The organism is Microbacterium paraoxydans, from assembly GCF_900105335.1.
Taxonomy (GTDB): domain Bacteria; phylum Actinomycetota; class Actinomycetes; order Actinomycetales; family Microbacteriaceae; genus Microbacterium; species Microbacterium paraoxydans.
This window is the reverse complement of sequence record NZ_LT629770.1, coordinates 1,443,233-1,556,020: the sequence shown is the minus strand read 5'-3', so window position 1 is coordinate 1,556,020 and position 112,788 is coordinate 1,443,233. Positions and strand designations below refer to the sequence as shown.

Annotated in this window: 104 protein-coding genes, 2 tRNA genes and 3 rRNA genes (2 of these 109 only partly in view); 59 read left to right on the top strand and 50 right to left on the bottom strand. The window is 70.2% G+C overall.

Features of this window, described 5'->3' with window-relative positions; translation table 11 throughout:
- Positions 1–348 carry the end of an MFS transporter gene (locus BLU02_RS07865; protein WP_060923381.1) on the top strand. 978 nt of this gene lie to the left of the window's left edge, so the window shows 348 of its 1,326 coding nt (coding positions 979–1,326); its start codon lies off the left edge, out of view; its stop codon occupies positions 346–348.
- Positions 349–350: 2 nt separating this feature from the next.
- Here the strand turns inward: BLU02_RS07865 and galE are convergent, their stop codons facing one another.
- From galE to galT, 3 genes are read right to left on the bottom strand one after another with little or no spacing between them, the layout of a single operon-like run.
- On the bottom strand, positions 351–1,328 hold the full coding sequence (galE, locus tag BLU02_RS07860; RefSeq protein ID WP_060923382.1) for a UDP-glucose 4-epimerase GalE: 978 nt from the start codon (positions 1,326–1,328) through the stop codon (positions 351–353).
- A 46-nt stretch (positions 1,329–1,374) separates the two neighbouring features.
- Positions 1,375–2,559, bottom strand: a complete 1,185-nt coding sequence (gene galK / locus BLU02_RS07855; protein ID WP_060923383.1) for a galactokinase — start codon at positions 2,557–2,559, stop codon at positions 1,375–1,377.
- Positions 2,556–3,743, bottom strand: a complete 1,188-nt coding sequence (gene galT / locus BLU02_RS07850) for a galactose-1-phosphate uridylyltransferase (protein ID WP_060923384.1) — start codon at positions 3,741–3,743, stop codon at positions 2,556–2,558. Before galT ends, galK begins: the two co-directional genes overlap by 4 nt.
- Positions 3,744–3,824: 81 nt before the next feature.
- Between galT and BLU02_RS07845 the strand changes: the two genes are divergently transcribed.
- Entirely contained in the window at positions 3,825–4,814 is a 990-nt protein-coding gene (locus BLU02_RS07845; protein WP_231919659.1) for a LacI family DNA-binding transcriptional regulator, read from the top strand.
- A 6-nt stretch (positions 4,815–4,820) separates the two neighbouring features.
- On the opposite strand, the gene BLU02_RS07840 is transcribed toward BLU02_RS07845, so the two are convergent.
- Positions 4,821–6,776 carry a DUF2264 domain-containing protein gene (locus BLU02_RS07840; RefSeq protein ID WP_083370926.1) on the bottom strand — a complete coding sequence of 652 codons (1,956 nt, stop codon included), beginning with the start codon at positions 6,774–6,776 and terminating at the stop codon, positions 4,821–4,823.
- Positions 6,773–7,786, bottom strand: a complete 1,014-nt coding sequence (locus BLU02_RS07835; protein WP_060922874.1) for a hydroxyacid dehydrogenase — start codon at positions 7,784–7,786, stop codon at positions 6,773–6,775. Before BLU02_RS07835 ends, BLU02_RS07840 begins: the two co-directional genes overlap by 4 nt.
- Positions 7,787–7,922: 136 nt before the next feature.
- On the opposite strand from BLU02_RS07835, the gene BLU02_RS07830 reads away from it, so the two are divergent.
- The 11 genes from BLU02_RS07830 to BLU02_RS07780 all read left to right on the top strand — a co-directional run bounded on the left by BLU02_RS07830 (position 7,923) and on the right by BLU02_RS07780 (position 20,224).
- A complete protein-coding gene (locus BLU02_RS07830) occupies positions 7,923–9,758 on the top strand; it encodes a heparinase II/III family protein (RefSeq protein ID WP_060922875.1) in 1,836 nt (611 codons plus the stop codon).
- Entirely contained in the window at positions 9,755–10,855 is a 1,101-nt protein-coding gene (locus BLU02_RS07825; protein WP_060922876.1) for a substrate-binding domain-containing protein, read from the top strand. Before BLU02_RS07830 ends, BLU02_RS07825 begins: the two co-directional genes overlap by 4 nt.
- A 102-nt stretch (positions 10,856–10,957) precedes the next feature.
- On the top strand, positions 10,958–12,127 hold the full coding sequence (locus tag BLU02_RS07820) for a Gfo/Idh/MocA family protein (protein ID WP_060922877.1): 1,170 nt from the start codon (positions 10,958–10,960) through the stop codon (positions 12,125–12,127).
- Positions 12,124–13,344 (top strand): DUF993 family protein, encoded by a 1,221-nt coding sequence (locus tag BLU02_RS07815; protein ID WP_060922878.1) that lies wholly within the window; start codon positions 12,124–12,126, stop codon positions 13,342–13,344. Before BLU02_RS07820 ends, BLU02_RS07815 begins: the two co-directional genes overlap by 4 nt.
- On the top strand, positions 13,341–14,258 hold the full coding sequence (locus tag BLU02_RS07810) for a sugar phosphate isomerase/epimerase family protein (protein ID WP_082750117.1): 918 nt from the start codon (positions 13,341–13,343) through the stop codon (positions 14,256–14,258). The genes BLU02_RS07815 and BLU02_RS07810 overlap by 4 nt, the downstream gene beginning before the upstream one ends.
- Before the next feature lie 102 nt (positions 14,259–14,360).
- A complete protein-coding gene (locus BLU02_RS07805) occupies positions 14,361–15,125 on the top strand; it encodes a sugar phosphate isomerase/epimerase family protein (RefSeq protein ID WP_060922879.1) in 765 nt (254 codons plus the stop codon).
- A 43-nt stretch (positions 15,126–15,168) separates the two neighbouring features.
- Positions 15,169–16,236: a LacI family DNA-binding transcriptional regulator gene (locus BLU02_RS07800; protein WP_082750118.1), complete on the top strand. Its 1,068-nt coding sequence runs from the start codon at positions 15,169–15,171 to the stop codon at positions 16,234–16,236.
- Positions 16,233–17,336 carry a glycerate kinase gene (locus tag BLU02_RS07795; RefSeq protein ID WP_060922881.1) on the top strand — a complete coding sequence of 368 codons (1,104 nt, stop codon included), beginning with the start codon at positions 16,233–16,235 and terminating at the stop codon, positions 17,334–17,336. The genes BLU02_RS07800 and BLU02_RS07795 overlap by 4 nt, the downstream gene beginning before the upstream one ends.
- Positions 17,337–17,477: 141 nt before the next feature.
- Positions 17,478–18,329, top strand: a complete 852-nt coding sequence (locus BLU02_RS07790; protein WP_025105461.1) for an ABC transporter permease — start codon at positions 17,478–17,480, stop codon at positions 18,327–18,329.
- A 30-nt stretch (positions 18,330–18,359) separates the two neighbouring features.
- Positions 18,360–19,394, top strand: coding sequence for an ABC transporter substrate-binding protein (locus BLU02_RS07785; protein WP_025105462.1), 1,035 nt, complete (start codon positions 18,360–18,362; stop codon positions 19,392–19,394).
- Between the two features lie 11 nt (positions 19,395–19,405).
- Positions 19,406–20,224: an ABC transporter ATP-binding protein gene (locus BLU02_RS07780; RefSeq protein WP_060922883.1), complete on the top strand. Its 819-nt coding sequence runs from the start codon at positions 19,406–19,408 to the stop codon at positions 20,222–20,224.
- 449 nt (positions 20,225–20,673) lie between these two features.
- Here the strand turns inward: BLU02_RS07780 and pgm are convergent, their stop codons facing one another.
- The gene (pgm, locus tag BLU02_RS07775) at positions 20,674–22,317 is read right to left on the bottom strand and encodes a phosphoglucomutase (alpha-D-glucose-1,6-bisphosphate-dependent) (RefSeq protein WP_060923519.1); all 1,644 of its coding nucleotides are present in this window, start codon (positions 22,315–22,317) and stop codon (positions 20,674–20,676) included.
- A gap of 45 nt (positions 22,318–22,362) precedes the next feature.
- On the opposite strand from pgm, the gene pheA reads away from it, so the two are divergent.
- Positions 22,363–23,346: a prephenate dehydratase gene (gene pheA / locus BLU02_RS07770; protein WP_060923520.1), complete on the top strand. Its 984-nt coding sequence runs from the start codon at positions 22,363–22,365 to the stop codon at positions 23,344–23,346.
- A gap of 238 nt (positions 23,347–23,584) precedes the next feature.
- Here pheA and BLU02_RS07765 read toward each other — a convergent pair whose 3' ends face one another.
- From BLU02_RS07765 to BLU02_RS07745, 5 genes are all read right to left on the bottom strand, one after another.
- On the bottom strand, positions 23,585–23,791 hold the full coding sequence (locus BLU02_RS07765; RefSeq protein WP_025105466.1) for a hypothetical protein: 207 nt from the start codon (positions 23,789–23,791) through the stop codon (positions 23,585–23,587).
- A 105-nt stretch (positions 23,792–23,896) separates the two neighbouring features.
- Complete coding sequence (locus BLU02_RS07760) at positions 23,897–24,832, bottom strand: hypothetical protein (protein ID WP_157547032.1); 936 nt, start codon at positions 24,830–24,832, stop codon at positions 23,897–23,899.
- Positions 24,833–25,226: 394 nt separating this feature from the next.
- The gene (locus BLU02_RS07755) at positions 25,227–26,264 is read right to left on the bottom strand and encodes an LLM class flavin-dependent oxidoreductase (RefSeq protein WP_060922484.1); all 1,038 of its coding nucleotides are present in this window, start codon (positions 26,262–26,264) and stop codon (positions 25,227–25,229) included.
- Positions 26,265–26,300: 36 nt separating this feature from the next.
- Complete coding sequence (locus BLU02_RS07750; RefSeq protein WP_060922485.1) at positions 26,301–26,528, bottom strand: DUF2795 domain-containing protein; 228 nt, start codon at positions 26,526–26,528, stop codon at positions 26,301–26,303.
- Between the two features lie 67 nt (positions 26,529–26,595).
- Positions 26,596–27,018, bottom strand: coding sequence for an Hsp20/alpha crystallin family protein (locus tag BLU02_RS07745; RefSeq protein WP_060922486.1), 423 nt, complete (start codon positions 27,016–27,018; stop codon positions 26,596–26,598).
- Positions 27,019–27,147: 129 nt separating this feature from the next.
- On the opposite strand from BLU02_RS07745, the gene BLU02_RS07740 reads away from it, so the two are divergent.
- On the top strand, positions 27,148–27,456 hold the full coding sequence (locus BLU02_RS07740) for a MerR family transcriptional regulator (RefSeq protein WP_060922487.1): 309 nt from the start codon (positions 27,148–27,150) through the stop codon (positions 27,454–27,456).
- A 45-nt stretch (positions 27,457–27,501) separates the two neighbouring features.
- Positions 27,502–29,232 (top strand): cation:proton antiporter, encoded by a 1,731-nt coding sequence (locus BLU02_RS07735; protein ID WP_060922488.1) that lies wholly within the window; start codon positions 27,502–27,504, stop codon positions 29,230–29,232.
- Positions 29,233–29,402: 170 nt separating this feature from the next.
- On the opposite strand, the gene BLU02_RS07730 is transcribed toward BLU02_RS07735, so the two are convergent.
- From BLU02_RS07730 to BLU02_RS07705, 6 genes are all read right to left on the bottom strand, one after another.
- Entirely contained in the window at positions 29,403–30,824 is a 1,422-nt protein-coding gene (locus BLU02_RS07730; protein ID WP_174521436.1) for a dicarboxylate/amino acid:cation symporter, read from the bottom strand.
- Positions 30,825–30,966: 142 nt separating this feature from the next.
- Complete coding sequence (locus BLU02_RS07725; protein WP_025105474.1) at positions 30,967–31,308, bottom strand: hypothetical protein; 342 nt, start codon at positions 31,306–31,308, stop codon at positions 30,967–30,969.
- A 162-nt stretch (positions 31,309–31,470) separates the two neighbouring features.
- On the bottom strand, positions 31,471–31,707 hold the full coding sequence (locus BLU02_RS07720; protein ID WP_060922489.1) for a helix-turn-helix domain-containing protein: 237 nt from the start codon (positions 31,705–31,707) through the stop codon (positions 31,471–31,473).
- Positions 31,704–32,456, bottom strand: coding sequence for a hypothetical protein (locus tag BLU02_RS07715; RefSeq protein ID WP_060922490.1), 753 nt, complete (start codon positions 32,454–32,456; stop codon positions 31,704–31,706). The genes BLU02_RS07720 and BLU02_RS07715 overlap by 4 nt, the downstream gene beginning before the upstream one ends.
- On the bottom strand, positions 32,456–33,088 hold the full coding sequence (locus tag BLU02_RS07710; protein ID WP_060922491.1) for a hypothetical protein: 633 nt from the start codon (positions 33,086–33,088) through the stop codon (positions 32,456–32,458). The genes BLU02_RS07715 and BLU02_RS07710 overlap by 1 nt, the downstream gene beginning before the upstream one ends.
- Complete coding sequence (locus BLU02_RS07705) at positions 33,088–33,711, bottom strand: hypothetical protein (RefSeq protein ID WP_060922492.1); 624 nt, start codon at positions 33,709–33,711, stop codon at positions 33,088–33,090. Before BLU02_RS07705 ends, BLU02_RS07710 begins: the two co-directional genes overlap by 1 nt.
- A 175-nt stretch (positions 33,712–33,886) precedes the next feature.
- Here BLU02_RS07705 and BLU02_RS07700 point away from each other — a divergent pair, with 175 nt between their 5' ends.
- From BLU02_RS07700 to BLU02_RS07685, 4 genes are all read left to right on the top strand, one after another.
- On the top strand, positions 33,887–36,418 hold the full coding sequence (locus tag BLU02_RS07700) for an ATP-dependent Clp protease ATP-binding subunit (protein WP_025105479.1): 2,532 nt from the start codon (positions 33,887–33,889) through the stop codon (positions 36,416–36,418).
- A 203-nt stretch (positions 36,419–36,621) separates the two neighbouring features.
- Positions 36,622–37,122, top strand: coding sequence for an amino-acid N-acetyltransferase (locus tag BLU02_RS07695; protein WP_060922493.1), 501 nt, complete (start codon positions 36,622–36,624; stop codon positions 37,120–37,122).
- Between the two features lie 61 nt (positions 37,123–37,183).
- Positions 37,184–37,828, top strand: a complete 645-nt coding sequence (locus tag BLU02_RS07690; protein ID WP_060922494.1) for a hypothetical protein — start codon at positions 37,184–37,186, stop codon at positions 37,826–37,828.
- 243 nt (positions 37,829–38,071) lie between these two features.
- Positions 38,072–38,491: a hypothetical protein gene (locus BLU02_RS07685; protein ID WP_060922495.1), complete on the top strand. Its 420-nt coding sequence runs from the start codon at positions 38,072–38,074 to the stop codon at positions 38,489–38,491.
- Between the two features lie 18 nt (positions 38,492–38,509).
- Here the strand turns inward: BLU02_RS07685 and radA are convergent, their stop codons facing one another.
- Positions 38,510–39,877, bottom strand: a complete 1,368-nt coding sequence (radA, locus tag BLU02_RS07680; protein ID WP_060922496.1) for a DNA repair protein RadA — start codon at positions 39,875–39,877, stop codon at positions 38,510–38,512.
- 100 nt (positions 39,878–39,977) lie between these two features.
- Here radA and BLU02_RS07675 point away from each other — a divergent pair, with 100 nt between their 5' ends.
- From BLU02_RS07675 to cydC, 5 genes are read left to right on the top strand one after another with little or no spacing between them, the layout of a single operon-like run.
- Complete coding sequence (locus BLU02_RS07675) at positions 39,978–40,652, top strand: helix-turn-helix transcriptional regulator (protein WP_060922497.1); 675 nt, start codon at positions 39,978–39,980, stop codon at positions 40,650–40,652.
- The gene (locus tag BLU02_RS07670) at positions 40,639–42,054 is read left to right on the top strand and encodes a cytochrome ubiquinol oxidase subunit I (RefSeq protein ID WP_060922498.1); all 1,416 of its coding nucleotides are present in this window, start codon (positions 40,639–40,641) and stop codon (positions 42,052–42,054) included. The genes BLU02_RS07675 and BLU02_RS07670 overlap by 14 nt, the downstream gene beginning before the upstream one ends.
- 14 nt (positions 42,055–42,068) lie before the next feature.
- Complete coding sequence (gene cydB / locus BLU02_RS07665) at positions 42,069–43,097, top strand: cytochrome d ubiquinol oxidase subunit II (protein WP_060922499.1); 1,029 nt, start codon at positions 42,069–42,071, stop codon at positions 43,095–43,097.
- Positions 43,094–44,755: a thiol reductant ABC exporter subunit CydD gene (cydD, locus tag BLU02_RS07660; protein ID WP_060922500.1), complete on the top strand. Its 1,662-nt coding sequence runs from the start codon at positions 43,094–43,096 to the stop codon at positions 44,753–44,755. The genes cydB and cydD overlap by 4 nt, the downstream gene beginning before the upstream one ends.
- Complete coding sequence (gene cydC / locus BLU02_RS07655; RefSeq protein WP_083370925.1) at positions 44,752–46,419, top strand: thiol reductant ABC exporter subunit CydC; 1,668 nt, start codon at positions 44,752–44,754, stop codon at positions 46,417–46,419. Before cydD ends, cydC begins: the two co-directional genes overlap by 4 nt.
- 3 nt (positions 46,420–46,422) lie before the next feature.
- Here cydC and BLU02_RS07650 read toward each other — a convergent pair whose 3' ends face one another.
- A complete protein-coding gene (locus BLU02_RS07650) occupies positions 46,423–47,205 on the bottom strand; it encodes a hypothetical protein (RefSeq protein WP_060923423.1) in 783 nt (260 codons plus the stop codon).
- Positions 47,206–47,380: 175 nt separating this feature from the next.
- Here BLU02_RS07650 and BLU02_RS07645 point away from each other — a divergent pair, with 175 nt between their 5' ends.
- From BLU02_RS07645 to rrf, 9 genes are all read left to right on the top strand, one after another.
- Positions 47,381–48,427: a hypothetical protein gene (locus BLU02_RS07645; RefSeq protein WP_060923424.1), complete on the top strand. Its 1,047-nt coding sequence runs from the start codon at positions 47,381–47,383 to the stop codon at positions 48,425–48,427.
- Between the two features lie 45 nt (positions 48,428–48,472).
- Positions 48,473–48,563, top strand: a tRNA-Ser gene (locus tag BLU02_RS07640).
- 92 nt (positions 48,564–48,655) lie between these two features.
- Positions 48,656–48,728: transfer RNA gene (locus BLU02_RS07635), tRNA-Ala, on the top strand.
- A gap of 140 nt (positions 48,729–48,868) precedes the next feature.
- Positions 48,869–49,597 (top strand): GntR family transcriptional regulator, encoded by a 729-nt coding sequence (locus BLU02_RS07630; protein WP_060923425.1) that lies wholly within the window; start codon positions 48,869–48,871, stop codon positions 49,595–49,597.
- Between the two features lie 151 nt (positions 49,598–49,748).
- Complete coding sequence (locus BLU02_RS07625; protein ID WP_060923426.1) at positions 49,749–50,963, top strand: alpha-hydroxy acid oxidase; 1,215 nt, start codon at positions 49,749–49,751, stop codon at positions 50,961–50,963.
- 42 nt (positions 50,964–51,005) lie between these two features.
- Positions 51,006–52,358 (top strand): MFS transporter, encoded by a 1,353-nt coding sequence (locus BLU02_RS07620; protein WP_231919658.1) that lies wholly within the window; start codon positions 51,006–51,008, stop codon positions 52,356–52,358.
- A 494-nt stretch (positions 52,359–52,852) separates the two neighbouring features.
- Positions 52,853–54,377, top strand: a 16S ribosomal RNA gene (locus BLU02_RS07615).
- Between the two features lie 413 nt (positions 54,378–54,790).
- Positions 54,791–57,893: ribosomal RNA gene (locus BLU02_RS07610) — 23S ribosomal RNA — on the top strand.
- 111 nt (positions 57,894–58,004) lie between these two features.
- Positions 58,005–58,121 (top strand): 5S ribosomal RNA (rrf, locus tag BLU02_RS07605).
- Together the 16S, 23S and 5S rRNA genes form the textbook arrangement of a ribosomal RNA operon.
- A 63-nt stretch (positions 58,122–58,184) precedes the next feature.
- Here the strand turns inward: rrf and BLU02_RS07600 are convergent.
- On the bottom strand, positions 58,185–58,922 hold the full coding sequence (locus BLU02_RS07600; protein ID WP_231919676.1) for an IclR family transcriptional regulator: 738 nt from the start codon (positions 58,920–58,922) through the stop codon (positions 58,185–58,187).
- A gap of 94 nt (positions 58,923–59,016) precedes the next feature.
- Between BLU02_RS07600 and hutH the strand changes: the two genes are divergently transcribed.
- From hutH to hutI, 3 genes are read left to right on the top strand one after another with little or no spacing between them, the layout of a single operon-like run.
- Positions 59,017–60,558: a histidine ammonia-lyase gene (gene hutH, locus BLU02_RS07595; protein ID WP_060922953.1), complete on the top strand. Its 1,542-nt coding sequence runs from the start codon at positions 59,017–59,019 to the stop codon at positions 60,556–60,558.
- Entirely contained in the window at positions 60,551–62,209 is a 1,659-nt protein-coding gene (gene hutU / locus BLU02_RS07590; protein WP_060922952.1) for a urocanate hydratase, read from the top strand. The genes hutH and hutU overlap by 8 nt, the downstream gene beginning before the upstream one ends.
- Positions 62,206–63,372: an imidazolonepropionase gene (gene hutI, locus BLU02_RS07585; RefSeq protein WP_060922951.1), complete on the top strand. Its 1,167-nt coding sequence runs from the start codon at positions 62,206–62,208 to the stop codon at positions 63,370–63,372. Before hutU ends, hutI begins: the two co-directional genes overlap by 4 nt.
- A gap of 11 nt (positions 63,373–63,383) precedes the next feature.
- Here the strand turns inward: hutI and BLU02_RS07580 are convergent, their stop codons facing one another.
- Together BLU02_RS07580 and BLU02_RS07575 are read right to left on the bottom strand one after the other, a co-directional pair.
- Positions 63,384–64,298, bottom strand: a complete 915-nt coding sequence (locus tag BLU02_RS07580; RefSeq protein ID WP_083370923.1) for an arginase family protein — start codon at positions 64,296–64,298, stop codon at positions 63,384–63,386.
- 1 nt (position 64,299) lies between these two features.
- Positions 64,300–65,577 carry a DUF445 domain-containing protein gene (locus tag BLU02_RS07575; RefSeq protein WP_060922949.1) on the bottom strand — a complete coding sequence of 426 codons (1,278 nt, stop codon included), beginning with the start codon at positions 65,575–65,577 and terminating at the stop codon, positions 64,300–64,302.
- Positions 65,578–65,613: 36 nt separating this feature from the next.
- On the opposite strand from BLU02_RS07575, the gene BLU02_RS07570 reads away from it, so the two are divergent.
- Entirely contained in the window at positions 65,614–65,886 is a 273-nt protein-coding gene (locus tag BLU02_RS07570; RefSeq protein WP_060922948.1) for a metal-sensitive transcriptional regulator, read from the top strand.
- A 21-nt stretch (positions 65,887–65,907) separates the two neighbouring features.
- Here the strand turns inward: BLU02_RS07570 and BLU02_RS07565 are convergent, their stop codons facing one another.
- Both BLU02_RS07565 and BLU02_RS07560 read right to left on the bottom strand, forming a co-directional pair.
- Positions 65,908–67,296, bottom strand: a complete 1,389-nt coding sequence (locus tag BLU02_RS07565) for an aspartate aminotransferase family protein (RefSeq protein WP_060922947.1) — start codon at positions 67,294–67,296, stop codon at positions 65,908–65,910.
- A gap of 15 nt (positions 67,297–67,311) precedes the next feature.
- Entirely contained in the window at positions 67,312–68,796 is a 1,485-nt protein-coding gene (locus tag BLU02_RS07560; RefSeq protein WP_060922946.1) for a CoA-acylating methylmalonate-semialdehyde dehydrogenase, read from the bottom strand.
- A 100-nt stretch (positions 68,797–68,896) separates the two neighbouring features.
- Here BLU02_RS07560 and BLU02_RS07555 point away from each other — a divergent pair, with 100 nt between their 5' ends.
- Positions 68,897–70,435, top strand: coding sequence for a PucR family transcriptional regulator (locus BLU02_RS07555; RefSeq protein WP_231919657.1), 1,539 nt, complete (start codon positions 68,897–68,899; stop codon positions 70,433–70,435).
- A gap of 9 nt (positions 70,436–70,444) precedes the next feature.
- Here BLU02_RS07555 and BLU02_RS07550 read toward each other — a convergent pair whose 3' ends face one another.
- Genes BLU02_RS07550 through BLU02_RS07530 form a run of 5 tightly spaced genes read right to left on the bottom strand, consistent with a single transcriptional unit; the run spans position 70,445 to position 75,046 of the window.
- Positions 70,445–70,912: an Lrp/AsnC family transcriptional regulator gene (locus BLU02_RS07550; RefSeq protein ID WP_025102615.1), complete on the bottom strand. Its 468-nt coding sequence runs from the start codon at positions 70,910–70,912 to the stop codon at positions 70,445–70,447.
- A 55-nt stretch (positions 70,913–70,967) separates the two neighbouring features.
- Complete coding sequence (locus BLU02_RS07545) at positions 70,968–72,128, bottom strand: acyl-CoA dehydrogenase family protein (RefSeq protein WP_060922944.1); 1,161 nt, start codon at positions 72,126–72,128, stop codon at positions 70,968–70,970.
- Positions 72,125–72,883, bottom strand: a complete 759-nt coding sequence (locus BLU02_RS07540; RefSeq protein ID WP_083370921.1) for an alpha/beta fold hydrolase — start codon at positions 72,881–72,883, stop codon at positions 72,125–72,127. Before BLU02_RS07540 ends, BLU02_RS07545 begins: the two co-directional genes overlap by 4 nt.
- Before the next feature lie 40 nt (positions 72,884–72,923).
- A complete protein-coding gene (locus BLU02_RS07535; protein WP_083370920.1) occupies positions 72,924–73,841 on the bottom strand; it encodes a sugar kinase in 918 nt (305 codons plus the stop codon).
- On the bottom strand, positions 73,838–75,046 hold the full coding sequence (locus BLU02_RS07530; protein ID WP_174521434.1) for an MFS transporter: 1,209 nt from the start codon (positions 75,044–75,046) through the stop codon (positions 73,838–73,840). Before BLU02_RS07530 ends, BLU02_RS07535 begins: the two co-directional genes overlap by 4 nt.
- Before the next feature lie 377 nt (positions 75,047–75,423).
- On the opposite strand from BLU02_RS07530, the gene nrdH reads away from it, so the two are divergent.
- The 4 genes from nrdH to nrdF are packed head-to-tail and all read left to right on the top strand — an operon-like array spanning position 75,424 to position 79,309.
- On the top strand, positions 75,424–75,657 hold the full coding sequence (gene nrdH / locus BLU02_RS07525) for a glutaredoxin-like protein NrdH (protein WP_017202656.1): 234 nt from the start codon (positions 75,424–75,426) through the stop codon (positions 75,655–75,657).
- Between the two features lie 56 nt (positions 75,658–75,713).
- Positions 75,714–76,148, top strand: coding sequence for a class Ib ribonucleoside-diphosphate reductase assembly flavoprotein NrdI (gene nrdI / locus BLU02_RS07520; protein WP_060922465.1), 435 nt, complete (start codon positions 75,714–75,716; stop codon positions 76,146–76,148).
- Positions 76,145–78,289 carry a class 1b ribonucleoside-diphosphate reductase subunit alpha gene (gene nrdE / locus BLU02_RS07515; RefSeq protein WP_060922464.1) on the top strand — a complete coding sequence of 715 codons (2,145 nt, stop codon included), beginning with the start codon at positions 76,145–76,147 and terminating at the stop codon, positions 78,287–78,289. Before nrdI ends, nrdE begins: the two co-directional genes overlap by 4 nt.
- A gap of 39 nt (positions 78,290–78,328) precedes the next feature.
- Positions 78,329–79,309 carry a class 1b ribonucleoside-diphosphate reductase subunit beta gene (nrdF, locus tag BLU02_RS07510; protein ID WP_060922463.1) on the top strand — a complete coding sequence of 327 codons (981 nt, stop codon included), beginning with the start codon at positions 78,329–78,331 and terminating at the stop codon, positions 79,307–79,309.
- 151 nt (positions 79,310–79,460) lie between these two features.
- Here nrdF and BLU02_RS07505 read toward each other — a convergent pair whose 3' ends face one another.
- The 4 genes from BLU02_RS07505 to BLU02_RS07490 form a co-directional block, all read right to left on the bottom strand.
- On the bottom strand, positions 79,461–79,889 hold the full coding sequence (locus BLU02_RS07505) for a hypothetical protein (RefSeq protein ID WP_060922462.1): 429 nt from the start codon (positions 79,887–79,889) through the stop codon (positions 79,461–79,463).
- A 471-nt stretch (positions 79,890–80,360) separates the two neighbouring features.
- Entirely contained in the window at positions 80,361–80,636 is a 276-nt protein-coding gene (locus BLU02_RS07500) for a hypothetical protein (protein WP_060922461.1), read from the bottom strand.
- Between the two features lie 83 nt (positions 80,637–80,719).
- Positions 80,720–81,337, bottom strand: coding sequence for a hypothetical protein (locus BLU02_RS07495; protein WP_144882180.1), 618 nt, complete (start codon positions 81,335–81,337; stop codon positions 80,720–80,722).
- Between the two features lie 34 nt (positions 81,338–81,371).
- Positions 81,372–81,686 carry a hypothetical protein gene (locus tag BLU02_RS07490; protein WP_157547030.1) on the bottom strand — a complete coding sequence of 105 codons (315 nt, stop codon included), beginning with the start codon at positions 81,684–81,686 and terminating at the stop codon, positions 81,372–81,374.
- Positions 81,687–81,818: 132 nt separating this feature from the next.
- Between BLU02_RS07490 and BLU02_RS07485 the strand changes: the two genes are divergently transcribed.
- On the top strand, positions 81,819–83,627 hold the full coding sequence (locus BLU02_RS07485; protein WP_060922458.1) for an oleate hydratase: 1,809 nt from the start codon (positions 81,819–81,821) through the stop codon (positions 83,625–83,627).
- Positions 83,628–83,674: 47 nt separating this feature from the next.
- Positions 83,675–84,301: a hypothetical protein gene (locus tag BLU02_RS07480; protein ID WP_157547029.1), complete on the top strand. Its 627-nt coding sequence runs from the start codon at positions 83,675–83,677 to the stop codon at positions 84,299–84,301.
- A gap of 16 nt (positions 84,302–84,317) precedes the next feature.
- On the opposite strand, the gene BLU02_RS07475 is transcribed toward BLU02_RS07480, so the two are convergent.
- Positions 84,318–84,707: a hypothetical protein gene (locus BLU02_RS07475; RefSeq protein ID WP_060922456.1), complete on the bottom strand. Its 390-nt coding sequence runs from the start codon at positions 84,705–84,707 to the stop codon at positions 84,318–84,320.
- Positions 84,708–84,763: 56 nt separating this feature from the next.
- Between BLU02_RS07475 and BLU02_RS07470 the strand changes: the two genes are divergently transcribed.
- The 3 genes from BLU02_RS07470 (at position 84,764) to BLU02_RS07460 (ending at position 87,978) form a co-directional block, all read left to right on the top strand.
- Entirely contained in the window at positions 84,764–85,384 is a 621-nt protein-coding gene (locus tag BLU02_RS07470; protein ID WP_082750075.1) for a cyclodeaminase/cyclohydrolase family protein, read from the top strand.
- A 283-nt stretch (positions 85,385–85,667) separates the two neighbouring features.
- The gene (locus BLU02_RS07465) at positions 85,668–86,183 is read left to right on the top strand and encodes a hypothetical protein (RefSeq protein ID WP_060922454.1); all 516 of its coding nucleotides are present in this window, start codon (positions 85,668–85,670) and stop codon (positions 86,181–86,183) included.
- Between the two features lie 304 nt (positions 86,184–86,487).
- On the top strand, positions 86,488–87,978 hold the full coding sequence (locus BLU02_RS07460) for a thioester domain-containing protein (RefSeq protein WP_060922453.1): 1,491 nt from the start codon (positions 86,488–86,490) through the stop codon (positions 87,976–87,978).
- On the opposite strand, the gene BLU02_RS07455 is transcribed toward BLU02_RS07460, so the two are convergent.
- The 4 genes from BLU02_RS07455 to BLU02_RS07440 all read right to left on the bottom strand — a co-directional run bounded on the left by BLU02_RS07455 (position 87,946) and on the right by BLU02_RS07440 (position 91,319).
- Positions 87,946–88,962 (bottom strand): cation efflux transmembrane domain-containing protein, encoded by a 1,017-nt coding sequence (locus BLU02_RS07455; protein ID WP_060922452.1) that lies wholly within the window; start codon positions 88,960–88,962, stop codon positions 87,946–87,948. The genes BLU02_RS07460 and BLU02_RS07455 overlap by 33 nt on opposite strands.
- Positions 88,959–89,453, bottom strand: coding sequence for a transglycosylase SLT domain-containing protein (locus BLU02_RS07450; RefSeq protein WP_082750074.1), 495 nt, complete (start codon positions 89,451–89,453; stop codon positions 88,959–88,961). The genes BLU02_RS07455 and BLU02_RS07450 overlap by 4 nt, the downstream gene beginning before the upstream one ends.
- 120 nt (positions 89,454–89,573) lie before the next feature.
- Positions 89,574–90,665 (bottom strand): YihY/virulence factor BrkB family protein, encoded by a 1,092-nt coding sequence (locus BLU02_RS07445; protein ID WP_060922450.1) that lies wholly within the window; start codon positions 90,663–90,665, stop codon positions 89,574–89,576.
- 120 nt (positions 90,666–90,785) lie between these two features.
- Positions 90,786–91,319 (bottom strand): DUF488 domain-containing protein, encoded by a 534-nt coding sequence (locus BLU02_RS07440; protein ID WP_025102556.1) that lies wholly within the window; start codon positions 91,317–91,319, stop codon positions 90,786–90,788.
- A 113-nt stretch (positions 91,320–91,432) separates the two neighbouring features.
- Between BLU02_RS07440 and BLU02_RS07435 the strand changes: the two genes are divergently transcribed.
- The gene (locus BLU02_RS07435) at positions 91,433–94,204 is read left to right on the top strand and encodes a hypothetical protein (protein WP_157547028.1); all 2,772 of its coding nucleotides are present in this window, start codon (positions 91,433–91,435) and stop codon (positions 94,202–94,204) included.
- A 64-nt stretch (positions 94,205–94,268) separates the two neighbouring features.
- Here the strand turns inward: BLU02_RS07435 and aztD are convergent, their stop codons facing one another.
- The 4 genes from aztD to aztB are packed head-to-tail and all read right to left on the bottom strand — an operon-like array spanning position 94,269 to position 98,527.
- On the bottom strand, positions 94,269–95,468 hold the full coding sequence (gene aztD / locus BLU02_RS07430; protein WP_082750176.1) for a zinc metallochaperone AztD: 1,200 nt from the start codon (positions 95,466–95,468) through the stop codon (positions 94,269–94,271).
- 29 nt (positions 95,469–95,497) lie between these two features.
- A complete protein-coding gene (gene aztC / locus BLU02_RS07425; RefSeq protein WP_060923543.1) occupies positions 95,498–96,412 on the bottom strand; it encodes a zinc ABC transporter substrate-binding protein AztC in 915 nt (304 codons plus the stop codon).
- 1 nt (position 96,413) lies between these two features.
- Complete coding sequence (locus BLU02_RS07420; RefSeq protein ID WP_060923544.1) at positions 96,414–97,640, bottom strand: hypothetical protein; 1,227 nt, start codon at positions 97,638–97,640, stop codon at positions 96,414–96,416.
- Between the two features lie 20 nt (positions 97,641–97,660).
- Positions 97,661–98,527 carry a zinc ABC transporter permease AztB gene (gene aztB, locus BLU02_RS07415; RefSeq protein WP_060923545.1) on the bottom strand — a complete coding sequence of 289 codons (867 nt, stop codon included), beginning with the start codon at positions 98,525–98,527 and terminating at the stop codon, positions 97,661–97,663.
- Positions 98,528–98,582: 55 nt separating this feature from the next.
- Between aztB and BLU02_RS07410 the strand changes: the two genes are divergently transcribed.
- On the top strand, positions 98,583–99,239 hold the full coding sequence (locus BLU02_RS07410; RefSeq protein WP_083370919.1) for a metal ABC transporter ATP-binding protein: 657 nt from the start codon (positions 98,583–98,585) through the stop codon (positions 99,237–99,239).
- 27 nt (positions 99,240–99,266) lie between these two features.
- On the opposite strand, the gene BLU02_RS07405 is transcribed toward BLU02_RS07410, so the two are convergent.
- On the bottom strand, positions 99,267–99,611 hold the full coding sequence (locus BLU02_RS07405; protein WP_060922700.1) for a hypothetical protein: 345 nt from the start codon (positions 99,609–99,611) through the stop codon (positions 99,267–99,269).
- Between the two features lie 106 nt (positions 99,612–99,717).
- On the opposite strand from BLU02_RS07405, the gene BLU02_RS07400 reads away from it, so the two are divergent.
- The gene (locus BLU02_RS07400) at positions 99,718–101,313 is read left to right on the top strand and encodes a DHA2 family efflux MFS transporter permease subunit (RefSeq protein WP_060922701.1); all 1,596 of its coding nucleotides are present in this window, start codon (positions 99,718–99,720) and stop codon (positions 101,311–101,313) included.
- Positions 101,314–101,329: 16 nt separating this feature from the next.
- On the opposite strand, the gene BLU02_RS07395 is transcribed toward BLU02_RS07400, so the two are convergent.
- Positions 101,330–102,160 carry a putative endonuclease domain-containing protein gene (locus tag BLU02_RS07395; RefSeq protein WP_082750093.1) on the bottom strand — a complete coding sequence of 277 codons (831 nt, stop codon included), beginning with the start codon at positions 102,158–102,160 and terminating at the stop codon, positions 101,330–101,332.
- A gap of 169 nt (positions 102,161–102,329) precedes the next feature.
- Between BLU02_RS07395 and BLU02_RS07390 the strand changes: the two genes are divergently transcribed.
- The gene (locus BLU02_RS07390; RefSeq protein WP_060922703.1) at positions 102,330–102,821 is read left to right on the top strand and encodes a DUF1269 domain-containing protein; all 492 of its coding nucleotides are present in this window, start codon (positions 102,330–102,332) and stop codon (positions 102,819–102,821) included.
- Positions 102,822–102,907: 86 nt separating this feature from the next.
- Complete coding sequence (locus BLU02_RS07385) at positions 102,908–103,423, top strand: GNAT family N-acetyltransferase (RefSeq protein ID WP_060922704.1); 516 nt, start codon at positions 102,908–102,910, stop codon at positions 103,421–103,423.
- 10 nt (positions 103,424–103,433) lie between these two features.
- Here BLU02_RS07385 and BLU02_RS07380 read toward each other — a convergent pair whose 3' ends face one another.
- Positions 103,434–104,834: a threonine/serine exporter family protein gene (locus tag BLU02_RS07380; RefSeq protein ID WP_060922705.1), complete on the bottom strand. Its 1,401-nt coding sequence runs from the start codon at positions 104,832–104,834 to the stop codon at positions 103,434–103,436.
- A gap of 134 nt (positions 104,835–104,968) precedes the next feature.
- On the opposite strand from BLU02_RS07380, the gene BLU02_RS07375 reads away from it, so the two are divergent.
- Positions 104,969–106,399 (top strand): serine/threonine-protein kinase, encoded by a 1,431-nt coding sequence (locus BLU02_RS07375; protein WP_082750091.1) that lies wholly within the window; start codon positions 104,969–104,971, stop codon positions 106,397–106,399.
- A gap of 39 nt (positions 106,400–106,438) precedes the next feature.
- Here BLU02_RS07375 and BLU02_RS07370 read toward each other — a convergent pair whose 3' ends face one another.
- The 3 genes from BLU02_RS07370 to BLU02_RS07360 all read right to left on the bottom strand — a co-directional run bounded on the left by BLU02_RS07370 (position 106,439) and on the right by BLU02_RS07360 (position 107,621).
- Positions 106,439–106,777 carry a DUF7882 family protein gene (locus BLU02_RS07370; RefSeq protein WP_060922706.1) on the bottom strand — a complete coding sequence of 113 codons (339 nt, stop codon included), beginning with the start codon at positions 106,775–106,777 and terminating at the stop codon, positions 106,439–106,441.
- Positions 106,778–106,929: 152 nt separating this feature from the next.
- Positions 106,930–107,364 (bottom strand): redox-sensitive transcriptional activator SoxR, encoded by a 435-nt coding sequence (soxR, locus tag BLU02_RS07365; RefSeq protein ID WP_060922707.1) that lies wholly within the window; start codon positions 107,362–107,364, stop codon positions 106,930–106,932.
- Positions 107,365–107,414: 50 nt separating this feature from the next.
- Positions 107,415–107,621 carry a hypothetical protein gene (locus BLU02_RS07360; protein WP_060922708.1) on the bottom strand — a complete coding sequence of 69 codons (207 nt, stop codon included), beginning with the start codon at positions 107,619–107,621 and terminating at the stop codon, positions 107,415–107,417.
- A 114-nt stretch (positions 107,622–107,735) separates the two neighbouring features.
- On the opposite strand from BLU02_RS07360, the gene BLU02_RS07355 reads away from it, so the two are divergent.
- The 4 genes from BLU02_RS07355 (at position 107,736) to BLU02_RS07345 (ending at position 110,241) form a co-directional block, all read left to right on the top strand.
- Positions 107,736–108,110 carry a VOC family protein gene (locus BLU02_RS07355; protein WP_060922709.1) on the top strand — a complete coding sequence of 125 codons (375 nt, stop codon included), beginning with the start codon at positions 107,736–107,738 and terminating at the stop codon, positions 108,108–108,110.
- A 108-nt stretch (positions 108,111–108,218) separates the two neighbouring features.
- Positions 108,219–109,544 (top strand): flavin monoamine oxidase family protein, encoded by a 1,326-nt coding sequence (locus BLU02_RS07350; RefSeq protein ID WP_060922710.1) that lies wholly within the window; start codon positions 108,219–108,221, stop codon positions 109,542–109,544.
- A 107-nt stretch (positions 109,545–109,651) separates the two neighbouring features.
- Positions 109,652–109,816: a hypothetical protein gene (locus BLU02_RS17570; RefSeq protein WP_164498166.1), complete on the top strand. Its 165-nt coding sequence runs from the start codon at positions 109,652–109,654 to the stop codon at positions 109,814–109,816.
- Between the two features lie 56 nt (positions 109,817–109,872).
- Positions 109,873–110,241 carry a hypothetical protein gene (locus BLU02_RS07345; RefSeq protein WP_060922711.1) on the top strand — a complete coding sequence of 123 codons (369 nt, stop codon included), beginning with the start codon at positions 109,873–109,875 and terminating at the stop codon, positions 110,239–110,241.
- Here BLU02_RS07345 and BLU02_RS07340 read toward each other — a convergent pair.
- The gene (locus BLU02_RS07340; RefSeq protein ID WP_082750094.1) at positions 110,175–111,056 is read right to left on the bottom strand and encodes a cytochrome c oxidase assembly protein; all 882 of its coding nucleotides are present in this window, start codon (positions 111,054–111,056) and stop codon (positions 110,175–110,177) included. The genes BLU02_RS07345 and BLU02_RS07340 overlap by 67 nt on opposite strands.
- 5 nt (positions 111,057–111,061) lie before the next feature.
- Positions 111,062–111,523 carry a DUF2243 domain-containing protein gene (locus BLU02_RS07335; RefSeq protein WP_060922715.1) on the bottom strand — a complete coding sequence of 154 codons (462 nt, stop codon included), beginning with the start codon at positions 111,521–111,523 and terminating at the stop codon, positions 111,062–111,064.
- Between the two features lie 124 nt (positions 111,524–111,647).
- On the opposite strand from BLU02_RS07335, the gene BLU02_RS07330 reads away from it, so the two are divergent.
- On the top strand, positions 111,648–112,788 hold the 5' portion of the coding sequence (locus tag BLU02_RS07330; RefSeq protein ID WP_060922712.1) for an MDR family MFS transporter. 587 nt of this gene lie beyond the right edge of the window; the window shows 1,141 of its 1,728 coding nt (coding positions 1–1,141); it begins with the start codon at positions 111,648–111,650; the stop codon falls past the right edge of the window.

The window sequence follows — 112,788 nt, the reverse complement described above, 5'->3', positions numbered from 1 at the left end:
GCGGCTCTCGTCGGGATCGCGGTCGGGGTCGGCGTCGGCGGGCTGCTGCAGCTCCTCGAGGTCGTGCTCGCCCAGATCATCGACGACGACGCGCATCGCACTGGCCACCGCCGCGAGGGCGCCTACTTCGGCGTGAACGGCTTCGTCGTCCGCGGCTCCGTGGTTCTCCAGGCGATCGTCGCCGCGGCCGTGCTGACCGCGACCGGCTTCGACGCCGAGCTCGGCGACGCGCAGCCGGAGGCCGTCGACGGCGGCATCCGGCTCATGCTGGCGGTCATCCCGCTGGCGTTCACCGCCGTCGGATGGCTGTGCTTCTGGCTCTACCCGCTCCGCACCCGCGACGTGTGAGGTCAGCCGGCGGCGCGGCGGGCCTCCCAGCCCGTGCGCACCATCTCGTCGACCGTGTAGCGCATGGTCCAGTCGAGGTCGCGGGCCGCGAGCTCGCCGGTCGCCACGATCCGATCCGGGTCGCCGGGGCGGCGAGGGCCGATCTCCGGGGTGAAGTCGATGCCGGTGACGCGGGCGACCGCATCCATGATCTGCTTCACGCTGAGGCCATCGCCGGAGCCGAGGTTGTACGCGGGCTCGATCGGAGCACCCGAGGCCAGGCGCTGCGCCGCGGCGACGTGGGCGGCGGCGATGTCACCCACGTGCACGTAGTCGCGGACGTTCGTGCCGTCAGGGGTGTCGTAGTCGTCGCCGAAGATCTTGGGAGTGCGGCCCTCGATCAGCGCCTCGAAGACGATGGGGAAGAGGTTGTGGGGGCTGACGTCGTAGACCGTCGGGTCGGCCGAGCCCACGACGTTGAAGTACCGCAGCGAGGTGTGGCGCAGCGGGCGGTCGGAGTCGGCGGTGGCGATCGCCTGATCGCGGAGCAGCCATTCTCCGATGAGCTTCGACTCGCCGTAGGGGCTCGCGGGCCGCTTGGCGGTGTCCTCGACGACGAGGGAGACGTCCGGGGTGCCGAACACGGCCGCCGAAGACGAGAAGACGATGTTCGCGACACCCGCCGCCGCCATCGCCTCGAGGATGATCCGCGTCCCCTCCACGTTCTGGGCATAGGTGTGCAGGGGGCGCTGGACCGAGACTCCGGCGTACTTGTAGCCCGCGACGTGGATCACGCCCTCCGCCTCGTGGGTGCGCAGCGTCTCCTCGACGAGGGCGCGGTCGAGGATGCTGCCCCGCACGAACGGCACGCCCTCCGGTACGAACGAGGCCACGCCGCTGGACAGGTCGTCCAGCACGACGGGGGAGAGGCCGGCCTCCGCGAGGGCGCGGACGACGTGGGCACCGATGTAGCCGGCGCCGCCGGTGACGATCCAGGACATGCGTTCCTCTCCTGCCGCGGCGGTGGCGGCTCGACCCTTCATTGTGTCAGGCGTCGCGGCGCGGACCTGCGGACGGGCTGACCTCGAACAGGTGCGGGGCGACGAAGCCCTCCGCGGCGAACCGCCCCCGCACCGCATCGGCGAGGTGGGGCACGGCGTCGCGGTCGACGAGGGCGATCGCGGCACCGCCGAAGCCGCCGCCGGTCATGCGTGCACCCACCGCGCCCGACGTGAGGGCGGTCTCCACGGCGGCGTCGAGCTCGGGCGTGGAGATCTCGAAGTCGTCGCGCATCGACGCGTGGGACGCGACGAGGAGGTCGCCGATGCCGCGTGCGCCCGCGGTGCGCAGCGTCGCCACGGTGTCCTGCACGCGCTGGTTCTCCGTGACGATGTGGCGCACGCGGCGGAAGGTCACGTCGTCCATCAAACTCTCGGCGCGGGCGAGGTCGGCCACGGCGACGTCGCGCAGCGCGGGCACGCCGAGGATCGCGGCTCCGCGTTCGCATGCGGCGCGGCGTTCCCGGTAGCCGCCGGTGGAGTGCGCGTGCGTGACGCGGGTGTCCATCACGAGCACCGCGAGGCCGGCGTCTGCCATGCCCAGCGGCACGACCTCGGCGGCGAGGGAGCGGCAGTCGAGGAAGATCGCGGCGTCGGGCTCCCCGAGCATCGAGGCCATCTGGTCCATGATGCCGGTGGGCGCGCCGACGGCCTCGTTCTCGGCCGTCCGCCCGACGCGGGCGAGGGTCACGGCGTCGAGACCGGTGTCCCAGAGCTCGTTCAGTGCCGCGGCCGTCGCGCCCTCGATCGCGGCGGACGACGAGAGCCCGGCGCCGACCGGGACGTCGGAGGCGATCGCGATGTCCAGGCCGGAGACCGCGGTCATGCCGGCCACTGCACGGAGCGCCCAGGCGACGCCCAGCGGGTAGGCGGCCCACTCCGGCACCGCGGGCTCCGTCCCGGGCGGGGTGGGGAAGAGGCGGTCCAGCTCGTCGAGGTCCACTTCCACTGGCTCGTCCGCGAAGGTCGAGGCGACGCGGAGCCGACCGTCGGCGCGACGACCGACCGCGGCGACCGTCCGCTGCGGGATGGCGAACGGGAGCACGAAGCCGTCGTTGTAGTCGGTGTGCTCGCCGATGAGGTTCACGCGTCCCGGTGCCGACCAGACGCCGTCCGGGGTGCGCCCGGCGAGGGTGGCGAAGAGCTCGGCGGCGGCGTCGTGTGCGGAGGTCATGCGGAGGCTTCCTGATCGGTGCGGGCGATCGCTTCGCGAAGTCGGGCGGCGCCCTGCTCGGGCGCGACCTCGGCGGCCCACGCCCACATCGCGGCCTCGGAACCCGCGAGGAACTTGAGCTTGTCGGCGGCGCGGCGCGGGCTCGTGAGCTGCAGATGCAGGCGCACGGTGTCGCGGCCGACGTGGACCGGAGCCTGGTGCCAGGCCGCGATGTACGGCGTCGGGCTGTCGTAGAGCGCGTCGACACCGCGGAGGAGGCGGAGGTAGAGCGGGGCGAGTTCGTCGCGCTCCTCCGCCGTGGTCTCGGCGAGGTCCGGCACGTGCCGATGCGGCATGAGGTGCACCTCGAGCGGCCACCGCGCCGCGAAGGGCACGAACGCCGTCCAGTGCTCGCCGCGGAACACCACCCGCTCGGACGCCTGCTCCTCGGCGAGGATGCGGGCGAAGAGGTCGGGCGCGGTGCGGTCGACCGCGTCCAGCACCCGGGCGGTGCGTGGGGTCACGTAGGGGTACGCGTAGATCTGGCCGTGCGGGTGGGGGAGCGTGACGCCGATCGCCTCGCCCCGGTTCTCGAACGGGAAGACCTGCTGGATGCCGGGGAGGGCGGACAGGGCGGCGGTGCGGTCGGCCCAGGCCTCGATCACGGTGCGGGCGCGGGTCTCGGTCTGCGTCCCGAAGGAGCCGGAGTGCTCGGGGCTGAAGCACACGACTTCGCAGCGGCCGACGGCGGTACGGGTGCGCCCGAGTCCGAGGGCCGCGAGGTCGTCGAGGCCGCGCGGGGGGTTCGTCGCCCCGGGGGCGGTGCCGACCGGCTCGGCAAGGGCGGGGCCGAACGCGGGGGAGCGGTTCTCGAACACGGCCACGTCGTACCGGGACGGCACCTCGGAAGGATTCCCCGGCGTCTGCGGCGCGAGCGGGTCGGCGTCGGCTCCCGGCATCATGACGCGGTTCTGGCGGTTGGCGGCGACGGTGATCCAGTCGCCCGTGAGCACGTCGAGCCGCATGGTCGCGGTGTCCGGTCGAGGTGCCAGGGTGCGGGCGTCGACCGATCGCTCGGCACCCAGAGTGGTGTCCGGATCGTCGTAGTAGATGAGGTCACGGCCGTCGGCGAGGGTCGTCGCGCGTTTGACGACGCCGACGCCGAGAAGCTCGGTGCGGATCTCAGGAGATTCGGGCGTGTTCACGTCAACATGCTAGGTGGGGCGCCATGCTAACGTCAACATCACTGAGTTGTGAACGGAGGATCCGTGGTCGAGAAGCGCCCGATGGCGACCGCCGCTCGCGTCTCCATGGCGACCGTGGCAGCGCGCGCTGGCGTCTCCGGGCAGACCGTGTCCCGCGTCGTCAACGGCAGCCCGCGCGTCGACCCGGACACCCGGGCGCGGGTCGAGGCCGCGATGTCAGAACTGGGATACCGGCCGCACCGGGCCGCGCGGGCCCTGCGCACCGGCCGCAGCCACACCATCGGCCTCGTCGTGACCACCCTCGCCACGGTCGGCAACTCGCGCATGTTGCAGTCCACGGCCGAGGCGGCGGCGGAGCGTGGCTACGCGCTCACGGTCGTCACGGCCGCGGACGGCGTGGAGGCCGCGTTCGCCCGGCTCGCCGATCAGGGCGTGGACGGGGCTGTCGTGCTGAACGAGGCGTCCGCGCTCGTCCCCGCCGCGACCCTGCCGCCGGAGCTGCACCTCGTCGTCGTGGATGCCCCCGCCGGCGCCGGAGCGGCCGTGGTGCACAGCGATCATGCCGCGGGAGCGCAAGCCGCCACCCGCCACCTCCTCGATCTCGGGCACGAGACCGTCCACCACCTCGCGGGACCGGCGGGCTCTTTCGCCGCCGCCGAGCGCGAGCGGGGCTGGCGCGAGGCCCTGGCGGATGCCGGCGTCCTGCCACCGCAGGTCGTGCGCGGGGACTGGAGCGCGGAGTCGGGCTTCGCCGCGGCTGCGGCCCTGGCTGGGGCGACCGCGGTGTTCTGCGCCAACGACCAGATGGCGCTCGGGCTGCTGCGGGCGGTGGCGGAGTCCGGGCGCGCGGTGCCCGGCGACGTCAGCGTGGTGGGCTTCGACGACATCCCGGAGGCGGCGAACTTCCTCCCGCCGCTCACGACCGTCCGGCAGGACTTCCCGGCGCTCGCGCAGCGGGCGGTCACCGCCCTCATCGCGGCTGTGGAGGGCGACGGGACGGCAACGGATCCCGCAGTACCCGTGGTGGTGCCGACCCGGCTCGTGGAGCGGGCGAGCACGGCACGCCGCTGACGACGCTCAACCGCGGGGCAGGAACTCCTCGGGGTGAAGGGTCGTCGCGGCGCCGTCCGGCCACGACACCGTCACATCGTCCTGCCGCAGATCGAGCCGGGGAGCCCCGGGCGAACTCCCGAGCAGCACGCCCGCCGCGATCCAGGCGTCGGGCCGCACCGCCGCGGAGAGCCACGGGGTGGCGGTCTCCGGGCCGAGCGGCGTCACGTCCCGCTCCCGCCGGACGCCTGCGGTCGCGTCGTCGAGGCCGTGGAGGCCGACCACCCGGCTCTGCGTCTCCCCGCCGGGAGTGAGGGCGGCGACGGCCGCGGGGCCGGTCTCGACGACGATGGGGGCGGATAGCGCCCACCCGCCGATGCGGAGGACGTCGCCGTCGTGGATCGCCCCCTCCGTCCTCGCGCCCGACCGGACCCGCACGAGCCGCACCTCCCACGGTCCGCGTACCACCGACACCACATCGACCACGGGGCCGATCGTCGTCTCGGCGGCCGCGCCGCCTCCGCCGACGTCGAACTCCGAGCGGACGCCGTCGTGCCAGTGCACGGGGCCGGAGGAACCGCCGAACGCCGTGCCGTCCGTCTCCCTCAGCATTCCCGTCAGGAAGCCCGAGCGGTGGCTCGCTCGGCCCCCGCGCACCACGGCGACCGTGCCGTCCAACCCGTCTCGCACACCGGGCCCCGCGAGTACCGGGGCGGTCGCGGTGGAGTAGCCGAGCTTCGCGTACAGCGGCGCATCCGGCTTGAAGGCGCCGGGCGTGCGGTGGTCGGTGCCGTGGTTGACCACCCGCACGATGCCGTCCGCGGTGCCCGTCGCCAGCCATCCCGGGGCGAGGAGGACACGGGCGAACGGACCCCGATCGATCGGCAGGGGCTGCTCGACGGCGGTCCAGAACGGATGCGCGGCGGGAAGCGCGAGGGGCAGAAGGCCCTTCGCCGCCCAGTACGGGGAGCCGGGGCCGGAGTAGTCCTGGGCGAGCGGGCGCCAGGGTCCGTGCCAGCCGAGAGGGAGAACTCCGGTCGCGTCCGGCGCGCCCCGGTCGGCGAAGTGCCGCACCTGCCCGCTCACCGCGCGGCGCAGCAGGCCGGGGTGGTGCCGGGACGTGCCGCTGAACGCGGCCACCCCGGCCGCGGCCGCCGTGGCGAAGCGGTAGGTGAGGCTGCGCCCCTGAAGGAGCGGTCCGCCGTCGGCGCCGACGAGGTGCAGCGCGTCGTCGAGGAACGCGTCGAGCCGGCGGCGGTACCGGGCGACCCGGCCCGTGTGCCGCGGCTCCCCGCCGACCATGTCCGCCCAGAGCAGCGGATAGAAGGACAGCGCCCAGCCGGCGTAGTGGTCGAACGACCGGGCGGCACCGTCCGCGCTCCAGCCGCCCGCGCGTTCGAAGCCGTCGAGGAGTGCGAGGTCGGCGGCGCGGTCCGCAGCGGAAGTCGGCCCGCCGACGCTCTCCAGGAACTGCTCGACGAGCACCCGGAACCACGCCCAGTTGTTCGGCGGGTAGCTGCCGCCGACGAATGTCGCGAGGTAGTCCACGGTGTGGGTCCGCGCCGTGTCGTCGAGGCGCGCCCACACCGTGTCGCGCGTGAGGTGCAGGCCCACCGCGAGCGCCGCCGCCTCGACCTTCGCCTGGTCGACCTCATCAGGGCGCGGCCACCGTTCGGCACCGTCGGGGTCGGCACCCGCAGCGAGGCCCCGGGCGTACCGGTCGGCCAGCGACTCCGTGCCGAGCGGGTCGCCGGCGATGCGGAACGCGGCCAACAGGAACGTGCGGCTGAATCCCTCGAGCGCATCGACCGCGGAGCCGAAGCCACCGGGGGCGCCGGGGTAGCGGATGCCCGCACCCGCCGGGCTCGCATGTCGGGCGGCCCCGTCGAGGATCGCATCGGCCACCGTCATCAGGTGCGCGCGCGTCCATCCCGTGTACGGGGAGAGCGCGCGGTCGTCCGGAGGCAGCGCGAGGAGGGTCATGCGCTGTGCGCGAGGTCGGCGCGGTGCACGGGGTGCCGCGGCGGAAGGCCGGTCACCCACGCCTCCAGCTCGTCGAGGGCGGCGTCGGCCAGCCGGTGCGCCTCGGTGCCGAGGGAGCCGGCGAGGTGCGGGGTGACCGCGACGTTCGGCAGGTGCAGCAGCGGGTGGTCGGGCGGAAGCGGCTCCGGGTCCGTGACGTCGAGGATCGCGTCGAGGCGACCGGCGGCGCACTCCGCGAGAAGCGCCTCGTGATCGAGGAGGGCGCCCCGCGCGGTGTTGAGCACCGTAGCGCCGTCGCGCAGGGCCGCGAGCTGCGCGCGGCCGATCATCCCCCGCGTCGCGGGCAGGGCGGGTGCGTGCAGGGAGAGCAGATCGACGGCGGGGAGCAGGGCGTCGAGCGGGACGAGCCGGGCACCGGCCGCGGCCACCTCCTCGGGATCCGCGTACGGGTCGGCGACGAGCACCTCAAGGCCGGGGAAGGGTCGCAGCAGGTCGACGACGCGGCGGCCGATGCGGGAGAACCCGACGATGCCGACCGTGCGGTCGAGGTTGCCGATACGGCCCCCGACGCGAGGCCCGACGCGCAGGTCGTGCTGCGCGTCGTCCGCACGGAGCGGGAGGAGGGCGCGCTTGCCGGCGAGCAGGATCATCGCGAGCGTGTACTCCGCGACCGGGGCCGCGTTGGCCTCGGCGGCCGAGGTGAGCAGGATGTCGCGCTCCCAGAACGCCTCGGACACGAGGCCGCGCACGCTTCCCGCCGCGTGGAACACCGCGCGCAGCCGGGGGAGCCGATCGAGCAGAGGTGCGTCCAGGACCGGAGCGCCCCACCCCGTCACCAGGACCTCCACGGCGGCGAGGCGATCGTCCAGCGTCGGGGCGTCGAGAGCGGGGGCGTGCACCGGATCGCCGGGCGCGGCGAGGGTCTGCAGGCGGGCGCGCCGCGCATCGTCGAACACGAGGTCCCACGCCTCCCTCGAGAGAGCGGCGAGGACGACTGGTCGAGGGGTCATGGGTCTCCGCGGGTCTCGGGTATGCGCTTGCCGAAGCGCGCGGTTCCAGTGAAGACTGTGCGTTCGAGTGCAGGCAACGTGATCGAACCGAAACCCTGCTGATCGAACAGACTCGAACAATGAAGGCGAGAATCGGATGCTGATCCCCCGCGGCACCCTGAGCGATCTGTGGCGAGAACACGGCGCCGTCGATCGGCCCGTCGTGCCGCCGAGCACCGACCGCGAGACATGGACGTCCGTGGCACCCGAACTCCGCGCGACCATCCTGGCGGCGGCGGACGGCGAGCGCGGCACCGCCTGGGCGCAACCGCTCCTCTCGCAGTGGGCCGCCTACGCCCGCACCGGTGACCGAGCCGGCTGGGAGGGGGCGGTGTTCCGTCGCGACCTCCGGCTCCGTCGCGCCGTCCTGGCCGCTGCCATCGACCCGGCGGCCGAGCGGTTGGACGAGGTGGCGGACGGACTGTGGCTCCTGGTCGAGCAGTCGACCTGGTGCTGGCCCGCTCACGACGACGCGTTCGCCCGCGGTCGGCGCGCCCCCGACATCGAGCGCCCCGTCCTCGACCTCGGCGCGGGGGAGGCAGCGGCGCTGGCGGGGTGGGCCGTGCTGGTGCTCGGCGAGGCTCTCGACGCGCACGCGCCCGGTCTGGTCGCACGGGTACGGGACGAGACGGTCCGCCGGGTGCTGCGCCCGTTCGTCGACCGCCGCGAGTGGGCGTGGGAGGGGTCGGAGGAACGCGTGCACAACTGGGCGCCGTGGATCCACGGCAACCTGCTGCCGGCGGCGCTCGCCTTCGCGGACGAACCGCTGCGTGCGCGGGTGCTCGCCCTCAGCATCGACGGCCTCGATCGCTATCTCGCCCAGCTTCCCGCCGACGGCGGCATCGACGAGGGCTTCGCCTACTGGTGGCAGGGAGCGGGGCGGGCGTTCGATGCGCTCGGCCTCCTCGACGCGCTCACCGACGGAGCAGTGGCCGCTGCGATCCGGGACGGACGCCTCGCCGGGCTGCGGGAGCTCGCCCTCTTCCCGGAGCGCGTGCAGCTCGGGGAGGGGTGGGTGGCGAGCTTCTCGGATGCGGAGGCGCGCACGGGGGAGGCCCTCCCGTGGTCCGTGCTCCACCGGGCCGCCGTCCTGTGCGGTCTGGAGGCGACGGCCGCGTTCGCCGCGCGGCACCGCCGTCCGGGGCGCGTCGTCGGAGACGAGGCCGATGTCGTCGCCGGTCTCGGCCGGACGCTGGCCGAGCTGTTCGACGCCGACTGGCAGGCGGCGCATCCGGGGCCTGCGCCCCTGCCCGGGCGCGTCGAGTTCGCCTCCCTCGGCGTGGGTCTGCGCCGTGAGCGGAGTGGGGATCCACGGGGGCTCGCGGTCGTCGTCAAGGGCGGTCGCAACGACGAGAACCACAACCACAACGACCTCGGCGCGATCGCGATCGCGGTCGACGGCGTCCCGGTCGTGATCGACGTCGGTCGGGCGACGTACACCGCGGCGACCTTCTCGGATGCCCGCTACCGCCTGTGGCACGTCACCAGCGGCTGGCACTCCACGCCGCTGGTCCGCGGGCGCGAGCAACAGCCGGGCGGCGCCTGGCGGGCCGCGGTGCAGGCGCGGAGCGACGGCTGGACCCTCGACCTCGGTGCGGCGTTCCCGGGCGGCGACCCGTGGCTGCGGACGGTGCTGCTGCGCGGTGGTGCGGTGACCGTGCGCGACGAGAGTCCGGCGCTCGCCGACCCGGCGACCCGCCTCGTGCTCGTGTGCGCGGGGACGCCCGAGGTGCACGGTGACGGCGTCCTCCTCCCAGGTCCGGAGGGGAAGCGGGGTCTGCGCATCGCCCACGATCCGGCGGACGTCGTCGTCGAGAGCAGGGCCGTGGACGATGCGCTCCTGGAGCGTTCGTGGGGGCCGGTGGTCTCGCGCGTCCTCTTCGCACCGCTCGACCGTCCGGAGCGCTGGGAGCTGCAGGGGAGGGCGGCATGACCGAGGAGCGCCCGACCCCGCGTTTCGGCCTCTCCCGCCGGGAACGGATCCTGGACGAGCTGCGCCGCACGGGGGCGGTGCGCGTGGCCGATCTCGCCCGCGACTTCGGGGTGGCGGAGCTCACCATCCGCCGCGACATCACGATGCTGGCGGACCGCGGGCTGCTGACCAGGGTGCACGGGGGTGCGGTGCTGCGGAGCGCGCTGGACACGACCGTCGCGCGGGCCGCCCTCCCCGGGCCGCAGTTCCGCATCGGGATGGTGGTGCCGTCGCTGAGCTACTACTGGCCGCAGGTGGTCGTCGGCGCCCGGAGCGCTGGGATGGAGGCGGGGGTGCAGCTCGTGCTCCGCGGGGCCAGCTACGCCGCTCAGGACCAACGCCGCCAGATCGCGGCGCTCCTGGAATCCGGAACCGTGCACGGGCTCATCGTGGCCCCCGAGACGCAGGGCGCCGATGGCCATGCGCTGCTCTCCTGGCTGGACACGCTCCCGGTGCCGGTCGTGCTCGTGGAGCGCCGGACCCCGCCGGCTCTCGCCCTCACCCGGATGCAGACCGTGGCGACCGACCACGCGTTCGGAGGCGCGCTCGCCGCCGGGCACCTCGCCGCGCTCGGACACCGGCGGGTCGGGATCCTCACCTCGCCGCAGTCGCCGACCTCCGCCGGGCTGCGGCAGGGCTGGTCGCGGGCCGTCGCCGAGCTCGGGCTCACGGTGACGGTGGACCGCGATGCGGCGCTGGACCGGATGGAGGGGGCGGTGCAGGCGGAGGTGGTCTCGGCGGTGCTCGCCGAGATCCGTGAGACGGGGGCGACGGCGCTGCTCGTGCACTCCGACCCGCAGGCGCTCCTGCTTCAGCAGCATCTGCAGGACGCGGGCTGGCGGCTGCCCGACGACCTCTCGCTCATCGCCTACGACGATGAGGTCGCCGAGCACGGGTCCCCACCGCTCACCGCGCTGCGGCCGCCGAAGCAGCACGTCGGGCGCCGTGCGGTCGAGCTCATCCGCGAGCGCCTGCGCGAGGGGGCGGCGCGGCCCGCGGAGCGCGTGGAGGTGGCTCCGGCGCTGCACGTGCGCGCCAGCACGGCCCCTCCGCGCTAGGGACGGTTGCGAGGTCGTGCGTCTCATGCCATGATCTCGGAAAGCGCTTACCAAGATTCCCCTGTCAGCGCCGACAGCTTCCACCGAGAGGAACGGACCGAGATGGCACAGGCCCCCACCCGCGAGATCGGGATCATCATGAACGGCGTCTCCGGGCGCATGGGATACCGGCAGCACCTCGTGCGGTCGATCCTCGCGATCCGCGACGAGGGCGGGATCGAGCTCCCGGACGGCACGCGCGTGACCGTGCGGCCGATCCTCGTCGGACGCAGCGAGGCCAAGCTCGCCGAGCTGGCCGCGAAGCACGGCATCGAGGACTGGACGACCGACCTCGACGCCGCCCTCGCCGACCCGCGATGGGAGATCTACGCCGACTTCCTCGTCACGAAGGCCCGGGCGTCCGCGATCCGCAAGGCCATCGCCGCCGGCAAGGTGATCTACACCGAGAAGCCCACCGCCGAGTCGCTGGACGAGGCCCTGGAGCTCGCGCGGCTGGCGCGTGACGCCGGTGTGAAGACCGGCGTCGTCCACGACAAGCTCTACCTCCCGGGGCTGCAGAAGCTCAAGCGCCTCATCGACTCCGGCTTCTTCGGCCGCATCCTCTCCGTCCGCGGCGAGTTCGGCTACTGGGTGTTCGAGGGCGACTGGCAGCCCGCGCAGCGTCCGAGCTGGAACTACCGCACGGAGGACGGCGGCGGCATCATCACCGACATGTTCCCGCACTGGAACTACGTGCTGGAGAACCTCTTCGGCGAGGTCAAGAGCGTCTACGCGCAGGCCGCCGTGCACATCGCCGACCGCTGGGACGAGAAGGGCGAGCACTACACGGCCACGGCCGAGGATGCCGCCTACGGCATCTTCGAACTCGATGGCGGGGCGATCGCCGAGATCAACTCCTCGTGGACCGTGCGGGTGAACCGTGACGAGCTCGTGGAGTTCCAGGTCGACGGCACGCACGGCTCCGCCGTCGTGGGGTTGTTCGGTGCCAAGATCCAGCCGCGCAACGCCACGCCGAAGCCCGTGTGGAACCCCGACCTGGAGGACAGCCACGACTACGACGCCGACTGGCAGCAGGTGCCGACGAACGACGTGTTCCAGAACGGCTTCCGGCAGCAGTGGGAGGAGTACCTCACCTCGTTCGTCCTCGGCACCGACTACCCGTTCGATCTGCTCGCCGGCGCGCGCGGGGTCCAGTTCGCCGAGGCCGGACTCGCGTCCAGTGCCGAGGGACGCAAGATCGTGCTCGAGCCGCTGACCCTGGACCGGGCATGACCACGCTCCGCCTGCTCGCCGCCGACGGCCGCACCGCCGACACGGAGCTCCGGGAGGCCGACGCCGTCACGCGGCCGGAGGGTCCGCTCCGCAGTCGGGTGGCCTATGCCGCCGCGCACGTCGTCCCGAAGGCGTACGCGGACAACACCCCGGGGCAGCCGGCCGACATCGACTGGGACGCGACGCTCGCGTTCCGCCGCAACGTGTACTCGTGGGGACTCGGCGTGGCCGACGCGATGGACACCGCGCAGCGCAACATGGGTCTGGATGCGACGGCGGTGCGCGAACTCATCGCCCGCAGTGCGGAGGTCGCCCGCGAGGAGGGCGGCACGGTCGTGGTCGGGGTCAACACCGACCACGTCGACGAGGCGCGCATCCCGCTCGATCAGGTGATCGCCGCCTACCTCGAGCAGCTGCACTTCGCCGAGGAGCAGGGGGCGGGGCCGGTGCTCATGGCCTCGCGGCACCTGGCCAGGGTCGCGGAGAGCGCGGACGACTACCGCCGCGTGTACCGGGAGGTGCTCTCCCGCGCATCGGTCCCCGTCGTGCTGCACTGGCTCGGTACCGCGTTCGATCCGGAACTGGCGGGGTACTTCGCGCCCTCGTCCTCCGGGGGGAGCGGTGGTCCCGCGTGGCAGGAGGCCGCCGGGGTGCTGCTCGACATCATCGGCGAGAACCGCGCCGCGGTCGCCGGGGTGAAGATGAGTCTGCTCGACGCGGAGTCCGAGGTCTGGGTGCGCGAGCGGCTACCGGAGGGCGTGCGCATGTTCACCGGCGACGACTTCCACTACGTGGGCCTCATCGGCGGGGACAGCCTGACCGGCGCCCCCGCGCCCGAGGGGCCCGCGTCGCGCGGCCACTCGGACGCACTGCTCGGCGCGTTCGCCGCTCTCGCCCCGGTGGCCTCCGCCGCGATCCAGGCGCTCGACGCGGACGACCCCGAGCGGTACCTCGCCCTCCTCGGGCCGACCGAGGAGCTGAGCCGGCAGGTGTTCGCGGCGCCGACCTTCTACTACAAGACCGGGGTCGCCTTCCTGTCCTGGCTCAACGGTCATCAGCCGGCGTTCCAGATGGTCGGGGGGCTGCACTCCGCGCGGAGCCTGCCGCACCTCAGCCGCATCGTCGAGCTGGCGAACGGGGCGCTCGCCCTGGAGCGGCCGGAGCTCGCGCGGGAGCGCTGGCACGGCCTGCTCCGGCTGAACGGAGTGGACGCATGACCGCCACCCGGAGCCTGGCGGCGGAGCGCGAGTCCCGGGCGGCCGCCGTCGGGACCGTGCCGCACCCGCGGCTCTCGATCAACCAGGCCACCGTGAAGCACGCGGACCTCGCGACGGCCCTGCGCGTCACGGCGGCGGCGGGGGTCGAGGCCATCGGTCTGTGGCGGGAGCCCGTGCAGGAGGTGGGCCTCGATGTCGCCGCCCGCATGCTGACCGACTCCGGGCTGCGCTTCACGACGCACTGCCGAGGGGGCTTCTTCACGCTTCCGGCAGGTCCGGAGCGCGAAGCCGCGCTCGACGACAACCGGCGGGCGATCGAGGAGACGGCCACCCTCGCGGCGGCCGGTGCGGAGGGTTCGACCGCGGTGCTGGTCCTCGTCGCGGGTGGTCTGCCCGAGGGGTCGCGCGACCTCATCGGGGCGCGGGAGCGCGTCCGCGACGCCATCGGCGCCCTCGCGGACGACGCTCGAGCCGCCGGGGTCACCCTCGCGATCGAGCCGCTGCATCCGATGTACGCCTCGGACCGTGCGGTGGTCTCGACCCTCGGCCAGGCGCTCGACATCGCCGCGGACTTCGACCCTGCCGTGGTCGGCGCTGCCGTCGACACGTTCCACATCTGGTGGGACCCGCAAGTGCTCGACCAGATCGCCAGGGCCGGACGCGAGAGCCGCATCGCCACGTATCAGGTGTGCGACTGGAAGACCCCCCTCGCCGCAGATCCCCTCCTCTCCCGGCACTATCCGGGGGACGGTGTGATCGACTTCGCAACCCTCACCCGGGCCGTGCAGGACACCGGTTACGACCGCGACATCGAGGTGGAGATCTTCCATGCCGACGTCTGGGCCGATGACCCGGCCCGTGTGGTCCGCCGCACGGCCGAGGCCTTCGCGACGGCGGTCGCCCCCCACCTGTGAGTCCGGACTCCCCGGTCCTCCGTGGTTCCGGATGCACGACGACGGCGGAGGGAACGGGCCGGAAGGAGTCGGGGGGATCGGGAGGACTGAGAGGATGACGGGATGACGGGGATCCGTGCGGGACTGTGCTCGGTGACGTTCCGTGCCCTGCCGCCGGAGAGGATCGTCGCGCTCGCGGCCGCCGCGGGTCTCGACGTGATCGAGTGGGGCGGAGACGTGCATGTGCCGCCGGGAGAGGTCGACCGCGCGGCGGAGGTCGCGCGGATGACCACGGATGCCGGACTCGCCGTCGCGTCGTACGGGTCGTACTTCCGCGCCGGTCCGGAGGAGTCGCTCACCGCGGTCCTCGACAGCGCCACGGCCCTGGGTGCTGACCGCGTGCGGGTGTGGGCCGGTGAGCACGGCTCCGCGGAGGTGTCCGCGCCCGAGCGTGCCCGCGTCGTGACGCGCCTCCGCGCGGCGGCGGTCGAAGCGGGTGCCCGGGGCATCGGGCTCGCCCTGGAGTTCCACGGCGGCACGCTCGCCGACACCGCCCCGGCCACCCTCGAGCTGCTGCACGAGGTCGATCATCCGATGCTGTCGACGTACTGGCAGCCCACGGTCGGCGCCCCCGTCCCCGTGGTGCTCGAGGAGTTCCGCCGGCTCGGCCCCCATGTCTCCGCCGCTCATGTCTTCTCCTGGTGGCCGCGCACCGAGCGCCATCCGCTCCGCTCGCGGTCCGCACTGTGGACCCGGTTCTTCGCGGACGCCGCCGCCTCCGCGCACCCGCCGCGCGACGCCCTGCTGGAGTTCGTGCCCGACGACGCCCCGGAGCTCCTCGCCGGGGAAGCCGCCGCCCTCCTCGGGTTTCTCGGGCGGCAGCCGTGAGCGCCCCTCGAAGCGGTTCCGTTCCCGTCGGTAGGCTCGGAGCATGACCCCGTCCGCCACACCGGCAGAGCCGCCGGCCGCGCGTCGCCCCCGTCACGCCCGGGGGCCGGCGCCCACGTTGCATGACGTCGCACTCGAGGCCGGTGTGTCGCTGGCGACCGCGTCCCGCGTGCTCAACGGCTCCGAACGCAAGGTCGCGGCGGCGTTCCGGGAACGGGTGGAGGCCGCCGCCGAGGCCCTCGGCTACACGGCCAACGTCTCCGCGCAGGCGACCGCCCGCGGACGCTCGCCGGTGATCGCGCTCCTCGTCGCCGACATCGCCGACCCCTACTTCGGCCTCATCGCCTCGGGCGTCGCCCGGGGTGCCGACGAGCAGGGGCTCGTCGTGACGGTGGCCATCACCGAGCGCGACCCGGCGCGGGAGGCCCGGATCGTCCGCGCCCTGCGCGGCCAGCGTCCGCAGGGCCTCATCCTCGCCGCCTCGCGGACGCAGGAGGAGGGGCAGGCCGAGACCGCTCGCGAGCTCGCCGAGTTCACCCGGCTCGGGGGCCGTGTGGTCGCCTTCGGTGCGGACGGCGACGGCGATCGCCGGGTGGAGATCGACAACCGGGCCGGGGCCGCGGCTCTCGGTCGTCGTATGGCGGAGCTCGGGTATCGCTCCGCCGTGCTCGTCGGGGCGGCGGAGGGCGTGCGCACCTCGGACGACCGGCTGGCGGGATTCCGCGCCGGATTCGCGGAGGGCGGCGGAGAGGTCGCGCAGACCGTCCGCGGAGACTTCCGTCGGGAGTCCGGGGCAACGGCGATGACCGAAGCCCTCGCCGCCGGTGTCCCCGAGGGCACCGTGGTGTTCGGCATCAGCGACGTCGTGGCGATCGGCGCGATGGCGGCCATCCGTGCAGCGGGCCGGGAGGTCGGCGCCGACATCGCGGTCTGCGGCTTCGACGACGTGCCCTCGAGTCGCGACGTCACCCCGGCCCTCACCACGGTCTGCGTGCCGCTGAGCGACGCCGGCTACCAGGCCTTCCGCGCGATCGTCGACGAGGACTGGCAGCAGCCGACGCTCCCGCTCGAGGTGGTCGTGCGTGCGAGCACCCCGGGGCTGCGGGCATGACCCGGGTCGTCATCGCGCCGGACAGTTTCAAGGGCACGATCACGGCGGCGGACGCTGCCGCGGCACTCGCCGACGGCTGGCGGGAGGTCGGGCCGGCTGCGGACATCGTGCTCCGTCCGATGGCCGACGGCGGGGAGGGGACCGTCGCCGCCTTCGCCACGGCGGTGCCCGACGCGCGACGGATGCCCATCACGGTCGACGGTCCGGCGGGCGCTCCCGTCGAGACGTCGTGGCTGCTCCTGCCGAGCACGACCGACGCCCCCGGCGGCACCGGCGTCGTCGACATCGCCTCGACCTCGGGCATCGAGCTCCTCGACGATCTGCGCCCCTGGGACGCCGACACGACCGGCTTCGGGCAGGCGATCGCCGCGGCGCTCGATCACGGCGTCTCACGCCTGATCCTCGGCATCGGCTCCAGCGCCTCCACCGACGGGGGCACGGGCATGCTCACCGCCCTCGGGGCACGCTTTCTGGACGCGGTCGGCGATCCGGTCGCGCGGGGCGCGCGCGGGCTGGCGGACATCGTCACGGCGGATCTCGGGGCCCTGCGCGCGGCACCCGACGTCCGCGTGCTGACCGATGTCACGAATCCGCTCACCGGCCCGCGCGGCGCGGCAGCGGTGTTCGGCCCGCAGAAGGGGCTCACGGCACCGGAGGACATCGCGCGCGTCGACGACGCGCTTGCCCATCTCGCCGCCCTCTTGCCCGTCGACCCGGAGCTGCCGGGCACGGGGGCCGCCGGGGGGACGGGCGCCGCTCTCGTTCGCTGGGGCGGGGTCCTCGCTCCGGGGGCGGCCGAGGTGGCCGCGCTCATCGATCTGGCTGGCGCCGTCCGTGGTGCCGAGGTCGTGATCACCGGCGAGGGGTCCTACGACGGCCAGTCGGGCGACGGGAAGGTGCCGTCGTTCCTCGCCGCGCTCGCCGCCGAGGCAGGGGCGCGTCCTCTGCTCGCCGCGGGTCGGATCGCGGACGACGCAGACACGAGCCTCTTCGCGGAGGCGGTGTCGTTGACCGCGCTGGCGGGGTCGACGACCGCCGCCCTGACCGATCCCGCACGCTGGCTGCGGGTCGCGGGCGCGGCTCTCGCCCGGACGCGGTGATTGGCCCGGACGCCCCTCCTGCGGGGGCGACGACGGTGCGGACACGGCCATGCGTTGACACGGCAGAAGCGTCGGCATAGACTCGCAACACCGAACGGGAATGCGCTTTCCCGAATCCTTCACGAAGATGTCGAGGACCCCATGTCGTCTGCCCCCTCCGCGACCATGACCCTGGCGCTGGCCGCCGATCGTCCCGAGCCTCCGGGCATCGTCCGCTGGTGGAGCCGCCACTGGCATCCGCTCGTCTTCGTGCTCGCGGTGCTCGCGCTCTGGTGGGTCTCCACGAGCCTCGGGTGGGTGCCGGCGTTCATCATCCCGTCGCCGGCCGACACCTGGGCCGCCTTCACCGACAACGCCGCCTACCTCGCGCAGAACACCTGGGTCACCACTTACGAGACCGTGATCGGATTCGTCATCGCGGTCGTCGTCGGCGTCCTCGTCGCCGTGCTCATGGTCTACTCGCGGGGCCTGGAGCAGACGCTCTATCCCGTCATCCTCTTCGCGCAGGTCATCCCGAAGATCGCGATCGCCCCGCTGTTCGTCGTGTGGCTCGGGTTCGGGGCGGAGCCGAAGATCCTCGTGGCCGTGCTCATGGCGTTCTTCCCCGTCGTCATCTCGGGCCTCGCGGGTCTGCGCACCGTCGACCCGGAGATCCTCCAGCTCGCGTCGACCATGGGAGCGAGCCGCTTCAAGACCTTCCTCAAGGTGCGGCTGCCCGCGGCGCTGCCCGAGCTCCTCTCCGGCCTCAAGGTCGCCGCGACGCTCGCGGTCACCGGTGCCGTCGTCGGCGAGTTCGTCGGCGCGAACGAGGGCCTCGGGTACGTGATCCTCCAGGCCAACGGCAACCTCGACACCGCCATGCTCTTCGCCGCGCTCATCATCATGTCGCTGCTCGGCGTCATCCTCTTCGGCATCATCCAGATCGCCGAGCGCTTCCTCATCCCGTGGCACGCCTCCAAGCGCGACGTCGCCGCGGCCACCGTCCGACTCTGACCCCCCTCGCCCCCACGAAAGAAGGCACTGATGAAGAAGTCAGGCACCATCCTCAGCTCGATCGCCCTCGCGTCCGCCGCGGTGCTCGCCCTCTCCGGCTGCGGAGGATCGACGGCCCCGGCGAGCTCCGGCGACGGTGACGGCGGCGAGCTCACGCCGGTCACCCTCATGCTCAACTGGTACCCGTACGGCGAGCACGCCGCGTTCTACTACGGCGTCGACCAGGGCATCTTCGAGGAGCACGGCATCGACCTCACGATCAAGGCCGGCCAGGGCTCGACGAAGACCGCGCAGGCCGTCGGGCAGGGGCAGGTCGACTTCGGCTGGGCGGACACCCCGGCCGTCCTCGCGAACATCGACAAGGGCGTCGGCATCAAGAGCGTCGGCGTCTTCCTGCAGACCACGCCGTCGGCCGTCCAGGTCTTCGCCGACTCCGGCATCTCCAGCCCGGAAGACCTCAAGGGCAAGACCATCGCGGTCTCCGCGGGAGACGCCCCGACCACGACCTTCCCGATGTACCTCGAGGCCGTGGGCCTGGAGGAGGGCGACGTGACCCAGCAGAACCTCGACGCCGCGGGCAAGATCGCCGCCATGCTGTCCGGGAAGGTCGACGGGCTCATCGGCTTCGCGCACGACCAGGGCCCGACCATCGCCGACAAGAGCGGCAAGGACGTCGAGTACCTGCGCTACTCCGACGCCGGCCTGAACTTCTTCAGCAACGGCCTCATCGCGCCCACCGACACCATCGAGAACGACCCGGAGCTCGTCGAGGCGCTGGTCGCGGCGACCTCCGAGGCCTTCGAGGCCGCGCAGGAGGACCCCGAGGCGGCGGTGGCCGCGATGGAGGGCAAGGACCCGCAGATGCCGTCGCAGGAGGTCCTGCTGCACCAGTGGGAGGAGACCATCGAGCTGCTCCACACCGACGCCACCGAGGGCCAGGCTCCCGGCGCGAACGCCACCGAGGACTGGGAGTCCACGCTGGAGGTCCTGTCCGAGGCCGGGCTCATCTCGGGCGACGGCGACGTGGAGACGTACTTCGACGACGCCTTCACCCCCGGGAAGTGAGACCGATCGTCATGGACACTCACGTTCAGCAGGAACGCGGACCCGCGGCCACGAGCACCGCTCCGGCGCTCGAGGTCTCTGATCTCGCGATCACCTTCGCCTCCAAGCGGCGCCAGGTCACGGCTCTCGAGGGCGTCGACCTGCGCGTCGAGGAGGGGGAGTTCCTCTCCATCGCCGGGCCCTCGGGATGCGGCAAGTCGACGCTCCTGAAGGCCGTGGCGGGACTCACCGCTCCGAGCCGCGGCAGCATCCGCCTGCGCGGCGACGAGGTCCGCGGTCCGCGGCAGGATATCGGCTACGTGTTCCAGCGGGCGGCGCTCCTGGAATGGCGCAGCGTCCGCGGCAACATCCTCCTGCAGGCCGAGATGCGCGGGATGGACATGCGCAAGGCCCAGGCCCGTGCCGACGAGCTCATCGAGATGACCGGGCTCACCGGCTTCGAGAAGTCGCTGCCGCACGAGCTCTCCGGCGGTATGCAGCAGCGGGTGTCGCTGTGCCGCGCGCTGCTGCACGAGCCGCGGGTGCTGCTCATGGACGAGCCGTTCGGTGCCCTCGACGCCCTCACGCGCGAGCGCATGAACGTCGAGCTCAACCGGATCTGGAGCGCCACCGGCACGACCGTGCTGCTCGTCACCCACTCGGTCGCGGAGGCGGTCTACCTCGCCAGTCGCGTGATCGTGATGGGGCCGCGACCCGGGCGGATCCTGGAAGAGCACCGCGTCGACCTCCCGGCCCGCCGCGGCTACGCCGATGTTCTGGAGACGGAGGAGTTCCACCGCGTCTCCAGCCGCGTCCGAGAGCTCCTCGGCTCCTCCACCGACGCCGACTGACCCCCCGTCCGTCCCCGCCCCCGTCCGTCCCCCGCCCCCGCCCCCGTCCGTCCCTCGCCCGCGTGCAGGATCAAAACCGCCCCTCCCCAGCGTCCCCCGGGCCCGTTTTCGATCCCGCGGCAGGGGCAGTCAGCGGAGCGGGATCGAAAAGGTCCCTCCGAGTTCCCCGGCGAGCCCGTTTTCGATCCCGCAAGAGCAGCGGCAGACGGACCGGCGCCGACGGCCTGTTCTCGATCCCGCCACGGGCTTCGCGCGTTCCATCCCCCACGTCCCGGCTAGCGGGATCAACAGCGTCCCTCCCCGATGTCTGGTGGGCCCGTTTTTGATCCCGTCGCGGGCTCGTTCGTTCCGAGCCGCAGGGTGGGATCGAAAACTCCCCCCGGCGGCGACCGAGGGGAGCGGTTTCGATCCCGCAGCACGCCCGGGAGGCGGCGCCCAGGGAGGGAGGATCAGTCGCCGAGGGCGACGGATACGACGGCGCGGGCCTCGGCCTGCACCTCGGCGAGATGCTCCGGGCCCCGCAGGCTCTCGGCGTAGAGCTTGTAGACGTCTTCGGTTCCGGACGGCCGCGCGGCGAACCAGGCGTGCGGAGTCTGCACCTTGAGGCCGCCGATCGCCGCACCGTTGCCGGGGGCGTGCGAGAGCTTCGCGATGATGTCCTCGCCGGCGAGGGTGGTCGCGGTCACCGACTCCGGGGCGAGCTTGCCGAGCGTCGCCTTCTGCTCGGGGGTCGCGGGGGCGTCGACGCGCTGATAGGCGGAGGCGCCGAAGGCGTCCTCCAGTTCCGCGTAGCGCTGCGACGGGGTCTTGCCGGTCACCGCGAGGATCTCGGCCGCCAGCAGGCAGAGGAGGATGCCATCCTTGTCGGTGGACCACACGGAGCCGTCGTGTCGGAGGAACGAGGCCCCCGCCGACTCCTCGCCACCGAACGCCACGGAGCCGTCGAGCAGTCCGGGCACGAACCACTTGAAGCCGACCGGAACCTCGAGCAGACGCCGCCCGAGCGACTCGGCCACGCGGTCGATGATCATCGACGACACCAGCGTCTTGCCGACCGCGGCCTCACGCGGCCAGTGCTCCCGGTGCGAGAAGAGGTAGTCGATGGCGACGGCGAGGAAGTGGTTCGGGTTCATGAGCCCGGCGTCGGGGGTGACGATTCCGTGCCGGTCCGCGTCAGCGTCGTTCCCGGTGAGGATGTCGTAGTCGCCCTTCTTCGCCACGAGCGATGCCATGGCCGACGGGGACGACGGGTCCATCCGGATCTTCTCGTCCCAGTCCAGGGTCATGAAGCGCCAGGTGGGGTCGACCTCGGGGTTGACGACCGTGAGATCGAGGTCGTGCATCTCGGCGATCAGCGACCAGTACTCCACCGAGGCGCCACCCAGCGGGTCCGCGCCGATACGCACGCCGGCGCGGCGGATCGCCTCGATGTCGATGATCGACGGGAGGTCGCGCACATAGGCGTCGCGGAAGTCGTATCCGGTGATCGCGTCCCAGTCCACGTCGGCGAAGCGCTCGCGGCGCACCTCGGTCAGGCCGTCGGCGATGAGCTGGTTGGCGCGGTCGGCGATCCAGCCGGTCGCATCGGTGTCGGCGGGACCGCCGTGGGGCGGGTTGTACTTGAAGCCGCCGTCGCGAGGCGGGTTGTGCGAGGGGGTCACGACGACGCCGTCTGCGCGACCTGGGTCGTCGGCGGCGCGGTCGCGGTTATAGGTGAGGATCGCGTGGCTCAGCGCGGGGGTCGGTACCCAGGAGTCCCGGGCGTCGACGCGTACGTCCACCCCGTTCGCGAGCAGGACCTCGATGGCGCTGCGCTCCGCCGGGAGGGACAGCGCGTGAGTGTCGCGCCCGAGGAAGAGCGGACCGGTGATGCCCTGCGCTGCGCGGTAGTCGACGATGGCCTGCGTCGTGGCGAGGATGTGGTTCTCGTTGAAGCTCTTCGTGAGCGACGAGCCGCGGTGCCCGCTGGTGCCGAACAAGACCCGCTCGCTCGCGACATCCGGATTCGGCACGCGGTCGTAGTAGGCGGCGATCAGCTCGTCGACGTCGATCAGGTCACTTTCCTCCGCGGGGAGGCCGGCACGGCTGCTCATGCTCTCAGTCTGCCTCGTGAGGCGGATGCTCGCATCCGCCTTGACATGCGGGATCGCGATGAGTCACCGAGGGATAGGCTGAACGCCGTGACTGCACGCCGCACCTACAGCTACCTCGGACCGGCCGGAACCTTCACGGAGGCGGCGCTCGACCAGGTGGCCGAAGCCAGGGGGCAGGACTGGCGACCGGTGCACAACGTGGGCGAGGCGCTCGCGGACGTCCTCGAAGGACGCAGCGACGCAGCCATGATCGCGATCGAGAACTCCATCGAGGGCGGGGTCTCCACCACCCAGGACGCACTGGCGACGCTGCCGGGGCTCCGGATCATCGGCGAGTACCTGGTGCGGGTGAACTTCGTCCTCGTCGCGCCGCGCGGCACCACTCTCGACCAGGTCGAGGTCATCGCCGCGCACCCCGTCGCCTACGCGCAGTGCCACGGCTGGCTCGGCGAACACCTCCCGACCCACTCACATGTGCCGGCGGCGAGCAACGTGGCGTCGGCCATCGGCGTCCTCGACGGCACCTCGCCCGCACAGGCCGCGATCGCCGCTCCCGGCATCGTGCAGCACTACGACGTTGACGTGCTCGCCGAGGGCATCGGCGACAACGCGGCGGCCGTGACCCGGTTCGTCCTCGTCACCCGCACCACGCGTTCGCCTGCGCCGACCGGTGCCGACAAGACCTCGCTGATCGTCGAGCTCCCGCACGACCACCCTGGTTCGCTCCTCGAGATGCTGGAGCAGTTCTCGACGCGCGGCATCAACCTCTCTCTCATCGAGTCCCGGCCCATCGGCGACGAACTCGGCCGGTACCGGTTCGTGATCGACGCGGACGGTCACATCGAGCACGAGCGGATGGCCGACGCCCTGCTCGGGATCCGCCGCTTCAGCCCCCGCGTGGTGTTCCTCGGGTCGTACCCGCGCGCCGACCGGCAGATCGTGCAGTATCCCGACCGCTACTCCGACGAGGTCTTCATCGAGGCCCGCGACTGGCTCCGCGGCATCCTCTCCGGCGAACCCGAGTCCTGACCCGCCCGCACGCGCGTGCCTCCCGGGTAGCGGGATCGATAACGCACGTTCCCGTACCGGCCCGCGCACCATTCTCATCCGGCATGCGGTGGCCCCGGGTAGCGGGATCGATAACGCGCGTTCGCCGCACGCGCGCCCCGCCGCCGCGATCTCCGACCGCAGCAGTCTCGCGGGATCAGAAGTGCATCTCGTACCGGCTCGGGAGGTGCTGTTTCGATCCCGCACGACGAGGAGCGGGTCAGTGCTCCTGGAATCGCGGCCAGGCGCTCCCCGGCAGCATACGGGCGTGCAGCGCGCCCTTCGCGGAGGCGAGGCTGGGATAGGTTCCGGCCGCCGCATCCGCCCCCGCCATGGTCACCACATAGCCGTTCTCATCGTGGCGGATGCTTCCCACCACACCGTTCGTCCCGTACGCGACCCAGAGTGCGAGTGTCTTGGTGCTCATCGTCGAACCCCTCTCTCTGCCGCCGAGGCTACGCCTCCGTGACATCCGGGGCCAGTCCCTCCCCGGGAGTGGGGGGCGGGATCAATGCCCGTCCCCGAGCAGGACTCAACCCCGGATGCCCTGGCGAACCGTGAGCGCACGGCGCACACGGGCGGCGAGGGCAGCGCCACCGTCGCGCAGATCGAGCTCGGTGACGCGGATCACGAGCCATCCGTGATCTTCGAGGTCGCGCTGACGCCGAATGTCGATCCGCCATTGATCACGGTCCGTCCGATGGCCATCGCCCTCGTACTCGATGGCGATGCGGCATTCGGGGTAGGCGAGGTCGACCCGGGCGAGGAAGCGGCCGTCCACGGAGACGACGTGCTGGATCGCGGGCTCCGGGAGGCCGAAGCTGCGGAGGAGCAGACGCGTCTCGGTCTCTTTCGGCGATTCGACGCCCGGGCGCGCGAGAGGCAGCGCATCGCGTATGCGACCGCACCCGGGGAACCGCCCCCATCGCGTCAGCTGTCGGTCGATGCTCTCGGTGGTGGCGACGGGCCGACCCGTCCGCAGTCCCGGATAGGCGTCGGACGAGGTGAGCAGGGCATCGAGCGCGACGACCATCGGCACGGATACGAACTCCCGCGCGCAGAGGAAGAGTGCGCTGACCGGATCGATCGTCGGCACGCCGTGGACGTGCCATGTGTCTGCCCTCCCCGGAGCGATGCGACGTCCGTGGACGCCGATCGTCCGGGGTGGCGAGGTCCCGGTGTGCACGGCGACGTCGAGGGGCTCATCGGGGGCCCATCGGACGGGCGCGGGAAGCCCCCACAGCCGGAGGGCCGTGCGTCCGGCGAACGCCTGGCCATCACGGAGGCGCGGAAGGTACGCGGCGACTTGATCGTCGAACGTGGCGGGCTCAATCGCGGACCGCACCCCGGCGAACGGCCGCGCGAGGTCTCGGCTGGAGTACCTCTTCCGCCCGACTCCGATGGCAGCGGCGTCACGGACGGCGAAATGAGGGCCGAGGTCGGTCGGGAGGGGCACACGGTGTCGCATCCGTCCATGCTGTCCGTGCACGATCGGCGTCCCGACGGATGATCCTCCTCCGCCCGGCTCTTGTGGACAACTCGAGCGCACCTGCGATTGTGGCGGAGGTCCTGCTCTCGCGCCGGATCAGAAGTGGCCCTTCAATCGTGGCCGAAGGCACGTTTTCCGTCCCGCATGCCGGCGGGATCAGAAAGGTGCTGCGGGAGGCGCGCCGGGGACCGTTATCGATCCCGCACCACGTGACGCACCGGATGCGGGATCAGAAACGTGCCGCCCGGGTCGCGTGGGGGAGCGTTAGTGATCCCGCCACGGAACGCGCACGCGCCCGCGACGGCACGCGCCCGCGACGGAACGTGCACGCGCCCGCGCTCGCGCCGGGTCACGCGCCCGCGCTCGCGCCGGGTCACGCCCCCGCGACGAGCTCCAGCGTCTGAGCGCGCCCCGCGGCCGAGTCCTTCGGCTCCGCGTCGTAGGCACCGGCGACGGGGGAGAGCATGACCTCGTCCACCCCGTAGGTCGACGCGAACGAGCGCACCTCGGCGGCGACGGACTCCCCGGTGCCGACGAACCACCGCGACCGCGCGGCCTCGACCACCTGATCGGTGGCGGCGTCGTGCTCCGCGGCGAGGGCCTGCTCGACGGTCTCCAGCGCGACGAGCGGCTGGTTGAGTCGGAGTCGCGCCATCATCCGCAGCTGCGGCAGGGCGCGGGCCTCGGCCTCCTCCGCCGTCGGGGCGGCGACGGCGTTCACGGTGAGGAAGGTCCGCGGCTCCGGGTGCTCCTCGCTCGGACGGTAGTTCGTGCGGTAGAGGTCGAGGGCGCGTTCCAGGCCCTGTCCGGAGAAGTGGTTCGCGAACACGTACGGCAGGCCGAGGGAGGCGGCGAGCTGCGCGGAGTAGTCGCTCGACCCCAGCAGCCACACCTCGGGCACCCCGGTCGCGGCGGGGGTCGCCCGCACGGTGTACTCCCCGCCGGAGGTGAAGCGCACCGTGGCGCCGTCGGTGGTGAAGAGCGCCGCGATGTCCTGCACGTGGCGGGGGAACTGCTCCACGTCGCTCGTCGTCCCTGACCCGCGGAGGAGCTGGGTGATCACGGGGTCGCTGCCCGGCGCGCGGCCGAGGCCCAGGTCGATGCGGCCGGGGGCGATGGCCTCGAGGGCGGCGAACTGTTCGGCCACGATCAGCGGCGCGTGGTTCGGCAGCATCACGCCGCCGGAGCCGAGGCGGATGCGCGACGTGCGCGTGGCGGCGGCCGCGATGAGGACCGGAGGCGTGGTCGACGCGACCGCGGGCATGTTGTGGTGCTCGGCGAACCAGTACCGGCGATAGCCGAGCCGGTCGGCGGTCGCGGCGAGGGAGAGGGAGGCGGTGATGGCCTCGGCACTGGTCTGGCCGGAGCGGACCGGCACGAGGTCGAGGACGGAGAGGGCGACGTCGTTCATCTCCGGATGCAACCTCGGCGGCCGCTCCGGCATTCCCTACGCGGCGAGGCGCGAGGCGGGGGCGAGCGCGTCCGCGAGCGCGTTCCTGGCGAGACGGTAGCGGATGAGCCAGGCGGCGCTGAAGCTCTGCTCCGGCAGGTCGTACAGCGCCGCGCGGTCGTCCGTCGGCAGCCCCTCCCGCGCGGCTTCGCGCAGGAGGTCGTCGCGGGTCGCCGGGTACTCCATGTCGGCGAGGAACCGGTCGAGGGTCGAGGAGAGTGCCATGGTTCGTCCTTTCCGTGAGAAGAGAGGAGAGCGGCCGGGGCGGTGCCGCAGCACCGCCCCGGGGTGATCAGGCGTCGATCGCCTGGCGCTGTTCGCCGGACTCGACAGTGATCTTGCGCGGCTTCGCCCGTTCGCTGACGGGGATCACGACCGACAGGACACCGCTCTCGTACGAGGCGCTGATGTTGTCGAGGTCCACTCCGTCGCCGAGCGAGAACTGGCGCAGGAACGATCCGGCGCCGCGCTCGCGGGCGAGCCACCGCACGCCTTCGCGGGTGTCGGCCGTGCGCTGGGCGCGGATCGTGAGCTGCCCGCCGTCCAGGTCGACGTCGATGGAGCCGGGGTCGGCGCCGGGGAGGTCGGCGTGCAGGATGTAGCGGTCCCCGTCGCGGTACAGGTCCACCGGCATCGACCGGGGCGCGCGCACGGAGTCCAGGACGCTCGCGGCGAAGCGGTCGAGCTGGCTGAAGGGATCGAAGGTCAGTGCCATGAGGTGTCTCCTTTCGTGCGGCCCTGCAAGGGCTGAGGTGTTGTGCAGATTATCTGCACCTGAGGTATAGATTTGTTATAGAACACACGCAGGAATCTTCGCAACCCCGATCCGGAGACGAGGACATTCATGACCGCACGCGACTCGCGCACCCCGCTCTACGGCATCGCCGTGGCCGCGCAGCTCGTCGACCTGCCCGAGGCGACGATCCGGCTCTTCGAGAGCAAGGGCCTCCTCGCGCCGGCCCGGAGCGACGGCGGCACGCGCCGGTACAGCGACGACGACATCACCCGCCTGCGCCGCGCGGCCGAGCTCCGCGGCGACGGCATCAACATCGCCGGGATCGCGCGGGTCCTCGACCTGCAGGATGAGAACGCGGGCCTCCGGGAGGCTCTCGATGCGGAGGCGCCGGAGCGCGTGCGCTCCGCCCGCGACTGACGCCCGGCGGACAGGGGGCGCCGACGACGCCGCTACGCTTTCCGCATGGAAGCCGGGATCTTCTACGTCCTCGTCGGAGCTGTCGCCGTGGCGGCCGTCGCGCGGTCGCGGGGGTGGCCGGCCCCGCTGCTCGTGACCGTCGTGGCGCTCGCCGCCTCGTTCCTGCCGTTCGTGCCGGAGCTGGAGATCGACGGGCACCTGCTGCTCGGGCTCGTGCTGCCTCCGCTGCTGTATTCCGCCGCCCTCGACGTGTCCTTCGTCGGGTTCAAGCGCAGCCTGCCGCAGATCCGCCGTCTCGGGATCTGGCTGGTGCTGCTCACCGCGTTCGCCGTCGGACTCGTGGCCTGGTGGATCCTGCCGTCGCTCACGCTGCCCGGCGCGTTGCTGCTCGGAGCCATCGTCGCCCCGCCGGATGCGGTGTCGGCGGCGGCGATCGGCCGTCGTCTCGGTCTGCCCCGCCGCATCATGACGGTGCTGTCCGGGGAGAGCCTCATCAACGACGCGACCTCGCTCACGCTCTACCGGGTGTTCGCCGCCATCCTCGCCGGGGCGACGGTGTCGATCTGGGATGGCATCGGGCAGTTCCTCCTGGCCGTCGGTGTGGGGGTGGGCATCGGGCTCGTCTTCGGGATCGTCCTGCATCAGCTCCGGATGCGCATCGGCGACCCGGTGGTGATCGGCACCTTCGGTCTGCTCGCCCCGTTCGGCGCGTACAACATCGCGGAGCACCTGCTCGGCTCCGGCGTCCTCGCCGTCGTGGCCATGGGGCTGTTCGTCGGCTTCAACGCCCCGCGCACCGACTACACGACCCGGCAGCAGGAGGCGCCGCTGTGGCTGTCGGCCGACCTGCTGCTGGAGAGCTTCGTGTTCGCCTACATCGGCCTCCAGTTCCCGCGGGTGCTCAGCGATCTCGGCAGCGAGTCGGTGGGGCACATCCTCCTGCTCTCCGGCGCCGTGCTGCTCGTGGTGCTCGTCGTGCGGCCGCTCTACATCTACCCGATCAGCGCGTGGTCGAACTTCCAGGACCGTCGCCGGCTCGCCCGCATGGATCGCGGCATCGCATCCGGGGAGTTCGACGAACGGCGACGGCGGTCCCGGCGGTGGCGTGATCAGAGCACGGATGAGCTGCGGACGCAGATCGTCCGGGAGCGCATGGCGGGCCTTCAGCTCACGTGGAAGGACAACGCCGTCATCTCCTGGGCGGGTATGCGTGGCGTGGTGACCCTGGCGATCGCGGTGGCCGCCGCGGATCTGGCCGGGCTCGACACCGAGGCCGCGCACGCCATCGTCGTCGTCGCCTTCATCGTCACGGTGGGCACGCTCCTGCTGCAGGGGCTCACACTGCCGCTGCTCATCCGCCGTCTGGAGATCGCGGGGGACGAGGAGCACGAGGAGGACGTCGCGGCGCTGGAGATGGTCAAGGCCAAGAGCCGCGAGGCCGGCAAGGCGTACCTCGCCGAGAAGCGCCGGGAGTGGGAGCAGAAGCACGGCGAGGTCGACCTCGGCATGTTCGATGCCTTCACCAAGCGCATGACCCGGGTGGAGAAGGACACCGACGACGCGCAGCAGGTCGAGGACACCGTCGCCCGCCCGTCCTACGACGACCTCGTCGCGCTGACCAAGGGATGGCTGCAGGTGCGGCGGGAGATCCTCGTCGCGGAGCGGGACGCCGGCGAGCTCGACGAGGAGGTCATGCGGGAGCTGCTGGCCGCGATGGACGCCGAGGAACTGGCACTCGACACCCGCGGCGCGACCCGCCCCCTGAGCCGCAACTGACCCCTCCCTCCCCTCGACCCACCCCCTTCCGGTCGACCCACCCCTTTCCGCCCGTGCGTAAAGGGCCGGGACGCACGCAAAGGGGTGGGTCGGCGGGGGAGGGGAAGGGGGACACGCAGAGCGCCCCACCTCCTGGATGAAGGAAGTGGGGCGCTCTCGAGGAGACCGGGTCAGCGTGCCCCGGCGGGCTCCGGGGTGGAGGCGGCGTCGGCCTCGGGGGTGTCGTCGCCGGAGTCGTCGGCGAAGGGCAGGCCCTCGCGAGGTGCGTTGTAGAGCTCCTCGTTCAGGATGCCTTCACGCTTCGCGACGATCGCGGGGACGAGCGCCTGACCGGCGACGTTCACGGCCGTGCGGCCCATGTCGAGGATCGGGTCGATCGCGAGCAGCAGACCGACGCCCTCGAGCGGGAGCCCCAGGGTGGACAGCGTCAGCGTGAGCATGACGACCGCGCCCGTGGTGCCCGCGGTGGCGGCGGAACCGACGACCGAGACGATCACGATCAGCAGGTACTGCACGAAGTTCAGCTCGATGCCGAAGAACTGCGCGACGAAGATCGCGGCGATGGCCGGGTAGATCGCTGCGCAGCCGTCCATCTTCGTCGTCGCGCCCAGCGGCACGGCGAACGAGGCGTAGGAGCGGGGCACACCGAGGTTGCGCTCGGTCACGCGCTCCGTGAGGGGGAGCGTGCCGATGGAGGAGCGGCTCACGAAGGCGAGCTGCACCGCCGGCCACACACCCGAGAAGTACTGCTTGATGGAGAGGCCGTGCGTGCGCACCAGGATCGGGTACACGACGAACAGCACGAGCGCGAGGCCGATGTAGACCGCGGCCGCGAACCAGCCGAGCGACGCCAGCTTCTCCCAGCCGTACTTGATGACGGCGGAGCCGATGAGGCCGAACGTGCCGAGCGGGGCGATGCGGATGATCCACCACAGCACGCGCTGGATGACCTTGAGCAGGGACTCGGTGAAGACGAGGAACGGCTCCGCCTTCTTGCCGGCCTTGAGTGCCGCGATGCCGACGACGGCCGCGACCACGATGACCTGCAGGATGTTGAAGCCGACGCTCGAGGTGAACGCGCCCTCGGTGGCTCCGGGGGAGGTGCTGACGGTCAGCCCGAGGAAGTTCTGCGGGATGAGGCCGAGGAGGAAGTTCCACCAGGTGCCGACGGTGTACGGCTCGCCCGGCTCCAGGCCCTCGCCGGCGCGGCTGCCCGGCTGGATCACGAGGCCGAGGACGATGCCGATGATGACCGCGATGAAGGCGGTGATCGCGAACCAGAGGATCGTCTGCCCGGCGAGGCGGGCGGCGTTCTGCACGCGACGGAGGTTCGAGATGCTCGCGACGATCGCGGTGAAGATCAGCGGGACGACAGCCGCGCGGAGCAGCGTGACGTACGAGCTGCCGATCGTGTCGAGGGTGGCCGACAGGGCGGTCGGATTCTCGGCCGTGGCGCCGAGCTGGCGGCCGATCAGACCGGCGGCGATGCCGAGGACGAGGGCGGCGATGATCTGGAAGCCGAACGAGGTCAGCAGCTTCCGGACCGGCCCGCGGGTGTCTGGCGCCTTCTGGGCGCGTGCGGTGGTGCTCATTGAGGTGGGGACTCCAGAATCGCGGCGCGCCGGGTGCACGCCATGAGGCTCAACGCTAGGAGAGCCTGAGAATTCCCTGGGCGGATGTGACGAAGGATGACGGCCGCCCTCCCAGGCCGTCACCCTTCGCTGCGTGCCGCCCTCAGGGCGTGACGCAGTCCTGGAGGTTGTCCTGGATGATCTGGGTCGTGAGGGCCTTGTCGGCCTCGTCCCGCTGCTTGTCCTCGCCGTCGGCGATGTAGCCGAGCGTCTCGTCGCTGAGGTCGGAGTCGACCAGGGCTTCAGCCAGGCAGGTGGCGGCGTCGTCGGTCATGGCCTCCTCCTGCGGGGTGCCCTCGAAGACCTTCTGGATGCCGTCGGCGACCTCGTCGACCGAGGGGCGGCTCTCTCCCGCGCAGGCGGCGAGGGAGAAGGCGAGGGCAGCGGCCGGGACGATCGCCAGGAGGCGGAGGCCGCGACGCGAGGGGATGCGGGTGCTGATCATGAGACGACGGTACCCACTCACAGCCGACTCATAGAAGGGGCTTGCATTCCCGTGCGCGACCGTGCTCGCCCTCCCGCCGAGTCACCCCCTTTCGTGCGCTCCGGCCCCCTGCGTGCGTCCGTAAGAGGCCGGGGCGCGCGGAAGGGGGTGGGTCGACAGGGGTCAGCGATCAGCGAGGACGAGGAGGTCGCCGACCTCGCAGTCGAGCGCCTCGCAGATGGCCCGCAGCGTGGAGTAGCGGATCGCGCGGGCGCGGTCGTTCTTCAGCACGGACAGGTTCACGATGCTGACGCCGACGGCGGCGCTCAGCTCCGTCAGCGTCATCCCGCGGGCGGCCAGCAGCTCGTCCAGACGGCAGTGGATGCCCGTGAACTCGTCGTCGCTCTCCGCCGGGCTCACACCAGCCCCTCCGTCTCGCGCTCCAGGGCGGCCCGCTCCTGCTCCACGCGCATGCCCTGACGGAAGACCGCGGCGAGGGCGAGGAGGCCGAGCGCCGCGGCGAACGGCAGCGGCGTGACGGTGAGCCAGTAGGTGTGCGGGTACCAGGTGCTGTCCGCCGGCAGGGCCTCCCGCAGCCCGATGGTGGCGGCGATGCCGCTCAGGAGATCGGAGAGTACGCCCAGCACCGCGAACGCGATCGCACCCCCGACGAGGGCGCGGGTCACCGTGCGGGAGAACGCGCGGCCGCGGAGGGTGTGGAAGCAGATGAGTGCGAGGATCACCGCGGGGATCGTCGTGAGCGCGAGGGTGCTGAGCTGCGCGGCCGCGGCGAGGAGGCGCAGCCCGAGCGAGGCGTTGCCCACCGTGAAGTCCGACAGCTCCGTGCCGCTGCAGGTGAGCATGGTCGTCGTGCTGTCGCCGTACTCCGAGCACGGGAGGTTCGAGGGCCAGTCGAGGAAGACGATCGTCCGGCCGTGCAGCTCCGCCCAGTCCACCGCGAACGCCTTGATGATGAACGACACCGCCCCCAGCGCGGAGAGCGTGATCCACCACCCGGACAACGTGAGCGCCGCGTCGAGGGCGACTGTGCGGCTGCCACGGCGGCGGCTGTTCCAGACGACGAGGGCGACGACGGCCGCACAGACCGCGAGCGCGATCCCGATGTTGAGCAGAGACGGCCAGACGGCCTCCGAACCGAACGAGATCATCAGACCAGTCCCTCCGTCTCCTTCTCCAGCACGACCTTCTCCTGTTGCAGCCGGATGCCGCGACGGAAGGCGACGGCGATGAGGCCGACGGTGACCCCGGTGGCGAAGATCGGCGCGATCGCCCAGAACTCGATCGGGTGCACGGGTTCCCCGTCGCCGAGGCCGAGCGCCGCGGTCACGCCGTTGCGTCCCATCGTCTCGAGCATCACGATCGCCATCGGCGCGAGCACCAGTGTCCAGCCGATCACGTCGAAGGCGCGCGCATTGCCCGCCACGAAGAACCGTCCGCGGAGGAAGTTCCAGGCGACGAGCGTGACCGCGCCGATGACGGCGACGGCGGCCAGAGCCCACAGCGCGATGGCAGCGACGATGGCGGCGATCGACACGCCGTTCACCCCCGTCGCGAAGACCATCGCCTCCTGCGCGATGCCCTCGATCGAGATCTGCCCGGAGTCGGTGGTCGCCGAGATCGGCTGCTCGTCGATGGGGAGCGACCACGCGATCCCGTCGTCGCGGAAGGTGCTGCCCACGCGGAGCACCGTCGCGATGCCGACGGTCACGAGCGCCGCCGCCGCATAGAGGATGACGGTGATCGCGTCGGCCCGCTCGGAGCGGGTGGTGGTGGCGGCCATCAGACCAGCCCCTCCGTGTCACGCTGCAGGCGGCGGCCGATCGTGAACACGCCCGCCACGAGGGCCAACGCGAAGGCCCACCCGACCGGTGCGAGGTCGAACTGCACGAGCAGCGTCCACAGCACGTCCTCGACCGCGGGGTCGGTCGCGGCCAGATCCTTCACGATCTCGGCCCGGCCGATGCCACCGGCGAGCTGCCCGAACAGCGTGCCCGCCATCAGCAGGCAGGCGGCGACGGCGAACATCCACCCGAGGGAGGCGCGGAACGGCCGGGAGCGGATGAGGGACACGCCCAGCCACCAGACCACGGCGCACAGCGCGACCGTGGCGAGCGCGGGGAGCGCCGTCTCCAGCAGCAGCAGCCAGCGAGCGCCGGTGGGCGGCGCGGTGAGGGTGACGAGGGCGGAGTCGACGGCGGCGCCCTCGATCCCCGCCACGCCGTCGAGGGCGGAGAGGTCGACGTCGTGCACCGGCATCGCGACCGTGGGCGAGGGAGAGAACAGCGCACCGGCGGCCTGGGCGACGGCGACGATGGCGCCGATCCCGACGCTGACGGCGCCGGTGGCGATGAGCCCGAGCGCGATGCCGTCGGCGAGCGAAGGGCGTCTTTCCGTGGCGAGCATGAGCTCCTCCTGAGAGTCGGGGTTTATCGACTTTCGTTAACATAACGACTGTCGATAAACCCGTCAAGGCCTCGCTATGCCCACGGCGAACACGGGCATACCCGCCATTTCTGGTCGTTACTCTCGATGTACAAGCGCTTCATGCGTCTTCGCCCCGTGCGAATAAGGAGTCAACATGTTCGAGAGATTCACGGACCGAGCCCGTCGAGTGGTCGTCCTCGCCCAAGAAGAGGCGAAGATGCTCAACCACAACTACATCGGCACCGAGCACATCCTGCTCGGCCTCATCCACGAGGGCGAGGGCGTCGCAGCCAAGGCGCTGGAGTCGCTCGGCATCTCCCTCGACGCCGTGCGCGAGCAGGTGCAGGACATCATCGGCCAGGGTCAGCAGCAGCCGACCGGCCACATCCCGTTCACGCCGCGCGCCAAGAAGGTGCTCGAGCTGAGCCTCCGCGAGGCCCTGCAGCTCGGTCACAACTACATCGGCACCGAGCACATCCTCCTCGGCCTCATCCGCGAGGGTGAGGGCGTGGCCGCTCAGGTGCTCGTCAAGCTGGGCGCCGACCTCAACAAGGTGCGCCAGCAGGTCATCCAGCTGCTCTCCGGCGCTCCGGGACGCGAGCCCGCGTCCGTCGGCGCGCAGTCCAACGACACCCCTTCGGGTGCGCAGGGCGGCTCGCAGGTGCTCGACCAGTTCGGTCGCAACCTCACGCAGGCCGCGCGCGACAACAAGCTCGACCCGGTGATCGGGCGCGAGAAGGAGGCGGAGCGGGTCATGCAGATCCTCTCCCGTCGCTCCAAGAACAACCCCGTCCTCATCGGCGAGCCCGGCGTCGGCAAGACCGCCGTGGTCGAGGGCCTCGCCCAGGCGATCGTCAAGGGCGATGTGCCCGAGACGCTGAAGGACAAGCAGCTCTACTCGCTCGACCTCGGCTCGCTCATCGCCGGTTCCCGCTACCGCGGTGACTTCGAGGAGCGCCTGAAGAAGGTCACCAAGGAGATCCGCACGCGCGGCGACATCATCGTCTTCATCGACGAGATCCACACCCTCGTGGGTGCGGGTGCCGCCGAGGGCGCGATCGACGCGGCCAGCATCCTCAAGCCGCTGCTCGCCCGCGGTGAGCTCCAGACGATCGGTGCCACCACGCTCGACGAGTACCGCAAGCACTTCGAGAAGGATGCCGCGCTCGAGCGCCGCTTCCAGCCGGTGCAGGTGAACGAGCCGACGCTGCCGCACGCGATCAACATCCTCAAGGGGCTGCGCGACCGCTACGAGGCGCACCACAAGGTGCAGATCACCGACGGCGCGATCGTGGCCGCGGCGAACCTCGCCGACCGCTACGTCTCCGACCGCTTCCTCCCGGACAAGGCCATCGACCTGATCGACGAGGCCGGCGCACGTCTGCGTCTGTCGATCCTGTCCAGCCCGCCCGAGCTGCGCGAGTTCGACGAGAAGATCGCCGCCGTGCGCGAGCAGAAGGAGATCGCCTCCGAGGAGCAGGACTTCGAGAAGGCCGCCTCCCTGCGCGATGAGGAGAAGAGCCTCCTCGCCGAGCGTCTGCGTCTCGAGAAGCAGTGGCGTGCGGGCGACGTCGCGACCCAGGCGGTCGTCGACGAGGGCCTGATCGCCGAGGTGCTCGCCCAGGCGACCGGCATCCCCGTCTTCAAGCTGACGGAGGAGGAGTCCAGCCGACTCGTCTTCATGGAGAAGGCGCTGCACCAGCGCGTCATCGGTCAGGAGGAGGCCATCGCGGCGCTCTCCAAGACCATCCGTCGTCAGCGTGCCGGCCTCAAGGACCCGAAGCGTCCCTCGGGCTCGTTCATCTTCGCCGGCCCCACGGGCGTCGGAAAGACGGAGCTGGCCAAGGCGCTCGCGGAGTTCCTCTTCGATGACGAGGCCGCGCTCATCTCGCTCGACATGAGCGAGTTCGGCGAGAAGCACACCGTCTCGCGGCTGTTCGGTGCCCCTCCTGGGTTCGTCGGCTTCGAAGAGGGCGGCCAGCTCACCGAGAAGGTGCGGCGCAAGCCGTTCAGCGTGGTCCTCTTCGACGAGATCGAGAAGGCGCACCCGGACATCTTCAACTCGCTGCTGCAGATCCTGGAAGAGGGTCGCCTCACCGACGGTCAGGGTCGGATCGTGGACTTCAAGAACACGGTCATCATCATGACCACGAACCTCGGTGCGCGCGACATCGCCGGCGGCCCCGTCGGCTTCCAGATCGAGGGCAACAACGCCACGAGCTACGAGCGGATGAAGGGCAAGGTCAACGAGGAGCTCAAGCGGCACTTCAAGCCCGAGTTCCTCAACCGCGTCGACGACATCATCGTCTTCCCGCAGCTGAGCAAGGACGAGCTGGTGCAGATCGTGGACCTGTTCACGAAGCGCCTCGGCGAGCGTCTGCTCGACCGCGACATGACGATCGAGCTGTCGCAGTCCGCCAAGGAGCGCCTGATCGAGATCGGCTTCGACCCGGCCCTGGGTGCTCGTCCGCTGCGTCGCGCGATGCAGCACGAGATCGAGGACCGTCTGTCGGAGAAGATCCTGCACGGCGAGCTCGACTCGGGTGACCACGTGAAGGTCGACGCGAAGGACGGGGAGTTCCTGTTCGAGCACGGCCCGCGCGGCGAGAAGGTCGCGGTCGGCGTCAACACCGGCGGCGGCGCGATCTCCGGCACGCCCGACCTGGCGATCACCGGCAACGACTGATCCTCGACACGATCACCCGAAGGGGCGGATGCGACAGCATCCGCCCCTTCGTCGTCTCCGCTCCGCCGCCCTCGTGGGCACAACTTCGGAGATGAGAGACGACACGCGGGGCGAGGCTCCCTGGCGCCGGGGTGTCGGCCGGGATCTCCGAAGCTGTGCCGCGTCTGGGAGTCGTCGGGAGGGGCGGGTCCTAGGCTGGTCGGGTGAGCGCGTACATCGTCCGGCCGGCCCGCAGCGCCGACATCGTCAGCATCCGGAACCTGCTCCAGCCGATGGTGGAGCAGCGCATCCTGCTCGGCAAGGACCTCGCCGTGCTGTACGGCGCCGTGCAGGAGTTCGTCGTGGCCGAGGCCGGCGGCGAGCTGATCGGCTGCGGCGCCCTGCACGTGATCTGGGAGGACCTCGGTGAGGTGCGCACCCTGCTCGTCCGCGAGGACTGGCTGCACCACGGCGTCGGGCGGGCCATCGTCGAGCGGCTCGAGGAGAACGCGCGGTCGCTCGGGCTCACCCGCCTGTTCTGCCTCACGTTCGAGGTCGACTTCTTCGGGCGTCGCGGCTTCACCCCGATCGGGGAGCAGGTCGTCGATCCGGACGTGTACTCGCAGCTCCTGCGCAGCGGAGACGCCGGCGTCGAGGAGTTCCTCGACCTCGCGCACGTGAAGCCGAATACGCTCGGCAACACCCGCATGCTCAAGGTGCTCTGAGCCCCGGACCACCGCCTCGCGCATCCCAGGCTCGCGGAGGGGGATCGCTTAACCTGGAGGCATGCCCCGTCACTCCGCCGCCGTGTACCGTCGTCGGCGGCTGGCGGTGCTGCTCGGGCTGATCCTCATCCTCGCGATCGTCGGCGCGTCCGTCTGGCTCCTCATCGCCCGGCCGTGGGCGTCCACGGGCGCGCAGGAGCCGGCACCCGCACCGACCTCCTCCGCCTCTCCCGGACCAACGCCGACCGGTTCTGCCTCCCCGGCCCCCTCGCCGTCCGCCGACGCCACTCCGGCTGTCGTCGCGTGCGAGGCGAAGGACGTCGAGGTGAAGGCCGTGACGGATGCGGAGTCGTACACCGACGGCGCGACGCCGAAGCTCTCCATCTCGCTGACCAACAAGGGCACCAGGGACTGCACGATCGACGTGGGCTCCACGACCCAGGTCTTCACGGTCTCCAGCGGCTCGGACGTGTGGTGGCGTTCGACCGACTGCCAGGAGAACCCGAGCAGCATGATCGCCACGCTCACCGCCGGGTCCACCGTGGTGAGCAAGGAGCCGGTCGTCTGGGATCGCACCCGATCCAGCGTCGAGACCTGCGCGCAGGAGAACCGGCAGCGCGCCCCCGGCGGTGGCTCCTCGTATCACGTGGGCGTGTCCATCGGCGGGTTCCCCAGCGCCACCACCACCCAGATCCTCCTGTTCTGAGAGCCGCGGCCGGTGCTTGTGCTGACAGGGGCCCGGTCTTTGGGATACCATAGAGGTGACTCTCCCGCTATGCGGCAACATGCCATCCCCAGTGGCGTCGAATCACAGCGTCCCCAGCGCTTCGACACCGCCGCTCGAGAGTCCGAGGGCCCTCTCGAGTACCCCAGTCCCCAATGGAGGACTCGAGAGGGCCCCAATCTTTCTCCGGCGCCGCCACGCCGCCCCGATGCCTAAGCTGGAGCCATGGCAGCGAAGAAGGCGAAGTCCGCGAAGAGCGCGAAGAAGAAGCCCGCCCCCGAGGACTTCCGGTCGGAGGCTCTGGCGCTCGCCCTCGAGAAGCAGGACGTCGCCGCCGTCGCCCTCGCGTTGCGCCACGGCACCACCGTCGTCCCGCTCATCAAGCCGGGAGCCCGGGACAACCCGCTCGACAGCGGCGAGGTGTGGACCTACCGGGACCCGAACTCGGGCGACCTCGCTCTGCTGCTCTTCAGCGACGCGAAGAACAAGCCGGCGAACCTGCCGCCGGGCGTCGGCATCTACGACGCGACCTGGCTGCGCGCCTTCCTCTCCGCGCACCCGATCACGACCGTGTTCCTCGACATCGCGGGACCGCACCCGATGCAGGCCGACCCGGTGGAGCTGCTCAAGGCGCTCGACGCCTGACCCGGACGCCCGTCCGGCTCAGAACGGCGGGATGTCGCGGTCGGGCCGACGGGTGTTGTTGCGTGCCCTGATGTCGCCCAGCGCCGCGCGCAGTGTCTTCGAGCGGTCGTCGACCACCTGCTCGTAGCCGAGTCGGGCGGCCTCGGACCGCCGCTGCGCGGCCTGCGTCACCGGCCGCACCTCGCCCGCGAGGCTGAGCTCGCCGACGGCGGCGACCGTGCGCGGAACCGAGATCATCTGGATGGACCCGGCGACGGCGATCGCGATGGCCAGATCGGCGGCGGGCTCCGTGAAGCGCACCCCGCCGACCGTGGACACGTAGACGTCGAGGCTGCCGGTGGGTACCCCCGCCCGGCGTTCGAGGATCGCCAGCACCATGGCCACCCGCGAGGAGTCGAGGCCGTGCACGATGCGCCGGGGGTTCGGGGCGTTGCTCGGCACGGTGAGCGCCTGCACCTCGACGGGGAGGGCGCGACGACCCTCGAGGGAGATGGCCACGCAGGTCCCCGGCTCGGAGGCGCCCTGCGACAGGAACAGGCCGGAGGGGTCGGGCACCTCGGCGATGCCGTCTCCGGTCATCTCGAAGCAGCCGACCTCGTCGGTGGGGCCGAAGCGGTTCTTCAGCGCGCGGATGAAGCGCAGCGAGGTCTGCCGGTCGCCCTCGAAGTGGCACACGACGTCGACGAGGTGCTCCAGCACCCGAGGCCCCGCCACCTGGCCGTCTTTCGTCACGTGCCCGACGATGACGATCGGCAGATCGCGCTCCTTCGCCACCCGGATCAGGGTCGCGGCGACCTCCCGCACCTGGCTGGGCTGACCGGCAGCGCCGTCGGTGAGGGACGACGACACGGTCTGCACGGAGTCGACGATGACGAGCTGCGGCTGCACCTCGTCGATGTGGCCGAGGATGGTGGCGAGGTCGGTCTCGCTCGCGAGGTAGAGCTCATCGTGCAGAGCGCCCGTCCGCTCCGCCCGCAGGCGCACCTGGGCCGGCGACTCCTCGGCGCTCGCGTAGAGCACCCGACGCCCGCTCCGCGCGGCCTGCGCGGCGACTTCGAGCAGCAGGGTCGACTTGCCCACGCCCGGTTCTCCGCTGAGGAGGATCGCGGCACCCGGCACGATGCCGCCGCCGAGCACCCGGTCGAACTCGCCGACGCCGCTCGTGCGTCGCGGCGCATCCTGCGTCGTGATCTGCGTGATCGGTCGCGCCGCGCGGTCGGCGGTCGGAGCGAGCGCGTTCACGCGACGGAGGATGCCGGTCTGCGCGGCCTGCTCCTGGACCGTGCCCCACTGCTGGCACTCCCCGCAGCGACCGACCCACTTCGCCGTCGTCCACCCGCACTCGGTGCAGACGTACGCGGGGGGAGCGGGTTTCCGGGTGGCCATGCCCTCAGGCTATCGGCGGCATCAGACATCCCTATCGACCAGGCGATTATTCACGGCCCGGTTCCCCCGACGGCCACCGGCCCCGGCCGATAATTGAGACATGTCCAACGGCGGGTCCGTCTGCGGGCCGATCTCCAGCTACTCCCGGGTGCGCATCCTGCACCTCCTCTTCGAGGCCGGGCACTCCGGTGCCTCCGGAGAACTCGCGATCGGCGATCTGTGCGAGGCCACCGGCCTCCACCCGAACACCGTGCGGGAGCACCTGCAGCGGCTCATCGAGGGCGGCTACGTCATCCCGACCGTTGAGCACCGCACCACCCGGGGGCGCCCGCGCACGCTGTACCGCGCGGCCACGGGGGCCCCGGACGCCTCCAGCCCGGTCGCACGGAACAAGGCCAAGGCCGCCGCCCGTCGCGGCGACCTCCTCCGCAGCGTCCTGCCCGGCACCGGGACCACCCTGGGGAAGGACGCCACCTACCAGCTCGACGCGCTCGTCGAGCACCTGGAGGAGAGCGGCTTCGAGCCGGTCGTGGACGATCGCGGTCTGACCGTCGATCTGAGTCCGTGCCCGCACGCGGCCGGCCGGCCGGAGGACCGCCCGATGCTGTGCCAGGTGCACCTCGGGCTGATGCAGGGCATCCTTGCAGAAGCGGGGGGTCCGCTCGAAGCCGAGTGCGTGCGCGAGGCCGCGCTGCCCTCCGAATGCACCGTGCAGCTGCGCGACACCGCCGCGCAGGCGTCGAACAGAACGGGAGTCGCTCATGGAATGGCTTGATCCGCTCGCCCTGGCCCGATGGCAGTTCGGCCTGACGACCGTCTACCACTACCTCTTCGTCCCGCTGACGATCGGCATGGCGCTCGTCGCCGCGATCTTCCAGACGGCGTGGGTGCGTACCGGCAAGGTGCAGTACCTTCACCTCACCCGCTTCTTCGGCAAGATCTTCCTCATCAACTTCGCGATGGGCGTCGTCACCGGCATCGTGCAGGAGTTCCAGTTCGGCATGAACTGGTCGGACTACTCCCGCTTCGTCGGCGACGTCTTCGGCGCCCCGCTCGCCTTCGAGGGCCTGCTGGCGTTCTTCTTCGAGGCGACCTTCATCGGCCTCTGGATCTTCGGCTGGGACAAGCTCCCGCAGAAGATCCACCTGGCCACCATCTGGTGCGTCTCGATCGGCAGCATCCTGTCGGCGTACTTCATCATCGCCGCCAACGCGTTCATGCAGAACCCGGTCGGCTACACCTACAACGAGGTGACCAACCGCGCCGAGCTCACCGACTTCTGGGCGCTGCTGACCAACCCCGTCGCCCTCGCCGCGTTCCCGCACACCATCTTCGGCGCGCTCATGTTCGCCGCCGGTGTCGTCATCTCGGTGTCCGCCTGGCACCTGGCGCGCGGGCAGCACTTCGACACGATGCGCATCTCGCTGAAGTTCGGCCTCTGGGCGATGATCTTCTCCACCGCGGGCGTCGTGCTCACCGGCGACCAGCTGGGCCTCGCGATGTACGCCGCGCAGCCGATGAAGATGGCCGCCGCCGAGGCGACGTTCAACACCGTCTGCGGCGCCGACGCCTCCTTCAGCATCTTCACGCTGGGCACGCCGGACGGCAGCTCGGAGCTGTTCTCGATCCGGGTGCCGTACCTGCTGTCGCTGCTGTCGACCCACACGCTCGACGCCTGTGTGCACGGCATCAACGACCTGAACGCCGAGTACGCCCAGACCTATGCGAGCACCGGTCTCACCGACTTCGCCCCCGTCCTGTGGATCACCTACTGGTCGTTCCGCTGGATGATCGGCCTCGGTATGGCCGCCGCCCTCGTCGCCGTCGCCGGCCTCTGGGTCACCCGCAAGAAGGCCACCAAGCCGGTCGCGCCGTGGATGTGGAAGGTCGCGATCTGGTCGTTCCCGCTCGCGCTCGCCGCCAACATCATGGGCTGGGTGTTCACCGAGATGGGTCGACAGCCCTGGATCGTGTTCGGTCTGATGTCCACCCGCGACGGCGTCTCGCCCGGCGTGAGCGGACTCGAGGTTCTGATCTCGCTGATCGCCTTCACCGCGATCTACGCCGCGCTGGCCGTGGTCGAGGTCCGGCTGATCGTCAAGGCCGCCCAGAAGGGGCCGGACACCGACGAACAGCCCCATGAGGAGACGGCTCAGCTGCCGTCGGTCGTGTACTGAGAGGAACGAGCATCATGGATCTCGCAACGATCTGGTTCTGGGTGGTCGCCTTCCTGTTCGTCGGCTACTTCGTCCTCGACGGGTTCGACTTCGGTGTGGGCATGTCGCTGCCGTTCCTCGGCAAGAACGACGTGTCCCGCCGGCAGGTCATCAACACGATCGGCCCCGTGTGGGACCTCAACGAGACGTGGGTCATCGTGGCCGGAGCCTCGCTGTTCGCCTCGTTCCCCGAGTGGTACGCCACGCTGTTCAGCGGGTTCTACCTGCCGCTGCTGCTCATCCTGCTCGCGCTCATCCTCCGCGGCGTCTCTTTCGAGTACCGCCATCAGCGGGAGAGTCGCAAGTGGAAGCAGGGCTTCGACCGGATGATCGTGATCGGGTCGGTCGTCCCGGCACTGCTCTGGGGCGTCGCCTTCGGGAACATCGTGCAGGGGGTGGCGATCGATGAGAACCACATCTACGTCGGCGGCTTCTTCTCGCTGCTCAACCCGTATGCGCTGCTGGTCGGCGTGACGACCCTGCTGCTCTTCTTCCTGCACGGCGTGCTGTTCGTCGCGCTGAAGACGGACGGCCAGGTGCACGAGGACGCGCAGAAGCTCGCGAAGAAGGCCGCCATCCCGACGATCCTCGTCGCCGCCGCGACGGTGATCTGGACGGTCGCGATCGCGATGGGCCGCGAGGCTCCGCTGCTCTGGCTCGTCATCGGAGCCGGTGCGCTCGCAGCGGTCAGCCTGATCGCGGCGGTCGGCTTCTCGCTGGTCCGCCGCGAGGGGTGGGCGTTCTTCTCCGGCATGCTCACGGTCATGTTCGCCGTCGTCATGCTGTTCTCCGCCCTGTTCCCGTTCGTCATGCCGTCGACCATCGATCCGGCGTACAGCCTCACGATCGCCAACGCGTCCAGCACTCCGTATACGCTGCAGATCATGAGCTGGACCGCGCTGATCGCCCTTCCGCTGGTCATCGCGTACCAGACCTGGACCTACTGGGTGTTCCGCAAGCGCGTCACCCGCCGGTCGATCGAGGGGGCTCCGGCGCACGCGTGAAACCCGTCGATCCGAGGCTGCTCCGATACGCGGCCGCCGCCCGGGGGTTCCTCCTGGCGTCGGCCGCGATCGGCGTCTTCCAGACCGCGGTGACGATCGCCTTCGCGTGGCTGCTCACCGAGGCGGTCGTGGGGGCCATCGCGGGGCGCGACGTCACCACGACCCTGGTCTGGCTGCTCGGGACCGCCCTCGTGCGGGGTCTGCTCATCGCGGCCTCCGACGCCGCGGGCACGCAGGCCGCCGCCCGCACCGGGATGCAGCTGCGCGCGGCGCTCGTCGCGGCCGTCGGACGCCTCGGCCCGGGGTGGCTCGCCCAGCGCAACCAGACGCAGATCGCCGTCACCGCCGGTCACGGCCTGGAAGCCCTCGACGCATACTTCGCGCGGTACATCCCGCAGCTCGTGCTCACCGTCATCGCGACGCCGGTGCTCGTCGCGGTCATGTGGTGGCAGGACTGGCCGAGCGGGCTCACCGCCGTCATCACCCTGCCGCTCATCCCGCTTTTCCTCATCCTCATCGGGATCGCGACCCGCACGGTGCAGAGGAAGCAGTGGCAGACGCTGCAGCACCTCGCCGCCCGCTTCGCCGACACGGTGCAGGGGCTGTCGACGCTGCGGCTGTTCGGCCGGGACCGTCGGGCAGCCGACCGCATCGAGGTGACCGCCGACGAGTACCGCCGCGAGACCATGAAGGTGCTGCGGTTCTCGTTCCTCTCCGGGTTCGCGATGGAGCTGCTGTCGTCACTCGCGGTCGCGCTCATCGCGGTCGCGGTCGGGTTCCGGCTGCTGTCGGGCGACCTGAGTCTGGAGGTCGGTCTCTTCGTGCTGCTGCTCGCCCCGGAGGCCTTCCTCCCCATCCGTCAGGTGGGCGTGCAGTTCCACGCGGCGGCCGAAGGCGTCGCGGCCACGGAAGACGTGTTCGACGTGCTGGATGCGGCGCGCGACCGGGACCGGGGCGGCGTGCGCCCGCACGACCTCGGCACGGATGCACGACCGAACCCCGTGGACTCGTCCGGCAGCCGTGGCCAGGTCGTGCGGACGGAACGGCGGGGACTCGTGGTCGAGGGACTCCGCGTGCGAGACCTGCCGCCGGTGTCGTTCGTCGCGGAGCCGGGGACGGTGACCCTGATCGAGGGGCCGAGCGGCTCCGGGAAGTCGAGTCTGCTCGCCGCTCTCCGCGGGGCGGTGGACTCCACGGGCTCCGCGACCTGGGGCGGACGGGACGTCGCCGAACTCGCGCCGTCCGACTGGCTCGCCTGGGCCGGGCAGACGCCGGGGCTGATGCGGGGCACGGTCGCGGAGAACGTCGCCCTCGGCGATGGGTCTCCCGACCTCGCCCGTGTGCGCCGGGCGCTCGACGCCGCGTGCGCCGAGGGCGTCGAGGCCGACCGCGTGCTGGGCGTGCAGGGCGCAGGGCTGTCGGGAGGACAGGCGCAGCGCGTCGCGGTGGCCAGAGCGCTGTACCGCCACGACGCAATGCCGGAGCGGCTGCTCGCGCTCGATGAGCCCTCCAGCGCCCTCGACGCCGACACCGAGGAGCGGCTGTGGCGGTCGCTGCGCACGCGGGCGGATGCCGGCGCGACCGTCCTGCTCGTCTCGCACCGCCGCTCGGCCAGGGACATCGCCGACCGGATCGTGGCGCTGGGGGTGAGCGCATGAATGAGACGACCCGCAGCGACCGGGTCCGGGAGGTGCTCCGGCTCGCACAGCCGACGTTCCGCCGCTTCCTCCCCGGGCTGATCTGGGGCGTGCTGTCGGCCGCCGCCGCCGTGAGCCTGCTCGCGGTGAGCGGCTGGCTGATCGTGAGCGCGTCGATCGTCGACTCCCTCGTGCCGCTGTCCATCGCGGTCGTCGGAGTGCGGTTCTTCGCCGTGACCCGAGCCGTCACGCGGTACCTCGAGCGGCTGAGCGGTCACGACGCCGCGCTGCGGCAGCTCGCGACGACCCGGTCCGAGATGGTGCGCCGCCTCATCCCGCTCTCGCCGGCGGGGCTCGGCGCGACGGACCGGGGCCAGGTGCTCGCGGCCCTCGTCGATGACGTGGAGAATCTGCAGAACCTCCCGCTCCGGGTCGTGCAGCCGCTCGCCGTCTCGGGCGTCGTCGCCGTGGGGGCCGTCGGCTTCCTCGCCTTCGTCTCGCCGCCCGCCGCGCTCACCCTCGCCGTCTGCCTCCTCGTCGCCGCGCTCGCCGCCGTCGGGCTGGGCTGGATCTTCGGCTCCCGTGCGGAGGCCGCGGTGTCGGCGCGTCGGGCCGAGGTGTCCGCGGCCCTCGTCGACTACTTCGGCAGCCTCGACGTGCTGCTCGCGTTCGGAGCGGAGGCGCAGGCCCGAGAGCGGATCCGCGTCGCGGATGCCGCCCTGCGTCGGGTCGTCGGTCGGGCGTCGTTGGCGCAGGCCGTCGCCGCCGGCGTCGTCTCGCTGATGGCCGGCGCCGCCTCGGTGTGGGCGCTGGCGGTGGCAGCCCCAGGCCTCGCCACCGGGGCCATCGACGCCCCGTGGCTCGCGGTGGCGGTGCTCGTGCCGATGGTCGTGTTCGAGGTGTTCGGCGCCGTGCCCATCGCGGCGGCCTCGTGGCGGAGCGTCCGCGCGAGCGCGGAGCGCATCGTGGACGTGCTGCCCGAACGGATGCCGCCGGAGCTGCGGACCGACGCGGGGGAGGATGTCGAGGTCGACGGCGTCCCCGCGCTCACGCTGCGGGGAGCCACGGCGCACTGGCCCGGAGGAGCGCCGGCGCTGACCGGCGTCGACCTCGACCTCGCGCCCGGCGAGCGGGTGCTCGTCTCCGGGGCGAGCGGGGCGGGCAAGAGCTCGCTGGCGGCCGCGCTCGTGGGCTTCCTCCGTGTGGACGGCGAGTACCGGGTCGGCGATCTCGAGGCGGCGTCGCTGTCCGGGCCGTCCCTGCGCCGCGTCGTCGGTCTGTGCGAGCAGCAGCCGCAGCTCTTCGACGAGGACGTGCGGCAGAACCTCCTCTTCGCCAGGGACACGGCCACCGACGAGGAGCTCCTCGCCGTGCTCGACCGCGTGGGACTCGCGGCGTGGGTGCGCGAGCGCGGGGGGCTCGATGCGCGGGTGGGTGACCGCGGTGCGCTGGTGTCCGGCGGTCAGGCGCAGCGGATCGCCCTGGCTCGCGCGCTGCTCCGCGGCTTCCCGGTGCTCGTGCTGGACGAGCCGACGGCGGGCGTCGACCCCGAGGCCTCGGACGCTCTGCTGCGCGACCTGCTGCAGGCGACGGGGGAGCAGTCGGTGCTGCTCATCTCGCACGTGGCGCCGCCCGCGGGGACGGTCGACCGGGTCGTGCGGATCGAGGGCGGCCGGACGGTCTGAGCCTCAGCCGACGAGGTTCATGTCGGCGGGCGGCTCCATCACGATGCCCTGCGCCTCGAACGCGCGACGGCGCTCCTCGATCCGGCGGTGCATCTCGACCTGCGCCTCGTCCACCAGACGCGGGTCGAGGTCGACCGTCGGCGGATGCGGGTCGCCGTGGTGCGCGGCGATGTACGCGTCGAGCTCGGGGCCGCTGGTCCAGGAGGTGATGAGCGCGTACCGGGGACCTGTGCCGCGATGCCACACGGCATGCCAGAAGCGCTGCGTGTCGACGATGATCCGGGAGCCGGCGCGCAGCGGCAGCCGCACCTCCGTGGCCGGGTCGAACCGGTCGGAGCGGAGGATGAGCATCGAGTCGGTGTCATCGGTGAGGTTGTAGTACCCGCGGACCACCCAGCCCGTGCCCGGCTCGTTGAGGCGGTTGTTGTCGTCCTGGTGCAGGTTGTAGATCGCGTCGGCGTAGTCGTTCGGCTGGAGTTCGATGACCCGGCAGCGGCCGACGCCGGCGCCCGGGGCCAGGGCGCGGCGCTGCAGGGTCGGGGCGATCGCGACCTGCGAGGGAATCCAGACGCCGTCCTTGTCGGTGCGCGGTGGCGTGTGGTTCCAGAAGCCGTTGCAGTCGATCTCGCCGGCGTAGCTCGTCAGGGGTGCGAAGCGGGTGATGCCGGAGGAGCGCCAGCCGACGTACTCGAGGTCCTGCCACTCGGACGGGTCCATCGGGGTGGTCTCGTCGTCGAGGACCACATACCCGGTCTCGGCGAGTGCCGCAGACGTGATGAATCCCATGCTGCTTGCATCCTTCCCGTCGTTCTGCCCCCGGAGGCGGCGGGTTCTTAGGCAATCCTAATCCCGACCTCCCCTCGCCGCCCCACCCCCTTGCGTGTGTCCCACCCCTTCCGCCCGCGCGCAGAGGGGTGGCTCGGCCGGAAGGGGGTGGGTCGGCGAGGGATATCCTGAGGCCATGACGCAGCCCCAGGGTGCCCTTCTCGTGGGCAGTGTGAACTTCGACGACGCCGAGACCACGATGCGCACCGCTGCGGAGCTGCTCGGCGACCGGTTGCGTCGCATCCCGGACGGCGAGGTGGGCAAACGGTTCCACTGGATCATGTTCCAGCCCGACGTCATCGGCCAGGCGGACGGCATCGAGCGGATCGGCGACGAGCCCATCCCGTTCCCCGCCGGCATCGACGCCCGGGGCCTGCGGATCGCCGAGGGCGTGGACCCGGCGACGATCGCACTGCCTCCGCTGGGGTACGCCTCCGCGGCGATCGAGTCGTACGGGCTCTTCGCCCGGCTGCGTGAGGAGGGGGCGGTGCCGGCGGGCACCCGGTTCCAGGTGTCGCTGCCCACCCCGCTCGCCGTCATCTCCTCGTTCTTCCACGGCGACGACCGGGCCGCGATCGAACCCGTGTACACCGCCGCGATGCTCCGCGAGCTCGACGAGATCCTCGCCGCGATCCCGCACGACGACCTCGCCGTGCAGTGGGACGTCGCGAGCGAGATGGGCATCATCGAGGGTGCCTCCGGGTACGGGGCCGTCATGGAGGCGTGGTGGCCCGGCGACCCGTTCGACGGCCTCGTCTCGCGTCTGGCCGCCCTCGTCGACGCGGTCCCGGACGACGTCGAGGTGGGCGTGCACCTCTGCTACGGCGACGCGGGGGAGAAGCACTTCTTCGAGCCGACCGACGCCGGCTCCCTCGTCCGCTACGCCAACGCCGTCATCGCCGCGGCCCACCGTCCGCTCACCTGGCTGCACCTTCCCGTGCCGATCGGCCACGATGACGAGGCCTACTTCGCCCCGCTCGCCGCGCTCACCCCGGTCGAGGAGCTCTACCTCGGCCTCGTGCACCGGGAGGACGGCGCGGAGGGTGCCCGTCGCCGGATCGCCGCCGCCGTCCCGTTCGCGCCGGAGTTCGGCGTCGCCACGGAGTGCGGCATCGGGCGCGCCCCCGCCGGGTCCACGGAGGGCATCCTCCGCGCCCACGCCGAGGTCGCCGCCGCCTGGTGACCGGCCGATTCGCGCGCTCGGCCCCGGTGTCGTAAACTGATCCGCGGTGACGTGTCCGAGCGGCCGAAGGTGCAACTCTCGAAAAGTTGTGTAGGGTAACCCCCTACCGTGGGTTCAAATCCCACCGTCACCGCCACCACGAAGGCCCCGACTCCCGTTGTAACGACGGAGATGCGGGGCCTTCGTCATGTCCGGGATCCCGAGCGTGATAACGTAGATGTCGTTCACGGGCCTATGGCGCAGTTGGTAGCGCGCCTCGTTCGCATCGAGGAGGTCAGGGGTTCGAATCCCCTTAGGTCCACAGGAACAGAACGAAAGAACCTCGCCCCGCAGCCTCGCGGGGCGAGGTTCTTTCGTTGGGGCACGCGACCGATCCGATCGCCGCGACGAGACCGCTCGGCAGCGGCCGGGGGTTCGATGCGGTGCCCCTAGGCTGAGGACATGGACGCGACGCCCAGCGAATCCGGCTCGACCCTGCACACGCATGCCGTCGACAGCCAGCGCCGTGCCGCAGCCCTCGGTGAGGGGAATCGGGTGCTGTCCCGCACGCAGAAGGTGTACGTGGCGCTTCGGGACGACATCGTCCGCACGCGGCTCGCGCCGGGCGAGGTCGTCATCGAACCCGAGCTGGCCGCGCGGTTCGGGGTGTCGAAGACGCCGGTGCGGGAGGCACTGCAGATCCTCGTCGTCGAAGGGCTCGTCGTCGCGCTCCCTCGTCGCGGTTACGTCGTCCGCCCGCTGGGTATCAGCGAGGTGCGCGAGGTGCTCGACCTGCGGTTGATCATCGAACCGCCGATGGCGGCAGGGGCGACGCGCTACGGCAACGAGGCCTTCGTCGAGGAGCTCAGCTCGATCCTGGACGCGCAGCGCAGCGGCTCCGGTACGGCGGAGCTGACCGATGCGGCCCGCGCGTTCCACGAGTGCATCCTCGGCGCGGCACGCAACGCTCGGGCGAAGACGCTCATGAGCGGACTGTTCGACGAGACGACGCGGAGTCATCACCTGATCCCGGCGATCGATGCACGCATCCACTCGGACGTCGAGAACAACGGGCACCAGCAGGTGCTCGAAGCGATCCGCACCGGCGATCCGCGGGCGGCCGAGGAGGCCATGCGCCGACACCTCGTCGAGCTGCGGGAGTTCGTCCTCCAGGCGTTCCTCGAAGCCTGACCCACCCTGGCCTCGTCCTCGTGGCGTCATGAGCACTTGAGATATATCTGAGGTATATGCCTATTGTGCACAAGATATTCGGGAGCTATGGTGGTGCCGACACCGCGGTCGGCTCTTCGACCTCGATGGGAGTTGCCGAGAGGATCCAGGTTTGTTGCGACGTCGCATCCGCACCTTCACCGAGCTGTTGAGCTTCGCTCCGCCCGCGCTCCCCACCGAGGCGACGCGCGTGGCTGAAGCCCGCAGCCTCGACGACCTCCGACGGCTCGCGAAGCGACGCGTTCCCGGATTCGTCTTCGATTACGTCGAGGGTGCCGCGGTGACCGAGCAGGCTGCGCGCGACAACGTGTCGGCCTTCGCCCGCCGGAGATTCGTGCCATCCGTCACCGAGAGCGCAGCGGGAGCGTCGCTCGCCACCCGGCTGCTGGGACGCGAGCACGCGATGCCCATCGGCATTGCCCCGATCGGCCTCACCGCCCTCATGCGTGCGGCCGGCGAGACCGACGGTGTGCGTGCGGCTGCGAACCGCAACGTGCCCTTCGTGCTCTCCACGATGGGCACGCGGAGCATCGAGCACGTCGCTGACGCCGCCCCCGATGCGCGCCGCTGGTTCCAGCTGTACTTGCGGCGCGATCGCGCCGCGTCGCTCGCCCTCATCGAGCGGGCCGCCGTGGCAGGGTTCGACACGCTCGTGCTGACCGTCGACACTCGGGTCCCGGGGCAGCGCTACCGCGACGACCGCAATCGACTTTCGATGCCGCCGCGTCTGACGCTGCGCACTGCCGCGCAGTCTGCACTCCACCCGGCGTGGTCGCTCGACCTTCTGGCGCACGACGCACCGGCCATGGCGAACTTCGGCCCGCGGTCTGGAAGCGTCACCGACGTGGTGAGCAGCATGTTCGATCCCGCGCTGTCCTTGGACGACGTGCGCTGGCTGCGGACACACTGGAACGGGCCGATCGTGGTGAAGGGCGTCCTGTCCGCCACCGACGCCGAGCGCTTCATCGACGCCGGCGCGGACGCCATCTGGCTCTCCAACCACGGTGGGCGCCAGCTCGACCGTGCGATCGCGCCGATCGAGGTCGTGGGCGCCGTGCGGGCCGCCCTCGGCGACGACGTCCCCATCGTGCTCGACTCCGGTATCCGCAGTGGGCTCGACGTCGTGGCCGCGATCGCCGCGGGGGCCGACTTCGTCTTCCTCGGCCGGGGATACATGTACGGCCTCATGGCGGGCGGCCGGGTGGGGGTCGAGAGGGCGCTCGACCTGGTGGCGAACGAGACCCTGTCGACGATGCAGCTCCTCGGCGTGCGCACGACCGCCGAGCTGCGCGGCCGGGGGACCGCGGTCCTCGCGCTCACCGGATAGCCACGACCACGCCAGCACTTTTCAATGACGAAAGGACACCCCATGGCCAACGAACAGCAGCGCACTATGACCCCGCAGGCGAGGCGCGCGATCGCCGCAGCCTACTTCGGCACCCTCATCGAGTGGTACGACTACGCCCTCTACGGCGCCGCCGCGGGCCTCGTGATCGGCCCGCTCTTCTTCCCGGACGTCATCCCGGCCTCCGCCTCGATGCTCGCCTTCGCGACCTTCGCCGTCGGCTTCGTCGTGCGGCCGCTCGGCGGCCTCCTCATCTCCCACCTCGGTGACCGGGTCGGCCGGAAGCCCGCGATGATCCTGACCATCGTGCTCATGGGGATCGCGACCGTGGGCATCGGGGTCCTCCCGACCGCCGAGGCGATCGGGTTGGCCGCGCCGATCCTGCTCATCCTGTTCCGCTTCATCCAGGGCTTCGGTGCCGGAGCGGAACTCGCCGGTGCCCTCACGCTCGTCGCGGAGTACGCACCCGAACCGCGCCGGGGACGGGTGATCGGACTGGTCACCTCGGGCGCACCTGGCGGAGCATTCCTCGCGACGTTGGCCTTCACGCTCGCGTCGATGCTTCCCGGCGACGTGCTGCTCGGCTGGGCCTGGCGCATCCCGTTCCTGGTCTCCGCCGTCCTCTTCGTCCTCGCGCTGTGGATCCGTCGCCGCCTCGAGGAGACGCCTGAGTACCGGGACGCCGTGGCGAACGCCGAGCACGCCGCGACGAAGGTGCCCCTGGCAGAGCTCTTCCGCCGCAGTCCCCGCGAACTCATCCTCGGCTTCTTCAGTGTGTGCGGTCACAACGTGACGAACTATGTGCTCAGCGCTTTCGCCCTCAGCTACCTCACGCTGACGGTCGGGATGCCCCGGGTCGAGGCGCTGACCGCGGTCCTGGTCTCTTCACTGCTCACCGCCTTCGCTCCCGTCCTCGGCGGGGTCGCGGTCGATCGCTTCGGGGCCAAGCGCGTGGTCGTATTCGGCTCCGTCGCCGGGATCGCCCTCACGTACCCGGTCTTCCTCTCGCTGCAGTCCGGCGACCCGGTGCTGGCCGCTCTCGGGATGACGGCGCTCGGCGTCGTTGCCGTGGGCGCGACCGCGGCCTCCACGGGGACCTTCCTCACGAACCTCTTCCCGACCCGGTACCGCTTCACCGGCGTCGCGACGGCCCGGGAGCTCAACGGCGCCCTGGTCGCCGGCCCGACTCCCCTCATCGCCACCGCTCTCGTCGCGGCCGCCGGGGGAGGACTCTGGCTCGTGGTGCTGTTCGTGATCGGCGCCTGCCTGGTGTCCCTGCTGGCCGTCGTCGCGACGCCGAAGCGCATCGGGGACCTGCAGCCCGAGGACCTCTCCGGTGCCTCTCGGTTCGCGCCGACCGGAAGCGCGTCAGAGTGAGGGGAACGGGCGACACGCCCGGGAATCGGCGGTGATTTGCCCGATGCCCGGAACCCACGTAAGTTATTACCTGTTCGCCCCAAACGGTTGAGCGGAGGTCCTCGGACCGGCTCCCGTCAAGCATCGAACACCTCCCGAATCCCACACACTCACTGAGTGAACAGGATGAAGGATGCTGATCCGTTCCCACGGTCAGGCCGAAGAAACTCGGACTTGACAACGGAAACGAGATCGGTAAGATAGAGAAGTTGCCCTGCGGGCCTGGTCGTGATGGCTGGGTCGTGGGAGCATCCGATCCTTGAGAACTCAACAGCGTGCACTTGTCAAATGCCAAATTATCCTCGTCTAGCTTCGGCTGGGTGAGAATTCCTTTGGATCAAAGACCAACCTCCTTGTGGGGTTGGCAACGGATGAAGTCAGCAATGAATTCGTCTCTTTGGTCAGCATCAAACTCGCTGCGTTCCGGTTTTTCCCCGGTTCGTATGCAATTTCTTTTTACGGAGAGTTTGATCCTGGCTCAGGATGAACGCTGGCGGCGTGCTTAACACATGCAAGTCGAACGGTGAACACGGAGCTTGCTCTGTGGGATCAGTGGCGAACGGGTGAGTAACACGTGAGCAACCTGCCCCTGACTCTGGGATAAGCGCTGGAAACGGCGTCTAATACTGGATATGTGACGTGACCGCATGGTCTGCGTTTGGAAAGATTTTTCGGTTGGGGATGGGCTCGCGGCCTATCAGCTTGTTGGTGAGGTAATGGCTCACCAAGGCGTCGACGGGTAGCCGGCCTGAGAGGGTGACCGGCCACACTGGGACTGAGACACGGCCCAGACTCCTACGGGAGGCAGCAGTGGGGAATATTGCACAATGGGCGAAAGCCTGATGCAGCAACGCCGCGTGAGGGATGACGGCCTTCGGGTTGTAAACCTCTTTTAGCAGGGAAGAAGCGAAAGTGACGGTACCTGCAGAAAAAGCGCCGGCTAACTACGTGCCAGCAGCCGCGGTAATACGTAGGGCGCAAGCGTTATCCGGAATTATTGGGCGTAAAGAGCTCGTAGGCGGTTTGTCGCGTCTGCTGTGAAATCCCGAGGCTCAACCTCGGGCCTGCAGTGGGTACGGGCAGACTAGAGTGCGGTAGGGGAGATTGGAATTCCTGGTGTAGCGGTGGAATGCGCAGATATCAGGAGGAACACCGATGGCGAAGGCAGATCTCTGGGCCGTAACTGACGCTGAGGAGCGAAAGGGTGGGGAGCAAACAGGCTTAGATACCCTGGTAGTCCACCCCGTAAACGTTGGGAACTAGTTGTGGGGTCCATTCCACGGATTCCGTGACGCAGCTAACGCATTAAGTTCCCCGCCTGGGGAGTACGGCCGCAAGGCTAAAACTCAAAGGAATTGACGGGGACCCGCACAAGCGGCGGAGCATGCGGATTAATTCGATGCAACGCGAAGAACCTTACCAAGGCTTGACATATACGAGAACGGGCCAGAAATGGTCAACTCTTTGGACACTCGTAAACAGGTGGTGCATGGTTGTCGTCAGCTCGTGTCGTGAGATGTTGGGTTAAGTCCCGCAACGAGCGCAACCCTCGTTCTATGTTGCCAGCACGTAATGGTGGGAACTCATGGGATACTGCCGGGGTCAACTCGGAGGAAGGTGGGGATGACGTCAAATCATCATGCCCCTTATGTCTTGGGCTTCACGCATGCTACAATGGCCGGTACAAAGGGCTGCAATACCGTGAGGTGGAGCGAATCCCAAAAAGCCGGTCCCAGTTCGGATTGAGGTCTGCAACTCGACCTCATGAAGTCGGAGTCGCTAGTAATCGCAGATCAGCAACGCTGCGGTGAATACGTTCCCGGGTCTTGTACACACCGCCCGTCAAGTCATGAAAGTCGGTAACACCTGAAGCCGGTGGCCTAACCCTTGTGGAGGGAGCTGTCGAAGGTGGGATCGGTAATTAGGACTAAGTCGTAACAAGGTAGCCGTACCGGAAGGTGCGGCTGGATCACCTCCTTTCTAAGGAGCATCTGACGCTTCGGCGTCCAGAACCCGGTTCGAAGGCATACGTTCTTCGCTGGGAGCTCATGGGTGGAACATTTGACATGGCATCGAGATCTGATCTCGGGACTAGTACGCCGCTTCGGTGGTTGGAAGGTTCTGGGTGAGGGGACCGGTGCCTGCACGCTGTTGGGTCCTGAGGGACCGGATGCGGATCTTTCGGGATCTGGTCTGAACCTCTGGACCTCTTTCTGTTTGTCCCTGTGGGGGCAGGTGGATGGGGGTTCCGCCCGTACTTTGAGAACTACACAGTGGACGCGAGCATCTTGCAACTGGTCTTTGATCAGTTGCGCAAGATGATCTTAAAGATCATTAGTCAATTTCTGATTCAGTCTTCGGACTGGTCGGGTTTTTGATTCAAACTCATGTGATTTCAAGTCTTTAAGAGCAAACGGTGGATGCCTTGGCATCTGGAGCCGAAGAAGGACGTAGCAATCTGCGATAAGCCTCGGGGAACTGATAAGCAAGTTTTGATCCGAGGGTGTCCGAATGGGGAAACCCCGCTGGGCGGCGTGCCGACCTAGTGACTCCCGCCTGAATATATAGGGCGGGTAGAGGGAACGTGGGGAAGTGAAACATCTCAGTACCCACAGGAAGAGAAAGCAACCGCGATTCCGTTAGTAGTGGCGAGCGAAACCGGATCAGGCTAAACCGAGTGTGTGTGATATCCGGCAGGAGTTGCATATTCGGGGTTGTGGGACTCACCAGTCAGTTCTGCCGAGCTGGCGACGTTACAGAAGCGTATAGACGAACGGTCTTGAAAGGCCGGTCATAGAGGGTGCCAACCCCGTAGTCGAAATGCGTGTTCTGGCGTGGAGAGTATCCCAAGTAGCACGGGGCCCGTGAAATCCCGTGTGAATCTGTCAGGACCACCTGATAAGCCTAAATACTCCCAGATGACCGATAGCGGACAAGTACCGTGAGGGAAAGGTGAAAAGTACCCCGGGAGGGGAGTGAAATAGTACCTGAAACCGTTTGCTTACAAACCGTTGGAGCACCCCTGGTAGGTGTGACAGCGTGCCTTTTGAAGAATGAGCCTGCGAGTTAGCGATATGTGGCGAGGTTAACCCGTGTGGGGTAGCCGTAGCGAAAGCGAGTCTGAATAGGGCGATTCAGTCGCATGTCCTAGACCCGAAGCGAAGTGATCTATCCATGGCCAGGTTGAAGCGACGGTAAGACGTCGTGGAGGACCGAACCCACTTAGGTTGAAAACTGAGGGGATGAGCTGTGGATAGGGGTGAAAGGCCAATCAAACTTCGTGATAGCTGGTTCTCTCCGAAATGCATTTAGGTGCAGCGTTGCGTGTTTCTTGCCGGAGGTAGAGCTACTGGATGGCCGATGGGCCCTACAAGGTTACTGACGTCAGCCAAACTCCGAATGCCGGTAAGTGAGAGCGCAGCAGTGAGACTGTGGGGGATAAGCTTCATAGTCGAGAGGGAAACAACCCAGACCACCAACTAAGGTCCCAAAGCGCGTGCTAAGTGGGAAAGGATGTGGAGTTGCTCTGACAACCAGGAGGTTGGCTTAGAAGCAGCCACCCTTGAAAGAGTGCGTAATAGCTCACTGGTCAAGTGATTCCGCGCCGACAATGTAACGGGGCTCAAGCACGCCACCGAAGTTGTGGCATTGACATTATTGGTAGGCCTTCGTGGTCCAGCCGTGTTGATGGGTAGGAGAGCGTCGTGTGGCCAGCGAAGCGGCGGTGGAAACCAGCCGTGGAGGCTACACGAGTGAGAATGCAGGCATGAGTAGCGAATGACGTGTGAGAAACACGTCCTCCGAAAGACCAAGGGTTCCAGGGTCAAGCTAATCTTCCCTGGGTAAGTCGGGACCTAAGGCGAGGCCGACAGGCGTAGTCGATGGACAACGGGTTGATATTCCCGTACCGGCGAAGAACCGCCCAAGCTAATCCAGTGGTGCTAAACGTCCGAGCCTTCACATCGTCGCCTTCGGGTGACACCGTGGAGGGGAGCACGTGACCCCATGCTGGTGCGGTTAGCGTATTAACAGGTGTGACGCAGGAAGGTAGTCCAAGCCAGGCGATGGTTGTCCTGGTGCAAGTGCGTAGGCCGAGTCGTAGGCAAATCCGCGACTCATACAGGCTGAGACACGATGCGGATAAAAAGTGGATGATCCTATGCTGCCGAGAAAAGCATCGACGCGAGGTTCTAGCCGCCCGTACCCCAAACCGACTCAGGTGGTCAGGTAGAGAATACCAAGGAGATCGAGAGAATCGTGGTTAAGGAACTCGGCAAAATGCCCCCGTAACTTCGGGAGAAGGGGGGCCTTCGACGTATTAGGACTTGCTCCGAAAGCGTTTGGAGGCCGCAGAGACTAGTGGGTAGCGACTGTTTACTAAAAACACAGGTCCGTGCCAAGTCGCAAGACGATGTATACGGACTGACGCCTGCCCGGTGCTGGAAGGTTAAGAGGACCGGTTAGCCGCAAGGCGAAGCTGAGAATTTAAGCCCCAGTAAACGGCGGTGGTAACTATAACCATCCTAAGGTAGCGAAATTCCTTGTCGGGTAAGTTCCGACCTGCACGAATGGCGTAACGACTTCCCAACTGTCTCAACCGCGAACTCGGCGAAATTGCATTACGAGTAAAGATGCTCGTTACGCGCAGCAGGACGGAAAGACCCCGTGACCTTTACTACAGCTTGGTATTGGTGTTCGGTGTGGCTTGTGTAGGATAGGTGGGAGACTTTGAAGCGGTGACGCCAGTTACCGTGGAGTCATTGTTGAAATACCACTCTGGTCACTCTGGATATCTAACTTCGAACCGTAATCCGGTTCAGGGACAGTGCCTGGTGGGTAGTTTAACTGGGGCGGTTGCCTCCCAAAAAGTAACGGAGGCGCCCAAAGGTTCCCTCAACCTGGTTGGCAATCAGGTGGCGAGTGTAAGTGCACAAGGGAGCTTGACTGTGAGACTGACAGGTCGAGCAGGGACGAAAGTCGGGACTAGTGATCCGGCAGTGGCTTGTGGAAGCGCTGTCGCTCAACGGATAAAAGGTACCTCGGGGATAACAGGCTGATCTTGCCCAAGAGTCCATATCGACGGCATGGTTTGGCACCTCGATGTCGGCTCGTCGCATCCTGGGGCTGGAGTAGGTCCCAAGGGTTGGGCTGTTCGCCCATTAAAGCGGTACGCGAGCTGGGTTTAGAACGTCGTGAGACAGTTCGGTCCCTATCCGCTGCGCGCGTAGGAAGTTTGAGAGGATCTGACCCTAGTACGAGAGGACCGGGTTGGACGAACCTCTGGTGTGTCAGTTGTTCCGCCAGGAGCACCGCTGATTAGCTACGTTCGGGATGGATAACCGCTGAAAGCATCTAAGCGGGAAGCCGGCCTCAAGATGAGACTTCCATACCTTCGGGTGAGAGGCTCCCAGCCAGACTACTGGGTTGATAGGCCAGATGTGGAAGCACGGTAACGTGTGCAGCTGACTGGTACTAATAAGCCGATGACTTGATAACACACCGTTTGTTGGTGCTTGCGTCCACTGAGTGGTTCTCGATGTACGGTCGAGAACTACCTTCAACAATGATTCATCATTGCTTTAGGTTTGATTGAAACATCAATAGTGTTTCGGCGGCCATAGCGTGAGGGAAACGCCCGGTCACATTCCGAACCCGGAAGCTAAGCCTCACAGCGCCGATGGTACTGCAGGGGGGACCCTGTGGGAGAGTAGGACACCGCCGGACTCCTTTTAGACAAGAAGGCCACCCAATGCTGGGTGGCCTTCTTGCGTTACCGCGGCTTTCGCGTCAGCGGGCCAGACGCGTCTCGAGCGTCGCCGCGGTCTCGCGCACCGCGTGCGCCAGCACGGCCTCTGCACCGTCGTCGCCGGCCCAGGTGACCGCGACCGCGGCGACGGGCCAGCCGGCCGCGTCGCGTACGACGGCGCCCACGGAGCGCAGACCTTCCGCGACCTCGCCGTCCTCCGTCGCCCAGCCTCGCGAGCGCACCTCCCGGAGGAGATCGCGCAGCTCGCCGGGGCGTCGCGGGCCCCGCCCGGTGCGGTCGGAGAACGCCGACGCGTCCGGGTACAGCGCCCGGACCTGTTCGCGGGGGAGGGCGGCGAGCATCGCGCGTCCGGTCGCGGTCAGGTGCGCGGGGAGTCGCACGCCCACGTCGGTCACCAGTGCCGGCCGCCGGGGCGCACGCTCCTCGACGATGTACAGCACGTCGCCGCCGCTCATGACCGCCAGGTGCGCGCTCTCCGCGAGTTGGTCGGAGAGTGCGGCGATGAGCGGACGGCCGAGCCGTGCCAACGGCTGCTGCCGCGCATAGCCCCCCGCCAGTTCGAACGCCGACGTCCCGAGCCCCCACCGGCGCTCCTCGCGGAGGTGCAGCACGAAGCCGTGGGTGGCGAGCGTGTGCAGCAGGTGGTACACCGTCGATCGCGGAAGCATCAGCTCGCGGGCGATCGCGGAGGCCGCCACCGGTGCAGGACGGCCTGCCAGGTAGCTCAGAATGCGCAGAGTCTGCGCCGCGGCGGGCACCTGGCTGTCGTCGGTCTCCGAGTTGTCTGGGATCACAGACACAGGTTGCCACGAAGCCGCGTGCGCGTCGACCCCGCGGGTGTGGAATCGAGACATGAGCGATCCAGCCCCTGTCCTCGTCGGCGCGGCCCCTTTGTCTGCTGCGGATGTCGTCCGCGTCGTCCGTCACGATGTGCCCGTCGTCGTCGACCCCGCCGCGCTGGATAGGGTCGCCGAGACCCGCCGTGTGGTCGACGGCCTCGCCGCTGACCCGAACCCGCATTATGGGGTGTCCACCGGCTTCGGCGCGCTGGCGACGACCTTCATCGCTCCGGAACGTCGCCTGCAGCTGCAGGCGAGCCTCATCCGATCGCACGCCGCCGGCACCGGCGCCGAGGTCGAGCGGGAAGTGGTGCGCGGGCTGCAGGTGCTGCGCCTCCAGACGCTTGCCTCCGGGCGCACGGGGGTTCGTCCCGTCGTCGTCGAGACGTATGCCGCGCTGCTCAACGCGGGCATCGTGCCGGTGGTCCGCGAGTACGGGTCGCTGGGGTGCTCGGGGGATCTCGCGCCCCTCGCCCACATCGCCCTCGCCGCCATGGGAGAGGGCGAGGTCCGCGACGCCACGGGCCGACTCGTCCCGGCGGCCGATGCCCTTGCGGACGCCGGCATCGAGCCGCTCACGCTTGTGGAGAAGGAGGGCCTCGCCCTCATCAACGGCACGGACGGGATGCTCGGCACGCTGGTGCTCGCGCTCCATGACCTGGAGATGCTGCTGCTCACAGCCGATGTGGCGGCGGCGATGTCCGTCGAGTCGCAGCTCGGCACGGACGCGGTGTTCGCCGCCGATCTCATGGTGCTGCGTCCGCAGGCGGGACAGGCCACCTCAGCCGGCCACCTCCGTGCCCTGCTCGCCGGCTCGCCGATGGTCGCGAGCCACAAGGGCCCGGAAGACGGCCGTGTCCAGGACGCGTACTCCCTACGGTGTTCCCCGCAGGTGCATGGCGCCGCACGTGACACGCTCGGGCATGCTGCCATGATCGCGGAGCGCGAGCTCTCCAGCGTCATCGACAACCCCATCATCACCCTCGACGGCCGCATCGAGTCGAACGGCAACTTCCACGGGGCGCCCGTCGCCGCGGTCCTCGACTTCCTGGCGATCTCGATCGCCGACGTCGCCTCCGTGTCCGAGCGGCGCACCGACCGCGCGCTGGACCCGGCCCGCAGCCACGGGCTCCCGCCGTTCCTCGCGGCGGAGGTCGGAGTCGACTCCGGGCTGATGATCGCGCAGTACGCGGCGGCCGGCATCGTCTCCGAGCTCAAGCGTCTCGCGGTTCCCGCCTCGGTGGACTCCATCCCGTCCTCGGCGATGCAGGAGGACCACGTCTCGATGGGCTGGGCCGCAGCACGGAAGCTGCGTCGGGCGATCGACGGTCTCTCCCGCGTCCTCGCGATCGAGATCCTCACCGCCGCCCGCGCGCTGGATCTCCGCGCGCCGCTCGAGGCGGGGCCGGCGACCGGAGCCGTGCGCGACCTCGTCCGCACGGTCGCCGCGGGCCCCGGCCCTGACCGCCACCTCTCGCCCGAGATGGAAGCCGTGACCGACCTCGTCCAGTCGGGTGCCATCGCCCGTGTCGCAAAGGAGCACATGCATGACTGAGGAGAACGCAGCGCGCACGGTACGCGCGGCCCGCGGTGCCGAGCGCACCGCCAAGAGCTGGGGCGCGGAAGCGGCCAAGCGCATGCTCATGAACAACCTCGATCCCGAGGTCGCCGAGCACCCCGAAGACCTCGTGGTCTACGGCGGGACGGGCAAGGCGGCGCGCAATTGGGCGGCGTACGAGGCGATCGTCCGCACGCTCGACGAGCTGGAGCCCGATGAGACGCTGCTCGTCCAGTCCGGCAAGCCGGTGGGCGTGTTCCGCACCCACGAGTGGGCGCCGCGCGTGCTCATCGCCAACTCGAACCTCGTCGGCGATTGGGCGACCTGGCCGGAGTTCCGTCGTCTGGAGGAGCTGGGGCTGACCATGTACGGCCAGATGACCGCGGGCTCCTGGATCTACATCGGCACGCAGGGCATCCTGCAGGGGACGTACGAGACGTTCGCCGCGGTCGCCCGCTCGCTCGGGCGGGACTCCCTGCGGGGGACGCTGACGCTGACCGCCGGTGCGGGCGGGATGGGCGGGGCGCAACCTCTCGCCGTGACCCTCAACGAGGGTGCGGTCCTGATCGTGGACGTCGACGAGACGCGGCTGGCCCGCCGCGTCGAGCACCGGTACCTCGACGAGTACACCACCGACCTGGACGCGGCAGTGGCCCGGGTCGTCGCGGCGAAGGACGCCGGTCGCGCCCTCTCGGTCGGCGTCGTGGGCAATGCCGCGGAGATCTTCCCGGAGCTCCTGCGTCGGGGCGTGCCGATCGACGTCGTGACCGACCAGACCAGCGCTCACGACCCGCTCGCCTACCTGCCGATCGGCATCGAGGTGGACCGCTGGAAGGAGGAGGCGGCGCGCGACCCCGAGGAGTTCACCCGCCGGTCGAGGGAATCCATGGCCGCCCACGTCGCCGCGATGGTCGGCTTCCAGGACGCCGGGGCGGCGGTCTTCGACTACGGCAACTCGATCCGCGCGGAGGCGCAGCTCGGTGGATTCGACCGGGCGTTCGCGTTCCCCGGATTCGTCCCCGCCTACATCCGCCCGCAGTTCGAGGAGGGGCGCGGACCGTTCCGCTGGGTGGCGCTGTCCGGAGACCCGGAGGACATCTTCAAGACGGACCGCGCGATCGCCGAGCTCTTCCCTGAGGACACCGCGCTGCACCGCTGGCTCGACAAGGCGGGCTCGGCCGTCCACTTCGAGGGTCTCCCGGCGCGCATCTGCTGGCTGGGCTACCAGGAGCGGCACCTCGCCGGACTGAAGTTCAACGAGATGGTCGCCTCGGGAGAGCTGTCCGCGCCGATCGTCATCGGCCGCGACCACCTCGACTCCGGCTCCGTCGCGTCGCCGTACCGGGAGACTGAGGCAATGAAGGACGGCTCCGACGCGATCGCCGACTGGCCGCTGCTCAACGCCCTCCTCAACACCGCCTCCGGGGCGTCGTGGGTGTCGCTGCACCACGGCGGCGGGGTGGGGATCGGCCGCTCGATCCACGCCGGGCAGGTCACGGTGGCGGACGGTTCGGCTCTCGCGGCGGAGAAGCTCGCCCGGGTGCTGACGAACGACCCCGGGACCGGTGTCATGCGGCACGTGGACGCCGGGTACGACCACGCCGCGGAGGTCGCGCGCGACCGCGGACTGAAGGTGCCGATGCTGTGACGACGACGCTCATCTCCGGGATCGGGGAACTGACCACCAACGTCGCCGCCGGGGGCGACCCGACCGGCACACTCCGCGATGCGGCCGTGCTGATCGACGGCGCGCGGATCGCGTGGGTGGGCTCGTCCGCTGCGGCCCCCGCGGCCGACGAGGTCGTCGACGCCGGGGGTCGGGCCGTGATCCCCGGATTCGTCGACAGCCACAGCCATCTCGTCTTCGGTGGCGATCGGGCGGCGGAGTTCGAGGCGCGCATGGCGGGGCAGCCGTACGCGGCGGGCGGCATCCGCTCGACGGTGCAGGCGACGCGGGCGGCGACCGACGACGAGCTCCGCGCCCGACTGCGCGGGTTCATCGAGGAGCTGCGGGCGCAGGGCACCACCACGGTCGAGATCAAGAGCGGCTACGGTCTCGCCGTCGCGGAGGAGGAGCGCCTCGTGCGCCTCGCCGCCGAGGTGACGCCGGAGGTCACGTTCCTCGGTGCGCATGTGGTGCCCGTCGAGTACGCCGACGATCCCGATGCCTATGTCGACCTCGTGGTGGGGCCGATGCTCGACGCGTGCTCCCCGCACTCCCGGTGGATCGACGTCTTCTGCGAGACCGGCGCGTTCACGGTAGCGCAGTCACGGCGGATCCTGGAGGCGGGCATCACCCGGGGTCTCGCTCCTCGGGTGCATGCGAGCCAGCTCGGTCCGGGCGACGGCGTGCGGATGGCTGTCGAGCTGGGGGCGGCCTCGGTGGATCACGGCACCTACCTCACCGACGCGGACATCGCCGCGCTCGCCGCGTCGGACACGGTGCTCACGCTGCTTCCCGGCGTGGAGTTCTCCACGCGCCAGCCCTATCCGGATGCGCGCCGGCTCCTCGACGCGGGCGTGACGGTCGCGCTGGCGTGCGACACGAACCCGGGGTCGAGCTTCACCTCGTCCATGGCCTTCTGCATCGCCATCGCCGTGCGGGACATGGGCATGACCACGGCGGAGGCGGTCTGGGCCGCGACCGCCGGCGGGGCGCGGGCACTCCGGCGGGACGACATCGGCCGGATCACTCCCGGGGCGCGCGCCGACCTCGTGGTGCTCGACGCCCCCTCCCGCGTGCATCTGGCGTATCGCCCGGGTGTGCCGTTGGTACAGCGCGTCTGGAAGGACGGCCTCGCGGTCGGGTAAGGCCGCGCGGGCTAGCGTGCCGCGAGGCCGGCGAGCAGCTCGAGCACGCAGAGGGCAGCGAGTCGCACGGTGCGACCGTCCTCGGCGTCCGCGGTCGCGTCGACCTCGGCGATGTCGGCGCTCACGACCCGCGGATCAGCGGCGACCGCCCGGGTGAGGGCGCGAAGCTCCCACGCCGCCAGGCCTCCCGGGACGCTGGCCGGGCAGCCCGGTGCGACCGCGCGGTCGCACACGTCCACGTCGATGTCGAGGTGCACCCGGGCGGCGTCGCCCGCGCCCGCGATCGCGACCGCCTCGGCCACGACGTCGGCGACGCCGCGACGGCGCACGTCGTCGAGGGTGATGACCCGGATGCCCCAGTCCGCCGCGCGGCGGGCGTAGGCGGTGGAGTTCGCGAAGTCGGCGAGGCCGATCTGCACGATGCGGGTGGGGTCGACGCGGGCCGTCGGGACGCCTGCCGCGGCGGGGACGTCCTCGACGAGCCGCCGCACCGGGGTGCCGTTGGACACGCCGTCGCGCAGGTCGAAGTGGGCGTCGAACGTGATCAGGCCCGTGGTCCGGGCACCGAGCGCGACCGGGTAGGTGAGGGAGTTGTCGCCGCCGAGGGCGATGACGAGGTCTGAGGCGTCCGCGAGCTCCCGGACCCGCTCGATCGTCCGCGCCTCTCCCGCATCGCCGTCCGTCTCCGGCACGTCCCCGGCGTCCGCGATGCGGAGCACCTCGTCCAGATCGATCGTCGGTGGGCCGAGGATCGTCGTGCCGTAGCGGGGGAGCGCCTCGCGGATCGCGGCCGGAGTCGCGTGCGCCCCGGTCGGGGACAGCGAGGTGCGCCAGGTCGGGACGCCGAGGAGCACCGCATCGGCCGTGCCCTCGAACGCGGGCCAGGCGCCGGCACGCGGCCAGAGCGGATCGTGGGACAGCGCCATGTCAGACTCCCGGGATCAGGGCGTGGGCGACGGTGAAGATCGCGAGGCCGGCGAGGGCGCCGACGACGGTGCCGTTGAGGCGGATGTACTGCAGGTCGCGGCCGACCATGAGCTCGATCTTCTCGGTGGTCTCGGCCGGATCCCAGCGCTCGACCGTGTCGGTGATGATCGAGGCGATGTCGTGCCGGTACCGGTCGACGAGGAAGACGGCCGCATCGGAGACCCACGTGTCGACGCGGCGCTGGAGGGCGGCGTCGGTCGTGAGCCGCTCGCCGACCTCCTGCAGCGCCTGCACTGCGCGGCGCCGCAGCCCGCTCTCCGGGTCGGCGAGGGAGGTGAGGAGTCCGTTCTTGGCGGTGTTCCACGCCTCTGCGGCGAGGGCGCCGACGCGCGGGCTGTCGAAGAGCGCGGCCTTGGCGTTCTCCAGCTTCTCGCGCGTCGCGGGATCGTTCTGCAGAGCGTCCGCGAGGCGGGACAGGTACCCGTCGACCGCGAGGCGAGCCGGATGCCGCGGGTCGGCCTGCACGGCGCGGACGAACTTGACCGCCTCGTTGTACACCGTGTCATCGATGAGGCGGTGGGCGATCTTCGGCATCCATCCGGGGAGGCGCCGGGAGACGAGTCCGGTGAAGGAGGCGGCGTTCGCGTCGAGCCACCGCCCGATGCTGTCCACCGCGAGGTCGACGGCCCCGTGGTGCGCCTCGGCGTCCACGATCTTCTCCAGCCACGCCCCGGCGGGCGGCCCCCACTCCGGGGCGACGAGGTGCTCGCGGGCGAGGTCGGCGAGGAGGTCGCGCACGTCGTCGTCGCTGAGCGCGTTCAGCACGGCCGTCGCGATCGTCGCTCCCTCGGCCGCCACGCGCTCGGCATGCGGGGTCTCGCGGAGCCACTCCCCGGCGCGGAGGGCGATCGCGGTGCTGGTGAGCTTGGTGCGCACGACGTCGGCGGCGAGGAAGTTCGTCTCCACGAACTCGCCGAGCGTGCGGCCGATCTCGTCCTTGCGGTTCGGGATGATCGCGGTGTGCGGGATGGGGAGGCCCAGCGGACGGCGGAACAGCGCGGTCACCGCGAACCAGTCCGCGAGCGCGCCGACCATGCCGCCCTCCGCGGCGGCGCGGACGTACGCGAGCCCACCCACCCGTTCCTGGAACGCGAACGCGACGACGAAGGCGAGGGCCATGAAGATCAGCGCCCCGAGCGCGACGGCCTTCATCCGCCGCAGCGCGCGCCGGCGCTCCTGGTCGGCGAGGGAGAGCAGCGTCGTGGGTGTTCGCGGCATGACGTCATCCTTTCACGGGGCGAGTAGCCTCGATACGTGATCGAAGACATCAAGAAGCGCGCCCTGCACCGCACCAGCATTCTCGAGGGTCAGATGCGCGGCGTCGCGCGGATGATCGAGAGCGAGGAGTACTGCATGGACATCATCACGCAGTCCCGCGCGATCCAGCGCTCCCTCGAGTCGCTCAACCGTCTGCTGCTGGAGAACCACCTGCGCACGCACGTCACCCACATGTTCGAGGACGGCGGCGAGGAGCGCGACAAGGCCGTCGGCGAGCTCCTCAAGGCGTTCGATTTCGACCGCAAGTAAGCGAGAGGCGCGGACGGCCTTTCAGCCGACCGCGTACCGGTCGGCGACCGCCAGCGCCTCCTCGATCGCCGCCAGCCCCCGCACCAGCTCCGCCTCCTCGATCACCAGCGGCGGGGCGATGTGCACGCGGTGGAAGTGCGTGAAGGGCCAGACCCCTGCCCGCTTCGCGGCGGCGGCGAACGCGGTCATCGGCGCGGCGTCGGCACCGCTCGCGTTGAACGGCACCAGCGGCTCCCTGGTCCGCTGATCCCGCACGAGCTCCACCGCCCAGAACAGCCCGCGACCGCGCACCTCGCCCACGCTCGGATGCGACTGCGCCCACGAGCGCAGGGTCGGACCGACGACCCGCTCGCCGAGGTCGCGCACCCGTTCCAGGATGCCGTCCCGGCGGAACACCTCGAACGTGGCCACACCGGCCGCGCAGGCGAGAGGGTGCCCGGAGTACGTCAGTCCGCCCGCGAACGGGACGGTGTCGAAGGCCGCGGCGATGCGGTCGGAGATCACGACGCCGCCGAGCGGCACGTAGCCCGAGTTCACGCCCTTCGCGAAGGTGATCAGGTCGGGGCGGGCCTCGAACGCGTCGATCCCGAACCACTCGCCGAGCCGGCCGAATCCGACCATCACCTCGTCCGCGATGAAGACGATCCCGTAGCGATCGCAGAGCGCGCGCACCCCGGGCAGATAGCCGGGCGGCGGAAGAAGCACGCCGTTGGTGCCGACGACCGTCTCGACGATGATCGCGGCGATGGTCTGCGGCCCCTCGAGCTGGATGGTCTGCTCCAGGTGCGCGAGGGCGCGCTCCGTCTCCTGCTCGGGCGTCTCGCTGTGGAACGGGGAGCGGTAGAGGTACGGTCCGAAGAACCGCACGGCCCCGGTGTCCGTGACGTCGTTCGCCCAGCGGCGCGGGTCGCCGGTGAGGGAGATCGCGGTCGCGGTGGAGCCGTGGTAGCTGCGGTACATCGACAGCACCTTCCGGCGGCCCGTGGCCTGCCGGGCCATGCGCACCGCGTACTCGTTCGCCTCCGCGCCGCCGTTCGTGAAGAACACCTTCTCGAACCCGTCGGGAGCGACCTCGGCGATGAGGCGGGCGAGCTCCCCTCGGACATCGTTGGCCATCGACGGCTGGATGGTCGCGAGCCGCCCGGCCTGCTGCTGGATCGCGGCGACGAGGTCCGGGTGCTGGTGGCCGAGGTTGAGGTTCACGAGCTGGCTGGAGAAGTCGAGGTACGCGGTGCCCCCGTAGTCCCAGAAGGTCGAACCTCGACCCGCGGCGACCGGCATCGGGTCGATCAGCGCCTGGGCGCTCCAGGAGTGGAAGACGTGGGCGCGGTCGTCGGCGCGCACCTGCGCCTCGGCGTCCGGGGCGGGGAGCCGGGAGGAGAGTCCGTGGCGGTCGGTGAAGGTCGTCATCGGGGGCGCTCCTCGTCAGTGGTTGCTCGGGAAGCCGAGGTCGATCTGCGACGGGGTGTGGTCGGGCCACCGCGTCGTCACGACCTTCGACCGCGTGTAGAAGTGCACGGACTCGGGGCCGTAGATGTGCGCGTCGCCGAAGAGCGAGTCCTTCCACCCGCCGAACGAGTAGGCGCCGATGGGCACCGGGATCGGGACGTTGACGCCGACCATGCCGACCTCGATGTCGAACTCGTACTGCCGCGCTGTCCCGCCGTCGCGCGTGAAGATCGCGGTCCCGTTGCCGTAGGCGTTCGCGTTGACGAGCGCGACCGCCTCCGCGTAGGAGCCCACGCGCACGACGGACAGAACCGGGCCGAAGATCTCGTCGTCGTAGACGCGCATGCCGGGTGTGACGTCGTCGATCAGGCTCACCCCGAGGAAGAAGCCGTCGCCGTCGAACGGCGTCGTCGTGCCGTCGACGACGACCGTGGCACCCTCGCCGGGAGCTTCCGTGACGTAGGAGGCGACCCGGTCACGGTGCTCCGCGGTGATGAGCGGCCCCATCTCGCTCGCCGGGTCCGTGCCGGGGCCTATCGAGAGGCCGTCGATGCGGCGGGCGATCGCGGCGACGAGGTCGTCGGCGATGTCGCCGACCGCCACGAGCACGGACACCGCCATGCAGCGCTCGCCCGCGGAGCCGTACGCTGCGGAGACGGCGGCGTCGGCGGCCGCGTCGATGTCGGCGTCGGGCATCACGACCATGTGGTTCTTCGCGCCGCCGAGCGCCTGAACCCGCTTCCCGGCGGCGGACGCCCGTTCGTAGATCGACCGGGCGATCGGGGTCGAGCCGACGAAGCTCACCGCCTGCACCCGCGGGGAGTCGAGGAGCGCGTCCACGGCCTCCCGGTCGCCGTGCACGACGTTGAGGACGCCGTCCGGGAGACCGGCCTCGCGGAACAGCCGTGCGAGCCAGACCGCGGCGGACGGATCCTTCTCGCTGGGCTTGAGGACGACGGTGTTGCCGCACGCGATGGCGGAGGCGACCATCCACAGCGGCACCATGACCGGGAAGTTGAACGGAGTGATGGCCGCGACCACGCCGACCGGCTGCTTCACGGAGTGCACGTCGACCCCGCGGGCGACCTGCTCGCTGCGCTCGCCCTTGAGCAGGTGCACGAGACCGGCCGCGAACTCGACGTTCTCGATGCCACGGGACACCTCGCCGGCGGCGTCGGACAGGACCTTGCCGTGCTCGGACGTGACGATGGCCGCCAGCTCGCCCATGCGCTCTTTGAGGAGCTGACGGAGCCGGAAGAACACGTCGGCGCGCTTGATGAGGCTCGTCTCCCGCCACGCCGGGAGGGCCGCGGCCGCGGCGGCCACCGCGGCGTCGACCTCGGTGGCAGAGGCGAACGCGACCTCTTTCGTGACGACTCCTGTCGCCGGATCGAAGACGAGGCCTCGGCGGGCCGCGTCGCCGGTATCGGTGCCGTTGATGACGTGACGGACGATGTCCACGGATGCTCCTTCGCAGAGGGGATCGCGTCTCGCACACTCTGACCGAGGGTCGCTACGCTGGGGCTCGGCCCATGCTGACAGGAAACGAAGCAGGTGCGGAGTGGCAGAGCGTCAGGACTTCTCGGCGGATCGGACAGATCGTCCGGATCGATCGCCCTCGGTGCTGCGCGTCGGGGACGTGCTCGCGCTCCCCGCGGTGCAGGAGGGGGCGCCGACCGTCCTCGTCGGGGGCCCGGCACTGGAGGCCGGGGTGCGGTGGGTCCACGCCTCGGACAGCGCCACCGTCGCCCGCCTGCTCGACGGCGGCGAGCTGCTGCTCACGACCGGCGCGGCCTGGCCGACGAGCCCCGCAGCGTTGCGCGTGCTCGTGGCGGAGCTGGCGGCGGTCGGGGTGTCCGGCATCATCGTCGAACTCGGCTCGCGGATGCCCCGCGTCCCGGCCGCGGTCGTCGAGGCCTGTGCCGCCTCCGGCCTCGCTCTGATCGCGCTCGGGGTGGAGGTCAAGTTCGTCGCGGTGACCGAGGCCGTGCACCGGGCGCTGATCGAGGCCCAGACGGCAGCGCTCCGCGAGCGTCAGCGACTGCACGACCTCTTCACCGCCCTCAGCCTCCGTGGCGCACCGGCCGACCTCATCGTGTCCGAGGTCGCCCGCGCACTCGACGCCCCGGTCCGCCTCGAGAATCCGGCGGGAGAGGTCGTCGCGATCGAAGCGCTCCGCGTCCCGGTCGGCGAGGCCCTCCGACAGACGGAGCGGGGCGGCGATCGGGTGCCCGTGCAGGCGCGCGGAGTGCGCTGGGGCCGGCTCATCGCAGCGGAGGGTCCGCTGCATCCCGCCGGTCGGGCCACCGTCCTGGAGCTGGGGGCGACGGCCCTCGCCTTCGGCTGCCTCGCCGATGGGGAGGGGGCGTGGACCGTGCTCGCCCATCGCCGCCTCGTCGAGGATCTTCTCGGCGCGCGGTTCGCCCGCGAGGAAGACGTCGAGGTCCGGCTCCGGAGACTCGGACTCGACCCGTCGGGCGGAACCGTCTCCGGCCTCGTCTTCCGCACGGACGAGGACGCGGAGAGGCTCGTCGCCCGCGCGCGTACGGCGGGGCTGTCCGCGGTGGGGGCCCGGCGCGGAGCCGACGTGGTCCTGCTCGTGGCCGCCGGAGCCGATGCGCTGACCGATCCGGTCCTCGCGCACCTCTCCGGCGGCGCGCCCGTGACCGTCGGACCGAGCGCCGAAGGCGTCCTCGGGCTCCTGGCCTCGATCCGCGCCGCACTCGACGTCGCCGCACGGCCGTTCGGGGGCGACGTGCCGGTGGTCCGGCGCGTCGCCGACCGGCCGCTCGAACGCCTCGTGTCCGCTCTGCGCGACGACCGGCGGCTCCAGGCGCACAGCGAGCAGATGCTGGAGCCGCTCGTCCGTCACGACCGGGATCGCCGGGGAGACCTGCTCGCGGTCCTCGCCGCCCTCGTCGCGCACCCCGGCAACCGCTCCGCGGCGGCGGCCGCGAGCCATCTCTCGCGCTCGGTGTTCTATCAGCGCCTCGCGCTCATCGGCGACCTGCTCGGCGCGGATCTGGACGACGGGGAGACCCTCGCCGCCCTGCACCTCGCCCTCCTCGCCCGCCGTCGCGAGGAGACGCGGCCGCGCTGAGGCCGACCGTCAGCGCGTGCCCCAGGCGAACTGCTGCTTCTGGAGCTTCGCGTAGATGAAGGTCTCCGTCGACACCACCCCCGGGATCGGGCGGATGCGGTCGTTGACGAGCGCCAGCAGGTGGTCGTCGTCCTCACACACCGCCTCGACGAGCACGTCGAACGATCCGACCGTGATCACGACGTAGTCGACCTCGTCGATGTCGGCGATCGCCTCGGCCACGCCTCGGGCGTCCCCGGCGACCTTGACGCCCACCATCGCCTGCCGGTGGAAGCCGAGCTGCATCGGGTCGGTCACCGCGACGATCTGCATCACCCCGGACTCGGTGAGCCGCTGCACCCGCTGCCGGACGGCGGCCTCGCTCAGGCCGACGATCCGGCCGATCTCGGAGTACGAGCGCCGCCCGTCCTCCTGCAGCATCTCGACGATGGTCTTGGAGATCGCGTCGAGGGTATGGTCCTTCTTCGACGGTGCCATGGTGTGATCTTGGCACCGCGGACGGTCGTGGACAACGGGGTGTGCGTGCGCCCGCTCAGGCCTCGATCGGGCCCAGCCAGGCGCTCGCCGCGGTGGCGTGCGCCGACTCCGGGTCGGAGGGGTGGAATGCGCCGGCGAGGACGTCGCGGTACAGCCGGGAGAGCTCATTGGCGCTGAAGTACGAGCCGCCGCCGGCCACCAGCATGGCCTCGTCGACGACGTGCTTGGCCATCGTCACCGCGCGATGCTTGACGCCCGAGAGCGCGGGGAACCAGCCGGCCCCGCGGTCCGTGCGCTCGTCGACATCGCGGGCGAGGGCGGCGATCTGCGGAGGGAGTGCGTCGTAGGCGAGGGCCATGTCGGCGATCCGCCAGCGGATGTCCGGATCCTGGCTGTACGCGGCGCCGCTCTTCTTGGAGCGGCGCCGGTGGGCCGTCGCCACGGCCAGCTCGAGGGCCCGCCGGGCGATGCCGGTGTAGACGGAGGCGAGGAGGATCTCGAAGACCGCGAAGATGCCGAAGACGATCGGGTCGGGGCTCGGGCCGGGGTCGATGCGCCGCACGACGTGTGCCGCGTCCGCGACGGCCCCCTCGAGGCGCGTGGTCCGGCTCTGGGTGCCGCGCATGCCGAGGGTGTCCCAGTCGTCGGCGGTGGTGACCGCGGACGTGCGGTCGACGAAGGCGAACACGAGCTTCGGCGCGTCGGGGCTCGTGGTGTCGAGCCCGTGCAGGCCGAGCTTCGTCCAGACGGGGGCGAGCGAGGTGAAGATCTTGGTGCCGGTGAAGGCGTAGCCCCCGGCGCCGTCCGGGACCGCCGCGGTGTCGCTCCCGAACAGCACGAGGTCGTTGCCGCCCTCGCTGATGCCGAACGCGAAGACCTCGCCGGCCACGGCGCCGTCCTGCACGAACTCGAGACCGGGGACCCCGCGGTCCGAGAAGACCTTGGCGACGCCGGTCCAGACGAGGTGCATGTTGATCGCCAGGGCGGTCGCGGGCGCGGCGCCCGCGAGCCGCTGCTGGAGGAGGGCGGCCTGCTCGAGGCCGAGCCCCGCGCCGCCGTGCTCCCGCGGCACGAGGATCGACAGGTAGCCGGCCGCGCGGAGCTCATCGAGGTCGGCCTGGGGGAAGGTGTTCTCCCTGTCGTGGATGGGGGCGCGCTCGCGGATGCGGTCGAGCAGGTCGTCGGGGAGATACGCCGACGGGTCGAAGTCGGTCATGCCAGAGCCTCCAGGAGCTGTCGGATCGATTCCTCCGGGCGGTCGCGATGCACCGAGTGGCCGGCGCCGGCCACGACCGACAGGGAGATGCGGGGGTTGCTCGCGAGCACCTCGTCGGCGAGGGCTCCGGTGAAGATGCTGGAGATCGCGGGATCGCCCCCGATCACGTGCGTGGGCACCGTCAGACGGGCTGCGTGCGCCCGGACGTCCCACGGCCGGTTCTGTGCGCTGGTCTGCTCGACCGCCCACGTGCTCGCCCGCCGGACAGCGTCGACCTTGAGCTCCTGATCCTGCGGGTGCCAGTGCGGATGCTCCTGTCGCACCGCGTCGAGGCGGTTGTCGGCGAAGGCGCGTTCCTGGCTGCGGCGGACGTCGGCCGCGTCCTGCTGGACGACGTGGATCGCGGGATCGATGAGGACGAGGCGTCGTGTCCAGTCCGCGTCGTCCGCGGCGGCCACCGTACCGGCGGCGCCGCCGAGCGAGTGCCCGATGACGGCATCCCAGGCGCCCGCACCGGGAGGGCGCGTCGCCGCGAGGTCCGCGGCATACGCGGCGACGGAGTAGTCGAGCGCCCGCGGGGCGTCGCCGTGGCCGCGCAGGTCCACCGCCGTCGCGTGCCAGCCGGCCGCCGCGAGGGCGTCGCCGAGCCGCCACATGAGCGCGCCGGACGATCCCAGACCGTGCACGAGGAGTGCGTGTCGCGGTGCAGCGGCATCGCCCCAGCTCAGGCGGGGGAGGGTGACGGGAGCGGGCATGGCACCAGCCTACGACCGCGCCGGGACACGGCGGGCGGCGTCAGCGCGCGGGCTCCAGGGGTGGCAGGTCGGCCGCGATGCGGAGCACCCGCGCGGCGGCCTCGTGTCCGGCGGCCAGGCGGGTCTCGAGGTCGGCGCCGTCGAGCGTCGCCGCGAGGAACCCGGAGGCGAAGGCGTCTCCGGCGCCGACGGGCTCGACGACGTCGACGGTCGGTGCGGGCACGAACACCGGGTCCGCGTCGCCGAGGAAGGCCGTGGCACCGACGTCGCCGTCCTTGACGACGAGCAGTCCGCAGTGCGGGAGGTGGGCGCGGATCTCCGGTGCTGTGGCAGTGCCCCAGATGCGCTCGGCCTCGTCGCGGCCGACGAAGGCGATGTCGGCGGCGTCGGCCAGACGAGCCAGGGTGGCGGCCGCCTCCTCCGGGCTCCATAGCGCCCGGCGGTCGTTGACATCGAACGAGACGACGGCTCCCGCGGTGCGCGCGTCGGCGAAGAGCTGGTCGACCATCGCCAGGCACGTCGCGGACAGCGCCGGGGTGATGCCCGTGGTGTGCACGATGCGCACGCCGGCCAGCTGCTCGGGGGACAGGAACCCCGGCGCCATGCGCGAGGCGGCCGAGCCGCGGCGGTAGTAGTAGACGGCCGACGACTCCACGCCGGGATCCTTGAACATCACGCCGGTCTGCGCTTCGGCGTCGAGCTCGGTCCACAGCTCGACGCGGCGGTGCTCCAGTTCGCGGGAGAGGCGGCGGCCGAGGGGATCGTCGCCGAGGCGGGAGGCCCAGGCGGCGCGGTGGCCCGCGGCCGCCACTCCGACCGCCACGTTCGCCTCCGCACCCGCGTGCGTGATCGACGCCGTGTCGGCGGACGCGAGGTCGGCGCCGGTGGGCGTGATCAGTGCCATCGACTCGCCGACGCAGACGATCGCGGGGGAGGAAGACGGGACGGAGGGGCTCATGAGGGGGTGACCGCCAGGGGCTCGGTGTCGGGATGGGGGCTCGCGTCGCGGTGACGCAGATCGGGGAAGGAGCGCACGAAAACGATCGAGACGAGCAGTCCGACGCCCGCGAAGATGGTGGCGGCCAGGTAGGCGCCGCGCCAGTCGCCGACGTCGACGAGGAAGCCCGCGACCGCCGATCCGGCCGCGGCGCCGATGAGCTGGCCGGTGCCCGCCCAGCCGAAGGCCTCGGCGGTCTCGCTGAACTTCACGCTGGCCGTGGTGATGGCGAACAGCACCGCGAGGGCGGGGGCGATGCCGATGCCGGCGAGGATGAGCGTGCCGCCCAGCCAGTAGACGTTGAGCATCACCATCGTGAGGGCCAGGCCCACGGTGACGATGAGCAGGCGGCGCGCCATGGCCCACGGTCCGATCGGGATGTGGCCGAAGGCAAGGCCGCCGGCCAGGCTGCCGGCGGAGAAGACGGCGAGGACGAGGCCCGCCGCGAGGCTGCCGTGTTCGAACGTCGCGACCACGCCGACCTCGACCGCCGAGCAGGCGCCGATGAGGAGGAAGCCGATGACCGTGGCGAGGAGCACGGGCGGCTTGAGGACGACCTTGCCCAGCGCATTGCGGCTGCGGGGGATGCGCACGCGGCCGACCTCGGGGGAGAGGATGAACCACGCGCCGCCGGCGACGAGGACGATAGCCACCAGGAGCAGACCCTCCATGGTGCCGACCTGGGTGGAGACGAGGGTGATGACCACCGGCGCCAGCACCCAGATGATCTCCTGCAGGGAGGCGTCGAGGGAGAACAGGGGGGTGAGCTGACCGGCGTTGACCAGCTTCGGGTAGATGGTGCGGACGGCCGCCTGCACGGGCGGCGTCGACAGGCCGGCGATCATGCCGAGAGCCATGTAGCCGGGGACGGAGAGCGGCAGCAGCCCGAGGCCGAGCACGGCGATCACGCAGACGGACAGCGTGAGGGTCAGCACCCGCCGCATGCCCCACGCGCCCATCCACCGGCTGGTGATGGGGCCGGCGACCGCCTGGCCGACGCTGGTCGCGGCGAGCACGAGGCCCGCCGATCCGTACGATCCGGTCTGCTGCTCGACATGCAGCAGGATCGCCAAGGACATCATCCCGTTGGGGAAGCGCGCGGTGAGCTGGGCGGCGATCATGCGGCCCACTCCCGGCGTGCGAAGAAGATCCCGATAGCCCGCCACCAGACAACGGTACCGGGCCGCGGGGACGTCGGGGAGACGGGCCGGTGGCCGCGGCACCGCGACACGCCGTGGACACGCCGGCGGACGAATTCCACAGGCCTGGGGATGTCCGAAGCCCCTCGTAAGGTGCCACCTGTGGATGGATCCCTCACAGGCTCCTCCCAGCCGCGATTTCCCGCGGCTCGACGACCTCGGGAGAGGGGGTCCGCCTGTGGAAGAAACGGTGGAGAACCTGTGTTGTATCTGTAGAGAGCGGTGGAAAAACTACACGGATGTAACTACTACCCCTTGTGGTCGCACCGAATGTCCGTCCCTATATGTAGTATTGAGATCCCGGCGGAGGTCTGCCGGAGAAACCAGAGATTTGAGGGGTTCAGATGTCGATCACGGTGTACACCAAGCCTTCCTGCGTCCAGTGCAACGCGACCTACCGTGCCCTGGATGCCAAGGGCATCGAGTACGAGATCCACGACCTGTCGGAGGACCCGACGGCCCTGGAGCAGGTCAAGGCGCTCGGCTACATGCAGGCGCCGGTCGTCGTCACCGACGAGGACCACTGGTCGGGCTTCCGTCCCGACAAGATCGACGAGCTCGCGTCCCGCCTGGCGTAGTCCGACAGGCTCGCCACCCGGCCCTTCGACAGGCTCAGGAACCCAAGGAGAGAGCTATGAGCGCCGTCGCGACCGCAGCGCCGCTCCTGGTCTACTTCTCGAGCGTGTCGGGTAACACCGCGCGCTTCATCGAGAAGCTCGGGCTTCCCGCCCGACGCATCCCCCTCCACCGGAACGAAGAGGACCTCGTCGTCGACGAGCCCTTCGTGCTGGTCACCCCCACCTATGGCGGGGGTGCCGGGCGCGGGGTCGAGAAGGGGGCCGTGCCCAAGCAGGTGATCCGGTTCCTCAACGACGAGCGCAACCGGCGTCATATCCGCGGGGTCATCTCCGCGGGCAACACAAACTTCGGCGACGCGTTCTGCCTCGCCGGCGACATCATCAGCCGCAAGTGTCACGTGCCTCACTTGTATCGGCTCGAGATCTTCGGCACACAGGACGACGTGGATCGCGTGAGCGACGGATTGGAACGACGGTGGAATCTTCAGTGACCGAGACAGTGGCATTCAAGGTGAACCCCGCGTACGAGGGCCTGGACTACCACGCGCTCAACGCGATGCTGAACCTGTACGACGCGAACGGGAAGATCCAGTTCGACGCCGACAAGCGCGCCGCGCGGGAGTACTTCCTGCAGCACGTGAACCAGAACACCGTGTTCTTCCACTCGCTCAAGGAGCGCCTGGACTACCTCGTGGAGAAGGAGTACTACGAGGGCGCCGTCATCGAGAAGTACTCGTTCGACTTCGTGCAGAAGCTCAACGACCTCGCCTACTCGAAGAAGTTCCGCTTCGAGACGTTCCTCGGCGCGTTCAAGTACTACACGAGCTACACGCTGAAGACGTTCGACGGCAAGCGCTACCTCGAGCGCTTCGAGGACCGCGTCGTGATGACCGCGCTCGCCCTCGCGGACGGCGACGAGAAGCTCGCCGTGAACCTCGTCGAGGAGATCATCTCCGGTCGCTTCCAGCCGGCCACCCCGACCTTCCTCAACGCGGGCAAGGCCCAGCGCGGCGAGCTCGTCAGCTGCTTCCTGCTGCGCATCGAGGACAACATGGAGTCGATCGCCCGCGGCATCAACTCCGCGCTGCAGCTCTCCAAGCGCGGCGGCGGCGTGGCCCTGCTGCTGTCGAACATCCGCGAGTCGGGTGCCCCGATCAAGCAGATCGAGAACCAGTCCTCGGGCATCATCCCGGTCATGAAGCTCCTCGAAGACAGCTTCAGCTACGCCAACCAGCTCGGCGCGCGTCAGGGCGCGGGTGCGGTGTACCTCAACGCCCACCACCCCGACATCATGCGCTTCCTCGACACCAAGCGCGAGAACGCCGACGAGAAGATCCGCATCAAGACGCTGTCGCTCGGTGTCGTGGTGCCGGACATCACGTTCGAGCTCGCCAAGAACGACGAGGACATGTACCTGTTCTCGCCGTACGACGTGGAGAAGGTCTACGGCGTCCCGTTCGGCGACATCTCGGTCACCGAGAAGTACCGCGAGATGGTCGACGACCCGCGCATCAAGAAGACCAAGATCAACGCGCGCGAGTTCTTCCAGACCGTCGCCGAGATCCAGTTCGAGTCCGGCTACCCGTACGTCATGTTCGAGGACACGGTCAACAAGGCCAACCCCATCAAGGGGCGCATCAACATGTCCAACCTCTGCAGCGAGATCCTGCAGGTGAACACCCCGACCACCTACAACGACGACCTGTCGTACAAGGAGATCGGCAAGGACATCTCCTGCAACCTCGGCTCGATGAACATCGCGCTGTCGATGGACGCCGACGACCTCGGCCAGACGGTCGAGACCGCGATCCGCGCGCTCACCGCGGTCAGCGACCAGAGCCACATCGGCTCGGTCCGCTCGATCGAGGACGGCAACGACCGGTCGCACGCGATCGGCCTCGGCCAGATGAACCTGCACGGCTACCTCGCCCGCGAGCACGTGTTCTACGGCTCGGAGGAGGGCGTCGACTTCACGAACATCTACTTCTACACCGTGCTGTTCCACGCGCTGCGCGCTTCGAACCAGCTCGCGATCGAGCGCGGCACGACGTTCGACGGGTTCGCCGACTCCACCTACGCGTCCGGCGAGTTCTTCGACAAGTACATCGACCGCGCCTGGGTCCCGGAGACCGAGAAGGTCAAGGAGCTCTTCGCGGGCAAGCACATCCCGACGCAGGAGGACTGGGTCCAGCTCAAGGCGTCGATCCAGGAGCACGGCATCTACAACCAGAACCTGCAGGCCGTGCCGCCGACCGGCTCGATCTCCTACATCAACAACTCGACCTCCTCGATCCACCCGATCGCCTCGAAGATCGAGATCCGCAAGGAAGGCAAGCTCGGTCGCGTCTACTACCCGGCGGCGTTCATGACGAACGACAACCTGGAGTACTACCAGGACGCGTACGAGATCGGCTACGAGAAGGTCATCGACACGTACGCCGCGGCCACGCAGCACGTCGACCAGGGTCTGTCGCTGACGCTGTTCTTCAAGGACACCGCCACCACGCGTGACATCAACAAGGCCCAGATCTACGCATGGCGCAAGGGCATCAAGACGATCTACTACATCCGTCTGCGTCAGCTGGCGCTCGAGGGCACCGACATGACCGAGTGCGTCTCGTGCATGCTCTGACACTTCGACAGGCTCAGTGACCCAGGAACTAGGACAAGAATGACTCCTCACTCCCCGCTCAAGCTGGTCTCCAGCGTGCAGGCGATCAACTGGAACCGCATCCAGGACGACAAGGACCTCGAGGTCTGGAACCGTCTGGTGAACAACTTCTGGCTGCCGGAGAAGGTGCCGCTGTCGAACGACGTGCAGTCGTGGAACACGCTCACCCCCGACGAGCAGCTGCTCACCATGCGGGTGTTCACCGGGCTCACGCTCCTGGACACGATCCAGGGCACCGTCGGCGCGGTGTCGCTGATCCCCGACGCGATCACGCCTCACGAGGAGGCCGTCTACACGAACATCGCGTTCATGGAGTCGGTGCACGCGAAGAGCTACTCCTCGATCTTCTCGACGCTCGCGTCGACGAAGGAGATCGACGAGGCGTTCCGCTGGTCCACGGAGAATGCGAACCTTCAGAAGAAGGCGCAGATCATCATGGACTACTACCAGGGAGACGACCCGCTCAAGCGCAAGGTCGCCTCGACGCTGCTGGAGTCGTTCCTGTTCTACTCGGGCTTCTACCTGCCGATCTACTGGTCGTCGAAGGCGAAGCTGACGAACACGGCCGACCTCATCCGCCTCATCATCCGCGACGAGGCCGTGCACGGGTACTACATCGGCTACAAGTTCCAGCGCGGACTCGAGACGGCCGACCAGGCGCGCAAGGACGAGCTCAAGGACTACACGTTCTCGCTGCTCTACGAGCTCTACGACAACGAGGTGCAGTACACGCAGGACCTCTACGACGGCGTCGGGCTGACCGAGGACGTCAAGAAGTTCCTGCACTACAACGCCAACAAGGCCCTGATGAACCTGGGCTACGAGGCGATGTTCCCCTCCAGCGTCACGAACGTGAACCCGGCGATCCTGTCGGCGCTCTCCCCGAACGCGGACGAGAACCACGACTTCTTCAGTGGGTCGGGCTCGTCCTACGTCATCGGCAAGGCCGAGGCCACGGAAGACGACGACTGGGACTTCTGAGTCCTGTGCGGGGGGACGCAAGCAGAGCAATGCGTCCGACTCCGGCCGACCCGCTCCTCGGGCTGGCCGGAGTCGCCGTCGGGTGGCCCATCGTGAGTCTGACGATCGCGGTCCGGTCGTCCGCTGTCAGCGCTCAGGCTGAACGGTCGGCCTACGGCACGTACTCGCCCGATGTGTAGTCGGCGACGAGCTTCAAGGTGCCCGCTGACGGCCGCGCCGAGACCCACACGGTGCGTGGATCCCACAGGTTCCCAGGCACCGACAGTTGCGGCGTCGCCCCTATCTCCGCGGCGAGCTGTTCCGGGGTCATACCGTCGGGCGGGCGAACCGTGAACGTCACCGCGCAGCCACCGCTTCCGCAGCCTTCGCTCTGGCCGACCACCTGAGCGCCGGGAGGGAGGGGCACGGCTGACAGGGGAGGAGTGTCGCCCTCGTCGGCCATCATGAACAGCCAGCCCAGCCGTGCGAGGTAGAACACGATGAGGAGAGCTGCGGCGACGATCAGGCCGACCCGGATCCTGCGGCGCCGGGTCGCACCCTTCTCCTGGGGGCTGTGGTCGGCTATCGGAGCGGGTTCCATGGCGTGAGCATACCCATCGCCCCCGGAAGATCCATCCGCCGCAGACCGAGCAAGACATAGGCCGGCCTCCTTCGCAGGAGAGAGATGACGACCGTCATCGCGGTCGCGCTCGCCGCGATTCGCAAGACTATTCTGTGGCGCTGTGCTGCGCAGTAGCGTGGCGGATGTGAACACGGTTCTGGATGTCAGCGGGGAGATGTTCGACGTACGCGAATCAGGACCTTCAGATGGGGTGCACGCCTACCATTTCACGTGGACCAACGGGCCCGAAGACGGTACGTACGGTTTCTCGCTCGGGGGTAGCAACCTCACAGCCGAGCAGCTGGAACGAGCGGCCCGGAGTTTTGTTCAGTCGTTTTTTGCGCCGGACGGCCTCGGTGCTTCCGACTTCCCCTCCTTCATGGAAGGTCGAAGATCATCGCAATGACACGGGTCGCGGGCCTCTTCCCTCCGGCGGCTATCGGGTAGACCTCAGCGTGCGCTCAGCACGAAGGCCAGAACCGCTCCCAGAACGGTGCCCGCGAGCATCGCGGCGGCGGTCCAGCCGACGATTCGACCTCGGGCGACCTCGCGTTTCGTCGCGTACACGCCCGCGCCGAGGCCACTCGCCGCCGCTGCCGCCATCGTCACGCCGGCGACGAGCGCCTGGACCCCGTAGTCCGGTGTCGGCGGGGCAGGATCGACGAGCGGTGTCGCGAAACGGTAGGTCATGACGAGGCCGAGGGCGATGAGCGAGACGGCGGTCATCGCTGCGATCAACCACCACGCTGTCGATGTACGCATCAGTCACCCGCGCCCGCGCGTCGATTCCGGTCGCGGCGTCGCTCGCATCAGCCGCCGTCCCCGAGTACCGGGACGCCCCAGATCCGTGCCGCATCGGAGATGAGGCGATCCATGCCGTCCGGTGACTCTCGGCGAAGCGGCGCGTCGTCCCTGGTCACCGGCACCGGGATCGCGACCTGTCCCGCTTCCTGCGAGACCACGATCACCAGGGTCGGATAGAGGAAGGCGCCCTCCTGGATGCCGCCCCTCGTCACGCCCTGGATCCGGTCCCGAGGAACGCTGTAGGCCGTGAGGAGACGCGCTCCGCCGCGGATCAGCCGAAAGCCCGAGGGGTCGATGACCCCGGTGGGGCTCGCCGTGAGCAGGCCCCGCGGTGCGGCGCCGAGTCCGAGAAGGGGGATCGTGCGCGAGAGGTACGCGGCCACGCCGTTGAGGGCGTAGGAGCCGAAGATCCGTGCCTGCGGCTCACGCTCCCGCAGCGCTCGCCGCTGGGCGCGCTGCAGTCGTCGGATGCGTCCGAGCACGATCCAGATGATCAGGCCGGCGAGTGCCACGCCAGCGCCGAACACGAGCGAGGTCGCGACGGGCGGCTCGCCGTCCAACAGGGGGCGCACGAGCGCTCCCCAGACGAAGAACGCCGCCACTGCGGCAGCTATCGCGAGCATCAGCCTGTTGGCGGGCGGGTTCCGGCGCACGAGATCAGCCGCCCCACAGGAACGCGGCGGCGGGAAGGAGCGCCAGGACGCCGAGCACGGCTCCGACGACGGGCCACGCATGCCCTCCGCCGTCGGCGCGGGCGAAGACGAGCCCGATCACGCCGAGGAGGAGGGCGATGCCGCCGAAGAGGACCGCGAGCGGCAGCGTGAGGAACACCAGCCATCCGTAGTTCGGGTCCGCCGTCCCCGCCAGGACGAAGACGATCGCGGTCGGCAGGATCCCGACGACCGCCACAGCGGCGGAGGCGACTCCGCATCCGAAGGCGCGGCGACGGGGCAACGGCGGGATCTGAGTCACCCCGCGATCCTAGCGATTACGCGACTCGGCGAGGGCGAGCCCCGGCCGATCGGCGGAGGAAGCCCTTCCTTTCCGCATCGGTTTCGGCTGGACTGTGCGCATCGGTGTCGAACCAATCGGAGGGTGGGACAGATGTACCGCAGCAATGGGAACTACGAAGCATTCGCACGACCCCGGAAGCCGGAGGGGGCCGACGACAAGACGGTCTGGCTGGTCGGGGGAGGTCTCGCCGCGATGGCGGCCGCGATCTTCATGATCCGCGACGGGCAGGTGGCGGGGGAGCGGATCACGATCCTCGAGGAGCTGGGGCTGCCCGGCGGCGCGCTGGACGGGATCAAGTACCCCGAGAAGGGGTTCGTCATCCGCGGCGGCCGGGAGCTGGAAGACCACATGGAGTGCCTGTGGGACATGTTCCGCTCCATCCCGTCGTTGGAGATCGAGGGTGCCAGCGTGCTCGACGAGTTCTACTGGCTCAACAAGGACGACCCCAACGTCTCCCTGTGCCGGGTGACCGAGAAGCAGGGGCAGGACGCGCATACGGACAAGCTCTTCACCCTCTCGGAGAAGGCGCAGAAGGAGATCGTCGCCGTCATCCTCGCCACCCGCGAGGAGATGGAGGGCAAGCGGATCGACGAGGTGTTCGGCGACGACTTCCTCGGCAGCAACTTCTGGCTGTACTGGCGGACCATGTTCGCGTTCGAGGAGTGGCACTCGGCGCTGGAGATGAAGCTGTATCTGCACCGCTTCATGCACCACATCGGCGGGCTGCCCGACCTCTCCGCGTTGAAGTTCACGAAGTACAACCAGTACGAGTCGCTCGTGCTGCCGATGCGGAAGTTCCTCGACGACCACGGCGTGCAGTTCCGGTTCCATCACACCGTGACCGACATCCAGTTCGACATCGAGGACGGTCGCATCCAGGCGACGCGCATCGACTGGATCGCCGACGGCGAGCCCGGCGGCGTCGACCTCGGACCGGACGACCTGTGTCTGGCGACGATCGGGTCGCTGACGGAGAACTCCGGCAACGGCGACCAGCACACCGCTCCGGAGCTGAAGACCGGCCCGGCCCCGGCCTGGGACCTCTGGAAGCGGATCGCCGCGAAGTCGCCCGCGTTCGGGCGACCGGAGGTGTTCTGCAGCGACATCGACAAGACGAAATGGGAGTCCGCCACCGTCACCACCGTCGACGAGCGCATCCCGAAGTACATCGAGAAGATCTGCAAGCGCGACCCCTTCAGCGGCAAGGTCGTCACCGGCGGGATCGTCACCGCCAAGGACTCGGCCTGGCTGATGAGCTGGACGGTGAACCGGCAGCCGCACTTCAAGGCGCAGAAGCCGAACGAGATCGTGGTCTGGGTGTACGGACTCTTCGTCGAGACGCCCGGCGACTACGTCAAGAAGCCGATGCAGGAGTGCACGGGCGAGGAGATCGCGCAGGAGTGGCTCTACCACCTCGGTGTCCCGGTGGAGGACATCGCCGAGCTCGCCGCGTCGGCGGCCAAGACGGTCCCGGTGATGATGCCGTACGTGACCTCCTTCTTCATGCCGCGCCGGGCCGGCGACCGTCCGCAGGTGGTCCCGGAGGGAAGCGTCAACTTCGCCTTCCTCGGACAGTTCGCCGAGACGACGCGCGACACGATCTTCACCACCGAGTACTCCGTGCGCACTGCGATGGAGGCCACGTATCAGTTGCTCGACGTGGAACGCGGCGTGCCGGAGGTCTTCAACTCGACCTACGACATCCGCTACCTCCTCAAGGCCACCGCGCGGCTGCGCGACGGCGAGACCGTCCACATCCCCGGCCCGAACTTCCTCCAGGGTCGCCTCCTCGACAAGCTCGACAACACGCAGATGGGAGAGCTGCTGACGGACTTCGGGCTCATCCCCGCGCACGGCGCGACGGTGCCGCGCCCGCGGGACGACGACGCGATTGCCTGAGCATGCGTTCGACGCGACCGATGCCCGGGAACCCGTGGCCGCACGACATGACCATCACCGTCGAGGACCGTCCGCACACGCTGCTGGAGCTCCTCTGGATCCGCGAGGCGCACGGGCTGGATCCCACCGATGACGCGCTCCCGCCGCCGCTGGTCGATCGACCGGCGGCGGCCGCGCGGCCCGTGGACGAGGAGACCCGGGCGCGCTGGACGGAGGTCTGGCCCCGCATCTGGGGCGACGCGGTCGCGCACGCCGCGACCGACCCGGACCCGGCACTGCTCGACCGCGCCGTCGCCACGACGCTGAGTCCTGATGAGCGGGAGGCGGTGCTCACTCGGCTCGTCGGGCCCACAGCGCGGGACGCGTTCGGGGTGGAGGTGTCCGACGATGCGGCGTACCGCGCGTGGGAGCGGCGCGGTTCCGAGGCACATCTCGCGACGCACCTCACGACGCTCGCGGACAGCCCGGAACGCCGTGACGTCGCCACCCTGGCCGATGCCTGGCGGCGCGGCCTCGGAAGGGTGGTGACGCTGCCCTGCCGGGGGACGTACGTCCGGCAGATCGGACCGCACGCCCTCCTGGTCACCGACGAGGTGCGGAGCGATGCTGCCGCGTACCGCGCGGCGCTGGACTCGTTCGGTCGAGGTCTCCCGGAGCGCCCGTCGAGGGCGTGACGCACCGCGGGCCGAGTCAGAGGACGAGCGGGAGGAACGACACGATCAGGCCGACGGCACCGACCGCGGCGAAGACGACCCCGACAGTCCGCAGGACCCGGCGCAGATGAGGCGGCTCACCGATCCGGATGCGAGCCGGGTCGTTCGAGCTGTGGAACCCGTCGAGCCATCCATCGGTGGTGGCCGTGGGCTCGCCGCGGCGCAGCGGTCTCTCGTGGAAGTCGCCGCCCGCGAACCAGCGGGCGGTGAGCCGACCGTCCCGATCGATCACGGCGATCTCGACGGGGATCCACTGCCCCTCGACGAGCCGGATCAGCAGGGCCACGATGAGGAACGGGATTCCGACGCCGAGGCCGATCCAGGACAGCACCTCACCGACGAGGGTCAGGGTGTCGACGAGGTGCACGGCTCCATCGTAGAGAGAGGACGAGGCGCACCCTGCGCGCCGATAGTCTGACCCGCATGACGGATTCCGCAGACGTCCCGACATCACGGCCGATGGATGGCTGGCTCGATGCCCTGAGCCAGCCCACCGGATCGCCGGGCGGAGGAGCGGCGTCGGGAGTGATGCTCGGCCTGAGCGCCGCCCTGATGTCCATGGTGGCCGCATACACCCCTGATGAGCCCGCCGCCGTCGAGAGCGCCGACCGCCTCGTGCGCCTTCGGGCCGAGATCCTGCGGGCGGTCGAAGCGGACGGACCGGTGTCGGCGGATCTCGGCGCCGCGCTCGCTCTGTCGGCGGACGACGGGGCGCGGGAGGAGCGCGTCCGTGCAGCGGCCGTCGACGCGGCGCAGTCGGTCGCGCGGCTCGGGCGCCTCGGCCTCGCCCTGCTCCCGGAAGCGCGCACGCTCTCGGACGACGGCAACCCGTACCTGGCGGTGGATCTCGCCGTCGCGACAGAGGCTCTGCGCGGCGGGCTGTCGGGGGCCTCTCTGAACCTGCGCGCGAATCTGCAGCTCGCCCGCAGGCACGGGGCCACCACGCCGATGTTGACGTCCCTCACGGAGGACGTCGCGCGTCTGGCCGAGGCGCGCACTCAGGTCGGGGGGATCACTGCCGAGCTCTCGGAGCGTCTGGACTGACGCGGGCACCGAGCGCGCATGAGGGACTCACCCCTGCGTGAGGCGATACGAGGGTCGGCGCAGCGCGCGCACCGAGGGATACGTCTCCGCCCCGGGGAGTGGGCGCCGATCGATGTCGAAGCGCAGACTCGCGTCGTCCTCAGGGTGAGGTGACTCGAGCCGCACGTCGGCGAACGGGCGCCACCTAAAACCGGGATCCGGCTACCATGTCGACGCGAGGAGCTCGGCGGTCCGGACGGTCTCCTGCTTCGGTCGGCGGGCGGGTCTTGATAGCATCCCGCCCATGAGCACGCCGGACTCCGATGCCGTTCGGCCCGAGCACGACCGCGCCGCGATCAAGGAGCGGGTGTACGCGACGTTCACGGGCCTCGCCATCGTGCTCGTGCAGAACTCCAATGTCGAGCACACCAGCGCCCTGCAGGCCACCGTGACCCTGCTCATCGGCATCGTCGCGATCGCGCTGGCGGGCTTCGCCGCCGATCTGGTCGCGCACCTCGCGACGCATGGCAGCTTCCCCCGGGGAGCGGACCTGCGCGAGGTCCTGGGGCTCACCGGCACGGCGCTCGGCTCGGCGGCGGTGCCGCTGCTCGTCCTCCTCGCAGCCGTGCTGGGGTGGATCGAGCTGCGGACGGCTCTCACCGTCGCGTCGATCGTCTACGTCGCGATCCTCGGGCTCATCGGGTACGTCGCCGTCCGCCGGACCGGGCTGAGCTGGTGGCAGCAGCTCATCGCGCTGGGCATCCTCGTCGGGCTCGGCGGCGTCGTCGTGCTCGTGCAGCAGCTCGCGCACGGACACTGACGGACACACCCGTTGCGCGGACCGTGCGCATGGTTCATCCTGAACGTGCTGCACGGGCCGGCTTGGGGGGCCTCGACGGTCACGCTGCGGCCGACGGAGCGCCTGCCACCCAACTCCCTCCCCCGGCGGGCGCTCCGCTGTGAGAGCGATCTGCCGCCGCACCGACGCGGTTCGACTCACCCGGGTGATCATCAGCCCCGCCCCTGTGATCGTGCGGCCCGCAGGCTTATCGTCGGTGGGCAACGGCGGGCTGTCGCAGTCGGAGAACCCGTCACTCGGATCATCGGCGAGATCGAGGGACACCATGCACACGGAGACCACGCGCGCGCGCACGCGGACAGCAGGGGCACTTCTGGCGACGGCCATCGCGGCGGCGATGGTGCTCTTCGGTGCGACGCCGGCGTCCGCACTGTGGGATCCCGACCCCGTGCTGCCCCGGGCGGGCTTCTTCACGCAGGTCACGATCACCGGCTCGCAGTACCCGACGAATGTGACGGGGGAGCTCACGACCCTGGCGCCTACTCCCGGCGCGTACCCGGCGACCGGCGCCTCGGTGGAGGCCGTGAGCCCGCAGCTCATCACCATCGCCGACCCCGTCTCCGGAGCGACCGCCTCGGCCTACTGCATCGACTTCAGCACGGAGACCGGCATCGGCGCGGGCTACAACATCGGGGAGTGGGACGCATCGAATGTGCCCAACCTCGATTACATCAACTACATCCTCAACAACTACTTCCCCTTCAACACCGCGAACCCGCTCTCCGGCCTCCCGCTCTCGCAGCAGGTCGCCGCGGTGCAGAGCGCGATCTGGTACTTCAGCGACGGCTTCGTGCTGGCGACGGGGACCAACGCGACCATCCGGAATGCGACGGCCGCCGTCGTCCAGGCCGCGCTCGACAGCGGCGGCCTCCCGGAGCCGGCTCTGCCGACGCTCGCGATCGACCCCGACACCACCACGGTGCCGGAGGACGGATCGATCGTGGGACCCTTCACGGTCTCCGGCACCACCAGCGGCACGCTCGACGCGGCCGTGGGCGTGGAGGTCTTCCTGGATCAGGCGGGAACCCAGCCTGTTCCCGTCGGTAGCGCGGTCGCTTCCGGCACGCAGCTCTGGGCGCGGTGGACCGGGCCGGCCGCGCCGGTGAACGGGTTCCGGATCACCGCGCAGGCCTCGCTCACCCAGGGCACGGTCTACCTCTACGACACGGAGTCGTCGGACAGGCCTGCGGCGCAGAAGCTCGTCCTGGCACAGACCACGACGCTCCCGGTTCGGACCGGCGTCCGCGCGACCCCGTATGCGTCCGGGGAGATCAGCGTGCAGAAGATCATCACCGGAGACGGCGCGGGACTGCAGGGCGCCATCACCATCGACCTCGCGTGCACACCCGCCCCGGCTGAAGGCGTCGTCGTCTCCGCCACGATCCCCGCGGGCGCCACGAGTGCGGATCCCGTCGTCTTCACCGGTCTGCCGGACGGGGCGACGTGTACGGTCAGCGAGTCCGCTGACGGCACCAACGATGCGGTCACGCTGGCCGCGCAGACCGTCGAACCGGAGACGGTGACGGTCGACGCGGCCGCGACGGAGCCCGTCGTCGTGACCGTGACCAACACGTACGACCCCGTCGAGACGCCGAGCAACGGCGGCGGCGGCGAGGGCGGTGACAACGGCGGTGAGGGCGAAGGGCTCGCGGCCTCCGGGCCGACGTCCATGACGGGTGCGCTGACGGTGGCCGGGCTGGGTCTCCTGCTCGCGGGTGCTCTGCTACGGGTGCGGCGACGGACGGCGCTCCGCTGAGGATGCGGCGTCCTCGTCGTCGTCCTCCCGTCGCGTGAGATGGTCGGCGAGTTCCGGGACCAGCACGAGGACGACATCGACGAGCTTCCAATCCAGGCCCTGGCACTGCTGCCGGACACGGGCGAGCTCGGCGAGGGAGGGCAGGGCATCGTCGACGGGGACGACGAACGCTTCGACGTGGAAGAACTGTCCCTGATCCCGTGTCCGCACGGCGACGTCGCGCACCCAGGGCAGGGAACGCAGGTGGTCGAGCACGGCATGGGAGTCGGGGTGCGGCTTCTCGTCGTCGAAGGTCGTGGCCCGGGTGTCCATGAGGTCGGTGATCGCGGCGCGGGTGTTGCGCCACCCGTCCCAGAGGATGCTCCCCGCGATGAACGTCGCCGCGGCCGCGTCCGCCCACCACAGCCCGAGCCCGATCCCGCCGACCCCGACGATCGATCCGGCTGCCGTCATCCAGTCGGCCTTGTTCATGTCGGCGTCGGCGTAGAGGACCTTGTTGTGCAGATCCTTGGCCAGGCGCATCTTCACGCGGCCGAAGTAGATCGGCAGCGGGATGGTCAACGCCATCATGCCCATCATCAGCCAGCCCGACCAGATCACGTGGCCGAACACCTGGACCGAGCCGATCGGCGGCCGGTCGCCGCTCACCAGTCCGATGACGGAATCGACCAGGAGGAAAGCGCCCATGGTGAACAGGGCGACGCCGGCCACGAGGTGGGCCACGCCGACCGAGCGGAAGAACCCGTACGGGTACTTCGCGGTCGCCGGCTTCGCGATGATGCGGACCGCCAGGAGGAAGGCGATCGGCGGCGCGAGAGAGAGCAGGTCTTCGATCCAGGCGGCCTTCATCGCCTGGGAGTTGCCCATCACGAGGTAGACGCCGGTGATCGCCACCGCGAGGAACGCGAGCGTGTACCACTCGAAGCGGATCGCCCGGCGAAGCGTGTCCTGCTGCGCGGGCGGAAGGGCGGGATGGCTTTTCATCGGGCGCCTCCTCGTTCGAGCAGGAAGGTCTCGAGGGTCGTGAGGAACCGGTTCTCCCCCAGAACGGTGAGCATGACGTGCTTCTTCGTCTCGCCCGCGGTCGTCGCATCGTCGAACGGGACGGTCATCGCCGCCTTGTCGACCCAGGGGGTGTCATCGGTGAACCCGCCGACGGCCAGGTCGAGGGCGTGGTCGTGCAGCCGTTCGGCGAGGTTCGCCTCACTGTCGACCGTCCAGACGACGGTCGCGTCCAGCGTCTCGGCGAACTCCTCCACGAGGCGCACTTCGACCCCGGCCGGGTCCGAGGGATCGGTCGTGTCCGTCCACGGCGGGTTGTGGGTGATCCCGACCCGGATCTCGCCGTCGCGGGCCTCGTCGAGGGTGCCGTCGACGTCGGCGGGGATGGCCATGCAGCCGGCGAGCATTGCGGCGATCCCGAGCCATCCTCCGACGACCCCGACCGCGCGGCGGTGTGGTCTTCCGGTGCTCATCCTGCGCATCGGCGCGCGACGACCAGGCCTGAACATCGCTTCGTTCGCTCCTCCGGGGGTAGGAAAAACGCGCCGCACAGGCGACGCGAAGGGCATGGCTCTCACCATAGCCCGACCGGGTCATCGTCCTCTCGTCGCCCGGTCTTCCGGCTCCGGCGCGTCATCGTCGTTCTCGATGCGGATGCGCCGTCCCTCCTCGATGTCCTTCCGCTCCTTCTCCGCGCGCTTGTCGCTCTGGCGGGTGTCGCGCGCGGGAAGCTGGATGTCGCGTTCGGCGGCGATCCCGGCCTGGAGCTGGCGGCCGCGCTCCAGCTCGGCGTCGAACTCGGCGCCGAACAGGAGGGCGAGGTTCGCGATCCACAGCCAGAGCAGGAACACGATGACGCCCGCCATCGATCCGTAGGTGCGCTCGTAGTTGGAGAAGGTGGTGACGTAGAGCACGAAGCCGAGAGTGGCGACGGCCAGCACCACGATCGCCACGAGGGCGCCCATGCTGATCCACCGGAACTTCGGCTGCTTGGCATTCGGGGTCGCGTAGTACAGCATCGCCACGAGGAAGACGACGACGAACAGCAGCAGGGGCCACTTGGCGATGTTCCACGCGAGCTGCACGCCCTCGCCTGCGCCGATCGCGTCGCCCAGCGCCGACACCACATCCCCGGAGAGCACGAGCACGATGGCGACGATCGTCAGCGAGACGACGGTGATGAGCGTGACGAGCAGCTGCATGGGACGCAGCTTCCAGAACGGCCGCCCCTCCTCGATCTCGTAGATGCGGTTCATCACCCGGCTGAACGCTCCGACATACCCCGACGCCGACCAGAGAGCGAGGAGGATTCCGAACACGAGCGCGATCCCGGCGCCTGGCGCCTGGGAGATCTGCTCGATGGGCCCGCGGAGGGCTTTCGCGGTCTCCGGCGGTGCCACGTCGCCGATGATCCCCAGCACCGCGTCTGCGGCGGCGCCGCCCTGGCCGAACACGCCGAGCAGCGAGAAGACGGCGATCATGGCGGGGAAGATCGAGAGCACCGCGTAGTACGTGAGGGCCGCTGCGCCGTCCATGCACTGGTCGGCGGAGAACTCCCGGACGCTCTTGACGAGGACGTACTTCCACGACCGTTTCTGCAGATCCGTCGGGCTGTCCGGCTTCTCGTCGTGCTCGGGCGGTGGAGCGGACGCGGATCCGCTTCGTGCTGTGGGTGCCTTCGACATGGTTCCTCCTCGCGTCGGCGCGAGCGCTGCTCCCGCGATCCAGTCCTATGAGGAGAGGAGGTGTTCCGGCACGGGGGTTGCGCGAACCCGAGACGAGGGGGATGCTGTGCCGGCGGAGGGTCATGCGGCCGGGTACGTGACCACCGCGTCCGCGCGGACGACGGCGCCGCCGCTGAGCTCCGCCCTATCGACGTGCCCCGGACCGAGGATATGGCGGACGACCTCGTCCCGCGCGAGGAGGTGGTCGGCGATGATCCGTCGATGGCATCGCCACCACACGCTCTCCGAGCACATGACCGTGACGCGCCGCGCGCGACCCTCGGCGCGGAGCTCATCGAGGGCGCGTCCGAAATCCGCGGACAGGGCGTGATCGGCGTAGTTGTGGAAGCTGCGGTTCTGCCACCACGCGTTGGTCTCGAAGGGCACGTCCCTGCTCACCGGGCGTCTACCCGTCAGCGCCTCTTCGCGACGGTAGGCGATCCCCGCGTCCTGCAAGGAAGAAGCCAGCGCGTCCTGGTCGAACTGCGGGTAGCGCTTCGAGCCGGGGAGACGCCGCACGTCGACGACACTCTCCACGCGGCTCTCCTGCACGAGCCCGAGGAACTCGTCGATCGTGCGGGTGGAGTGCCCGATGGTGAAGAACGGCTCAGACATGAGGCGACCGTAGCCCACTCGTCCCCATCCACGGACGACCCTTGCCCTGCCACGGCCCGCGGACCTACGGTGAGGTGACGGGTGGGGTCCGCACCCGGGGCGGGGGCCGTTCGATGAGAAAAGTCCGATTCGGAGTTCTGGGCGTGCTGCTGGCCGCCGTGGTCGGCCTCGGTGGTGCTCTTCCCGCCGTCGCCGCCGAGCCCGCTGCTCGGCTCTCGCTCTTCAAGGCGATCGAGAACCTCGACACCGGCGCCAGTCTCGGAGACCGCACCCTGTGGACGATGCACGCGGTCAACGTGGCCACGGGGGAGACCTTCACCGGGGACGGCCTCAACGGCATGCAGTCGCGCCTCATCCCGCCCGGCACCTACCGCATCTTCGAGACCGGCGGCGTGGCCGGGTACGCCTTCTTCTCCTGGAACTGCGACGGCGATGTGACGACGCAGCCCGAGCGCACGATCACCATCACCGCGGACCAGTCGATGACGTGCACGGTGCAGAACAACGCGATCCGGAGCAGCCTCACGCTCGTCAAGAACGTGCAGGGCGGGGGCGCGGCCCCGTCGGAGTGGACCCTGCGGGCGCAGGGGCCCTCGACCATCGAGGGGGCGGGCGGCTCGGCCGCGGTGCAGAACCAGCCGGCGCGGATCGGCACCTACACGTTGAGCGAATCGGGCGGACCGGAGAGCTATGTGCCGGGGCCCTGGACCTGCGAGCGGCGGGATCTGACGACCGGCGCGGTCACCGCCGTTCCCGTGGCCGGTGATCAGTTCGAGATGACCCTCGGCGGGGCGGTGACCTGCCAGATCACGAACACCGGAGACCTGCCCCACCTGACGCTCGTCAAGGAGGTCGTCGACCCGGCGGCGACCGGATATCCGCTGGCCGCCCCGTCGGACTTCGTCCTGAGCGCGAGCGGACCCGAGCGGATCTCCGGTCCTTCCGGCTCGGACGCGGTCGACCACGCCTCCGTCGACCCCGGCGCCTACACGCTCGCCGAGAGCGGTCCTGCCGGGTACAGCGGCGGAGCGTGGACCTGCGTCGACGCCACGGGCGACGGCGGGATCGATGGGGCGCTTCTCTACGTGCGGGAGAGCTCCGACATCACCTGCCGCATCACCAACACCTTCGCGGGCGGTTGGCTCACCCTCGTCAAGAACGTGGTGGGCAGCGACCAGCCGCCGTCCGACTGGACCCTGACGGCGGCGGGCCCGGAGACGGTGACCGGGGCCTCCGGATCCGCTGCGGTCACCCGCGTCCCGGTGCCGGTCGGCGACTACGCGCTCGCCGAGGCGGACGGACCCGCCGGGTACACGGCCGGGCCGTGGTCGTGCACGGGCGGCGCCCTGGCGACCGACACCGTGACCGTCGTGGCGGGGGCGGATGTCACGTGCGCGGTCACGAACACCCTCGAGGTCGGTCAGCTCACCCTCGTGAAGAACGTCGTGAACGCGGGCGGTGGTCCCCTCACCGCGCAGGACTGGGAGCTCACCGCGACATCGGCCGACACCGTCATCAGCGGCGTCTCCGGCTCTGGCAAGGTCAGTTTCGCGACGGTGGCTCCGGGGGTCTTCACCCTGTCGGAGGCGAGCACCGCCCCGGAGGCGGGCTCCTATGTGAGCGAGGGCTGGTCGTGCGTCGATGACGAGGGCACCCCCGTCGGCACCGGCGACACCGTCGAGGTCGTGCCGCTGGAGAGCGTGATCTGCACCGTCACGAACCGTTGGACCCAGTCGACCCTGACGCTGCGCAAGCAGGTCGCCTCCGCCTTCGGCACGCCGGCGCTGCCCTCGGCGTGGACCCTGACCGCGACCGACGGTGCCGCCACGGTGTCGGGGCCCGCCAATTCCCCCGCCGTCACGCAGGCGGCCGTCGCCCCCGGCGCATGGTCGCTGAGCGAGGGGGACGGCCCCGCCGGCTACGATCCGCTCGGCTGGAACTGCTCGGGCGGGACGGTGACCGGCGACGTGGTCCAGGTGCCTCCGTCGGCCGATGTCGTCTGCATCCTGACCAACGCCTCGATCACGCCGAGCCTGACTCTCGTCAAGCAGGTCGTGAACGGCGAGCGCGGACGCGCGGTGCCCGGTGACTTCGAGTTGAAGGCCCGCGGCCCGGGCAACGCGGCGCTCTCCGGCCCCAGCGGGTCGGAGTTCGTCACCGACATGCAGCTTCCGCCGGGGGAGTACATCTTCTCCGAGGACGGCCCGAGCGGCTATGAGGGCGAGTGGTCCTGCACCGGCACGACCTGGGACGGGACCACGGCGACGCTGGGATTCGGGGAGGACGCGATCTGCACCGCCACGAACACCTTCGTCGGCGGCACTCTGACGCTCCGGAAGACCGTCGTCGGAGACGGTCCGGGAGCCCCGACCGGGCCCGCCGACGCCACGGACTGGACCCTGCGTGCGATCGGCGGCGGGGAGTTCCCGCGCCCGCGCATCGAGGGAGCGTCCGGCGAGACGGCGGTGACCCTGGCTCCGCTCGGGGCCGGTGCGTTCCGACTCTCGGAGCGGGCGGTCGCGGGCGCGCCCACCGCGGACTACCGCAGCGACGGCTGGGAGTGCACCGGGGGAGCGCTGGAAGGCGACATCGTCCAGGTGACCGCAGGGGTCGACACCGTGTGCACGGTGACGAACGTCTACGATCCGGGCTCCGGTCCCGACCCCGAACCCGAGCCGGAACCCGAACCCGAGAACCCGGATCCGGGAACGGATGTCGAACCCGGGGCGGAGGGCGGGGCGGCCTCCGGCCTGGCCACGACAGGTCTCGCGCCGGGCGCGGCCGCGGCGGCAGGCGCCGGTGGTCTGCTCGTCCTCCTCGGTGCCGGACTCCTCGCGGCGCGGCGGCTTCGGCGCACGCGGCACGGGCATCCCGGATCGCGCTGATCTGACCTCTCCGCACACGCACGGCGGGTCCGCCCTGGAGAGGACGGACCCACCGTGTCGAGACTCAGCCGGCGGCCGGTGCGATCTCGTTCGGCGTGACCTCCAGTTCGGTGCTCGCGAGCACCTCGCCGGTGGTGAGGTCGACGGCGTGCACGCTGTCGGCGGCCGGCTCGGTCACGTACGCGATATCGCCGGCGACGACGATGGCGGGGTGCGGGTCCTGCCACTCGGCGGGCCCTTCCCACGCCTCGATGACCGGGTAGGAGTCGGTGATCTCGCCGGTCTCCGGGTCGAGCACGTGGATGGCGCCGTCGGCACCGAGGATGTAGGCCAGGTCGCCCGGGCCGCGCGCGACGTCGCGGAAGGTGTACTCCGCCCCCTCGGGCAGGGACACGACCTCGGACGTCATCGCCGCGGTGTCGATGAGCGTGACCGCGCCCAGCAGGTAGCCCTCGGCGTCGGGGTCGTTCTTGTAGTCCCCGACGATGATCGGGCTCGTCTCGCTCACGTACGCGTTGCCCATGCGGCCGTATGGCTGGTCGGGAGCGGCGAGCTTGGTGATCTCGCCGTCCTTGTAGACCAGCGCGCCGTCCTCGCAGCCGAAGACGACCACCTCGTCGGCCGCGGTGCCTTCGCCGTGGACGCCGGGGCACTGGTCGGACGAGGCGATCTCCGTACCGTCCGCATCGCGCACCACGATGCCGCTGCGACCGTCCGCATCGCCCACCGTGGTGAGGAAGGTGCCGTCCTCCAACAGCACCGAGACGCCGTGGTGTGCCTCGACGCCGTCGACGGTCTCCACTTCCGGGAGACCGCCGTCGCCGAGATCGGCGGTGTCGAAGATCGTGGTGTCGCTCGTGCCGTCGGCGTAGAGGATGGTCTTGCCGCCGTGGCGGACGACGTGGCCGGGGGTGTCGGCCTCGAACACCGTGTCGGTCAGGACCGCCTCGTCGGCTGATCCGGCCCCGGTGTCGAGCACCTGGAAGCCGTCACTCATCGTCACCATGACGTGGCGACCGTCGCCGGCCGGATTCAGGCGGGTGAACGGCTCGGAGTCGAAATCGGCGACGGTGTCGAGGGTCTCGCCGTCGAGGACGAGGATGCCGCCCTCATACGAGACGGCCACCCTGGGGCCGGCGTCCGATTCCGGGGCGTCGCTCGCGGCGGAGCCGGCTCCGGCCGTGGTCGAGCAGGAGGCGAGCGTCACGGCGGCGCCGAGGGCGACCGCCCCGACCAGCGCCCGGCGCAGGGGGAGTGTCTTCATGCGGTGCTTCTTTCTTGTGAGGGATGGTCTCAGCGGGTGAGACCGGAGGCGATGCGCTCGGTGTTGACGCGCATCATGGTCAGGTAGTCCGGGGCGCCGCCGTCTTCCGCGGTGAGCGATTCGGTGAACAGCTCGATCACCTCGACGTGGACGTCGGCCTCGTCGGCGAGCGCCTGGACGAGGCGGTCGGGGGAGGAGGACTCCGCGAAGACGGCGGGTACACCCGTCTCCTCCACGGCACCCACGAGATCGGCGAGGTCGGAGGCCGAGGGGGCCGCGAGCGTGGTGCCGCCCGGGATGACGGCGCCGACGACCTCGAAGTCGAAGCGGTCGGCGAGGTAGCCGAAGACGTGGTGGTTCGTCACGAGCGCCCGGCGATCCTCCGGGATCGTGGCGAACGCGGTCGTCATCTCGGCGTCGAGCGCCGTCAGCTCCTCGCGATAATCGGCCACGTCGGCGGCGAGGATGTCGGCGTCGACTCCGTCGAGCGCGGCCAGGGCGGGCTCCAGGGCGTCGACGACGTCGATCATCCGCGCCGGATCGGTCCAGAAGTGGGAGTCCGGCATTCCCGCAGCGTCGCCGTCGCGGTAGTCCAGGACTTCGATCGCGTCGCCCGCGACGAAGGACGGCACCTCGGCCGCGACGGCCGCGTCGAGATGCTGCTGCAGGCCCTCCTCGAGCCCGAGTCCGTTGGAGACGAGCAGGTCGGCGTCCCGCAGCGTGGCGGCCTCCTGCGCCGAGATCTCGAACGAGTGCGGGTCGGCGTTCGGCTTCATGAGGGTGACGACGCGAGCCTGATCGCCGACGAGCTCGCCGACCACATCGCCCAGGATGTTCGTCGAGACGACGACCACCGGCCGCGCATCGGCGGGAGGGGCGCAGGCGGTCAGAGTGACGGCGGCGAGCGCGACGAGAACGGCGGCGAGAGGTCGTAGGAGGCGCATGTCAGCGTCCCGTCTCGGCGACGAACGCCGGGGCGTCGGCGGTATCGAAGGTCCGCGCGAGGCGGGCGTCGTCGGCGTAGTCGATCTCGAACAGCCGGTGCTCCGCCGGGCCACTCAGATAGGCGCGGTGCTGATCGGCGATGAGGGCCGGAGCCTCTCCTGCCTCCAGCGATGCCGCCACCAGCGGGGTGGTCTCCGCTCGCACCGTCCCGTCGAGCGCGCTGAGCACGAGCACGCGTCCGTCCTGCGCCAGCGCGAGGAGGGTGTCGTCCTCATCGCTGACCGCGGTGACCTGCGCGAGGGGAATGGGGGCGGTGAGCACCGTCCAGGCCTGCGCGCGGGTGTCGAGGACCCGGATGTCGGTCGGTCCGGCGAGGCCGGCGACCGTGGGGCGCCCCTCGCGGTTGTGGAACGCGGACACGGCTCCGTCCGGCGATCCGTCCGGGTACGGGATGCGGTCCACGGTGAGCGCCCCGGCCTCGACACGGGCGAGCAGGGCACCGTCGGCGCAGCCGATGACCGCCCCGACCCTGGTCGTGATCGTGCCGGTCGGTGCGGCGCAGTCTTCCCGGAGGCCGGTGCGCTCGCCGTCCGCCGTGTAGCCGACGACGACTCCGCCCGTCTCCCCGTCGGCCTCGGTCACCAGCGCGAACGACCCGACCGGCACCACCAGCCCCTCGTGCGGGGAACGCTCGATGCGGAACAGCTCACGGATCTCCCCCTTCGACAGGGCCTCCGTGTCGAGGAGGACGGCGTCTCCGGACCCGGAGAAGGAGATGCCGGTGCCGCCGGTGGTCGAGCTGTTCGTCGTCGCGACCGTCGCCGCGCCGTCGCCCTCCACCGCGCCGAGCAGGGCGGGATCGGCGCGGTAGTAGTGGAAGTGGTCGACGTGGTCCCACGTCCAGACGCCGCTGTCGACGACCTCGACGCCGTCGCCGGTGTCTGCGAAGAGGTACCGGCCGTCGGTCGTCATGCCCTCCGGGGCGGCCACCGTGCCGATGTCGGTGACGCTCTCGTCCAGGAGGTCGAGGTGGGTGACCCGACCCTGCGCGTCGATGGTCGTGAGTCCGAGCTGCGGTTCGGCGACCTCTTCCGCCCCGGCGATCGCGCCGTGGCCGTCTCCGGCGGAGGAGGAGGTGGCGGGGCTCTGCGCCGCGGGCCCGGCGCAGGACGCGAGGGGGAGAGTCAGGGCCGCGACGGCGATGAGGGGAAAGAGGCGGGAGTGCACGATGAGCCTTTCGGGACGAATCAGGAGGCGGAGACAGGGGCCGGAGGGGCGATCGGCCGCGGTGTTCGCACGGCGACCCGCGCCGCCCAGGACAGACCGGCGAGGGCGATCGCGGCGGCGGCGACGGACGCTCCCGCGGCGGTGGCCGCATACCAGGACGCGAGGAGACCGGCGAGGACGGCAGCCACGCCGAAGGCGCACGCGAGCGCCATCCGCGTGGGCAGGCGCGACGTCCACTGTCCGGCGGCGACCGCGGGGGCGAGGAGCAGACCGACGACGAGCAGCGAGCCGACCGCCTGGTACGACGCCACCACCGCGAGGGTCACCAGTCCGACCAGGGCCGCCTGGGCCCACCGTGGGCGGAGCCCGAGCACCGTCGCGATGCGGGCGTCGAGGGCGAGCGCGACGAACGGCCGATGGCAGAGGGTGGCGACCGTCACTCCCACGACCGCGGCCGCCGCGAGCAGGAGGAGGTCGGGGCGGGTGATCGCGAGGATGTCGCCGAAGAGGATCGCCGTCGCATCCGTGGCGAAGCTCCCGGAGTGGGAGATGATGATCACCCCCAGGGCCAGCATCGCGACGAAGAGCAGTCCGATGCTCGTGTCGTAGGAGAGCCGGGCGCGTCGCTGCAGGGCGCCGATGCCGATGCTCATCGCGACGGCGCTGACCGCCCCGCCGACGAGCACGGGCGCCCCGAGCACCGTGGCCAGCGCGACGCCGGGCAGCATCCCGTGGGCCAGGGCCTCACCGAGGAAGGCCATCCCTCGGACGACGACCCAGGTGCCGACGACCCCGCAGAGGACCGCGACGAGAGCGCCGCCGAGGAGTCCGCGCTGGAAGAACTCGAGCGTGAACGGGGTGAGCAGGGCGGCGAGCGAGGGGGTCACGGAACGCGAGCCTATTCGTAGTTGAGAATGATTATCAAATTCATAAACTGGAGTCATGACGAGAACCCTCCGCACCGCCGACGGCGCCCTGCGTCTCGACGACGTCTCCGTCCGGCTCGGCGACCGCGAGGCCCTGCGCGGCGTCACCCTGGAGGTGGAGGCGGGCGAGTTCGTCGTGGTCACGGGTCCGAACGGCGCGGGGAAGTCGACGCTCCTGGAGGTGGCCGCCGGGGTGCGCTCACCGACCAGGGGGTGGCGGAGTGTGACCGGTCCGATCGCCTTCGTGCCGCAGCGCGCCGCGGTGCCTCCGGGCCTTCCGCTCACCGCGCGAGATGTCGTGACGGTCGGGACGTGGCGTCGGCTCGGGGCGTTCCGGCGGCGGGATCGGCGGGCGCGTGCGGCGGTGGCGGCGGCGATGGAGCGCACCGCCGTGTCGGCTCTGCAGCGCCTGCCGTTCGCGACGCTGTCCGGCGGCCAGCAGCAGCGTGTGCTCCTGGCTCAAGGGGTCGCGGGGGAAGCAGGCGTCCTGCTCGTGGACGAGCCGACGACGGCCCTGGACGCCGCATCGGTCCGTCGCATCCGGGCAGTGCTGCGGGAGGAGGCGGATCGCGGGGCGGTCATCCTCTGCGTCACGCACGATTCGACCCTGATCGCGGATGCCGACCGCGAGGTCGCGCTCCGAAACGGCGTGCGGCTCTCCGCGCGGCGCTGAAGGGAGCAGCCGCTCAGCCGAGCGCGATCAGAGGCCGTGGCCCATGTCGAAGTCGGAGAGCGCGGGGACCTCGATGTCGCCCGGCGACGACGAGTCGCCCCGCGGCTTCGGGAACAGGCGGTGGGCCTGCAGCTCGTCGACCTCGGCGGAGAAGTCGGGATCGGGTTCCCCGGTGTGATGGGGGCTGACGAGCACGTCGTTGCCGACGCCGACGAGGAGGTCGGCCCAGTCCTTCTCGCCCTCCAGGAGGATCGGGATCTCGACGGCTTCGGACTCGCCCTCCCTGGCGATGGCGGCGGCCAGGGTGAGCAGCGTCTCCGCGACGTCGTCAGAGGTGATGAGTTGCTGGCCGGCGTAGGAGACGAGTTTCATGCGGGCATCATCGCCTGCCCGTCGCCGTCACGCACGGGGGTTGCACTCACGCGCGGGAGAGGCTAAAACTGCCTTTCCGCTCAAGTATCTAACTAAGCTAGCGAACATGGAAAGGTCTCAACGCCTGCGCTGGGTGGGGCTGGTCTTCATCAGTATCGCCGTCAGCCTCATCATCGTCGACTCGACGATCGTCAACGTCGCCATCCCGGCGATCGTCGACGACCTGGGGATCACCTCCACCGAGGTGCAGTGGGTGCAGGAGTCGTGCACCCTCGTCTTCGCCGCCCTGCTGCTCGTCTTCGGCAGCCTCGCCGACCGCTTCGGCCGGCGCCGCATCATGATCGTCGGTGTCGTCGTGTTCGCGGCCGCCTCCGTCCTCGCCGCCACCGCACCGAGCGGGGGTGTCCTGATCCTCGCCCGGCTCGTGCAGGGTGTCGGCGGTGCGATGATCCTGCCGACCACCCTGTCGATCATCAACGCGACCTTCCGCGGGCGGGAACGCGGCATCGCGTTCGCCGTCTGGGGGTCGACCATCGGTGGGATGGCCGCGGTGGGGCCCCTGCTCGGCGGGTGGCTGACCACGGCCTTCTCCTGGCGCTGGGCGTTCGGCATCAACATCCCGCTCGGCCTGCTGATCGTCATCGGTGTCCTGCTGACCGTGGCTGAATCGCGCGGCGAGCGCGCGGAGCGGATCGACGTGGTGGGGGCCGTGCTCTCCGTCCTGACCATGGGCAGCCTCGTCTTCGCGCTCATCGAGGGCCGCACGTACGGCTGGTGGTTCGTGGACGAGCGCCCGCGGATCGGCGACTGGACCTGGCCGGGGGATCTCTCGCCGATCCCGCTCGCGTTCGCCGTCGCGATCCTCGGACTCGTCGCGTTCATCGCCTGGGGTCTGCACCGCCAGCGACGAGGACGCTCCACCCTGCTGGCGCTGCGCCTGTTCGCGATCCCGTCGTTCCGCAACGGGAACATCGCCGCCGCCGTGGTCTCCCTCGGGGAGTTCGGCCTCATCCTCGCCCTCCCGCTCTGGCTCCAGTTCGTTCTGGGCTTCGATGCGCTGCAGACCGGTCTGCTGCTGCTCGCCCTGGCGGGCGGATCCTTCCTCGCCAGCGGGGTGGCCGGTGCCGCGAGCGGACGGATCGCCCCGGTCTGGGTGGTCAGGGTCGGGCTCCTCGCCGAGATCGTCGGCGTCGCCGGCGTGGGGCTCGTGATCGCCCCCGATGCATCCTGGGTGCCCCTCGTCCCCTTCCTCTTCGTGTACGGGCTCGGTGTGGGGCTCGCGACGGCGCAGCTCACCGGCGTGGTGCTCGCCGACGTGCCGGTGGCGGACAGCGGTGCCGCGTCCGGCACGCAGTCGACGTCCCGCCAGCTCGGTGCGGCGCTCGGCGTGGCCGTGCTCGGCACCGTCCTGTTCACGAGCACCGCAGCTGCGCTCGGGTCGGCGCTCGACGACCGCAGCGTACCGTCGGCAGAGCGCGACCAGGTGGTGTCCGCCGTCGTGGACAGTGCCGGCGCCGCCATCGCGGGACTGGATCGGGATCCCGAGACGGCGCCGTTCGCCGAGCTGGCCCGGAGTGCGTTCTCCGACGGCACCCGCTATGCGGCGTGGACGGCGGCGGGCTTCCTCGCCGTCGGCCTGCTCTCCACCGTCGCCCTCGGCTCTCCGCGGTCGCGGCAGGAGGAGGAGCAGCCCGCCTCGTGAAGAGCCGGCGGCGCCGTCAGCGTAAGTAGGCGTCGACCAGGAGGGCGCCGCGGATGTCGCGGAGCCGGTCGATCAGCCGGGCGATGCCGCTCGCGCCGAGGGAGGCGAGCGGGAGGTCGAACGGCCCGAGTGGTTCGAGCTTCCCCATCCGCACGCGCACCACCTCCCAGCCGGCGCCGCGTACCGCGCGGTCCTTCCGGCGATCGGCCTCCTCCCTCTTCCCGACGTGCTCGAGCCCGTGCCGGCCGACCGTGTCGTACTCGATCGCGATCCGCAGCTCCGGGAGCAGGATGTCGGGCCATACCTCCGTATGCCGGAAGTACGGCCGCGCGACCTTGATCGCGTTGACGTCGTCGGGGAACAGCAGCCGTTCGGTGAGCGCCTGCCGGAGCTTCCCCTCCGCGGCCGAGGCCGGTTTCGGAGCGCACGCGCTCAGGAACGCGGTGCCCGTCGGCAGCGCGGGAGTCTTCGTGCACAGCGCCGGCGCCCGCTTCTTCGGGCGTGCGGGGAGCGCCCGCGCCTCCCCGAGGATCACGGGCTGCGGACGCGCGAGTGCCGTGCATTCGGGGCACCAGGACGAGCGCCGTCGCACCCGCCCCGGGCGTTCGCGCTGCTCGGTCGGCGTCGCCGCGAACAGGTGACCGACGGCGCACTCCCAGCAGAGCAGCACATCGGCCGCCAACGGGATCTGCGAGAGCGCGATGCCGTGATTGAGCTCCGGGTGGTACTGGCGGATGAGCTCGGGGTAGGCCGCCCACGCCGCCCGATAGGTGCCGACCGCGTAGGGCACGTCGAGTCCGCGCGAGAACTGGCGTCTCGCCCACCACTGCTGCACGGACTCGGGCACGACTGCGACGGTAGGCGAGGCCACGGACATCGCCGCTGCGGAGTCACCAGGGTGAACATCGACGGCTGCTCTGTCATGTGTGCCGGGGGCGCGCCTAGGGTCGGTGGCGAAGACCGGTGCCTCTGCGCGCGTGGAGAGCATCTCCGATCGCAACCGAAAGCAGGAAACCATGGCTGAACTGATCGTCATCTCCTATGACACCGAGAGCGACGCGGAAGGCGCCTACAACCGCGTCCAGGCCCTGCAGGACGACCTCGTCGTCGAGCTCGCCGGCCTCGCGCTTGTGAAGGTGGACGGCGAGGGCAAGACGAAGGTGGAGTACCCGGGCGCCGGGAGCAGGATCGGCCTCGGCGTCGCCTCCGGCGCTCTGTTCGGTGCGCTGATCGGCATCCTGTTCTTCATCCCGGTCGCCGGCCTGGTGTTCGGCGGCCTCCTCGGGGCCCTGTTCTCCGGTCTCGACAAGACGGGCATCGACGCCGAGTTCCGCGACCGCGTGAAGGCCACCGTGACGGCCGGCAAGTCCGCCGTCGTCATCTACGCGCTCAAGATCACCGAGGACAAGTTCGCCGAGGCGCTGGCCCCGTACAACGGCACCGTCGTGCAGACCTCGCTGTCGAAGGAGCACGAGGCCGAGCTGGTCAAGGACCTCGGCGGCCACTGACCCCCGACCGATGCGCTCGCTGTGGATCCGTCCGCGGCGGGCGCATCGTCGTGTCGGGTGTCGGTGGGGCGTGACATGCTGCGAGCGTGGACACCGTGAGCCTCCGGCCCTGGTCGGCCGCCGATCTCCCTCTCCTGCAGGCGGCGAACGACCCGGAGATGACGGTGCACCTCAACGGGCCGGAGAGTGCGGCGGAGGTGCAGGCGCGTCACGAGCGGTATCTGCGCCTCGTCGCGGAGGACGAGGCCCTGATGTTCGTGATCGTCGACGACGCCGGGCGGCCTCTCGGTTCCATCGGCGCGTGGCGGATCGCGTGGCAGGACGAGCCCGCGTGGGAGACCGGCTGGTTCGTACTGCCCGCTGCGCAGGGCCGGCGAGTGGCCGCCCGGACTCTGGCACTGCTCGTCGATGTCCTCCGCGATCGCGCAGGGGACGGGCGTTCGCTGCTCGCGTTCCCCGCGGTCGACAACCCGGCGTCGAACGCGGTGTGTCAGCGGGGCGGATTCACCCTTCAGGGAACCCTCACGGAGCAGTTCCGTGGGGCCGAGCTCACGGTCAACGCGTGGGTGCTCGACCTCGCCGCCGACTCCTCGGCGGGATGACGCCGTCGGGTCAGCGGCGCACGCGCGCCCTGGTCTTCGCGACGCCGGCGAGGGTCGCTCGCACCGGCGTTCCGAGGTAGAGGCCGAGGGAGGCGCCGGAGGCGAGCGCGATGCCGATCACGGCGGCGTCGATCAGCGATCCGCCGACGGTGAGCATCCCGGTGGAGGTACCCGCTGCGTGCACGACCTCGAGGAGACCCTGGAACACCGCGACACCGGGCACGAGCGGGACGATCGCGGCGGTCGTCACCGCGACTGAGGGCACGTGCAGGTTGTGCGCGATGAGCATGCCGACGAAGCTCGCCAGCAGCGCTCCGACCGCGCTCGCCGCGGCCGGGTGGAGCTGGAGGGCGATGGTGCCGGCGTACCCGGCGAGGGTGACGGCGCTCAGCAGGGCGCTGACGAGGATGATGCGGATGCCCGCGCCGTTGAACACGGCCACGGCGACCGCGATGATGATGGCCCCGACGAACTGATTGAGCAGCGGGCCGAAGGGCGCAGGATCGTCCGGCAGCTCCATCGTGAAGCCGAGCACGCCGCCGAGCTCCAGGCCGACGAGGATGCCGATGACCACCCCGAGCGTCTGCATCGTCAGGTCGAGGATGCGGCCGCCGGCCGTGAGCGCGAAGCCGTCGATGGCGTCCTGCGCGGCGCCCACCACCGTGAGCCCTGCGAGCATGAGCACGATTCCCGAGGCGACGATGATCGAGGGGCGGATGCCGACGAACGGTTCGATCCCCGCGCTGCCGAGCGCCGAGACGGCGACCGCGACGACCGTGGTGACGAGGCCTCCCGCGATCTGGCTGAAGAACAGCGGTACCCGCAGCCGGGCCAGGCCCGCCTGGGTGAGCGCCGCCCCCAACGCCGCGACGAACGTGAGACCCACGATGAGCGGGGAGGCCCCGAGCATGATGCTCACTCCGACCGCGAGGAGCGCCCGTGCGACGATGACCACCGGCTGCTGATAGCGGAATGGCACGCGGCGGATGACCCGGAACGCGGTGCGCGCGGCCTCCAGGTCCAGGCCGCTGTCGATGTCGGCCACGAGCGCCTGCACGCGCTGCAGCTTCGCGTGATCGGGGGCGGCGACGCGGACCACGCGGACGAGCGTCTCCGGCCAGACCTCCCCGCTGAGGTGGAAGGACACCGTGATCGAGTTGTAGGTCACGTCGACCTGGACGCCCTTGAGGCCGTACGCCTCGCAGACGCGGGTGATCGCGAGCGTGACCTCGTGCGCAGAGGCGCCGACCGCGAACATCGACTCCCCGATGCGCGTCGCCAGATCGAGGACCCGTGGGACGGTGTGCTCGTCGATCACCGGCATCGCCTCGGTGTGGGCGACGGTGGACGGATCGGTGTGCAGCAGCCGGCGGACGGAGAGGAGCAGTCGCTGGGGGGAACGCGCGGGCATATGTCCCATTCTCCCGCGGACGAGGACCTCCCGATCGACCGCCCCGCTGTCAAGGCCCGAGACGGCTGCTGACCGCGCTTCTACAGTGGGGTCTCGCCGCGCCGCTCCCGACGCCGTGGCAGGAGGATTCGACGATGACGGATGACTCGCTTCCCACGGAGGCGCTGCTCGATGGTCGCTACCACCTCCGGGAGTGCGTCGGGCAGGGCGGGATGGCGCGCGTGTACCGCGCGGAGGACTCGCTGCTCGGGCGCACGGTCGCCATCAAGATGCTCCGCGCGGAGACCGAGCAGGGCGCCGCCTCCGAGCGCGCCCGCGGCGAGATGACCGTGCTCGCCTCCCTGAATCATCCGGCTCTGGTCACGCTGTATGACGCGCAGCTGCATCCGGGGCGGGCCGAGTACCTGGTCATGGAGTTCGTCGACGGGCCGACACTCGCAGAGCGGATCGCCCAGGGGCCGCTGCCCTCGGACGAGGTGGCGGCGCTCGCGGCCGATCTGGCGGAGGCCCTCCATGTCGTGCACGGCGCGGGGATCGTCCACCGCGACATCAAACCCTCCAATGTCCTGCTCACCGGGCGCTCTCTCACCGGGAGCCGGTCGGGTGCCAAGCTCGCCGACTTCGGGATCTCGGTGCTCGTCGACGCGGCCCGGCTGACGTCTCCCGGAACCGTGATCGGCACCGCGGCATACCTGGCGCCGGAGCAGTTGAACGGCGCCGCGCCCGCGCCGCCCGCCGACATCTACGCGCTGGGGCTGGTCCTGCGCGAAGCGCTCACCGGAGAGCGCGCCTTCGCCGAGGCGGAGGGGATCGGTGCCACCCTGGCCCGCTTGATCGAAGCGCCGGTCATCCCGGAATCCGTGGGCCCGGCGTGGTCCGCGCTGCTGCAGCGGATGACAGCGACGGATCCGGAGGACCGGCCGACCGCCGCCGGCGTCTTCGCGGCGGTGTCCGCCCTCGCGCACCACCCCTCGATTCCGCCGCGGCCCCCGCTTCCGGCTGCGGTCGCCGCCGCAGCGCTCGCGGAGCGGGAGGCGGCCGGACCGTCCGCTCCGACACGGACCCTCGTGCTGCCCGCTCCTCCGTCTCCCGAGGTCGGGATGCTCCGCCCCCGGACTCCTCGCCTGCAGCGGGCCCGGCGACGCCGCGGACTCCTGACCGGAGCCGTGGCAGTCGCGGTCGCCCTCACCGTCGCCGGAACGCTCTGGGCGGCAGGGGCGCTCAACCCGAATCCTGTGGTGACGCCTGTCGACACCGAGCCGACCCCTCGCTCGTCTCCGACGCCGGCGGTCGTGGTGCCCGCGACCGTGCCGGAAGAGGTGGACACGCCGGTCGAGGCCCCTGCACCGGAACCCGCGCCCGCGGCACCGGACGACAAGAAGGCGGAGAAGGCGCAGGAGGCCGCTCAGAAGGCCGCGCAGAAGGCCGCCGACGAGCAGCGGAAGGCCGAGGAGGACGCGCAGAAGAAGGCTGAGAAGGCTCAGGAGCGCGCCGAGAAGGAAGCGGAGACGGCCCAGGAGGAGGCGGAGAAAGCGAAAGCGGAGGACGCCGACCTCGAGGATTGAGTCCTCGGGCCTGCGCCCTCCGTATCGGCGGTGCCGGTGTCAGACGGCGAAATCCGCGAGCTGCCGTGAGGCGCTGCTCGTCTCCGTGGGCTCGGGCACCAGGTACAGGCCGTTCGGCGTGTTCGCGGTGAACGCCAGCGCGTCCACCCACCGCCGGTTGATGGCCGGAGGCCGGCTGCCGAAGAACTTGAACACGATGTTCGAGTGCGCGTGCACCCAGACCGTCGTCCGACCGCCCCCGACGGAGGCGTCTTCCTTCCACGAGAAGGGCATCGGCTCGCCGCGACGGAGTTTCGTCGTCATGACGAGCTGGATATGTGTGAGAGCGCGGTCCTCGATCTCGATCTTCGGACCGCCCTCATAGATGAACTTGCCCATTGGATGGATCCTTCGTTCCATCTCCACAGGAACCCGTTGCCAAGAGGCGCAACCACGCTGATCGCTGGTGGGGATGTCTCCACACTCTCACCGATCCCGGCTCCGCAACACCCCACCTTCGTCCAGCAGGTCCGTGGCGGACGTCCCCGGCCTCAGATGCGGCGGGGACCGGGGCCGTTCTCGCCGAGGGCGTCCTCCGGATTCAGCAGGCGGCAGGCCTTCAGAGACAGGCAGCCGCAGCCGATGCAGCCCGCGAGCTCGCGCTGCAGGTGCTCGAGCTGGGTGCGCCGCTCCTCGAGCTCGGCGCGCCAGCGCTTGGCCACGCGGCGCCAGTCGCCGTGCGAGGGCGGGGCGTCGACGGGCAGGGTCTGGAAGAGCTCCTGGACTTCGCTGAGCGGGATGCCGATGCGCTTGGCCACGACGATGATCGAGATCCGCCGCAGCATGTGGCGGCGATAGCGCCGCTGGTTTCCGGGCGTGCGCGTCGAGGCGATGAGGCCGAGCTGCTCGTAGAAGTGCAGCGCGGAGGGCGCGACGCCTGTGCGTCGGGTGACCTCCCCGATCGGGAGGAGATCGTCCGGTTCCATCCGCCGCCCTTCCGTGGACCTCAACAATACTTGAGGAACGGACGGAACGGTCAGCGTGAGGTCGGCGGAAGCTTGTCGACGCCGTGGCGGTTCGGCTTGTCCGGCTCGGCCGCGGTCTCCGGCGTCACGTCCTGGCTGTCGGCCGGCGCGCCCGACGTCGGATAGTGCGGCTCGTCGATCTCGACGGCCTTGTCCCGCTCGTCCGCCGGGGGCAGGTGGTCCAGGGGATGCTTGATGTCATCGGGGTGGTGGCTCATGGCCCCAGGGTGCGCTGTGCCGCGTGCGGCACCCAAGGGGGTTGTCATCCGTCCCGCGGTGTGGTCGGTGGGTGGCGCTACGGTGGGCGGACACGACCACGGAGGGTTTTCCACATGGCATCCGTCCTCGCCGGACTCGATCACATCCAGCTTCCCGTCACCGACCTCGCGGCGTCCAGCGCGTGGTACGAGCGTCTGCTCGGCTTCCGCGTCCTCACCGACTACGGGTCGAGCGCCATGCTCCGGGCCGAGGGCGGTCCGGATCTCATGCTCTGGGAGGCGCCGGGGCACTCGCCGATGAAGCTGATGGTGTCGGGGGAGGAGCGGCCGGTCTTCTTCCTGCGCACGACCGAGATCCACGCGCTGGCCGAGCGGTTCGCGGCAGAGGGCGTCGACGTGGAGAGCTTCGACGACGGCGGCTTCGCCCTCTTCCTGAAGTTCTTCGACCCGGACGGCACGCTGCTCGGACTCATCCAGCACGCCGCCTGAGCTCGGCGTCGCGAGCGGGTCGTCGGGATCCGCTGCCCTGTCGGTGGGTGCCGGGCTGGGCTATCGTCGGGGCACGGCTCCGCGCGGAGGGGCTGCGAGGAGGGGCGCATGGAGCAGGTCGACACGGTGATCGTGGGCGCGGGGGTGGCGGGATTGACGGCGGCGCGGCTGCTGCAGGATGCCGGGCGGACGGTCGTGGTGCTCGAAGCGCGCGACCGGATCGGCGGCCGGGTGCACACGGATCGGACCGACGGCGTCGTCGATCTCGGCGCCTCGTGGATCCACGGCGTCGACGGCAGCCCGGTGGCGGCGGCTGCCGAGGCCTTCGGCATGCGGACCGTGGAGTTCACCGTCGGCGGTTTCCAGGTGGACAGCCGGCCGATCGCCTATCACGGCCCCGACGGGAGCCCGCTCTCCGCCGAGGAGACACGCGCCTTCGCCGCCGATGTCCACGCGGTGGACGCCGTGCTCCCGGAGGTCATCGCCGCCTCCCGCCCCACAGCCTCCTACCGCGACGTCACGGACGAGGCCCTCTCCCGCCAGGAATGGAGCGCCGAGCGTACGCAGCGGGTGCGGGAGTACCTGGAGCATCGCGCCGAGGAGCAGTACGGGACGTGGATCGAAGACCTCGCCGCGCACGGCCTCGACGACGACGCGATCGAGGGCGAGGAGGTCGTGTTCCCCGACGGGTACGGCGTGCTTCCGGAGCGCCTGGCCGCCGGACTCGACATCCGGCTGGAACACCTCGTCACCCGTGTCGACTGGAGCGACGACGGCGTCTGGGTGCGGACCTCGCACGGCGACTTCTCCGGCGACACGACGGTCGTCACGGTTCCCGTCGGCGTGTTGCAGGCGGGGACCATGGAGATCGTCCCTCCGCTGCCGCCGGTGAACGCCGAGGCGCTGGGGCGGCTGCGCATGAACGCCTTCGAGAAGGTCTTCCTGCGGTTCCCGACGCGGTTCTGGGAAGACGGGGTCTACGCCCTCCGGCAGCAGGGCCCCGAGGCGCGGTGGTGGCACTCCTGGTACGACCTCACGACGCTGCACGACGAGCCGCTCCTGCTCACCTTCGCCGCCGGGCCCGCCGCGGCGGCCACGCGGGACTGGAGTGACGAGCAGGTGCAGGCCTCGATCATGGCGCAGCTCCGCCGGCTCTACGGCGACGAGATCCCCGATCCGATCGGGATGCGCCGCACGGCCTGGCAGGACGATCCGTTCGCGCACGGCTCGTACGCGTACATGACGGTGGGATCGACCACCACGGATCACGACGACCTCGCCACCCCGGTCGGCGGCGTGCTACACCTCGCGGGCGAGGCCACGTGGACCGATGATCCGGCCACCGTGCCCGCGGCCCTGTTCTCCGGGCATCGTGCGGCGGAGCGCATCCTCGGGCGGGCGGTCCCGATCGAACGGCTCTGGGCACAGGGGTGACGCGCCCCGGCGCCGGCAGTGTGGCCGTCGCCATTCGTCCGGTCAACCCCCTGCGTCATTCCTCGCCGCCGCACATACGGTCGTCGGACCGAACAGAGGAGGAGAGCATGAGCGACCCCCAGAACACGCAGGGCACCCCCGGCGCCGACGAGGAAGCCGACACGGCCTCCGGCGGCGCTCCCGACGACAGCGGCGAGAGCACCGACGACGTGCTCGAGCGCGAGACGACGGACGACGAGGGCAAGCCCCTCGAGAACCCGTCCGGCGGCTGACCGCCGCACCGCCCGAGGGTCAGCCGCGCACCAGGTGGCGCGGCTACCCTCGGGTCATGCGCCGCATCGCTCTCGTCCCTCTGCTGCTCGCCGTCGGTCTCCTCGCCGGGTGTGCGCAGGTCACCCAGGCCGCGGGAGACGCGTTCGGAGTTCCGGTCGCGGAGACGTGCGCGACCATCGATGACGCGTACGCGCAGTATCAGCAGCTGCTGAGCCAGGGCGACGCATCCGCGGAGCAGCTCGATGCCGCACGCGACGACCTCGTCGCCACCCTCGACGGCGTCGCGGACGGGATGGACGGGCAGCTCGGCGACCTCATCCGCTCCGGCGCCGATCAGCTCGGCGGCATGACCGACCTTCAGGCCCCGGAGACGGTCGAGGCGATCGAGCGCCTCCACGACGGGCTCTCCTCCTTCTGCGGCTGAGCCGACTCGCGCGGTCGTGTCGCGACGTACCACTGCCGGAGCAGCAGCACGATGAGCAGCACGTCGACGGCGTCACCCGCGTAGAACATCAGCTCCGCTCCGATCCGCGCGTCCCCGGGGTCCACGCCCACCGGAGGGTGTGCCCATAGCCACTTGGCGAGGATCGAGTGCGCGGCGATGAAGACGATGAGGACGGACGCCCGTACGGTGACGGAGGTCCGATGCGGATCGGGATCGAGTCCGAGGATGCTCGCGGTGAACAGATACCCCGTCAGCAGGACGTGCAGGTGCACCGCAGCATGGAGCCACGGTGAGGCGTGCATGAGGGGGAACAGCGGCGCGGCGTAGAGGAGCCACAACCCGCCGATGTTGAGGGTGCCTGCGACCACCGGATGCGTGAGCACCCGGATCGGGGCGCTGCGCAGCACCCGGGAGAGCGCACGGGCCTCGGCGACGGGAAGGGCGCGGAGGGCCAGGGAGACCGGACGCCCGAGCACCAGGAGGAGCGGGGCCAGCATGCCCACGAGGACATGGCCGGCCATGTGCACCGGGAAGCTGCTGTGGGCCAGGGCGGCGAACGGTCCGACGGTGCCGACCGCGGCGCACAGCAGACCGCTCATCCAGGCGGCCGTCCGTGGCCGCGGCCAGGGACTGCGGTCGCGGGTCCGCCGCAGCGCGACGAGATACAGCACGGCGGCGCCGAGGAGGAGGACGAGGGCGAGGAAGGGGAGGACGTCGATGCCCCCGCCCGTCGCGTCCGCATCGAGGCCCGGAAGTCGGGGCGGGTCGTCGTGCCCGTCGTGCCCTTCGTGCACGGCTGTCACCCCCTCGGGGCCGGTCGGGTCCGCCACACCGTGAGGGCTCCGGCAGCGAGCAGCACGACGGCCGACACGATCCAGACGGTGTCGTAGAGCACGAGGTCGACGCCGTAGCGGATCTGGTGGATGCCGAGGAGCTTGTGGTCGACGACGCCGTCGAAGAGCTGGAAGAACCCGACCCCGGCGATCACCGCGCCCGTCCATCGCGTCCAGCGCAGGGGGCCACGGCGGCGGACGTCGGCGAGGAGGAAGGTGCCCAGGATCGTGAGGAACCAGCCGAACGCGTGGAAGAACCCGTCGGAGACGAGGGCGACGTCGGAGGTCGACAGGTCGTAGAAGTGATGCCAGTGCAGCACGAGGTGGAAGACGAAGAGGTCGATCATCGAGGCGGCGATCCCGCAGCCGAACAGGAAGCCTGACAGCAGCAGACGCCGGTCGAGGCGGGAGGGGGCTGCGCTGGTCATGGGGTCAGCGTCGTCCGGTCCCTCCACTGCGGCGATGTCCTTGACCGCATCCCGCGGGTGCGGTACGAGCCGATAGTTGCGAAACCGCAACTATCGGCGTATGGTTGATCTCGATCAACTTTCTATGCAGGAGCATTCCCCCGTGACACACACCTCATCCTCTTCCGAGACCGCGCGCTCGGCCCGCGAGGTCTTCACCGCGATCTCCGGCCTCATCGTCGGCATGTTCGTCGCCGTGCTCTCCGGCACGGTCGTCTCGACCTCGATGCCCGTCATCATCGCCGACCTCGGCGGCACCCAGTCGCAGTACACCTGGGTCATCACCGCGAGCCTCCTCGCCACCGCCGTCTCGACGCCGATCTGGGGCAAGCTCGCCGACCTCGTCGACCGCAAGGTCCTCATCCAGATCTCGCTCATCCTCTTCACGGTCGGCACCGTCATCGCCGGCTTCTCCACCGACACGAACATGCTCATCGCGGTCCGCGTCGTGCAGGGCATCGGCGTCGGCGGCCTCATGTCGCTCGTCATGATCGCCGTGGCCCTCATCATCTCTCCGCGCGAGCGCGGCAAGTACATGGGCGTCGTCGGCGGCATCATGGCCCTCGGCACGATCGGCGGCCCGCTGCTCGGCGGCGTCATCACCGACGCCTGGGGCTGGCGCGCCAACTTCTTCGTCGGCGTCCCGTTCGCGATCGTCGCCCTGGTGCTGCTGCAGTTCACCCTGCACCTGCCCAAGCCGCAGCGCGGCACCAAGGTGTCCATCGACTACTTCGGCATCGTCCTGCTCGCCGTCGGCGTCTCGACCCTTCTGATCTGGGTCTCCATGGGCGGCAACCAGTTCGATTGGGACTCGGGGACCAGCATCGCGCTCGCCGTCACCGCGGGCGTCGCCATCGCCGCCTTCGTCGCCGTGGAGTTCTTCGTCAAGGAACCCATCGTCCCGATGTCGCTGTTCCGCAACCGCACCTTCACGCTGTCGGTCATCGCCTCGATCGCGATCGGCGTCTCGATGTTCGCGACCTCGGTCTTCCTCGCGCAGTACTTCCAGCTGGCCCGTGGCGCCACGCCGACCGAGTCGGGCCTGATGACCATCCCCATGATCATCGGTCAGATGGGCGCGTCGATCATCATCGGACAGCTCGTCAGCCGGTTCGGCAAGTGGAAGGGCTGGATGGTCACCGGCTCGATCCTCGCCACCATCGGCGTGAGCCTGATGGCGACCCTCCGCTACGACACTCCGTTCACCCTGGTGGCCGTGTACATGT

Bases quoted from the DNA above. Each gene is read 5' to 3' on its own strand.
- galE (WP_060923382.1), bottom strand. From the start codon at position 1,328: ATGTCCTGGATCGTCACCGGCGGCGCCGGCTACATCGGTGCCCACGTC.
- galK (WP_060923383.1), bottom strand. From the start codon at position 2,559: ATGACCTCCGCACACGACGCCGCCGCCGAGCTCTTCGCCACCCTCGCC.
- BLU02_RS07845 (WP_231919659.1), top strand. From the start codon at position 3,825: ATGGCGACCGCCGCTCGCGTCTCCATGGCGACCGTGGCAGCGCGCGCT.
- BLU02_RS07840 (WP_083370926.1), bottom strand. From the start codon at position 6,776: ATGACCCTCCTCGCGCTGCCTCCGGACGACCGCGCGCTCTCCCCGTAC.
- BLU02_RS07835 (WP_060922874.1), bottom strand. From the start codon at position 7,786: ATGACCCCTCGACCAGTCGTCCTCGCCGCTCTCTCGAGGGAGGCGTGG.
- BLU02_RS07830 (WP_060922875.1), top strand. From the start codon at position 7,923: ATGCTGATCCCCCGCGGCACCCTGAGCGATCTGTGGCGAGAACACGGC.
- BLU02_RS07825 (WP_060922876.1), top strand. From the start codon at position 9,755: ATGACCGAGGAGCGCCCGACCCCGCGTTTCGGCCTCTCCCGCCGGGAA.
- BLU02_RS07820 (WP_060922877.1), top strand. From the start codon at position 10,958: ATGGCACAGGCCCCCACCCGCGAGATCGGGATCATCATGAACGGCGTC.
- BLU02_RS07815 (WP_060922878.1), top strand. From the start codon at position 12,124: ATGACCACGCTCCGCCTGCTCGCCGCCGACGGCCGCACCGCCGACACG.
- BLU02_RS07810 (WP_082750117.1), top strand. From the start codon at position 13,341: ATGACCGCCACCCGGAGCCTGGCGGCGGAGCGCGAGTCCCGGGCGGCC.
- BLU02_RS07805 (WP_060922879.1), top strand. From the start codon at position 14,361: ATGACGGGGATCCGTGCGGGACTGTGCTCGGTGACGTTCCGTGCCCTG.
- BLU02_RS07800 (WP_082750118.1), top strand. From the start codon at position 15,169: ATGACCCCGTCCGCCACACCGGCAGAGCCGCCGGCCGCGCGTCGCCCC.
- BLU02_RS07795 (WP_060922881.1), top strand. From the start codon at position 16,233: ATGACCCGGGTCGTCATCGCGCCGGACAGTTTCAAGGGCACGATCACG.
- BLU02_RS07790 (WP_025105461.1), top strand. From the start codon at position 17,478: ATGTCGTCTGCCCCCTCCGCGACCATGACCCTGGCGCTGGCCGCCGAT.
- BLU02_RS07785 (WP_025105462.1), top strand. From the start codon at position 18,360: ATGAAGAAGTCAGGCACCATCCTCAGCTCGATCGCCCTCGCGTCCGCC.
- BLU02_RS07780 (WP_060922883.1), top strand. From the start codon at position 19,406: ATGGACACTCACGTTCAGCAGGAACGCGGACCCGCGGCCACGAGCACC.
- pgm (WP_060923519.1), bottom strand. From the start codon at position 22,317: ATGAGCAGCCGTGCCGGCCTCCCCGCGGAGGAAAGTGACCTGATCGAC.
- pheA (WP_060923520.1), top strand. From the start codon at position 22,363: ATGCGGGATCGCGATGAGTCACCGAGGGATAGGCTGAACGCCGTGACT.
- BLU02_RS07765 (WP_025105466.1), bottom strand. From the start codon at position 23,791: ATGAGCACCAAGACACTCGCACTCTGGGTCGCGTACGGGACGAACGGT.
- BLU02_RS07760 (WP_157547032.1), bottom strand. From the start codon at position 24,832: ATGCGACACCGTGTGCCCCTCCCGACCGACCTCGGCCCTCATTTCGCC.
- BLU02_RS07755 (WP_060922484.1), bottom strand. From the start codon at position 26,264: ATGAACGACGTCGCCCTCTCCGTCCTCGACCTCGTGCCGGTCCGCTCC.
- BLU02_RS07750 (WP_060922485.1), bottom strand. From the start codon at position 26,528: ATGGCACTCTCCTCGACCCTCGACCGGTTCCTCGCCGACATGGAGTAC.
- BLU02_RS07745 (WP_060922486.1), bottom strand. From the start codon at position 27,018: ATGGCACTGACCTTCGATCCCTTCAGCCAGCTCGACCGCTTCGCCGCG.
- BLU02_RS07740 (WP_060922487.1), top strand. From the start codon at position 27,148: ATGACCGCACGCGACTCGCGCACCCCGCTCTACGGCATCGCCGTGGCC.
- BLU02_RS07735 (WP_060922488.1), top strand. From the start codon at position 27,502: ATGGAAGCCGGGATCTTCTACGTCCTCGTCGGAGCTGTCGCCGTGGCG.
- BLU02_RS07730 (WP_174521436.1), bottom strand. From the start codon at position 30,824: ATGAGCACCACCGCACGCGCCCAGAAGGCGCCAGACACCCGCGGGCCG.
- BLU02_RS07725 (WP_025105474.1), bottom strand. From the start codon at position 31,308: ATGATCAGCACCCGCATCCCCTCGCGTCGCGGCCTCCGCCTCCTGGCG.
- BLU02_RS07715 (WP_060922490.1), bottom strand. From the start codon at position 32,456: ATGATCTCGTTCGGTTCGGAGGCCGTCTGGCCGTCTCTGCTCAACATC.
- BLU02_RS07710 (WP_060922491.1), bottom strand. From the start codon at position 33,088: ATGGCCGCCACCACCACCCGCTCCGAGCGGGCCGACGCGATCACCGTC.
- BLU02_RS07705 (WP_060922492.1), bottom strand. From the start codon at position 33,711: ATGCTCGCCACGGAAAGACGCCCTTCGCTCGCCGACGGCATCGCGCTC.
- BLU02_RS07700 (WP_025105479.1), top strand. From the start codon at position 33,887: ATGTTCGAGAGATTCACGGACCGAGCCCGTCGAGTGGTCGTCCTCGCC.
- BLU02_RS07690 (WP_060922494.1), top strand. From the start codon at position 37,184: ATGCCCCGTCACTCCGCCGCCGTGTACCGTCGTCGGCGGCTGGCGGTG.
- BLU02_RS07685 (WP_060922495.1), top strand. From the start codon at position 38,072: ATGGCAGCGAAGAAGGCGAAGTCCGCGAAGAGCGCGAAGAAGAAGCCC.
- radA (WP_060922496.1), bottom strand. From the start codon at position 39,877: ATGGCCACCCGGAAACCCGCTCCCCCCGCGTACGTCTGCACCGAGTGC.
- BLU02_RS07675 (WP_060922497.1), top strand. From the start codon at position 39,978: ATGTCCAACGGCGGGTCCGTCTGCGGGCCGATCTCCAGCTACTCCCGG.
- BLU02_RS07670 (WP_060922498.1), top strand. From the start codon at position 40,639: ATGGAATGGCTTGATCCGCTCGCCCTGGCCCGATGGCAGTTCGGCCTG.
- cydB (WP_060922499.1), top strand. From the start codon at position 42,069: ATGGATCTCGCAACGATCTGGTTCTGGGTGGTCGCCTTCCTGTTCGTC.
- cydC (WP_083370925.1), top strand. From the start codon at position 44,752: ATGAATGAGACGACCCGCAGCGACCGGGTCCGGGAGGTGCTCCGGCTC.
- BLU02_RS07650 (WP_060923423.1), bottom strand. From the start codon at position 47,205: ATGGGATTCATCACGTCTGCGGCACTCGCCGAGACCGGGTATGTGGTC.
- BLU02_RS07645 (WP_060923424.1), top strand. From the start codon at position 47,381: ATGACGCAGCCCCAGGGTGCCCTTCTCGTGGGCAGTGTGAACTTCGAC.
- BLU02_RS07630 (WP_060923425.1), top strand. From the start codon at position 48,869: ATGGACGCGACGCCCAGCGAATCCGGCTCGACCCTGCACACGCATGCC.
- BLU02_RS07620 (WP_231919658.1), top strand. From the start codon at position 51,006: ATGGCCAACGAACAGCAGCGCACTATGACCCCGCAGGCGAGGCGCGCG.
- hutH (WP_060922953.1), top strand. From the start codon at position 59,017: ATGAGCGATCCAGCCCCTGTCCTCGTCGGCGCGGCCCCTTTGTCTGCT.
- hutU (WP_060922952.1), top strand. From the start codon at position 60,551: ATGACTGAGGAGAACGCAGCGCGCACGGTACGCGCGGCCCGCGGTGCC.
- BLU02_RS07580 (WP_083370923.1), bottom strand. From the start codon at position 64,298: ATGGCGCTGTCCCACGATCCGCTCTGGCCGCGTGCCGGCGCCTGGCCC.
- BLU02_RS07575 (WP_060922949.1), bottom strand. From the start codon at position 65,577: ATGCCGCGAACACCCACGACGCTGCTCTCCCTCGCCGACCAGGAGCGC.
- BLU02_RS07565 (WP_060922947.1), bottom strand. From the start codon at position 67,296: ATGACGACCTTCACCGACCGCCACGGACTCTCCTCCCGGCTCCCCGCC.
- BLU02_RS07550 (WP_025102615.1), bottom strand. From the start codon at position 70,912: ATGGCACCGTCGAAGAAGGACCATACCCTCGACGCGATCTCCAAGACC.
- BLU02_RS07545 (WP_060922944.1), bottom strand. From the start codon at position 72,128: ATGACCGACTTCGACCCGTCGGCGTATCTCCCCGACGACCTGCTCGAC.
- BLU02_RS07540 (WP_083370921.1), bottom strand. From the start codon at position 72,883: ATGCCCGCTCCCGTCACCCTCCCCCGCCTGAGCTGGGGCGATGCCGCT.
- BLU02_RS07535 (WP_083370920.1), bottom strand. From the start codon at position 73,841: ATGAGCCCCTCCGTCCCGTCTTCCTCCCCCGCGATCGTCTGCGTCGGC.
- nrdH (WP_017202656.1), top strand. From the start codon at position 75,424: ATGTCGATCACGGTGTACACCAAGCCTTCCTGCGTCCAGTGCAACGCG.
- nrdI (WP_060922465.1), top strand. From the start codon at position 75,714: ATGAGCGCCGTCGCGACCGCAGCGCCGCTCCTGGTCTACTTCTCGAGC.
- nrdF (WP_060922463.1), top strand. From the start codon at position 78,329: ATGACTCCTCACTCCCCGCTCAAGCTGGTCTCCAGCGTGCAGGCGATC.
- BLU02_RS07505 (WP_060922462.1), bottom strand. From the start codon at position 79,889: ATGGAACCCGCTCCGATAGCCGACCACAGCCCCCAGGAGAAGGGTGCG.
- BLU02_RS07500 (WP_060922461.1), bottom strand. From the start codon at position 80,636: ATGACCGCCGTCTCGCTCATCGCCCTCGGCCTCGTCATGACCTACCGT.
- BLU02_RS07495 (WP_144882180.1), bottom strand. From the start codon at position 81,337: ATGCTCGCGATAGCTGCCGCAGTGGCGGCGTTCTTCGTCTGGGGAGCG.
- BLU02_RS07485 (WP_060922458.1), top strand. From the start codon at position 81,819: ATGTACCGCAGCAATGGGAACTACGAAGCATTCGCACGACCCCGGAAG.
- BLU02_RS07480 (WP_157547029.1), top strand. From the start codon at position 83,675: ATGACCATCACCGTCGAGGACCGTCCGCACACGCTGCTGGAGCTCCTC.
- BLU02_RS07470 (WP_082750075.1), top strand. From the start codon at position 84,764: ATGACGGATTCCGCAGACGTCCCGACATCACGGCCGATGGATGGCTGG.
- BLU02_RS07465 (WP_060922454.1), top strand. From the start codon at position 85,668: ATGAGCACGCCGGACTCCGATGCCGTTCGGCCCGAGCACGACCGCGCC.
- BLU02_RS07460 (WP_060922453.1), top strand. From the start codon at position 86,488: ATGCACACGGAGACCACGCGCGCGCGCACGCGGACAGCAGGGGCACTT.
- BLU02_RS07455 (WP_060922452.1), bottom strand. From the start codon at position 88,962: ATGAAAAGCCATCCCGCCCTTCCGCCCGCGCAGCAGGACACGCTTCGC.
- BLU02_RS07450 (WP_082750074.1), bottom strand. From the start codon at position 89,453: ATGAGCACCGGAAGACCACACCGCCGCGCGGTCGGGGTCGTCGGAGGA.
- BLU02_RS07445 (WP_060922450.1), bottom strand. From the start codon at position 90,665: ATGTCGAAGGCACCCACAGCACGAAGCGGATCCGCGTCCGCTCCACCG.
- BLU02_RS07440 (WP_025102556.1), bottom strand. From the start codon at position 91,319: ATGTCTGAGCCGTTCTTCACCATCGGGCACTCCACCCGCACGATCGAC.
- BLU02_RS07435 (WP_157547028.1), top strand. From the start codon at position 91,433: ATGAGAAAAGTCCGATTCGGAGTTCTGGGCGTGCTGCTGGCCGCCGTG.
- aztD (WP_082750176.1), bottom strand. From the start codon at position 95,468: ATGAAGACACTCCCCCTGCGCCGGGCGCTGGTCGGGGCGGTCGCCCTC.
- aztC (WP_060923543.1), bottom strand. From the start codon at position 96,412: ATGCGCCTCCTACGACCTCTCGCCGCCGTTCTCGTCGCGCTCGCCGCC.
- BLU02_RS07410 (WP_083370919.1), top strand. From the start codon at position 98,583: ATGACGAGAACCCTCCGCACCGCCGACGGCGCCCTGCGTCTCGACGAC.
- BLU02_RS07405 (WP_060922700.1), bottom strand. From the start codon at position 99,611: ATGAAACTCGTCTCCTACGCCGGCCAGCAACTCATCACCTCTGACGAC.
- BLU02_RS07400 (WP_060922701.1), top strand. From the start codon at position 99,718: ATGGAAAGGTCTCAACGCCTGCGCTGGGTGGGGCTGGTCTTCATCAGT.
- BLU02_RS07390 (WP_060922703.1), top strand. From the start codon at position 102,330: ATGGCTGAACTGATCGTCATCTCCTATGACACCGAGAGCGACGCGGAA.
- BLU02_RS07380 (WP_060922705.1), bottom strand. From the start codon at position 104,834: ATGCCCGCGCGTTCCCCCCAGCGACTGCTCCTCTCCGTCCGCCGGCTG.
- BLU02_RS07375 (WP_082750091.1), top strand. From the start codon at position 104,969: ATGACGGATGACTCGCTTCCCACGGAGGCGCTGCTCGATGGTCGCTAC.
- BLU02_RS07370 (WP_060922706.1), bottom strand. From the start codon at position 106,777: ATGGGCAAGTTCATCTATGAGGGCGGTCCGAAGATCGAGATCGAGGAC.
- soxR (WP_060922707.1), bottom strand. From the start codon at position 107,364: ATGGAACCGGACGATCTCCTCCCGATCGGGGAGGTCACCCGACGCACA.
- BLU02_RS07360 (WP_060922708.1), bottom strand. From the start codon at position 107,621: ATGAGCCACCACCCCGATGACATCAAGCATCCCCTGGACCACCTGCCC.
- BLU02_RS07355 (WP_060922709.1), top strand. From the start codon at position 107,736: ATGGCATCCGTCCTCGCCGGACTCGATCACATCCAGCTTCCCGTCACC.
- BLU02_RS07350 (WP_060922710.1), top strand. From the start codon at position 108,219: ATGGAGCAGGTCGACACGGTGATCGTGGGCGCGGGGGTGGCGGGATTG.
- BLU02_RS17570 (WP_164498166.1), top strand. From the start codon at position 109,652: ATGAGCGACCCCCAGAACACGCAGGGCACCCCCGGCGCCGACGAGGAA.
- BLU02_RS07345 (WP_060922711.1), top strand. From the start codon at position 109,873: ATGCGCCGCATCGCTCTCGTCCCTCTGCTGCTCGCCGTCGGTCTCCTC.
- BLU02_RS07335 (WP_060922715.1), bottom strand. From the start codon at position 111,523: ATGACCAGCGCAGCCCCCTCCCGCCTCGACCGGCGTCTGCTGCTGTCA.